The following is a 115,343-nucleotide window of genomic DNA, read 5'->3' on the forward strand; positions in this document are numbered from 1 at the left end:
TAGGGCGTTTCCTGTTCAAAATTGAACAAGAAGCGCCCTATCTTTCTCGAAAATGAATTTATTTATAAAAAACGCAAGTTTTTCAGTGCCCTCGTATTGAACCGGAATCATGCCTTTTAATTTTGTCTTAATCCTTTTGTAGTAGTAGTGAATATAGATCCTCAATTTTTTCTTAATCTGTAATGCGTAGAAAGTATGAAATAATGTTAATGAGAGGAACTTGGATTGTGCTTAAAAAGGATTTTACATTTAATGATGAAAAAAATTTTCTTTTTAAAACTTGATTTAAGAAAAAATATTTTATATACTAATTCATGTAAACGGTTTACTAGAAAGTATTTTGCTAGAAACGAAGGGAAGATTCGTATGGAAACAAGGGGGAGAGTAATCGGGATTGACATCGGTACCACAAGTACGAAGACGGTTGTATTTACTGAAAAAGGAAAAGTCGTTGCATCACATGCAATTGATTATCCAATCATTCAACCGAACGTCGGATGGGCGGAGCAAGATCCTGATGTAATATGTGCTGCTGTATATAAAACTGTAAGCGTTGCCATTGAAAAGGGTAATGTGTTACCAGAGGATATTTCTTCAATCGGTATTAGTACAGCAATGCATGCATTAATTGCTGTAGATGAAAACGGTGCGCCGTTAACGCGCTCTATCATTTGGGCAGATAATCGAAGCACAAAGCAATCAGAAAAACTATTACAACAAATGAATGGTCATAACATTTATAGAAGAACTGGTACACCTATTCATCCTATGTCACCACTTTCTAAATTACTGTGGATGAAGGAAGAAGAAACGGAGTTATTCAGAACTACTCATAAATTTATTTCCATTAAAGAGTATGTCATTTATCAATTATTCTCACGCTATGTAGTTGATTATTCAATCGCATCAGCAACTGGGTTATTTAATTTAGAAACATTAAACTGGGATGAAGATGTTTTAACTATGTTAAATATGTCACCAGAACAATTATCAACACCTGTACCAACTACATATATTTTATCGGGAATGAAACCGGAATTAGCACAAAAGATGGGCATTCATGAAGATACTCCAGTTGTGATTGGTGCGAGTGATGGTGTTCTTGCAAATGTAGGCGTTGGTGCAATATCACCTGGCTCAGCTGCAATTACGATTGGAACAAGTGGTGCAGTTCGAACAATTTCATCAAGTGTAAATACAGATGAAAAAGGAAGAACGTTTTGTTATGCATTAACAGACGAGCATTGGGTGATCGGCGGACCAACGAATAACGGTGGAATATTACTGAGATGGTTACGTGATGAATTTGGTAGTCCGGAGCAAGAAGTAGCAAGAAAGCTTGGAATTGATCCATATGATTTATTAATTAAGTATGCAGAAAGTGTACCGGCTGGAGCAGATGGATTACTATTTTTACCGTTTCTATCTGGAGAACGTGCACCACACTGGAATGCAAATGCTCGTGGTACATTCTTCGGGATAAATCTTCAACATAAACGAGAACATTTTATACGAGCTGTCATGGAAGGTGTCTGTATGAGTGTATATTCAGTTGCACTTGCCATTCGTGATTGTACAGGTCCACTTACTGAAATACGTGTTTCAGGAGGATTTGCGAAGTCTGCATTTTGGAGACAAATGCTCTCCGATATGATGGGGAAAGAATTGCTTGTTCCTGAAAGTCATGAAGCATCTGCGCTTGGGGCAGCAGCACTTGCTTTATATGCGGTAGGGAAAATTGATTCTCTTGAAGAGGTGAAGGATTGGATTGATATTGTTCATCATCATGTACCTAATAAAGAGAATACAGCTTTATATTTAGAAATGTTTTATATGTATGAACGACTTTACAATCGTCTGAAAGAAGAATTTGATTGTATAGCTGCTTTCCAACGTAAACAATAGGGGGATTGGGAGAAATGGTAGTTGGGATCGTACTAGCGGCAGTTGTCATACTACTTCTACTTATTACGGTAGTGAAATGGCATCCATTTGTCGCATTAATTTTAACAGCAATTGGAGTTGGACTAGCAATGGGGATGCCCTTGGTTGCAACTTCACCACAACATCCAGGGATTATTGATTCTATTAAATCGGGTCTTGGAAGTACGTTAGGATTTTTAGCAATCGTTTTAGCATTAGGAACGATGCTTGGAAAAATGATGGCTGAATCTGGAGGCGCTGAACGAATTGCTAACACATTAATTGATCGTTTTGGGAAGAAGCGTGTTCACTGGGCGATGATGTTCGTTGCATTTTTAGTAGGAATTCCTGTGTTTTTCCAAGTGGGATTTGTACTGTTAATACCACTAGTATTCACAATTGCATTAGAAACAGGGGTATCACTTATTACAATCGGTATTCCGCTTGTAGCAGGTCTATCGGTGGTGCACGGACTTGTTCCACCGCATCCAGCGGCGATGGCGGCAGTTGGTATTTTTAAAGCAGATGTAGGGAAGACAATTTTATATGCATTAATTGTCGGACTTCCAACTGCAATCATTTCAGGTCCACTTTACGGGAAATGGATCGGTGCTCGTATACATAAAGAAGTACCGTTAGATATAGCGGAGCAATTTATTGAAAGAGATAAGAAGAAGGAACTTCCTAGCTTTGGAAATACATTGTTTACTATTTTACTTCCAGTATTTCTTATGCTTGGTGCATCTATTGCGGAAGTAGTGTTAAATAAAACGAGTCAACTTGCACAAGTGTTACACTTTATTGGAGATCCAATTGTCGCTTTATTAATTGCAACGATTTATTCTTTCTTTAGCCTAGGTTATGCAAAAGGATTTTCTAAAGATAAAGTATTACAGTTTACAAATGATTGCTTAGGACCGATTGCGAACATCCTGTTAGTAATTGGTGCTGGTGGTGCATTTAATAAGGTTTTATTAGATTCTGGAATTGGTACTACAATTGCTGAAATGGCGAAAGAATCACATATTTCACCAATATTACTTGGATGGGGAATTGCTGCGCTTATCCGAATCGCAACTGGATCAGCTACTGTTTCTATGATGACAGCAGCTGGAATTGTTGCACCGATTGCAGCAAGTACACCAGGTGTAAATGTTGAACTATTGGCACTTGCAACAGGCACCGGGTCATTAATTTTATCACACGTGAATGATTCTGGATTTTGGATGATTAAAGAGTATTTCGGAATGACTGTGAAAGAAACATTATTAACATGGACTGCAATGGAGACTATACTATCGGTTGTAGCACTTGGACTAATTTCGCTATTAAATATATTTGTATAGAATGGGAGATTGATTAATATGAAACTAGGTTTAATTGGATTAGGAAAAATGGGATTCCCATTAGCGGAACACTTATATGAAGATAAGCATGAAGTTGTTGTATATGATGTAAATAAAGAACTTGTTGAAAAAGCGGATAAATCAGGAATTACTGCTCGGCATACATTAAAAGAAATGATTGCTGAATTAGAAGCCCCTCGTACAATTTGGGTAATGGTACCTGCAGGAGAAGTTGTTGAGTCAGTACTAAAAGATGTATATCCGTTATTAGAGGAAGGCGATATCGTTATTGAAGGTGGAAATTCATTCTATAAGGATACGTTACGTCGTGCTGAAGAAGCGAAAAGCTTTGGGTTACATTATGTAGATATCGGTACATCAGGCGGTGTAGAAGGAGCTAGATACGGCGCTTGCTTAATGGTTGGTGGAGAAAAAGAAATTTATGATCAATTAGAACCTTTATTTAAAGATTTAGCAGTAGAGGATGGGTATTCTTATGCAGGCCGAGTTGGTAGTGGGCATTTCTTGAAAATGGTTCATAACGGTATTGAATACGGAATGATGCAAGCAATCGCTGAAGGGTTCGAAGTACTAGATAAAAGCGATTTTGATTTCAATTATGAAGATGTTGCAAAAGTTTGGGCGAACGGATCCGTGATCCGTGGCTGGCTAATGGACTTAACTGAAAAAGCATTTGCAGAAGATCCAAAACTGGATGGCATTAAAGGTGTCATGAACTCTTCAGGAGAAGGGAAATGGACTGTTGAAACTGCACTTGAACTACAAGCAGCGGCACCAGTAATCGCAATGTCATTATTTATGCGCTACCGTTCTCAAGAAGATGATACATTCCATGGAAAAGTAGTTTCAGCACTTCGTAATCAATTCGGTGGACATGAGGTTGTAAAAAAATAAAAGGTGTTTTGAAAAGAGGCTCGTGCTTATGTACAAGCTTCTTTTTTGTTATTCATTTCTTATACTAAATTTCAAATTAATTACCATGGGTTCATTTGTCATAAAGTAAACCAGTAAATAGTGTCCCATTATAAAAATAAGAATAAATAAAATGATGTTTTCATAAATAGTAAAAGGGTGATTATGTCATCAGTGTAGCTATGAAATGGTGTTACATATGAGAAGAGCGTGTTAATAAAATATGAGGTGGTTAAATGGGAAATGAGCAGGTGAAGAATGTAAAGGAAGAAAAAAAGTTATGTCTTTGTATGATTGTAAAAAACGAGTCTAGAATTATGGAAAGGTGTTTAAATGCAACAAAATCAATTGTAGATTTTGTTTCTATTTGTGATACCGGATCGACAGATAATACACCAGAAATTATTGGAAAATGGTGTGAAGAAAATAATATACAAGGAACGGTTCATCATGAGCCATTTAAAAACTTTGGTTATAACAGAAGTTTAGCTGTGTCATTAGCCCAAAAAACATATCCAGAAGCAGATTATTTATTAATACTTGATGCGGACATGATTTTAGAAGTTGAGCCGGATTTTGATAAAAGCAGCTTAACTGAAGATCATTACCTTACATTGCAATATGATATTCATATTAAATATTGGCTTACACGTCTTTTGAAAGCCTCTTTACCATGGAAATCAGTCGGTGTTACTCATGAGTATTGGGATATTGATCGTTCCAAAGTTGGAGCGAATTACAATACGAGAGTTGCTAGGTTAGATACTCTTGTCGTTAATGATCCTGGGGATGGTGGAAGTAAGGGCGATAAATTTGAAAGAGATGAGAGGTTGTTGTTACAAGGGATAAATGATCCGGAAACTACGCCAGATTTGTATATAAGGTATTTATTTTATTTAGCTCAAACTTATTATCATCTAAATCAATTTGAAGATTCGATTAAATGGTACAAAAAAAGAGTGGAAGCTGGAGGATGGGTTGAAGAGGTATTCTATTCGTTATTACGAATAGGATTTTGTTATGAACAGTTAGCAAATCGTTCAGCAAATAAACAACATGAAGTAATAGATGTGGATGACAAAGAAAATGTTAAGAAGCAAGAAGAGCAATATTTATCATTAGCTGTTTTTTATTTTCAAAAAGCATGGGAATATAGACCAACTCGAGCTGAACCATTATACCAACTTGCAAGATTGTATCGACTACGATCTCAAAATAATATTGCTTTGATGTATGCCCTGCAAGGGAAGGAAGTTCCTTTTCCAAAAGATGATCTTCTATTTGTAGATTATCATGTGTATGATTACTTATTTGATTATGAAATTTCTATAAGTGCTTACTATATACCTCACAAAAAACATTTAGGGGAAAGGTCACAAAAATATTTGGAATCGAAGAAAGAAGAGATACCGTTGCATATAGCAAACATAGTAGAGAATAATGCAAAATTTTATTAAATACATTTTCTTAAAGGAGTAGTGGGATAATCATGGAATTAATACGATGGGCGATTGAACTAGGGGAATCGGTGCATGGAAATACGTATGAAGAATTGATGCCACTACTAGATTATTATTATGATCGTGATCATTTAAAAGCGTATTGTATCGCAAATCTTCTTTTAGATATGGATGTGTCAGATGAGCATCGACAAAGAATCGAATTAAGAAGGTGCATTGCTGCCTATTATGCTGGATTATATAAAGTAGCAAAAAAACATGCAAATGAGTTGTTAGTTCAACATCCTGATGTGGATTTATATAAAAATAATTTAAGGTTAATGGAAGTTTTTTTGAATAAAGAATATGATTATTGTCTTTTTATATGCCCGAAGACGTATGGTAGTTTCATAGATGTTGCGCGAGCTTTAAAATGGCGATTGGAGCAGGAGGGAAATACAGCAATTATATCAGAAACAATACTAGAAAATGTGAAAAATACAATAGTTTTTGGAGCACATACATATGCATATAACCCGAATCTCCTTCCGAAAAATGCAATTATTTATAATTTAGAACAGCTATACGAAGGAAGTCCATACGCACACCCGCTTTATTTAATATTATTAAAAGATAGGGTGATTTGGGATTATAGTAAACAAAATATAGAATGGTTAAAACAAAAGGGAATAGGAAAAGAAATAAAACATGTAGGAATGAACTATGCTCCAACTTTAGAAATAAAACAAGATGCATTTGAAGGTGAAATCTCTGAAGATATTGATATCTTGTTTATAGGTGCTCTTAATCCGAGAAGGCAAGCTATTTTCGATCAATTAAAAGCAGTTGCACCGAATTTACATATAGTTTTTAAAAATAATGCGTGGGGAATTGTTAGAAATGAGTTGATTGCTAGGTCTAAAATTATATTAAATATTCACTTTTACTTATCAGGAATTCTTGAAACACCTCGCGTTTCTTATGCAGTCGCAAATAAGAAATTTATTATTTCGGAAAATAGTAATCCAGAAGACGAGATAGAGTGGCCAGGAATTGTATTTACTCCGTATGAAAAAATAATAGAAAACGTAATGAAATATATAGAATTACCAGAAGAACGAAAAGAATTAGCAGAAAAAGCGTATTACCATTTTGAAGCAAATGAAAGCATAGGTACACTGAGTCAGAAAGGTAAAACAAAGTAATTGCGCGAAACTCATACGAAAGTATGAGTTCTTTTTTTCGTGTATCATACTATTTTATCAAGGAAGTTCCCTCTTTGTATTGTATTTTGTAAAGAAATTTCTGATAATATATAAGTAGAACTTGAAAACAAAGGGGAGAATTGATTATGAAACTAGTCGTTATAAACGGTACACCAAGAAAATTCGGTAGAACTCGCGTTGTGGCAAAATATATTGTTGATCAATTTGAAGGGGAGTTATACGATTTAGCAGTAGAGGAATTGCCTTTATATAACGGTGAAGAATCGCAACGTGATTTAGAGGCAGTAAAAAAATTAAAAGCGTTAGTGAAAGCTGCGGATGGAGTTGTACTATGTACACCAGAATATCATAATGCGATGAGCGGGGCACTGAAAAATTCGTTGGATTACTTAAGTAGCAGTGAGTTCATCCATAAACCTGTCGCATTACTAGCGGTTGCAGGAGGCGGCAAAGGAGGAATTAACGCATTAAATAGTATGCGCACTGTTGCTAGAGGTGTTTACGCAAATGCAATCCCAAAACAAGTTGTGCTTGATGGACTTCATGTACAAGATGGTGAACTTGGAGAAGATGCAAAACCATTAATTCATGATTTAGTTAAAGAATTAAAAGCATATATGAGTGTATATAAAGAGGTGAAAAAACAACTGGGAGTTGAGTGATATGTCCTCACTTTATCATGATTCTCGCTTGTATTACATTCTGGGGGCCAATAGTCTATCAGCTATTGGTTCCGGGATTGTTATGATAACGATTCCGTGGTTGTTAATTAAAGAGAGTGGGGGAGAGGAAACATTTGGTTATGTTTCTATCATTTCAACTCTTATTATGTTTTTATTAACACCATTTATTGGGCAAAGTATTGATCGTTTTTCAAGAAAATCTTTATTGCTATGCAACGAAGGTATCGGGATAGCCGTTATAGGAATGATGGCTATATGGGGATTTGCTGGGCAATCTTATCATTCTATTCATTACATTATTATTTATATAGCAGGTTCTTTCTATTATCTATTATTCTATCCTACAATTTTTGCATTTAACCAAGAGATCTTTCGAGAAGACCATTATAAAAGTTTAAGTGGCACGATGGAAATACAAGGACAGTTAACACAAGTTATTTCAGGAGCGGCAGCAAGTTTCTTAATTGAGATCATTTCTTTGAAATGGATCTTGCTAGTAGATATGTTAACTTTTACAGGAGCATTTTTTCTTTTCTTATGTATACCGTATGTAAAGAAAAAAGAAGTAAAACGGAAAGTAACATTTAAGAAGCAATTGTTCGAAGGAATTCACTTTATGAAAAAGCGTCCTAAGTTCTTTTGGTTTTTACTTGCCACTTATATGCCGTTTATCGGTGTTATGATGGCAAATTATTTAATACCAGTTTATATTTCAGATATACTCAAAGCTAGTGCCTCTGTATACGCGATAGAAGGTATGATGTATGGTGTTGGGGCTGTTATTGCGGGAATAAGTATTCCAATTTTGATGAAATATGTCAAAACAGAAGTTTCAATCGTTATGACGATGTTCATTTATGTAATTTCAATTACCGCAATGATTATTGAACCTTCCATTATGTTATTATATGGACTAGCGATTTTTCATGCGATTGGAAATGCTGGAACAAGAGTGGCGAGAAATGTATTGATGATGAAGGAAATCCAAAACGAAGTAATGGGACGTGTAGACAGCTTATTTCGATTAATTGGTACAGGGATTCGGATTATATTGTTAATGTTATTTACGGCGGGTGTGTCTAAAGTAGGGGTAATGATACCGTTTTATTTGCTAAGTTTCATATTGATCCTTTCATTAGGAATTGCTGTTTACTTTGTAATCTCAAAACGTAAAGTGGAAGCGGATGTTCCGAATAAATCACTCGTTTAAAAAATACTTCTGCCTCCCTTTCTTTTTCTATATAATAAAAAGAAAGGGAGTGTTAACTTATTTATGAACAAATGGATATTACTTATAATCTTATTACTACCTCCACTATACATTATTTATATGACGTTTCGAATGAATAAAGTTGCTCGTGAAAAATTGAGTAATCACTCTCCATACGTTCTTATATTAGGTGCAAAGTTATTTGGAGATAGACCGTCTTTATCACTTCAAAACCGTTTGGATGTAGCGTTGGAATATTTATATTCTCATCCTGAGGTAAAAGTAATTGTTTCAGGTGGTCAAGGGGAAGATGAAGATATACCGGAAGCTCACAGTATGAGAAACTATTTAATGGTACATGGTATAGATGAGAGTCGTATTTTAATGGAAGACCGTTCTACAAATACATATGAAAATTTAAAGTTTAGTATGGATTTATATGATGTAACACATGCAGTAGTTGTAAGTAATACGTATCATTTATATCGAACGAAAATAATTGCAAAGCGTTTAGGAATGAAGATGGAGGCATTAGCTGCTGAAACACCGATTCGTTCTAAGAAAAAAATGTATGTGCGTGAATACGCTGCAATAATGAAAACAATATTGTTCGACCGTTAGAGCTCAAATGCGAGCTCTTTTTTTATAGAATAATGCGTATCATTTGTAATGAAGTCCATATTCCATCAAAATATAGGAAACAACAATAAAGGAGTTGTGTTTGTGATTCAGTTTAATCATGTGTCAAAATCGTATGAAGATGGCACAAAAGCAGTGGATTCATTGCATTTAGAAATTAAAAAAGGAGAATTTTTTGTTCTCATTGGCCCGAGTGGTTGCGGGAAAACAACGACAATGAAGATGATTAATCGTTTAATTGAAACGACAGAAGGTTCAATTTTAATCGATGGAAAAGATATCCAACAATATAATATAAATGAATTGCGTTGGAATATAGGGTACGTGTTGCAGCAAATCGCTTTATTTCCACATATGACAATCGCTGAAAATATTGCAGTTGTTCCTGAAATGAGAAAATGGAGCAAAGAAGAAATAAAAGCACGTATCGATGAATTGCTACAGATGGTTGGGCTAGATCCAGACGTATATCGTAATCGTATGCCGGATGAACTGTCAGGAGGGCAAAAACAACGTGTCGGTGTCGTACGGGCATTAGCCGCAAACCCGAAAATCGTTCTTATGGATGAACCATTTAGTGCATTAGATCCGTTAAGTAGGGAGCAGCTTCAGAAGGATATCGTACAACTGCAAAAAAAGATTCAAAAAACAATCGTGTTCGTAACGCATGATATGCAAGAAGCGTTATCACTTGGAGATCGTATTTGTATTATGAAAGAAGGAAAAGTTGTTCAATTAGATACACCAGAAGGAATTATACATAATCCGAAAAATGAATTTGTAGAGGAGTTCATTGGAAATCGTGGACGAACTTGGTATGAGGGGAAAAGTGTAGAAGATGTATTGCCACTTGACGAAAGTGTGCGAGTAGAAGGGGATGCACTATCATTACAATCTTCTTTACAAGAAGCGCTAGTTCGCCTACAAGCTGAGGATGTCGTTCCGGTTGAAGAAAATGGTCAATATGTTGGAGCGTTAACAAGTCGTCATATTGTCAATTATATTGTTGAACAAATGAAGGAGAGAGGCTAAACAGTGACTAATTTTATTCAAACGTTCCAAGAACGAAAAATAGAATTGCTAAGTGCATTAAGTGAGCATTTACAAATATCGCTTATTTCACTATTTTTTGCAGTAATTATTGCGGTGCCGCTTGGTATTTTATTAACGAGAAAAGAACGAATGGCTGAATTTATAATAGGAACTTCTGCAGTTATGCAGACAGTGCCATCACTTGCATTACTCGGACTATTAATTCCGTTAGTAGGGATCGGAAAACTTCCAGCCATTATCGCATTAGTTGTGTATGCACTATTACCTATTTTACGAAATACATATACAGGAATACGGGAATTAGATGATTCTCTAATAGAAGCAGCTAGAGCTATGGGGATGAATAGCTGGAGAAGGTTGTGGAAGGTAGAACTTCCTCTTGCATTGCCAATTATTATGGCTGGTATTCGTACGGCGATGGTATTAATTGTTGGAACGGCCACATTAGCAGCTCTCATAGGTGCCGGTGGTCTAGGTAAACTCATATTATTAGGTATAGATCGAAATGATCATGCGCTTATCATTTTAGGGGCCGTACCAGCCGCGTTACTCGCTTTATTCTTTGATATAGTACTTCGCATACTTGAACGACCAAAACGCTCTTCTAAGCGCGTTATATTGACGATATGTATTGCTTTCGTAATGGTCGCTTCTCCATTTCTTTGGAATACACAGAAAAAAGATATTGTTATTGCTGGCAAACTTGGATCTGAGCCAGAAATTTTAATTCAAATGTATAAGCAATTAATTGAACAGGATACAGATTTACACGTAGAATTAAAACCAGGTCTTGGAAAAACAGCATTTGTATTTGAGGCATTGAAATCAGGGGAGATTGATATATATCCTGAGTTTTCAGGAACAGCTTTATCTACTTTTGTGAAAGAAGAACCGAAGAGTACAAATCGTGATGAAGTATATGAGCAGGCTCGCATTGGAATGGAAAAGAAATATAATATGAAAATGTTGAAGCCAATGGAGTATAACAATACATACGCATTAGCCATGCCGAAAAAAATAGCAGATCAAAATAACATAAATACAATTTCTGATTTAGGAAATATTGCACAAAATGCAAAAGTAGGATTTACATTAGAATTTGCTGATCGTGAAGATGGTTATAAAGGAATGCAAAAATTATATAACTATAAGTTTTCAAATGTTAAAACGATGGAACCGAAACTGCGCTATAGCGCAATTCAATCTGGGGATGTTAACGTAATCGATGCATATTCAACAGATAGTGAATTGGAGCAATACGGACTTAAAGTGCTAAAAGATGATAAAGGACTATTCCCACCATATCAAGGTGCACCATTACTAAGAAAAGAGACGTTACAGAAATATCCGGAACTTGAAAAAGTATTAAATAAATTATCTGGAAAGATTACAGATGAAGAAATGCGAAAAATGAATTATGAAGTAAATGTAAATGGTAAAAGTAGCGAAGAAGTCGCAAAACAATTTTTACAAAAAGAGAAGTTACTTCGTTAATTTTACAATAAATATACAATTTTATATGTATGGAATGACCGTTCATTACAAAATGAACGGTTTTTTCGTGCATACTTATACATTTTTTCAAAAAAGTATTCCATTTTTCTTCATTTTCTTTTAGAATAAGTAATGTTTTCCTGAAAAAATATAAGAGAAACGTCTATTAGAGAAAAAGGTGACTTTAATAGTCGAACGAACATAACACCTAGAATGACAGATGGGGTGGTACAAATAGAAAAGAAGTTAGGATTCTTTCCGTTAATCGCATTAGTAGTTGGAACAATGGTTGGTGGCGGTGTTTTTAGTTTACCGCATGATTTAGCAGTAGGAGCAAACAGTGGCGCAATAATAATTGGATGGTGTATTACAGCGATGGGAATGATTCCACTCGCGCTCGTATATCAAACGTTAGCAAAACAGAAGCCGGAGCTTGAGGGCGGAATTTATAGTTATGCACGAGCTGGTTTCGGTGAATATATTGGGTTTAATAGTGCTTGGGGATATTGGCTAGCAGGAATTTTAGGGAATGTCGCAACAATTATGTTACTGTTTAATACATTAGGTTATTTCTTCCCAATTTTTAAAGGTGGAAATAATGTTGCGTCAATCGTTGGTGCATCACTTTTATTATGGACACTGCATTTTCTAATTTTATTTGGAATTCGTGAAGCTTCTATTATGAATGTTATTGCAACAATAGGGAAATTAGTTCCGATCGTATTATTTATTGTTGTAATGGTAACAGCTTTTCGTTGGGATACATTTACACATGATTTTTGGGGAGAAGGAACCATCTCAGTTTCCGCTATACTTGGTCAAGTGAAAAATACAATGCTTGTAACGCTTTGGGTTTTCATTGGAGTTGAAGGAGCGGTTGTATTATCTGGAAGAGCGAAAAATAGCCGAGACGTCGGTAAAGCGACAGTATTTGGACTTATTTTAGTAATGTCTATTTATATTTTAATTTCTGTCCTGTCAATGGGAGCGATGACAAGAGGAGAGCTTTCCGTTTTAGAAACTCCGTCAATGGGACATGTATTAGAACATGTTGTTGGGACATGGGGGGCAGTTGCGATTAACATCGGGTTAGTTGCCTCGCTTATAGGTACATTAATAGGCTGGTTTTTACTTGTTTCTGAAATTTCTCACGTAGCAGGAAAAGATGGAGTGTTTCCGAAAGTATTTACGAAAACAAATAAGAAGCAAACGCCGCATATGGCATTATGGATCTCAAATGGCGTTGCCCAAATTATATTTATAATCGTTCTGTTTTCAGAATCAACATATCAAATTATGTATTTTATTGCATCAACATCAATTTTATTACCATATTTATTATCAGCGTTATTCCAATTCAAATTAGTCATTACAAATGAACTAAAAGATGCAAAAGTAAAAAACGGCTTGTTAGCTTTAATAGCCTCTATTTACTCTGTATGGCTTATTTATGCAGCTGGTTTAAAGAATTTACTACTTGTTTCAATCGTATATGGAATTGGGATTATTGTTTACATGTTTGCACGAAAAGAAAAAGGGAATCGTTGTTTTGCGGGTATAGAGAGATATGTAATGTGGGCAATTGTTATTGCAGCTATCACATCCATTTATATGTTATTGACTGGAAATATAAAAATGTAAAAAGTCCTTTTTATTTAAAGGGCTTTTTTCTTTGTTTAGAGAATATTTAATACATAAGATATTCAGGAGGGATGAAAATGGAAGAAAAAGAACAGTTGTCTAGAATAATTGATTTAGCTAGTGAGTTAAGGAAAGTATTAGTACAAGAATCTTTTTTTAATCATCATCCTGAACTTCGAGGAGTGATTGAAAATTTAGCTAGTTCTGTTGAGAACTTGGCGGGATTACAGAAAAATAAAGATGAAAACGCTGAAGATCGATTACGGTATGTACTTGCTAAAATGAAAATTGCTCATAATGCTATTTTACAAGAGAAAAAAGCATTTCCTTCTCATTAATATACGTATTATTTTTAACCTGGCGGATAACGTCAGGTTTTTTATTTCTAGTTTTTCTTTTTTTTCATACACTAAGAATAGTATGAAAAAAGAAGGTGACTAAGGTGAAATTACATAAAGCTCTTCAGCCAAGTTTTATAAAACGAATGTACTATATGAGGTTTATAGGAAAATTTACAAAAGCGGAGAGAGAAAAGAATGGAGAGAACTTCTTTGTACAATGTCTATCACCAATACCGTTCACTTTACAAGAGCAATTTACAAATGAACATTATATATTTGAAGGATTATGTAGCAATAAAAAGAATGAAAAAATCTTTTCGGAATTAAAGAATAAAAAATTAGAAAAACAACTGGTCATGTTTCGTCTCTATTATGAAAGAGGAAATATATACGTGGAGTTAATATGTACAGAAGAACCGCGAGAAATAGCAACTAGCTATAAAATGATTCCAGCACCTAAAGTCCCAGATAATAATAAAAGAGAATCTTTAGAACGGAAACTTAGTAATGGCTATTTATCATTTCTTATACCAAAGTTTCCGAAAGACTTTGAGCCTCCTGAATTTTTGTGGCATGCTGGAAGGTTATATGGAAATATATCATTAAAATCATCAATTAGTTCAATTGCATACTTTGAACAGAATCGAGAATGTAAATATATAGACTTCAATGACTGGATAAAACATGTAGAAATAGCGGTGGAAGATCAAGTTTATTTTGTAAGTGATTATGTGTATGAGCAATTAAAAAAAAGGATGAATGAAGAAGGTAAGTTAGTTGAAATAGAGGATATAAAAGTACAAAAGGATGAATGGGAATGGGATGAGCGTGAATCCTCTTTTTTACAGTATGTACGAAGTGTAGTACGTAGTAAAGGGTTATATTTGGATGAAACGGATATTTATAATTTCCATATAAGTGTAAAAACAAATATGTTAACGATTCTTGCTGGAATACCGGGTGTTGGGAAATCACGTTTTGTGCAAGCGTACGCGGAAGCACTAGGATTACAGTATGGAGAAGAGTTGGTTTGGATTCCAATTTCTCCATCGTATCAAGAACCACATGATCTACTTGGTTATCTTCATCCAAATGGTACTTTTATTGAAAGTGAAACAAAGTTAGTTAGAACATTAATGAAGGCAAAAGAAAATCAAAATCAATTGTATATAATAGTTTTTGATGAAATGAACATGTCACATATTGAGCATTGGTTTACTCCATTTCTATCTGTACTTCAACTTGAAAAGAAAAATCGTATTTTGAATTTATATGAAGGTGTACATGAAGCAGAAAATCCAATTCCATCGAAAATTGAAATTGGAGAAAATATTATTTTTGTAGGTACTGTGAATTTTGATGAAACAACGAAAGAACTCTCCGATCGAATATTAGATCGGACAAATTTAATAGCATTACAAAAGATTCCATTTTGTGAGATGTGTATGGAACCAGAGAAAGTTGTATTACAACCACCTTTGAAAGTAACAGCGGGAGAATTTCGGATAAATTGGGTCAGAAATAAAACGATGATTGAGGTGTTTTCTGAAGAAGAGTTAGAGTTATTAGATAAGTTGCATGTTGTATTGTCATCACATGATGCTTCAAAGGGAATTTCTTTTCGTTGTGCAAAAGCAATTGCTACTTACTTGCAAAATATACCGTTCCAAAATAATCATTCTTATATGATCAGCAGAGAAGAGGGCTTTGATTTACAAATAAAACAGCGTGTACTGACGAAATTAAGGGGAACTGAAATGATGGTTGGTTCTTTACTTTCTGAAGAAGTAAAACGGGGAGCAACTTTAATACCTCTTTTGCAATCTCCGCTTGCAAATAGGGTATCTACATTTGAACACTCTTTAGCATATTTAAGAGAAAAGCGTAGAGAACTGGAGTTGTATGGATATGCAAAATGAAGAGCGTTACGAAACGGAAATTGTTGATACGAAAGAAACGCTCCCTTTTGTTTTAAAGGTAATCATTGGTACAGAGGGAAAAGGGGATTATATTTTTTTAAATCGTCTTTGCACATCTACTACAGCATTAGTTCAATGTATTTATAAAGTACAAGAATTAAAACCGATAAGATTGCATTACTACTATGAAAGTCCAATGAATATTACTTTTATATGGAATAAAGTGTATGAGGGGCAGAAAAATATAAAAGAGTCACAATATGAAATTAATGAAAAAAAACAAAAGGTATTAATATATGAACATGGAAAAACGGAATTCTTTTATCCATGGCGCTGTGGTTTATATCATTTTGAAGTACGTATAGAAGAGAAAACGTATTATGGTGCATTTCAAATTGTTCCAAAAAATTTTTTTGATGACCAATTTGAAATGATTCAAAACCATGTAAAGTCAATTTTAAATGAGTTGATTTTAGATAGAGGGTATTATAAAAAGACTTTCTCTGCACTTAGTGATATTGAGGATTCTTCTTATCTAGTGTTACTTAGAAAGTTGCCGCAAAAAATGAAAAATATAAAGCGAATTTTTGAAAAAATAGAATCAAGTTCAAAATTTATACATGAATATAAATGGGAAGCGAAGGAGCGGAAGGCAACGAGAAAAGGAACCATAATGGCAGAAAGAAAACCTTATGCAAAATATTATAATCGTAAGGGTATAGAACAAAAAAATAGTAAGGAAAATGCATTTCTTAAATTTAAAGCGATGCAATTTTATCATTATTTACTTGAAGCCAAAAGTTTTTTACGTCAAACAATTGAAATATTAGAAAGAGAAAAAAAGAAAAAATCGGAAGAGTTTCAAGCTGTAAAAACAATTATGCAAACAATTGAACGAAACGGATCAGTGACCGATAGAGAGAAGCAAAAATATAAAAATCTACATTTACTAAAAGAAGCAGATTTACGGAAAAGTTCTGTGAAAATACAAGAATATAAAATATTAGCGCATATTGTACAAGAAAGTGTACAATACTTTCAAACTTTAATGTATTCTTCATTTTGGAGTGAAGTTTCTGAAACGGGTAACATGAACTCATACGATTTACCGATACCACATCAACAATTACTACATCATTTAGAATTACTTCCACAATATACGGATCAATCTCCATCTTTGTTATTTGTTTATAAACCAACGTTTTTAGTGTATGAATATTACGCTTTTTTTATTGTTATTTCAATTTTAGAGCAAATTGGTTTTGAAGTTAGAAATTCCATTCGTGAACAAATACAAGAACATTTTTATGTAGATGGGTTACAAGACGGGACGACAGTAGTTTTACATCGAGATGATATAAAGGTACATGTCGCGTTTAACGACTTAATTGAAACACATCCTCTTATTGCATTAAGTAAAGGGAGTAACTTTTATAATGGAGAGGATACGAAGAAGCCAGATATTCGTTTAGACTGTTTTGTAAAGGAAGATGGGATATTCAATTATAAATCTTCTATTATTATTGAAGTGAAGTATAGTCCAATGTACAATATTTTTCAGCATGTAGGTAATACGAAAGCAACTGAACAAATGTATAAGTACTGGTCTATAAAGTATGTAGAAGAACAGAATGGAAAGAGAGTTTTTCATCGAAGGGCAATTTATGAAGTTATTTGTGTATATCCAGGAAGCCATATGCATAGTAAAAAAATTGAGTCTGGATGCGGTGTTTTTCTACAATTATACCCATATAAAACGAAACAAGGGGAAGAGAAATTAGCTGGAAAACATGGGATGGTACAAATTTTTGAGAAGTGGTTAAAAAGCATTAAGAGGTAAAAGAAATCCTTTTTCATAAAGGATTTTTTTAGGTTAAGAAGAATTATATGCTGTATGGAAGGAAGCGTGAAGTGATTTACACATATGTTGTTAGAAGAACTGAACATGTGAGATATAAGACAATTAAGTAGGAATTTAATTCGTTTTGCAGAATATAATAAGTCATAAATATTTTTAGTTGCATACGAAGATTTGTTCTTATATGATAGATAGTGAAAGCGTTATCAAAAACAGAGCGGCGATGGGAAAGGCGGTTAAATATGTTCCAGCGTGTTCAAACAAAGGAAGAACATTTTTGGTTCGAGCAACTATGGGGAGATTTTTGTGAAGAAAGAAACTTAATGTTTGTAGAACGTAATTTAAATCCATCACGATTTTTATTAATAGAAGATGAGCATCATATAGGTACAGTAGAGTGTATTAAGTATACGGTACCCGAACAATCAAATTCTGAGTTTTTCTATCCGTTTTCTAAAAATGATTTAGTGAAAGATTTGAAAAATGTGTATGAAATAGGCAAGTTAAGTATTGCGAAAACGTCTCGTGGGAGAGGACATTTCAAAAGGCTAACAGCTATTTTATTTATGCATGCTTTAGAAACGAAAGCTGAATGGTATATTGCAGCAGTTACAAAAAGAATGTATATGTATTTACTTACACTCGGTTTTCCAATTGAACCGATAGATAATCCATTTCATTTTCATGATACTTTACAAGGTGTACCAGTGCGAATTCATGCTCGAAAAGGAGTTACGCATTTGTATTCTTTGAAAGAATTTCGCGATGTGATTCAAGGGAATGCTCATGCACAGGCATTAATTGCTGAATACAGTAAAAATATTATGTTAACAAAATGAAGTGAAATGAATATGTACAGTATAAATAATGATATTTTCATAACGTCATACTTAATGAAAAAGACCCTTATTATTTTAATAAGGGTCTAAAATTCATAATCCAAATATACTAAAAATCATTTTACGTCGCTTCGGTTTCTTTTCTCTTTCATATGTTGGTTTTGAATCAGGAGTAATATATATTGGTTCTTCTTTCTTGAGGGCAGCTTCTAGCGTTTGAATTCGGTCTAACATTTCCTCCATTTCGCGGCGGTGTTGTAAAAGTTGGTACGTAACGACATCGTTTGCCTTATCTTGCATTTGCTCTTCTATTCGATCGAGTCTTCTCGTAATTGTGTTTAATTGATCAGCTAATTGCTCAAAATCATTCGATGATATGTTTTGAACAATTGTATTTACTTGAGTTTTTAATTCTTCAACATCATTTGATGATGTTTTTTGCGTAGCTTGAGAGTTTTGAGACTGCTTCATTTGAGAACGATGGTATTCTAACATTTGTTCTACATCATCTTGTGTGAAAATAAAGTGACCATATTTATTTTTTTCTATCGTAAGATTTAATTGTTGTGCAATCCGGACAACAGCCTTTGGACTAACACCTAATTTTTTTGCGATAAATGGTGTTTTATATTCCAAAATAATCCCTCCTATATATATCCTGTTGAATGATTTCGATCTATGAAGTAAGTTCCCTTCAGGTATGACAAAAGAAGTGTGGAATCGGCAAAGAAAGTGTTTTTTCACGAAATTTAGTTTTGAAGAATATATCGTTTATATAAAAAAACATCTTAATATTTAGAATAATTTAATTTGACTAGGGTAAATGAATTAGATTATCATAATGATAATTATCTTTTTTATGTATGCATATAATATATATAAAGGTGGTTGCTAATGTAGAGTATTAGAATGCTTACTTCACTTGAATAAAATTAAGTAGGAGGTGGCTTCCTTGCTTACACTGTAAGTAAGGAAAAGTATTTGGACATATATAGTATAAGTATAGTGATTGTTTTAATTGCCTTGACGGCGTTTTTCGTTGCAGCAGAATTTGCAATTGTTAAAGTGAGAAGTTCACGAATTGACTATTTAATTGCAGAGGGAAATAATCGCGCAACATCTGTCAAAACAGTCATTACAAACTTAGACGAATATTTATCTGCTTGTCAGCTAGGAATAACAGTTACAGCTCTTGGAATTGGGTGGTTTGGTAAACCGGCGCTTAAGCATATGTTTGACATGCTTTTTGCAAAATTGAACATTGCTACTCAACTAGCAGACATTTTTGCTGTAATTTTAGTATTTTTGTTTATTACTTTTTTACATGTTGTAGTAGGGGAATTGGCCCCAAAAACATTTGCAATTCAAAAAGCTGAACAGGTGAGTTTGTTTGCTGCTAAGCCGTTAATTTTCTTTTATCGTTTTGCATTCCCATTTATTTGGATCCTGAATGGATCAGCTCGAATTATTACGAAATTGCTAGGGCTGAAACCGCCGAAAGGGCATGATGGGGTTCATTCAGAAGAAGAATTACGGTTGTTAGTTTCAGAAAGTTATAAAAATGGTGAGATTAATCAGTCTGAATATAAATATGTAAATAAAATTTTTGAATTTGACGATCGGATTGCAAAAGAAATAATGGTACCTCGAACGGAAATGCAGATTATAAGTAAAGAAATGCCTGCTGAAGAAGCTTTGCAAAAAATGTCTCGAGAAAAATATACGAGATATCCGGTTGTCGATGGTGATAAAGACCACGTGATAGGTTTTGTGAATTTTAAAGATATTTTTACAGATTTTGTGCAACATAAAGCTGTAAGTAAAAATACGGTGCAGCAATTTATAAGACCAATTATTTTGGTTATCGATTCTATCCCAATTCATGATTTGTTTGTAAAAATGCAAAAAGAAAGAACACATATTGCCATATTGATAGATGAATATGGTGGTACATCTGGACTTGTTACTGTTGAAGATATTTTAGAAGAAATTGTTGGGGATATTCAAGATGAGTTTGATACGGATGAACAGCCAGAAATTCAACAAGTTAGTGAAACGAAAATGATACTAGAGGGAAAAGTACTTGTTAGTGAAGTTAATACATTATTAGGCTTAATGATTAATGATAATGGCGTTGATACAATCGGTGGCTGGATTTTAACGAAAAATATAGAGATTGCTGAAGAGGATTCCATTGAAATCGAAAATTATAAGTTTTGTGTGAAAGAATTAGATGGACGCTATATTAAGAGGTTAGAAGTCACAAAAACAGCAGAAACAATTGTTATTTTAGAAGATGAAAAACAAATTTCGTTACAAGAGCAAATTAGTTCGTAAACTCTGCTATATGGCAGAGTTTTTTTGAGCATAATGTTTTTGGAGAAATAAGGGCTATGATACAATTACATAAGTCAGACCTTTCACTAGGTGAAGTATTATTGTATACATATATTTGGAAGGGGAGGAAATATGAAAAAGCATTTATATATAAATGGAGATTGGAAATCAGTGAACACATATAAGCCATTATATGCACCATATTCTGAAGAAACGTTAGCAGAGATTGCACAAGGAACGGAAGAAGATGTTCAAGAGGCTGTTACTTCTGCAAAAAATGCAATGAAAAAAATGAATAAATTATCTGCATACGACCGTGCGACTATTTTAGAGAAGGTTGCACAAAAAATGGATGAAAGAAGAGAGGAATTTGCAGAGATTATTGCAAAAGAGGCTGCAAAACCAATACGTGCTGCAAGGGGGGAAGTAGATCGTACCGTTCAAACATACAAATTTGCAGCTGAAGAAGCGAAACGTATATATGGTGAGACGTTACCACTCGACGCAGCACCTGGTGCAGATGGGCGTATTGCATATACAATCCGAAAACCAATAGGGGTTATAGGAGCTATTACGCCATTTAACTTTCCATTAAATCTAGTAGCGCATAAAGTCGGCCCTGCAATTGCTGCCGGAAATACAGTTGTGTTAAAACCAGCTGACCAAACGCCATTATCGTCTTATGCATTAGTTGAGTTATTTGAAGAGGCAGGATTGCCAAAAGGAGCTTTGAATATTATTTCTGGTCCCGGTTCAACTGTTGGTGAAGCAATCGTTAAAAATAATGATGTTGCTTCCATTACTTTTACCGGAAGTCCGAACGTTGGAATCGGGATTAAAGAAAAGGCAGGATTAAAACGGGTTACGTTAGAATTAGGATCAAATGCTGCCGTTATTATTGATGAAGATGTAGAGTTAACTGATGAGATAATGGAACGCGTAAAATGGGGCGCATTTGTTAATAATGGACAAGTTTGTATTTCGGTACAACGTGTTTTTGTACACGAAAAGAGAGTGGATGAATTTCTTTCGAAGTTAAATAAAGCGATGGAAACAGTTGTTGTTGGTGATCCAATGAATGAGGAAACGGATGTATCAGCTTTAATTTCGAAAAAAGATGTAGAGCGAATTGAAATGTGGGTGCAAGAAGCGATTAAGGAAGGAGCAACTGCTTTATACGGTGGTAAGAAGCGTGATGAAAGGATTTTCGAACCAACTGTATTAACAAATGTTCCAGAGCATGTATCTGTACAGTGTCAAGAAGTATTCGGTCCAGTTATGACAGTAAATACATTTAAAGAATTTGATGAGGCTATAGAGCGAGTAAATCATTCACGTTACGGTTTACAAGCAGGAGTATTTACAAATAACTTATTTAAAGCGATGCGTGCAATTGATGAGTTAGAGGTTGGTGGTGTTATGATTAATGATATTCCAACGTTTAGAGTAGATCATATGCCTTACGGTGGTGTGAAAGAAAGTGGCACGGGTCGTGAAGGAATTAAATATGCAATTGAAGAAATGACAGAAATGAAATTAGTGTGTATTAAAAAATAAAGCAAAAGGTACACTTGTTTAATTAAGTGTACCTTTTATTTTACTTCATTTCTTGTTTGAAAATAGCATCTTCTACATAAATTTGTTCTTTATCTACAGCTGCGCTATGAGATAATACTAAACCGATAGGTGTTTCTGTATCTTTATTTTGAACAATTGTAAAAGGAATATTTTTTTCGTTTGCTAATTTAATGTATTTTGATAAATGTGGGTAAGCAATGCTACCGTTTAGGAGGATTTGTAATGATTGAGAAGAGCGTATGCTACTTGCTACTTCAGAATATACATTACTTTGCATTACTTGACCGATAGTTAAAGCGATTTCTACGCGCTCACGTAATGTAGTTAAATACATATTACGTTCTTCTGGTTTGTTTTGCTTTTGGCCATAAATGCCTTCTTGGAGATAGTCTTCCACATTTTTATTTACCATATTTTTCACACCTTTCACTTCCTATTGTACGCAAGAATTAAAAATGATGCAAAAAAAGTCGTTTTGAATACGGAAATAATTAAAAAAGTGAGAAGGAAAAAGAGAGATTTGAATATAAATAATTAAATAAGAAAGAAAAAAATAATTTTATCAACAGAAATTAACAAAATGTGACAATAATCTATTAACGAAACATATTTTTTGTGTTAATATTCAAAATATAAAGGGTATTCGTCGTATGGAAATGGAGTGAATGGAGGTTTTTCCAATCGATAAGGATATTAAAGAAGTATTTTGTTCACACTTGAAAAACAACAGGCACCAATTCGTAGAGAACTGGAAAAACAAAATGATAATTTCCGAAAAAGATCCATTTAAACTAGAAGTAGTTCAAAATGGAGAGGATTTATTAGAGTTAATTATCGAACTTACTATGGAAGATAAAGATATAAATTATCTTCAACCATTATGCGAGAAAATTGCTATTGAACGAGCAGGAGCAGATGCGAATATTGGAGACTTTGTTTATAATGCAAATGTGGGAAGAAATGAACTTTTTGAAGCGATGTGTGAATTAGATGTTAGCGCTCGTGAATTGAAACCAATTATGGCCAAAATACATACTTGTTTTGACAAATTAATTTATTATACCGTTTTAAAATACTCGGAAATTATATCGAGGAATTTAGAGGAAAAACAGCAATATATTAATGAAACACATAAAGAAAGGCTGACGATTTTAGGCCAAATGTCAGCTAGTTTTGTACATGAATTTCGTAATCCGCTTACTTCAATTATGGGATTTGTCAAATTATTAAAGGCAGACCATCCGAGTTTATCATATTTAGATATCATTTCGCATGAATTAGATCAATTAAATTTTCGAATCTCGCAATTTTTACTCGTTTCGAAAAAAGAAATGTGGAATGAATCGGAACGTTTTTGGCTTAATGACTTGTTCCAAGATATTATACAGTTCTTATATCCGAGTTTGGTTAATGCAAATGTTTCGATTGAAAAGAATTTGCCGTACCCAATACCGCTGGTTGGTTATCGGAGTGAAGTGAGGCAAGTATTTTTAAATATTTTAATGAACTCAATTGACGCTATGGAGTCAATGAAAGAAGAGCGGAAAATTATTATTGATGTTTTTGAAGAAGAGCAAGCTATTCGAATTGTGATAAAAAATAATGGACCGATGATTCCAGCTGAAAATGTAGAAACGATTTTTGAACCATTTGTAACTACTAAAAAATTAGGAACTGGTATTGGGTTATTTGTATGTAAACAAATTGTAGAAAAGCATAATGGGTCTATTATGTGTTGTTCAGATAGTGATTGGACAGAATTTCAAATTGCATTTCAAAAATAAACAGTCTACACCAAATGAATGGTGTAGGCTATTTTAATTTGTAAGTATAACAAATTCTAATTGTGGATCCGTAGTTGAATAACCTACGATTGAAATCGTGTAAATTACATTCGGTTCAACATTGAACTTTGGTATAGTTAACACCACTTTTTTATTATCTGCAAGTGAAACTTCAATATCTGCTGTACCAGGGCTGACTTGTATGAAATCTGTTATTTGTTTAAATAGTACATTCTCAAATAAATGATCGCCACCTTTTAAATCTACATTTACAACAGGAGTATCTGGAGAAAAATGTGCAAATCGGATTTTGGCTTGGCCAGATGGTAAATGTGTATTATCAAGTATAGGTTGTAATTGTAGATGATTATCGCTATTAATTGCGGCAAGAGTATACGTGTGATTTCCCATTATTGGTACTAAAGCTGAAAAGATTGGCGTTTCATTCCCGACAGGGACAATATCTATACGATATTTACCTTGCACTAATGATAAATAGGGGCTAAATTGCTTAAAAGAAATATTTTTAATTACTTTTTGTCCGTTTACTAAAATATCAACCGGCGGTGTGTTTGGAGAAGAATGAAAAATCCTTATATGTGACGGTAGAGCAGCTTCTTGTGAATCTCTTTTTTCATATGTCTGTACAAGTTTTGTAAGTGCATCGTAATACTTCATATATAGTTCTACATATTTTTTTGGATTGCTGAATTGATAGTAACGGGCGAGCTGTTCGTAACGTACAGCTTCTTGTCCATATTTTTCGATTTCAGATTGAGACATGCACATTCCTCCTTTGTCATCATTAAAACTATATGCAAAGCGAGAAAGAGGTTATGCGAAAAACTTGTTTTACGAGAGGAGAAAAGTTGAAAATTTTTAAAAATGTAATAGGGAGGTATTTTGCTGAGTAAAGCGTTGCTTATGGATGTGTACGCAAACTTAGCTAAGGTGAACAAGATTTTGCGATTACAGGAGGGGGTGACGATTTATTACAACAAGTAATTCGAAATGTAAAATACTAACAAAGTGTAAATTTGTATCAATTGACATATCGAAAACATGTCCAAAATCCTTAGCAAATTAGGGTTTTTTTAAAATATAGGCAAATACACATACAAAGTGATAATTGTCTTACATAATTTATAAAGGAAAGGTAGTTTTACTTTGAGGGAAGGAGTGCACCTTGGGATGGGGATATCCCGGCAATGATCGAATGAAGTTATGAAGGTTGATGTGCTAAAGGTTGTAGTATACATTATGAATCTGCACTATGTTTTTCATAATGGTAATAACCGATAAAAGAGCGTCGTGCTGAACTGATTAATGTGGGTTAATCGGTTCTTTTTTTACGTTTAAAATTGAAGATACTATATGTTAAATATCAGTTATTTTAAGAGTGATTGTTATCCGTTTAGTATGATGGATTGTCGAAATTTGTTTGAAAATATGCAATATAAAGTAGGACAATAGGAAGGAGTTTAACGGGAGTTCCGTCGAAGTTTACACAATGTCGGCATTCGAGGGGAGCTGGCATTATGTTAGGAAAACATTTAGTAGTATATTTATTTTATATAAGGGAGGGTTATTTGAGCGTATAGGTAAGGATTGGTCTTCGTTTTGAGTTCTGAATTTTCTGTTTTAAAACATTTATTAGCACTCATTTGTATATTTTATAATAGTTTTTTGATAAATTCACTGCTTATGCAGAGGATTCTTTTTTATGAAAGAAACGTCAATTTTCTTCATATATATATACAAATTGGAGAAATGGGGGAGCGCTATGCGCGATTACTTAATTAAACCACTTGTTGGTCAGCCGTATCCAATGATTTCACATGGAAAAGGTGTGTATTTGTATGATCAAAACGGTAATAAATATTTTGATGGCTCGTCAGGAGCAATTACGGCAGGTATTGGGCATGGCGTAAAGGAGATTGCGGAAGTTATTAAAAAGCAGGCAGAGGAGATTGCCTTCGTATATAGATCACAGTTTACAAGTGAACCAGCTGAAAAATTAGCAAAGAAGTTAAGTGATTTAAGTGTTGGAGATTTGAACTGGAGCTTTTTTGTAAATAGTGGTACAGAAGCAAATGAAACAGCTATGAAAATTGCCATTCAGCATTTTCAGGAGCGCGGTATTCAAGGGAAACATAAAATTTTATCGCGATGGATGAGCTATCACGGTATTACGATGGGTGCTTTATCAATGTCTGGGCATCCGCTGCGCAGACAACGTTTCGTATCTATTTTGGAAGATTATCCAACTATTCCAGCTCCATACTGTTTCAGATGTCCTGTACAAAAGGTATATCCAACTTGTCAGCTTGCTTGTGCGACTGAATTAGAAAGATCAATTGATCGAATTGGTGCAGAGCATATTGCAGCTTTTATTGCTGAACCTATTATTGGAGCAGCTGGCGGCGCGGTTGTTCCGCCGAAAGAATATTATAAAGTCATTAAAGATATTTGTAGTCATTACGATATTTTATTTATTGCAGATGAAGTAATGACTGGGCTTGGCCGTACTGGTGCATGGTTTGCAATGGAGCATTGGGGTGTAGAACCGGATATTATGACGCTTGGTAAGGGATTAGGAGCGGGGTATACACCGATGGCAGCGACGATTGTAAGTGACCGTGTTATGGAGCCAATTTTACGCGGATCACGTTCTGTTATGAGTGGGCATACATTAAGTGCAAATCCATTGTCCGCAGCAACTGCTCTAGCTGTTATTGAATATATGGAGAAACATAATCTACCTGAAAAAACAGCAGAAAAGGGAGAGTATTTAATTAAGGGTCTACAGAAAGTTCAGCAACAATCGACAATCATTGCAGATGTGCGAGGAAAAGGATTGCTGATCGGAGTAGAATTGCAACCGTTTACAAAGGCTTCAGAGCTTATTTCGGTTGCAGCTAAAAATGGTCTTCTTTTATATCAAGCTGTGTCAGGGCAAGCAGGAAAAGAAGATAGTGCACTGCTTGTGGCACCGCCAATGACAACTACATATTCCGAGTTAGATGAATTACTTTCAATTTTTGCAAAAAGTGTGGAAGAAATGATGCAAAAAGGAGGGCACAGTATCGCATGACAACTATTACAAATACATTCGGTAAATTAAAAGAAATAGAGGAATTAATTTCTTTGTTCCATGATGATATGACATTAATGTTTGGAGGATTTGGGGGGATTGGATCCCCTCCGTCTTTAATACAGGCTATTTTAGATAAAGGAGTTACAAATTTAAATTTAATAGGAAATGATACTGGATTTCCTGATGTAGGTATCGGTCGTCTTGTTACGAATGAAAGAGTTAAATCATTAATTACCTCTCATATTGGTTCAAATCCAAATGCAGGAAGACAGCTAAACGAAGGAAGATTACAAATTGAGTTTTCTCCGCAAGGAACATTAGCAGAGCGTATTCGTGCTGGTGGCGTCGGACTTGGCGGTATTTTAGTTGACGTTGGTGTTGATACGATTGTAGAAGAGGGAAAACGAACAGTTGAAATGAACGGTAAGACATATTTAGTTGAAGCGGCATTAACTGCTGAAGTTGCGATTGTATATGCGAAAAAGGCAGATCCGTTTGGTAATCTTGTTTTCGATAAAAGTGCGCGGAATATGAATCCTCACGTAGCTATGGCTGGTGATATAACAATTGTAGAAGCAGAAGAAATTGTTCCACTTGGAAGTTTAGATCCAGAGGAAATCGTCGTTCCAGGTGTTTTCGTAAATTATATCGTACCGTCGGAAGGAGTGAACTGGAAATGGGTATGGGCGTAGAAGTGAGAGATAAGATTGCACGACGTGCGGCGAAAGAAATTCAAAATGGAATGATTGTAAATTTAGGTATTGGTATACCATCGCTTGTACCGAATCATTTGCCTGATGATATGAATGTTATGTTTCATGCGGAAAATGGAATTGTCGGTATGGGACCAACGCCAAGTAAAGGGAAAGAAGATGAAAATTTATGTAACGCAGCAGGTTTACCAACTTCTCTTATTACAGGAGCGAGTTATTTCGATAGCTGTACAGCGTTTGGGATGATTCGGAAAGGGTTACTAGATATAACGATTCTTGGTTCATTACAAGTGAGTGAAAATGGTGATTTAGCAAACTGGATTGTACCAGGGAAACGCGTTCCAGGTATTGGGGGAGCGATGGATTTAGCACAAAAAGCGAAGCGGGTCGTTGTTGTGATGAATCATGTTGATAAATATGGAAATGCAAAAATTGTTTCGGAGTGTACATTACCACTAACTTCAAAAAGATGTGTAGATTTAATTGTTACAGAAATGGCTGTAATGGAGATAACTCCTAATGGTCTAATTTTGCAAGAATTAATGAGCCCATACACAGTGGAAGATGTAAAAAGACATACAGAAGCTAAATTTCATATAAGCCCTAGTCTACTAGTAATTGATTGAGAGGAGTCGTCATATATGGAGAAATTAAAAAAGAAAATTTGTGACTATATTGAGAGTCATGAAGAGGAAAGTGTAAAATTTTTAAAACGATTAATTCAAGAAAAGAGCGTATCTGGTGATGAAAGTGGTGCGCAGGCAATTGTAATTGAAAAGTTACGTGAGCTAGGTTTAGAGCTTGATATTTGGGAACCTTCTTTTTCTAAAATGAAAGATCATCCTTATTTTGTATCACCGCGTACAAGTTTTTCAGATAGCCCGAACATTGTGGCAACTCTTAAAGGGAGTGGCGATGGAAAATCTATGATATTAAATGGGCATATTGATGTAGTACCAGAAGGAGATGTGAATCAGTGGGACCATCACCCTTATAGTGGTGAGAAAATAGGGAATCGTATATATGGCCGTGGAACGACAGATATGAAAGGCGGCAATGTCGCACTTATGCTTGCGATGGAAGCGATTATTGAATCTGGTATTGAATTAAAAGGAGATATTTATTTTCAAAGTGTAATTGAAGAAGAAAGTGGCGGGGCAGGAACATTAGCGACTATATTACGAGGATATAAGGCAGATGGTGTAATTATTCCAGAGCCGACTAATATGAAGTTTTTCCCGAAACAACAAGGGTCTATGTGGTTTCGCCTACATGTGAAAGGGAAAGCAGCACACGGTGGTACACGCTATGAAGGAGTAAGTGCAATTGAAAAAAGTATGTTTGTTGTAGATCATTTGAGAAAATTAGAAGAGAAGAGAAATGGTCGAATTACAGATCCGTTATTTAAAGGAATTCCGATTCCAATTCCAATTAATATTGGGAAAATTGAAGGTGGTAGCTGGCCAAGTTCTGTTCCTGATTCGTTAATTTTAGAAGGAAGATGTGGTATTGCGCCGAATGAGACTATAGAGGCAGCAAAAGAAGAGTTTGAGAGTTGGATCGCTGCATTAAATGATGTGGACAATTGGTTTGTTGAACATCCAGTAGAAGTAGAATGGTTTGGGGCGAGATGGGTTCCTGGTGAACTAGAAGAAAATCATGAGCTAATTACAACACTTCAGCATAACTTTGTTGAAATCGAGGGGAACGAGCCAATTATTGAAGCATCTCCGTGGGGGACTGATGGAGGTTTATTTACACAAATCGCCAACGTACCAACGATAGTATTTGGCCCAGGAGAGACGAAAGTAGCACACTATCCAAACGAATATATAGAAATTGATAAAATGATAGCTGCTGCAAAAATTATTGCATGTACATTACTAGATTGGTGTGAGGTGAAAAAATGAAATACTATGAATCTTTTAAAGAAGAGACAAATTGCCATACAGTAGAAGGAGTTTTAGATTATTTTAATAAACGTATTCGAGTAGATCACTATACAGGAAATGTCGAAAGTATAATACGGACAATTGACGGACTAGCAGAGAAACATTCTTTCACTAAATGTATTATTAAAGGAAAGGGAGAGCATGTTTCAACATGGCTCTCTTTCGGTTTCTTATTGGAAGCAACGATCCCACATTATTTTCAAGGACACGATGCATACTTCTTTGTGAAGTATAATAATGATGAAAGACGAAATAGTATTCATTGGTCTGAGGAAGATACTATTTTAAGTGGTGTAAAAGCAAAAGAAGTAAAGGAAAAAGTAGTCCCGGAGAAATTTCTGTTAAGAAAAGCGACTGAAGAAGATGCAGAAGAATTAGCAACTGTCTTTGGAAAAGTATTTGAAGTTTATCCGACACCTTTAAATGAAGCAAGTTATGTATTACAGACGATGAAAGAAGACGATACAATTTACTATGTGTATGAATTTGAGGGGAAAATCATTAGTACAGCGTCTGCAGAAATGAACGTAAAGGAAGGAAATGCAGAATTAACGAATTGTGCGACTTTACCTGAATATCGTAAACACGGGTTTATGAAAAGCTTACTAATAAAGTTAGAAGAAGAGCTTCAAGAAAAATCTATTTTCTGTTCCTATACAATTGCTCGATCGCTATCTTTCGGTATGAATGCGGCCTTTCATCAGTTAGGCTATACATATACAGGAAGACTGGCGAACAATTGCTACATTTTTGATAAGTTGGAAGATATGAATATATGGGTAAAAGATTTATCCCGCTATTCGCGAGCATTAAGACTCCCACCTCAAAATTCGGCTGTAAAATAAAGAAGTTAGGTGGGAGTCTGGCTACTCGTAACAGCCAGACTGATTAAAGTTTTACTTTAACTAATCAAAAATAAATTTCATCAAAATAATAGAACGGAATCGTCATGCTTATAATCGCACATAGGTATGCCGAAAATCCAGCATAGTATTTGCTGAATTTTCGGCAAGAGGGGGGATGACATTGCTAGCAGTTTCGACACAAGAAGTCATTGAAGCGATTTTGGGCAGTATTGATGAGGCTATACACGCAGTAGATGAAAATGGTATTACAATTTTTTATAATACAGTGGCTGCAAAACACGATGGATCCAAAATTGAAAAAGTGTTAGGAAAGCATTTGTTAGAGGTGTTCCCATCTTTAACTAGGGAAACGAGTACATTGATGAAAGTATTAGATACAAAAAAACCAATTGTACATCAAGTGCAGCACTATCAAAATTTAAATGGAGAAGATGTTTGTACAGTAAATACGACGTTACCTATTTTTATAGAGGGGAATATTGCTGGTGCTGTTGAAATTGCAAAGGACTATTCTACAATTCAAAAACTTACTGATACAATTGTCGATTTACAGTCGAAAATAAAGCGAACATCTAGTAAAAAAACGGTAAAAAAGCATGTTGCATTTGAGACAATAGTGACAAATGATACAAGGTTTAAACAAACGAAAGAGTTAGCACAAAAAGTAGCACCAACTGATGCGAATGTTTTAATATATGGTGAAACAGGAACAGGAAAAGAGCTATTTGTACAAGCGATTCATGAAGCCTCTAAACGAAAAAATAAGCCATTTATTGCTCAAAATTGCGCAGCGTTGCCAGAATCATTATTAGAAAGCTTATTATTTGGAACGACAAAAGGTAGCTATACAGGGGCAATTGAAAGAGCGGGGCTATTTGAACTTGTAGATGGCGGAACATTATTTTTAGACGAACTGAATTCAATGCCACTTGATTTACAAGCGAAAATGTTACGAGTATTAGAAGATGGAGTCATTAGAAGAATTGGTGATAATAAGACGAGGAAAGTAGATGTTCGCGTTATTACCGCAATGAATCAGCCGCCAGAAGTATGTTTAAGAGAGAATAAAATTCGTACTGATTTATATTATAGATTAAATGTGTTTTCACTATATATCCCGCCACTACGCGAAAGAACCGAGGATGTATTATTGTTAGCGTCATATTTCTTGAAAGAATATAATAAAAGTTATAAAAAAGGTGTACTTCAAATTGATAAGATAGCGAAAGAAAGACTACAAGCCTATCAGTGGCCTGGAAATGTTCGTGAGTTAAAACATACAATTGAACATGCTGTTATTATTACAGAAGGTAATACATTAACTGCAAATTGTTTACCACGAACATTTCGGAAAGAGAAGCTCTCGAAGAAGAAAAGTATACTACCACTTAGAGAAGCACTTCATCAAACAGAAAAGGAATTAATAGATCAAGCGTTGATTGAAACGGAAGGGAATATATTACAAGCTGCAAAAATGTTAGGTATTCCTCGCCAAACGCTTCAATATAAATTGAGCAAGTACGACAAAACTGCCGAATAATCGGCGGTTTTTGTGTGTTTGCACCAATAAAAGAGCGTTTACATATATAAAAAGTAATGAATATGATAATATGTATTGATTTAATACTGCGCTTAAAAATATTTTTTCGCTTATGTAATAGGATTCTCCGCACATTTACTTATCAACAATATAAAGTTGGCATAACTATTGCTTATATAAAGGATGAGCGTATAAAAAGGGGGAATAGCAATGTTACATGATGTATACAAACCAAATCGTCACTGGAAGGATATCGAATTATGGAAAGATGTCACAGAAGAACAATGGAATGATTGGGTTTGGCAATTAACGAATACGATCAAAACTTTAGATGATTTAAAGAAAGTGATTAACTTAACACCTGAAGAAGAAGAGGGCGTTAAAATTTCAACGAAAACGATCCCGTTAAATATTACACCGTACTATGCTTGGCTAATGAATCCTGATGACCCACGCTGTCCGATTCGGATGCAATCAGTACCGATCTCGGAAGAATTATATAAAACAAAATATGATTTAGAAGATCCGCTTCATGAAGATGAAGATTCACCGGTTCCAGGGCTAACACATCGTTATCCTGACCGCGTATTATTCTTAGTAACAAATCAATGTTCTATGTATTGTCGTTACTGTACACGCCGTCGTTTTAGTGGACAAATTGGAATGGGTGTACCGAAGAAACAATTAGACGATGCAATTGCTTACATTCGTGAAACACCACAAGTACGAGATGTATTAATCTCCGGTGGTGACGGTCTTCTAATTAACGATAAAATTTTAGAATATGTATTAAAAAATTTACGCGAAATTCCACATGTTGAGATTATTCGTATCGGAACGAGAGCGCCAGTAGTATTCCCGCAGCGTATTACAGAAAACTTATGTAATATTATTAAAAAATACCATCCAGTATGGTTAAATACACATTTCAACACTTCTATTGAAATTACAGAGGAATCGAAAAAAGCATGTGAAATGCTAGCGAACGCTGGTGTTCCAATTGGAAACCAAGCAGTAATTTTAGCAGGTATTAACGACAGCGTTCCAATTATGAAAAAGCTTATGCATGACTTAGTAAAAATCCGTGTACGTCCATACTACATTTATCAATGTGACTTATCTGAAGGTATCGGCCATTTCCGTGCACCTGTTTCTAAAGGTCTTGAAATTATTGAAGGCTTACGCGGGCATACATCTGGTTATGCAGTACCAACATTCGTTGTTGATGCACCGGGCGGAGGCGGAAAAATTGCGCTACAGCCGAACTATTTAATTTCACAAAGTGCGGATAAAGTTGTTCTTCGTAACTTTGAAGGTGTTATTACGACGTATCCAGAACCAGAAAATTATATCCCAGGAAGAGCAGAAGGATACTTTAAAGAGATTTATCCGACTTATGAAGAGAAACGTTCTGACGTTGGTATCGCAGGTCTTATGAGCGATAAGAAATTTAACCTTGTTCCAGACGACTTACAGCGTATGAACCGTCGTAAAGACTATGAAGATAATGAAACTCATGCCTCTTTAAAAGATAAACGTGATAAGCGTGACCAACTTAAAGATAAAAAGTATCAAGCGCAAATGGCTAAATTAGAAGAAAATGACAAAAAAACTGAGGGTGATGCAGTATGAATTGTATGTGGTGTGACAGTACAGAAGCGAAAGAAAGCTTGAATACTGTATATTGGGAATTACCAGATGGTACGAAAGCCATTGAAATCCAAGAGACACCATGTATTTCTTGTTCCTCATGTGGAATGGACTATCAATCAGATCAAACTGTAAAAGAAATTGAAGATCAATTGTTTTTAATTTATACGAAAGATTTGCCAAAGCAATTAACGTATGAAGAGTTGATGGGAAGACCACGACTATTAAAAAGGAATTATTTTGACTTTTAACCAGCTTTTATGCTGGTTTTTTTCTTTTTTGCCTTGTATAATGTATCCAAGTTAGAAAGGTAGGGAATATTTTTGAAAAAGACATTTTACCACTATATGATGAAGCATCGTGCAGCTTTATTAAAAAATGAAATATCAGATTTAGCAGAGGCAATGTATGATGATTTAAGTTTTCCGAAGCAATCTGAAGACTATGATGAAATTAGTTCATACTTAGAGTTAAGTGGAATGCTAGAAAGTATGTCTATATTTGATGAAGCATGGGATTTATACATACAAGAGAGATGAAAATGATATGAAGCAGTAAATGTATACGCTAAGAAGTGAAGTATTCCGTATGTTTTTTATTGAAATTTTCTTGACGTAAAGCTAGTTTACATACACTAGCTTTTTTTGTGTTTTACATAAATTCTATGTGGTTATATTTTTTATTGAAAAAATTTATGAATATAAGCTTCTGTGATAAGCGTTTTTATGTAGGTTGCATATACTGTTATCAAAATCACGACGTCAAAAAAAGGAGAGATAGAGATGGCAAGAAAAAAACAACCTAAATATAACGTAGGGGACATAGTCGTGATTACGCTATATGGAACCGTTGGGAAAATTACAAATATGAAGTTATTAGATGGAGTTTACGTATACGAAGTAAATAATCACGATGGATTTTACGTAGAACAAACACTGCAGCACGTTACTGAGCAAGATATGAAAAAAGGTGAAACTGAGTGGATTGAATTAAATTATAATTTCACATTTGGTGATCTCGTGCAAGTAACTGGATATGATAAAGATGTTTTCCGTATTGTTGGTTTTCGTACAGAGGTATGGAGATATAAAAATGACGCATGGGAAGATACAATATATGAGTTATCACGAATTACGGATGGTGAATGGTTAGAAGCGGATGAATCAGATTTAACTTTACTTGCCAATGCTCAAACGGCAAATGCAATTTTGAAGAAAATGAAGCAAGATAAAGCTGGCATGAATAAATTGGATTTAGGAAAATTAAAGTCAATTAACAACTCGAAAAAAGTGAGTGTTAAGACAAATCGTCAAGAAATCATTGATGGGTTACTTGATATTTATAACGATTATCAATTGTTATTCGATACATTTAAAGATGAAGAATATAAAATTGTTATGGATGTTGTTCATAATTATTTAGTTAAATTGACAGAGAAAAAATAGTTAACTAGAAAGAGAGAATAAATTGAACAACAACATATGCAGTATAAGGTATGCCTACAATTATTAAAAAAATAAAAAGCCATTTAATAAGAGAGTCTGCCCATTGATCTTCATGCATGAACTCTTCTTTTGTTTGTTCTACTTCATATTGATATTCCATTATTATTTCCCCCTTTGAATAGCTTGTACTACAATCGTATGCATCTCGTCCAAATGATATAACCTATAAAAAAAGAAAAATAATTTTTCTAATCTCATATACATAATTTTGAGATTTTTTCATAAAACAGAAATAAAGGAGTGATGCTCATGAAGGAAATTGAAGTCGTAATTGATACGGAAGAGATTGCGGAGTTTTTTTATGAGCAACTAATTGAAAGAGGATACGTCCCAAAACGAGAAGAAATTGAAGATCTAGCAGATATTACATTCGAGTACTTATTAGAGAAATGTATGATTGATGAAGTTTTTGATGAAGAAGATTGAAAGTAACGACGGGCTTAACTCGTCGTTTTTTACTCTTTACAAACTTGTCACAAACAAAGTCGAATATTATTGGTATAATTAAAAAAATTTTACTCAAGAGGTGAAGGGATGTTCAAAAAAATTATTGATTCTTTATTAGGAAAGAAAAAATATCGTTCGTATTCAAGTAGTGATTATCGCCATAGAGGACGTTCTTATTCAAGTAGTGATTATAAACGACGTTCATCTGGTTATGGACACCAGCATTATAAAAGAAAACGTAAAAGCCGTAGCTTCTTTTCAAGTAGCTGATGAAATGGCGTCGTGTACTAGCTTTATTTGATAGACCACTGCGAAAAAACACAATAGTTGCAGAACGTTATAAAATTGAATCTGTAATTGGAATGGGCAGTTATGGGGTTACATATGTCGTTAATGATTTACAAATAAATAGAAATAAAGTCTTAAAACAATTAAGACGAAGTAAACAAAGATATGAGTCTGGTAGAAAATCATTTGAGCAAGAGAAACTGATTTTACAAGCATTAAATCATCACGCAATTCCTAGTCTATATGATCATTTTGTATGGGAGAAAAAGAGCTTTTTTGTGATGGAGTATATGCCTGGTAAAAATTTCGAAGATTATATTTTCTTAGATGGGCATGTATATAAAGAGCGGGAAGTTTTTGAAATTTTATATGAATTGTTAGGAATTATTTCATATTTTCATAGTAAGGGTATTATTCACCGAGATTTACGTATTCCGAATATATTAATGAAAGAAAATCAAATTAGTATTATTGATTTTGGATTAGCGAAATTTAATGATGAAGTAGATGAGCGGGCGACTATTTATGAAGGTGAACAAGCTTTGATGCGAGAAGTTCACTTTCGTAGTGATTTTTATGCGCTTGGTCATTTTGCTTTATTTTTGTTGTATGCTGGCTATGAATCTTCTGAAAAAAAAGAGAGACCATGGTATGAAGAGCTAGTGCTAGAAGAATATAATCGCGAAACGCTGATGAAAATGTTACAAATGAAAACGCCGTACTATGAGAATGTAGAAGATTTAAAAAAAGATGTAGCTTTTGCTTTAGAAAGGATGGAGATCCCTTGTTTCAAAAGTTTTTAGCAAGCGTTGGTATTGGAAGTGCAAAAGTAGATACTGTTCTTGAAAAAGATGAGTATGTAGTTGGAGAAGAGATAGTAGGGAAGGTTCATATAACTGGAGGATCAGTTAGCCAACAAATTGAAAGCATTTACTTAACGTTATCGACATCGTATGTACGAGAAGTGGATGATAAAAAAGTAACGGCAACGTATGATTTAGAGCGAGTTCGCTTAACAGACCCATTTTCTATAGGGTCAAATGAAAAAGTTGAAATTCCATTTTCGTTTCCAATGCCAATTGAAGCACCCTTAACACTTGGAATGAAAACGGTTTGGGTTCATACAGGCCTTGATATTAAACGCAGTATAGACCCAAGTGACCGTGATTATATTCAAGTGTTGCCGAACGCACTATTAAAAAGTGTATTAGAAAGTGTAAATCAATTAGGTTTTAAAGCGCGTCATATAGAATGCGAAGAATTACCGTATCGATTACGTAAGCAAGTACCATTCGCGCAAGAATTTGAGTTTATTCCTGTTTCAGGACAGTATCATGGGAAATTAGATGAATTAGAATTATTAATCTTGCCAAGCTCTCACGACCGATTAGAAATCATTATGGAAGTAGATAGAAAATCACGTGGATTAGCTGGTTTATTCGCAGAAGCGCTTGATCTTGATGAGAAGGTTATTCGCTTTACAGTAACGAGTGAAGATATCCCAGTGATGCAACAAAAAATTAACAATTATATTTTTTAAAAATCTATGCATAAAAAAGAAATGGAGAGGGAAACTAAAACAACCGCTCCATTTTTTTGCATAGTGAGGTTATGTATGTGAAACGATATCGACATTTATACTTGTTAAGCTTTACTCTACTTATTTGTTTTGTCGTACTATCACTTTCGTATCATACCGCTTGTATTGAAAAATTTGATAATGTAGTTGCACACTTTATTCAAAGTTTCCGAAACGAATATTTGACTGTATATTTTACTTGGGTGTCTTTTATCGGTTCCAAAAGAATATATTTTCCGTTACTCATTATCCTTGTAATGTATTTTCTCGTTAGAAAAAAGTTGCTTAGTGCATTACTTCTAACCATTAATTACTACGGATCTCGTTATTTGAACAGTATGCTTAAACTATGGTACGAACGAGCAAGACCTGATGTGTCACAGCTTGTTACGGCAACTGGATATAGTTTTCCGAGCGGTCATACGATGAATGCTACTGCTTTTTTAGGATTTATTGCATACGTCACAATTACTGAAGAGCGTATTTCATTGCATAAAAAATTGTTGATTATTCTTATAGCAAGCTTTGTTGTATTATCTATTTCAGTTAGCCGAATATATCTTGGCGTGCACTATCCATCTGACATATTAGCAGGATGGGCAGCTGGCGGTAGCTGGCTCGTTTTATGTGTTATATTTCATAAAGCGTTCATTAAAAAAGAACCTATATCATAATAGGTTCTTTTTCCATTGGTTCAACATGAATGTGTGCATGGTAAATTCCAAACTTTTTTCGAAGCATGGCTTCGATGTTGTCAGTAATACAGTGACTTTCTCCAACATCCATACGAGCATCTACCTCGATTGTAATATCAACGTACGTTTGATTCCCATACATACGGGCCCGAATATCTACAATATTTTCTACACCTAAAATATGTTCAATCGCATCAGCATATTCTTCCATTTTATCAGGATCAATTCCATCTGTTAGCATATGAGAAGCTTCCACGAAAATATCCCATGCAGTTTTACAAATTATAAAGCCGACAATTAAAGCGGCAATAGGATCTAAAATAGGCATTTGAAACTGTGAACCGACAATACCTACTACTGTTCCGATACTTACGAGTGCATCTGATAAATTATCCTTTGCAGCAGCTTCTAATGATTTACTATTTGTTCGCGCTGCAATTTTTTTCGTATACAAGTATACACAGTACATAACGACAGCAGAAAATAAAGCTACCCACGCAGCAAGTACATTAGGCGCTGCTTGTTTCGGATTTAAAAAAGATTGAACGGCACTAATAACAACTTCTAATCCGACCGTTGCCATAATGAAAGAAGCAACTAGCGATGCGATTTGTTCTGCACGCGAATGTCCATATGGATGATCTGGATCTCGAGGTTTACGAGAAATTTTTAGGCCAATTAATATAGCTAAAGAAGCACCTATATCCGTTAAATTATTTAAACCGTCAGCACGTAATGCGCTAGAGAGGGTAATATAACTGATGATGATTTTCATAGAGGATAAAAATATGTAGGCCATAATGCTGACAATAGCACCTTTATCAGTTTCTTTATGAGAAAGAGTATCCATTTTAATCACTCACCTTTCTTTAAAGGAATTTCTTTCTATAAATAGAATATCAAACGAAACTCGTGTGGGTCTATACAAACATTGTTGATGTTTTATAGCTTTTTAAGTAGAGGATAACAAAGTTTCGTTAAGGAAAAATATGTTGTAAAGTGCAAAGTAATAATTGGCATAATACGCATCATTATTTTACAAGAAGGGTTGGGTTGGGTTGGGATTAAGATGAAGTACCGAATCATATCTTTACTATGTATTTTTTTCATAACAACTGGATGTAATACCATAAATGAAGAATGGATGGCAAATAAAGAATATTTCTAAGTTATCCATATCCACATTTTAAGGATACGGTGGTTTGAATGAAGATTATTTCATTACAATAGAAGAACTGAACATAAAAATAAAAAAAGCCAATACATTATTTAAGACAATAATAAGAAACCACAATTTAATTTACTCATTACATATAAAGTGAAACTTTAATGAGTAGTGGGCAGTTGATCTCCCTCCAAACTTTTTTGATTTACAGTCGAATTTTGAGGTGGGAGTCTTACTGCTCGTTAATGCGGGATAAAAATAGAGATACGAATGGTGTGCATTTATACCTTGGAGAAGAGGGGGGAAAGCATCATTATGTTTATTGGCCATGAAGAAGCCACATACTATACGAACGAAGAATTGACAAAACTATTACGAAAAATCATTTTGTAAATAAATAAAAAACCTCTGAAGCTTCTTTCAGAGGTTTTTTTCGTTTCTTAGTATGCTTCTAAAAACTCAGTAACTTGCTCTTCAGTTTTTGCGTTAGCGCTATGTAAGTGACCTAGCTTTTCGCCATTTTGATATACAAGTAAGCTTGGAATACCCATAACTTGATACTCTTCAGCAATACTTGGGAACTCATCTTTATTAATAGAATACCATTCAAACTTATTGAACTCTTCCATTACATCTCCGATGAAGTTGTCCATACGCACACAATCTGGGCACCATGTAGTAAAGAATTTAACAACTACTGGCTCCTCACTTGCGATGATGTCTTTGAATTCTTGTTCAGATTTGATTTCTTTCATGTTTTGTTTCTCCTTTTTCACTTTTAAGATTTAGAATAATTTAGGTGGTATTATTGCATGGAAATGAAAACTTCTAACAAGAGTTTTTCTTTCTAAATAATTCGTTTGTAAATTAATCCACCACAGTCTCTTGAGGTCACTGGAAAACATGTGCGTAGGTGTCCAGTGTGATACCTACTCTTCTATGTCCTAATCGTTAACTTACAATCTTCGGATACATACCCTGCTTTAACATGATTATTGCATAGGTATATTTTAGATCATGGAACCGAATAACAGGAACCTCACTTTTCTTTATAAGCTTTTTCTAGGGATGTGTCAAACTTCTGAATTGTAAGGGTTACCCTATCAAAAGTAAATATAATTAGCGTAACTGGGACCACGTAAGTGGATTTAGCCAATAGAAATCCTTGTAGGCGCTGCCGTTATCGGTTTAGCGTCTTACTTGTTGTTTTGGAAAAAAAGATAATAAGTTTTGGAATTTTCCGAAAAAAAGATTATTAATTTTTATATGGTATTATTTTCTTGTTATTGGTATTAAAAAGAAAATATATACAAATAAAGGGTTGGTTTGGATGAGGGATTCTGGTCGTAGAGAAACAAAGGCAATATTAAAGATATGGTTCATATATATACCACGTGCATTTGGAGAACTCATTTTTTCAAATATTAAAGCTTACTTTAAAAAATAAAAATTAAAATTTTGCATTAGAAAAACAATAAATCAATTAAAGAACACAAAAAAAATTTTAAAGTTCTTCGTAATCAAATGGTTAAAACCAAGGAAATAAAGTACTCTTTAATTGGCAAAAAAATATAGGGGATTCAAGTTTAAATCATTTAAAGTAGCGAATACGCTGCTTTTTTATTTTATCCCGCATTAACGGGCAGTAAGACTCCCACCTCAAAATCTGGCGAATGCGAGGGAGTTAGGTGGGAGATTAACTGTCCGTAAACGCCCGATTGGTTCAACTAATAATCAGTGGGGGATGAACAAAACCCCCACTGATTAAAGTTTCACTTTATAAAATAAATTAATTTGAATAGATGTTTTCCTCAAACATTTATTATAGTTAAGAATATGTATAAGGATATGAGTATGGAAACAGGTCTGATTTTTAAAATAGCGGAGGGAATTGATATGGACATAACTCAAAGTATGGCAAGAATAGTTGTTAATGGGAAAGACCTTCCGTTTATTTCAGTTAGAACTTCTGTATGGAATCATGGACCTGTAAATGATTTAATTGTTGTGGCAAAGCAGAGAGTGGAGCAGTTTTATCAATTTATGTGGTCGCAAGTGCCAGTTACGCTTGCAATGTATTTTCTTCAGGGAGCGGACTTGATGAGATTTGCTAGGATTACTGGAATAAATGAAAGTGTAACGGGAGAAGATATATATCATTTTTATTGGGGATAAAATGAATTTAAAGTAACCTAACAATTGCATTTTTATTTTGTAAAGGAATTACCGGGAGCTGGTGAATATGGATGACTAGGAGAATAATCTCAGATTGTGATATAGATGGTTTGTGACCGTTTTTGGAATTTTAAGAAATGTACGGGATTATAAAGGTGTGATCATGAAATGAGACGCATTTTTATCATGAATGATATCCGTAATATGTATATTTTAATTTACATTTACATGAAATACATAGAGGGGAGAGATTATGAAAAGGAAAATCGGTACAGCAGTCGTAGGTTTATCTGTTTTAGGGTTTGGAATTTTTGGTGTTACTGATGGAAATGACGGAGGGGTTGTTCAAATGTAGTTAAAAAAGAATACAGTATATTATTTCGATATTCATAAAAAATGTCTTATATTTAAAAATTGTTTTATTACTCATTTCGAATATAAATTACTCTTTTTATTTGGATTATATAAATTCTAATAAATCTGTTACTTGTGTTCAGCTATGTGTTTAAAGAGCTCAATAAAGAAAGAACAGAGAGACATGTTTAATGCCTCTCTGTTCTTTATATTATTCACAAATAGTTCCGGTTGCTATACCAGTTGGAGCAACACCTACTGGGACAGTAGCAATAACTGTATTGGTAGCAATATCAATAACGGAAACAGTATTGCTAGCTTGATTTGTAACATAGGCACGAGTGCCATCTGGTATGATGGTTACTTGATCAGGGGATAAAGAAACAGGAATTGTATCGATTACAGTATTTGTCGCCACGTTTATTACCGATACAGTATCGCTAACTTTATTTACAACATAAATATGGCTGCCATCTGGTGTAATAGCTATACCAACAGGTTCTGCGCCTACATTAATAGTATTAATAACTGTATCAGTACCAGTATCAATAACGGAAACAGTATTACTAGCTTGATTTGTGACGTAAGCACGAGTGCCATCTGGTGTAAAGACAATTATTCTAGGGCGGATGCCGACAGGGATAGTAGCGATAACTGTATTGGTAGCAGTATTAATAACTGAAATCGTATTACCTAATTCATTTGCAACATAAGCAAGAGTACCATTTGGGGTAAATGTGATTCCCTGTGGATTGATTCCAACAGGAATAGTAGCAGTAACTGTATTGGTAGCAGCATTAATGACAGAAACATCATTACTCGCGTGGTTTCCAACATAAACAGTTGTATTATCTGGAGAAACAGCTACACCAATTGGATTGATTCCAACAGGAATGGTAGCAACAACCGTGTTAGTTGCGGTATCAATAACAGAAACCGTATTAGAAAAAATGTTTGAAACATAAGCACGAGTACCGTTAGGCGATACTGCTACTTCAAGTGGAGCATTTCCTACAGTAATTGTAGCAACAACTGTATTTGTGCCAGAATTAATAACAGAAACTGTATCATTTGTTGGATCATCAATCGCTCCCGCATTTGTAGCATAAACAAGGAAATTACATGAAGGGATGACGGTAGGTCCGGTAGGTCCAGTTGGCCCAGTAGGTCCGGTAGGTCCAGTTGGGCACTCACATTCTCCAGATGGCCCAGTAGGTCCCGGTGGTCCTGGAATTCCTTGGACACCTTCAGGTCCCTGAATCCCTTGCACACCTTGAGGTCCGATTGGCCCTTCAGGTCCTTCAAGTCCTTGAATCCCTTGCACACCTTGAGGTCCAGTAGGTCCTTCAGGCCCTTCAGGCCCCTGAATCCCTTGCACACCCTGAGGTCCAGTAGGTCCAGGCGGTCCGGGAACTCCCATTCCTGTCCCTGAACCAGTAGGTCCAGGCGGTCCCTGTGGTCCTTGGATCCCTTGCACGCCTTGAGGTCCGGTTGGTCCTTCAGGTCCTTCAGGCCCTTGAATTCCTTGCACACCTTGAGGCCCTTGCGTTCCTTCAGGTCCCTCAGGCCCTTGAATCCCTTGCACACCTTGAGGCCCCTGTGGTCCTTTAGGTCCTTGAATCCCTTGTGGTCCCGTCGGCCCTGGAATTCCGGTTCCCGTTCCAGAAGGTCCAGTAGGTCCAGTAGGTCCTGTCGGTCCAATAGTCTTTAATAGTGAACTATTAAGGACTCCTTGTAAAATTAAATTGAATGTCTGTTGTAACAAAGGATCTGATATATTTGAACAACTAATAAGTGAAGACAAGCTTTGGAATAGAAATTGAAATAGTGCCGAGATCTGAGTAAGAGATGCAGTAGGTAAGGAATTGATTAATTGATTTATAGTTCGTATAACTAAATTTCTATTTGGAGTATTTGGTTGTACTGCTGTTAATAAATCAAGTAACGCCTGTAATGCGGATTGGAGTGATTGTATAGTTGTCGGATTTGGTGTTGTGAAGAAAGAAAGGATAGCTTGGTTTAATTGGTTTATAATTTGCAATAATTCTTGTTGCTGAGAGATTGAGAAAAAAACAGGTGTACAACAATTAGTTTGATTACAAGGGGAAACAGGAATAAAACAAGGAAGTTGGAATTTTTCACACGAATTTGTTGAGTTTGATTTTTGATTATATTTCATAGATACCTCCTTTTAAAAAATTTAATGTTAAGTACGTCTTGATAACTAATATTTGCTTCAAGATTTAAAGTGTTTTTGAGTATAAGTTTAATGTGAACTATTCAAGAATGTTTTTTCTTTTAAGTATATGTCAACAAAATGGAGATGTTCTTTTGGGCCATACAATCAATACTTGGTTATTAATGGGATACCGCAATTATAGGCAGTGGATTAGCTTTCAGCACTCACTGAAATAAAGAATCATAACATACTTTGTAATAACTTATATGGAAGTGAGTTGAAAATAATGTTTTATTCATGTTTTGATTTTCAAGCTGGCATGCGACCAGCGTATGGTACAGCGGCTATCACGTATGGCGGGGCACAAAGTACAGTTCAAGCTGTTCAACAAGCATTACAAATGCAACAACAAATGCAGCAAGGTATGCAACCGTATTATTCATCTATGGAGTATTTTTACCCGATGCATCATATTACACCGTACGGAAGTTCTTATTCAACAATTCCATATGGAACGGTATACAATTTATAAATTTAGAGGAATTAAATTGTATATAAATAAGGGTGCAAGCAAAGAGCGCCCTTATTAAAAATAATAATAAGCTCGTCCAAACTTTTCTAATCTCACTTACATAGCATATGGTAAAGAGGTACAACATAGGGTATGAAAGGTAAGGTTTCAAAGTTATTATCTGCAGTTTTGGGATCATTAGGTGCTATCTTGTTTTTAGTAATATTGCCTGTAATGTATTTGTTAGGGCTGCGACCTTCTACGGATAATAAAAAGAGTAATACAAAATAAATAATATAGTTGTGAAAGCCCTTTGGCAGTAATTTTGCTAGTTGTCTAATGAAATAGGAAAGACGTTTAAATTCATGAATACATAAAGGTCCGTATTATTACGGGCTTTTTTCTTTACTATATCGAAATTACATATAAAGAATTTTAAAATATGGTTGGTCCATTGGTGGATTTACAGACATAAAACAGTGAAATTGAATAAGTACACAAATCTAACAGAGGTCAGTTTAAACGAAAAAGAGCCTGATATGGATATCAAGCTCTTTTCTCAATGATAAAGAATAAGTCTTTTTATTACTCTTGCTTAACGTGAAAGATTTTAAAATTGCTATTTAATTGGAAGGATCGGAACTAAATGGATTTTATGAAACTATTCAGAAAGATAGGTTTTATGAGTGGATAATCTCCATACGATAATATATGCTCGTTTAATGAAAACGTGTAAAGAATCAATAAATTATCAATGGAATATCATTAAATGAGTAATTTTAGTTTATTAATGTAGTCGTTTCCTTTCTAAATTATCGAGGTTTTTAAGTTGTAAAAAATCGTGAACTACGTGGATTAACAACGGGATAATGACCGCACCTCAGTTTCATATTTCTTATAGTCTGGATATTGAGTGATAGTTTGGCATTTAGGGGTGAGAAGTTGATTAATTATAGAAACATTTGTAATTACTTTATCGCAAGGACCGAAAAATGTAACTTTTAACTTTGAATTTGGTGGAACTTTGAACACGATAGGTCTTTTGTTCATGAAATCAGCTCCTAATATTGAGTATTATATACTTCACTTTTTGATTCGGATGATTATAAAGACGTATAAATATAATATGAAATTTTAGTAAATTTGATTATTATATAGAATTTCATAATGAAAATGAAATTGTAGATCCAATTCCTTGTCCACTAGATGCATTTGAAATTGCACATTTATTTCTAGTAGCACTAGAAAATAATCCTTATTTTGAACAAGTTGTGGTACAGCCTCAGTTCCCTGGTGGAGTAAATATTGTCTTTCCGGTTTTTAAAGCGGAAGTGATTCAATTTTTTAACGACGATATTTCAAATCTATGTCAAACGTTTACAGGTGTTGCTGCAAATGTATTTCATGATGTAATGCAGGATGAGATTTGTGATATCCCAATTGTATTTTCCACAAGTTGCGTTATGAGCAGTGAAAATCCACAATTATAAAATACAGATTTAGCACCAAAGTTGTTTTATTAAACTGTAAAAAGACATTTTCATTAATAGAAAATGTCTTTTTTGTATGCATCAACGTTGTTTTGTCTAGTTAATTGCGGGTTAACAATTAGCAGGAGATGGAAAAAACTTTCCCTGATTCAATTTTTACTGAATCTTAAAAAAGCATGTAAAGGTACTATTTTTGATTTGAAAATATATTAGAAATGAGAGATTAATCATTTTAGTTAATATAGAATAGCCGTAAGAAACTCAGTAAATAAGATTTCGTACATATGTTTTTTAGTCATAAGAGGATTAATACTGAAAATTTAAAGTTAGTAATATAGAGAGCTCTTTTCTAATATCAGTACAAATGACCGATGTATTGACTGATATTATGAGACTACTTACAAATGAATATAAATTCAAATTTCGAATATATCAAGTATATACAATAAATGTAAAAATGATAGAAGGGTATTTAAAAGATTATATATTTTAAAAAGTAATAAAGATTCCCTTTATTTATATTATAGATAGCTAGTATTAGGCATATGAGGCTTACCCTAAAACTAGCTTTGAATATGATAATAAAAAAGGAGTTGAATTGTAATGGGTTATATTGTGGATATTTCAAAATGGAACGGAACTATTAATTGGGATAATGCAGCATCTCAGTTAGATTTAGTTATTGCTAGAGTTCAAGATGGCTCGAATTCGGTGGACTTTATGTATCAAAATTATGTAGATGAAATGAAGAAGCACGGTATTCCATTTGGTAATTATGCGTTTTGCCGTTTTATATCTACTGCTGATGCAAAGAAAGAGGCACAAGATTTTTGGAATCGTGGAGATAAATCTGCTAAGTTTTGGGTGGCGGATGTAGAAGTTCAAACGATGATAGATATGCAAGGCGGGACACAAGCCTTTATTGATGAGTTACGTCGTTTAGGTGCAAAAAAAGTAGGTTTATATGTAGGGCATCACACGTACGTATCATTTGGAGCACGTAATATTGAGGCTGATTTTGTTTGGATTCCTCGTTATGGAGGGAATAAGCCGGCATATCCATGTGATATTTGGCAATATACGGATTCAGGAAATGTTTCTGGTATTGGGAAATGTGATTTAAATCAATTAATAGGAAATAAGTCGCTTTCCTGGTTTATAGGTTCGAATCAAGCAAATCAATCTAACGTAGTGGATACACAACAATCAAGTGGTATTGGTATTGCAGTTTCAAAATATCTAGATGGATACGGCATAAACTTATATGAAAATCCTGCAAATCCTCAGTTTACAGGTAGAATCACTCGAAAAATCCCATATTTAATCTTAAAAGGTTATTGGGGCGGCGACGATAAAGATATGATTTGCTTAGGGAATGATAAACAGTGGGCATATTTAAAACATTTTGATGCGAAATGGTATTTTGCTTCTTCTAAATATCCTGTCGGGTATGGAGTGAATTATTACGGAGAGCCTGAATGTATTCATTATAAAGGAAATATAGATGGATCGAAATCTTTTCGTGTGTGGGGAAGATTAAAAAATGCGGTAGATATCGGACAAAGTAGTTGGATACCGGAAGAACATTTAAACATTAAGTAACTATATAGTTATATGTTTTTGAGGAATTCGTAAAAGTCTTCTCATTAATAAAAAGTGAGAAGACTTTTAATATTTGTAGATGAGAAATATGGTACATACTCGATTCAAATGAAATGAATTACATGTGGAAAACACATTGTTTTCACAATAACAGTGTATAGTTACCTTTACATAATGATAAAAGTGAGGTATATGAATTGAAAAAGAAAAAGCTATTTTTGGGAACAATTATTTCATGCGTAGTACTGGCATTATCGGCATGTGGTTCCTCAGACAACGTAGTAACATCAAAAGTAGGAAACGTTACAGAGAAAGAGTTAAGTAAAGAATTACGACAAAAATATGGAGAAAGCACTTTATATGAAATGGTGTTAAGTAAGGCGTTGCTAGATAAATATAAAGTTTCAGATGAGGAAGTAAAAAAGCAAGTAGAAGAAGCCAAAGATAAAGCGGGTGACGACTTTAAAGCAACTTTAGAACAAATGGGATTGAAAAACGAAGATGAATTAAAAGAAAAAATGAAGCAGAAAATTGCAGTTGAGAAAGCGATAAAAGCGACTGTCACAGAAAAAGATGTAAAAGATAACTATAAACCAGAAATGAAGGTAAGTCACATTTTAGTGAAAGATGAAAAAACCGCTAAAGAAGTAAAAGAGAAAGTAAATAATGGTGAAGATTTTGCGGCTTTAGCGAAGCAATACTCAGAAGATACTGGTTCAAAGGAACAAGGAGGAGAAATAGCCGGTTTTGCTCCTGGACAAACTGTGAAAGAATTTGAGGAAGCTGCGTATAAATTAAATGCGGGACAAGTAAGTGAGCCAGTTAAAACATCTTACGGTTACCATATTATTAAAGTGACCGATAAAAAAGAGTTGAAGCCATTTGACGAAGTGAAGGATAAGATTCGTAAAGATTTAGAACAACAAAGACTTCAAGATACGACAGGTAAATGGGGACAGCAAGTAGTCAATGATTTATTGAAAGATGCTGATATTAAAGTGAATGATAAAGAATTGAAAGAGACATTTAAATTTTTAGAAAAGAAGTAATACGCAAAGAGAAAAGCAGAGATTTAGCATTTTGCTAGATTTCTGTTTTTTGTGTTCATTAGAAAAAAGAGGTGACTTTTTCAGTAAATATAATTAAAACTAGAATGATTCGTATGTATAGAAAACATAGAAATAAATGAACGAATAAATAAAATGAAGTATTTACATCATCATATAAAGCTGCTGTGTTAAAAATTCTGAAGGGCTGATTAAAGTTTCACTATATTCAAGGTAACTGAAACAACATGTAAATAGATTACTTGGAAAAAGTTGTACACACTAATTAGAAAAGGGAACTCATATAGAGTTCCCTTTTCTAATTAGTGTGTGAGTTATAAATAGATAGTAAGACAATATAATATTACATTTTAATATTAAGAATTACAATGGAAAATTATGGTTAAATGAAATAGGAAATAATATTCGTTTTAAAAAATGTTGATATAATAATGTTTTTGTTATTTTATTTTGTTAAATATAAATTAAGTATATTTATTTTTTATAGTGGATAAACATAATTTGAAGAATAATACATATAATATTTTTGAATAAATAGTAGCGTTATAGGAAGTGAAAAGTTGAGCATTCTATTAAAAAGGATGTTCTTTTTGTTGTGAATATTTTTAAATGTATTTACTAGATAAATAAATGAAATTGGGGGAGAATATATGAAAGTGATCTTTCAAAGAGAAGGCGGAGGGAAAATTTTTGAATCGTATGATGAAAATGTAAGTGATTTATTAGCTATATTAAAAGAAACGAACGGGATTAAAATTGGGATGGTTGAGTATGAAGTGTTAAAATACGAAATAGAGTATTTTCGTCATCCAAAAAAAGGAGAAACAGAGAGGGAGCTACATATAATAATACATCCTAAATATATTTAATGAATAGTAGTAGTATAAATCTATTATGATAACAAATGATTATTTGGTATTGTTCATTGTAATACAATATGTACGAAAAGAGAGTGTTAAAATCGCTCTCTTTTCATAGAAAATTTATAAGGAATAAATTGAGTTACATTATGAATTTCTTAAGTTTTGTGAGTTCATTCATTATAATGAATGATTTCGTTTAAGAATGGTTAATGCAAAAAAATGAAAACTTTGTAATTTAGGCAGGGATTTTATATTTAACTAAACATATATATTACATTGTAGTTTGTTGACGAATAATAAATGAAATTTTCATTCCAGAAAGAACGATAATCAGGACAGAAAACTAAACTTGAAAATATAAATCATTAGAAAAAAACGATTTCGCTTTATGTGAAGTCGTTTTTTAGTTGTTTTATGTATTTTTTATGTGTATGGGGTTAAAAGTTTGTTTAAAGAGGAAGCAATGTCTATAAATAAAATTCAATGAGTAAAATTACATTTTGTTAAAAAAATAAGTATGCCCCTTCTCAAAAGAACATAAGTTCTTGTATAATTAGAACGAGTGTTCTTGCAAGTGTGCTCGTTCTAATTTAAAAATAAATAAGAGCGTAGAAATTATTAATAAATAACTTTGGAACAGTTTATAGCATAAAGAATGGATAAATGATCAAGGAGATAAAGAAATGAATCATGTAAAGAGGCAGAAAGAAGAAAGAGAGTGGGTTCCATTTACAGTAATGTCGGAACAATTGTTAAGCATGAGAAAGGTTATTGGTGAGAAATTAAAAGTGCAAAGGCCGATAGTAACAAATGAAGCAAAAGGAAGAATTTCTGATAAATTGCTAACGGCATTATTGTCTGAGCAAGAAGTATTGGTGACATATTTTGAAGATGGCTACTTACTTACAAGTTATATGACAGTCGTTCATATAAACCCGGTAAGCCAGAATATAATGTTTACAGACGCATTTTATAAAACTCATGTATTGAATTTTATAGATATAATTGAAATAACGTAATAGAAGCTGAACTTTAATATTCAGCTTCTATTATTTATGATGGACGGAAGAAAAAATGCGAAATAGCAGCTAGCTTCATGCTAACTGCTAAGCCCCAGGGAAAGGGAGAAAAAGATAGGGTACTCCAATATTCAATAATAGCTGTGAAACAGCCTGATTATAGTATAGACAAATTTAAAATTCCTATACAGAAAGATGAAAAAATAGGACTAGGCTGTACCCACTTGATTTTGATCTGCAAGGTCCGAATCAAACGTATTAGTCGCACTAACACCGTTAAAAGTATTAACAACAAAACCAACGTTTGATGCGCCAGATCCATTGTAAGCTTTCGTATTTTCTTTCGGAGAAACGTTGTAGAAATCACCTAAATTAAATGAACCATTACTATTTTGTACAACTAAATTTCCTACAACTGAAGGCATGATTTTCACCTGCTTTATAATTGTTAACATTACTATATGGGGTTAAAGTCCAAAGGGTTCATGTAACAAAAATTGTGGAATAGTAAAACGTTTGAAGCATAGCTATCGATAAAAGTGTGTTAAAATTAATGTGAAGTTGAGTAATTAAAAAGAAATGATTTGTATAATTAATATATACGAAAATAAAGGAGGCAAAATGTTATGAATAATGTTATAAAAAAAGTAGATTTAACAGATGCAAAATCAAGTAATCTTGTTGCGCTTATTTATAGCAATGAAGTTATATTGGTTGAAGACGCATTTTGTCCAAATGAAATCAAATTAAAGTTTAATGAAATTGCAATTTTATCGGCAATTAAAACAGCCCATATTGCGAAAGTGCACATCAGGAAAGAACTTGAAGCGCTTTTTCATGATACTGGTGTTTTACTGGTGAAACAAAATGTTGATTATGGAAGTAGTCAATCTATCACCATGCATTTTGAGCAATTCAAAAAATTACAATATGAGATTGAGTATTTAAATAAAAGTATGTAATAAGGCTAGATGAAGATTCTTTCATAAAGGTGGACTGTGTTATGTTGAAAAAGTGGCTTGAAAATTATTTAGATGAATCGCACTGTAAACATAAATATAGTTTTATTAAGATGCAGGATAATGAGGATTTTAAAACAGGTAAATTAGGTGTAGCTTATATTTATCGGTGTGAGAAATGCGGAAAAGAGAAGCTGAAATTTAAAAGTAATAATGAAATAAACAATGAATTTTTAGATATATAAACAGGAGTAACCATTATGGTTACTCTTTTTGTTTATGTATGCAATATCAAAAATACTTCTGAAGTATGAAGTGAGTTGATACTTTAGTAAATAGCTGAATGAAAGTGAAGAGAGTAAAATATAGAAAAGGGGGATAAGAGAAATGAAGCGAAACGACATTGGAAAACTTGTAATTATTACAGGAGTGACGCAAGGATTAGGACGTGCAATGGTTGATCGGTTTCATGAATTGGGATGGAACATATGTGGCTGTGGACGCTCAAAAGATAAAATTGAAGAACTAAAAGAACATTATGGTAATACACATGATTTTCAAATAATTGATGTTTCAGATTCGCAGCAAGTTAGTAGTTGGGCAACGTATATACTTAATAGATATAGAGCTCCCGACTTGTTAATAAATAATGCATCAATTGTGAATCAAAATGCACCAATTTGGAAAGTTACCGCTAGGGAATTTGAAAATGTAATGAATGTAAACGTGAATGGTGTAGTAAATGTAATAAGAGCATTTGTCCCAGCAATGGTAGTTAAGAAAGAAGGAATTATTATTAATATGAGTTCTAGTTGGGGGCGAGAAGGTGAAGCTGAGCTTGCACCATACTGCGCCTCGAAATTTGCAATTGAAGGTATTACGAAATCTATGGCATTGGAATTGCCCCATGGCATGGCCGTTGTTGCTTTAGATCCGGGCGGAAGTATTAGCACCCCAATGCTTAATTCATGTGCACCACAGTATGTAAATGAATCACCTACACCTGAAATATGGTCACATAAAGCAATTCAATATATATTGAATATAACAATAGATAAAAATGGAGATTCATTGACATGCCCTGCAAGTATTTAAAAATAAGTATATATTGAATGATATAAATGGTTTTTACTGATTATATTTTCATTGAGAAAAGTGTTGTTAAAAAAGAGTACCGTAAAGGTGCTTTTTTGTATTATTAGCACATTATATAATGCACAAAAATACATATGGAAAATAAAATAGGAGATTAAGGATGACATTTGTTTGAGAATCATTAGAAAATATTTAAATAGGTGATAAAAATGAATCCAAGCGGTTTAAAAGTGACAGGAGCATGGTTTCAAGTAGGAGGAAATCTTACAGCTGCTATTGGAACGACAAGAGGATTTATTGGGGAAGAGAAAATTGAATCGGACCTTGTTATTGTAGGAAGTTCATTACAAGCCCTCGGGTATATTTTACAAATTATAGCGAGTAATTATACCGAAGATGAAGACGAAAGAGGAAATCAAAATATATGTTTGGAGAATGAAAGTAAAACACTTGATAAAATAGGGATTGAATTATTAGCATTAGGGAATATATCAAATGTAATAGGAACGTATTTTAATAAAAAGGAACAATTAAAAGAGAATGATTATCTTATAATTGTCGGGAACAGTTTACAATCAATTGGTGCTTTTTTAGGAGTAGAAGCAGCTTTGATCGAGATAAATGCATTACAGAGAATCATTATACTAGGCAATTCTATGCAAAGTTTAGGAGCCGGACTACAAGCGTATCAAGGTGTTTCAAATTTATTAAAGGATGAAATAGAAAATGAAGATAGTATTCCTGATAAGAAGAATGAGAGGATAATTGCACTCATTGGTATTTGGATACAAGCAATAGGAACGGGAATTTCTGCAATTGGATTAACTGCAATAGAGAAAGAAAAGAGTTTAGAAAACAATAAAAATGTTGAAATGCTCATTTAAAGAGAGGATATAAAATTTAATAGGAAGGGCGAGATTGACGTAGTAGGTTTTTTTGCATTTGGATGGAATATATAATATAGAAGAAATGTTATAATTGCTTAATTGAAATTTGTGTAACTCCAAAATCATAGGGTTTGCTTGCATATGAAAAGAAGTGATATACAAAATAAAAAACAAGGAGTTTTCAAGAGATGATGTACTTATTAGCAATTCTTCTTCCACCTGTAGCTGTATTATTTTGCGGAAAGCCATTTCAAGCAATAATTAATTTCATACTAACTTTAATATTTTGGATTCCAGGCGCCATACACGCGATTTTAGTCGTACATGATAAAAAGGCTGATCGGCGATTGAAAAAACAAATTCAAGCATATGATGAAATTAATAAGAGGAATAGAAGATAATTCGTTTGAGAAATATTTTTAAAAGAAAGGGGGATTAACCTCCTTTCTTTTCATTTGGTGCTTAAGATTAAATTTTAGTGTAGCGGAAAGAATTTTTAATGTAAGTTTTATGGTAGTAGCTTTTAGATTGTGCACTTAATAAGCCAGTGTAAATACTTTCAGGTACATTAAAGAAATCATACATACCATTCTTTAATTGGATTCGTAATATCATAGAAAAGGGATTATAACCAACAGCAATTAAATTTTTGGATATAACAGGAGATAATTTCATTAGCATACAACTCCTTAATTTTATGAATAAATTCCTGTGGAAATGATGATTAGGTTGTTGAGATATTAATATGTAAAGCAGCAGTTATACGGATAGCCAATATATTAAATCTTTGTTATACCTATTTATAAAGAAGTTCACACGAAGTTCATATCGATATGCTATTTTTATCTCACCTTTGATTTAATTAATAAGAAAATATTGACCATTTGAAAAAAAGGTATATTATTTATACGAGGTATTAAAATTTTATCTCTTCTATTCTATGCGTAGTGGGGCAGCTTTATTAGAAGGAATAGAGATAAAAAATAATTTGTTCAAGAGTTATTCTAAAATGTATAATCTGTGAATTAGGAAAATATTGAATGCTTCCGATGAACACTCTTTCTAAATATAAAGATATTTGGGAAGGGGCCTCAATATTTTTAGTAAATCAACGGGAGAATTGAAAGGCAGGAGAAAGTAACATGTCAGAAAATTATCGTTCTCGAGAGGAGCGACGACAAGTTAAAAAGAAAAATCAGCCAGCTTCTAAAAAACAAAAACCAAAAGGTAAAACATCATTTTTTCGTAAGTTTTTAATTAGTTGTTTATTACTTGGTATTGTAGGTTTAGTGGCGGGGGTTGCTACCTTTTTCGTAATGATTAAGGACGCACCGAAACTTGAAAAAGCAAAACTTGTTAATCCGTTATCCTCAAAAATTTATGATATAAAAGGGAATTTGATATATGAATACGGAAAAGAAAAGCGAACAAATGTTACGTATGATCAAATTCCAAAATTAGTAGAAAATGCCTTTTTAGCTACGGAAGATGCACGTTTTTATGAGCATAGTGGTGTGGATTTTAAAGGTACTGCTCGTGCAGTTTTAGTTAGTCTTAAAGGAGATTACGGTTCGCAAGGTGGAAGTACAATAACGCAGCAAGTTATTAAAAACTACTTCTTATCAATGGATAAAACACCAAAGCGTAAGGCGCAAGAAGTGTATTTAGCTTATAAGCTAGAACAGCAGTATTCAAAACATGAAATATTAGAGATGTACTTAAACAAAATTAATTTAGGAAACCGTTCATACGGAATCGCAACAGCAGCAAAAAACTACTATAATAAAGAATTAAAAGATTTAACATTACCAGAGGTTGCGATGCTTGCAGGTTTACCGAAAGCACCAAATAATTACGATCCAACGAAACCGCAAAATGTTCAAAAGGCGACAGAAAGAAGAAATGTTGTACTAGGGTTAATGAATCGACATGGTTATATTACAAAAAAAGAGATGGAAGAAGCATCAAAAGTTCCAGTAACAGAGGGGCTTCAGGAAGCAACTGAACAACAAACAATGCCACATCCTGCATTTATGGATGCGGTTGTGAAGGAAGTAGAAAAAGAAATACCAGATGTTAATATTGGTTCCGACGGTTTAGAAATTTATACAACAATGGATAAAAAAGCACAAGAATTAGCCGATAATATTTTAAGTACAAATATTATTGATTATCCAAATGATAAATTCCAAGGGGCTTTCACATTTATGGATACGAAAACAGGTGAAGTACGTGCTATAGGTAGTGGGCGTGGTGAAAATAAGGCTGTATTTAAAGGTCATAATATGGCAACTGAATTAGATCGCTCAGCGGGTTCAACAATGAAACCAATCTTTGATTACGCTCCTGCAATCGAATATTTAAAATGGTCTACTTATCATCAAGTCGATGACTCGCCATTTAAGTATTCTGGTGGTCAAGAAGTTAGAAACTCAGATAGAAATTATTTAGGGCAAATTACAATGCGTGACGCATTAAAATTATCACGTAATGTTCCAGCAATCAAAACTGCAAAAGAAGTAGGAATTAATAAATCAAAAGCTTTCTCTGAAAAGTTAGGTATTACATTTAATGTAGCACCAACAGAATCAACAGCGATTGGTACAAATGAAGTATCGCCAACTGAAATGGCAGGTGCGTATGCTGCATTTGGTAATGACGGTAAATATACGAAGCCGCATTTTGTTAAAAAAGTAGTTTATCCAGATGGTAAATCAAAAAGTTTTGAGCAAAAGTCAAAACGAGTGATGGAAGATTATACAGCTTATATGATTACAGATATGCTTCGTTCCGTCGTAACATCTGGTACTGGTACAGCTGCTAATATAAGTTCTTTAGATGTAGCTGGTAAAACAGGAACAACGAACTATTCTTCGGAAAAAGCAGCGCAGTATAAATTACCAGACAGTGCGACTCGTGATAGCTGGTTTGCAGGATATACACCGCAGTATACGATGGCAGTATGGACTGGTTATATGAAAGATAGTAAAGACGATTATATTAGTAGTAAAAATACGAAAATTGCACAGTTGATCTTTAAAGAAATGATGAGCGAGATGGCTACTGATAAATCACAATTTAAGATGCCAAGTAGTGTTATTAAAGAAGGTAATGAGTTACGTATAAAAGGTGAAAAACGTGATTCTTCACCAAATACGAGCGTACCGGATACAACGGAACAACCAAAACAAGATCAGCAGCAAAAAACTGAAGAAGAGAAAAAGCAAGAAGAACTTAAGAAACTAGAAGATCAAAAGAAACTAGAAGACCAGAAGAAACTAGAAGATCAAAAGAAATTAGAAGATCAGAAGAAATTAGAAGATCAGAAGAAACTAGAAGATCAAAAGAAAATAGAAGATCAAAAGAAACAGAATGAACAAAACAACGGAAATGGTCAAGGAAACACAACTCCGCCGAATAACGGAGGAGGCCAAGGAAATACCACTCCGCCGAATAACGGGGGAGGTCAAGGGAATACCACTCCGCCGAATAATGGAGGAGGTCAAGGAAACACAACTCCGCCGAATAACGGGGGAGGTCAAGGGAATACCACTCCGCCGAATAATGGGGGAGGTCAAGGAAATACCACTCCACCAGCGACTACACCACCAAATAATGGCGGGAATGCAGGAGAGGCTCCTGCTAATAATGGATAATAATAAAAGGTAATTAAAAAAGCACTTAAGATTTGTAAAAAATTACGATCTTAAGTGCTTTTTATTATTTAAGTTAGGAAGTTAAGCTAATAATTATTTATCACTTTCCTACAGAAAACTTTATATTAAGGAGTGTATGGAACAAAAGGAATGGATGGAGGTTAGTTGGAAATGTTAAATATTCTTCTATGGGAAAGTTTCTAAATTGTTGTTGTTCTATTAGTTGACGAGTTGTATATGTTATTTTACACTTGGATATGTGAATTTCAGCGGGAAGAATAGTCTACTTACATAAATATTGAGTAAGAAAGAATGTGAAATATTGAATGATTTGCAAAATGTAGGGGGGGGTTTCATGGTGACAATTAACCAAATGAATCCTAAAGTTGATGAATTTTTACATAACGCCAAAAAATGGAGGGAAGAATATGAGAAGTTGAGAAGTTTCGTTCTTGACTGTGAACTAGTGGAAGATTTTAAATGGATGCATCCTTGTTATACGTTTGAGAAAAAAAACATAGTTTTAATTCATGGATTTAAAGAATATTGTGCGCTTCAGTTTCACAAAGGTGCATTGTTACAGGATACTCACGGAATTTTAGTTCAACAAACGGAAAATACACAGTCGGCACGTCAGATTCGATTCACTAATATTCAAGAGATAATTGAAATGGAAACCATTTTAAAGAAATATATAAATGAAGCTATTGAAGTTGAAAAGAATGGTTTGAAATTGGAAGTGAAAGAGCGTAAAGAAATTGCCATTCCTGAAGAACTTCAAACTAAATTTGATGAAATGCCTACTTTTAAAAACGCTTTTGAGTCACTCACACCGGGACGACAAAGAGCATACATTCTTTATTTTTCTCAAGCTAAACAATCTAAAACGCGAGCATCAAGAATAGAAAAATATATTGAAAAGATTCTTGATGGAAAAGGATTAAATGATTGTACGTGTGGGTTGTCTCAAAAAGGGACTAACTGTGATGGATCACATAAAGCATTGAATAAGTAAAAATTGTAGTCAAACCTTTCGTTAAAGTCTTTCTGTAACGGTTACTTTAGTTGAAAAAGTAATTAAAAAAGTCGAATTTCTTAATATAAGGAATTCGACTTTTTTATGTTGAAAATTGTTTGAAGTTAGATGTAGGAGCTATGCAGTGATGCTTTTTAAATATTAAAAGTACCATAGAAATTTTGAAAATAAATTGATGGAAAGTGATAAAAGACTTGAGTGGGAGGTAATGGGGCATAACTGGGATTATAAAAGGTAGTACTACTTGGATGCGTGCCATGATGCCAAAATGAAGGGGTGGATTGCCCAGGAATTTGATATTCTTGCCAAGTTGCGGGAAGTTCAATACCAACATCGGAACTTGCTGTATGGACGGCGGGAACGTGTATTCCGGGAGTCGAAGGAACCGCGACAGTTACTCTTGATGATACCCACATAAAAATAATCACTCCTAAGTTGTGATAATAAATTAGTATATTCTTTTAACACGTATAAAGGTACAGATAAATAGGACTTTCGGTTAAAACATACGTACAAAGTCGTAAGACCGATTAAAGCTGATGGTGGACTATTTCATATGAAAAGATACGTCTTATTGCTGAGGGAAAAGAGATAGAGAAAATGTGAAATGGAGGTGTTAATCGTAATATTTTATATATTTATGGAGGTTTTTTATGGAACGATTGTGGACGAAATCATTTATTCAATGGAAGAAATTTAATTTAATTATGTAAAATAATAATTTTATTAAAAATAAATAAGTTTTATATAAGAATTATATTTAGAGGATAGTGAAATAAATATCATATAGAAACGAGTTGTACATGTGTACAGCTCGTTTTTTCTATTTCGTAATGAAAATGGGAGAAAATGATATATTCGGAGGGACTATATGTAATATCTTTATATTATGTTTTAAAAAGGTGTGTAAAGAAGTCTTTCCTTTCTTTGTAAAATATGAAAATTATTTTTAAAAAATTGTATTGTTACATCGGTAAAAGTATAGGAAACTTATCATTATAAAATAAATTGAAATCTTCTAAAAACTCTGATACATTGAAATAGAAATGTAGTTTCACAGTATTGTAAAGGCTTACAGTTGTGTGCACGAAGATCTATTAGGATTGGAGGAAATAATGATGAAAGCTGAAGAGAAATTTTCCCCGGGATTAGATGGTGTAGTAGCAGCGGAGACGAAGATTTCGTTTCTTGACACAGTAAAAGGTGAAATTGTAATTCAAGGGTATGATTTAATCGAACTCTCAAAAACAAAAGGGTATTTAGACATTGTGCACCTTTTATTGGAAGAACATCTACCAAATGAGGATGAAAAGGAAACACTTGAAAAGAAATTAAAAGAAGAATATGAAGTACCAGAAGGCGTATTCAACGTACTAAAGGCATTGCCTAAAGAAACGCACCCTATGGATGGGTTACGTACAGGTGTGTCTGCATTAGCTGGTTACGATAATGATATCGAAAACCGTTCGTTAGAAGTGAATAAAAGCCGAGGGTATAAGCTGTTAAGTAAAGTACCAAACATTGTGGCGAATAGCTACCATATTTTAAATAATGAAGAGCCGATTGAGCCACTTAAGGAATTGTCTTATAGTGCGAATTTCTTCTATATGTTAACTGGTAAAAAACCGACTGAATTAGAAGAGAAAATCTTTGATCGCTCTTTAGTTTTATATAGCGAACATGAAATGCCAAACTCTACATTTACAGCTCGCGTAATTGCATCAACACAATCAGATTTATACGGTGCATTAACAGGGGCAGTTGCATCGCTTAAAGGAAGCTTACATGGCGGTGCGAATGAAGCGGTTATGTACATGCTATTAGAGGCTGGTAATGTTGAGAAATTTGAAGAGTTATTACAGAAGAAACTATATAACAAAGAAAAAATTATGGGCTTTGGACACCGTGTTTATATGAAGAAGATGGATCCAAGAGCACTGATGATGAAGGAAGCTTTAAAACAGCTATGTGATGTAAAAGGTGATTATACACTATATGAAATGTGTGAAGCTGGAGAAAAAATTATGGAGAAGGAAAAAGGAATATATCCGAACCTTGATTATTATGCTGCTCCAGTATATTGGATGCTTGGTATTCCAATTCAACTATACACACCAATCTTCTTTAGTTCTAGAACTGTAGGACTATGTGCACACGTTATTGAGCAACATGCAAATAATCGTTTATTCCGTCCGCGTGTAAATTATATTGGCGAGCGACATGTACTTAGTAAATAAGAACAACTGGGGAGTTGTTAGCGCCGCCCGCCAGATGGGTGTTTGACCGACACCCATCATTAATAATAACGAATTTTCGACAGAAAGGGAAGAATAGCATGATTAAAACAAATGAAATTAAGCAAAAAGATGCACTATTAGAAGAAATTACCGATTATGTATTAAATAAAGAGGTTACTAGTGCAGAAGCATTTAGTACTGCTCGCTACGTATTACTTGATACACTTGGATGCGGAATATTAGCACTGCAATATCCAGAGTGTACAAAATTACTAGGACCAGTTGTACCAGGAACGATCGTGCCAAACGGTACACGTGTACCAGGTACGTCTTATGTACTAGATCCAGTAAAAGGTGCGTTTAATATCGGATGTATGATCCGTTGGTTAGACTATAACGATACATGGCTTGCAGCTGAATGGGGACATCCATCTGATAACCTAGGCGGGATTTTAGCTGTTGCAGATTATATTAGCCGAGTTCGTATTTCAGAAGGAAAAGAACCGTTAAAAGTACGTGATGTGCTTGAAATGATGATTAAAGCACATGAAATTCAAGGTGTATTAGCACTAGAAAATAGCTTAAACCGTGTTGGTCTTGACCACGTATTATACGTAAAAGTAGCAACAACTGCTGTAGTTGCGAAAATGCTTGGCGGAACACGTGAAGAAATCTTTAATGCATTATCACATGCGTGGATTGATAATTCTAGTCTTCGTACATATCGTCATGCTCCAAATACTGGATCACGTAAATCATGGGCAGCAGGGGATGCGACGAGCCGCGGTGTTCATCTTGCAATGACTGCTTTAAAAGGTGAAATGGGTTATCCAACAGCATTATCTGCACCAGGATGGGGATTCCAAGATGTATTATTCAATAAACAAGAATTAAAATTAGCAAGACCACTAGAGTCGTATGTAATGGAAAATGTATTATTTAAAGTTTCATATCCAGCAGAATTCCATGCACAAACAGCTGCAGAATGTGCTGTGAAATTGCATCCGGAAATTATAGAAAGATTAGATGAAATTGATCGTATTACAATTACAACTCATGAGTCAGCAATTCGAATTATCGATAAAGAGGGGCCATTAAATAACCCAGCTGATCGTGATCATTGTTTACAATACATTACTGCAATCGGTTTATTAAAAGGGGATATCGTTGCGGATGATTATGAAGATGAAGCAGCAAATGATCCACGTGTAGATGAATTACGTAATAAGATGGTTGTTGTTGAAAACAAACAGTACAGTTTAGATTACCTTGACCCGAACAAGCGCTCAATCGCCAACGCTGTTCAAGTTCATTTTAAAGATGGTACTGTAACAGAAAATGTAGAATGTGAATATCCACTTGGACACCGTTTCCGTAGAGACGAAGCGATTCCAAAAGTTGTTCAAAAATTCACTGCAAATATGGCAGGTCATTATTCTAGTAAGCAACAAGAAAAAATTCATGAAACTTGTCTAAATGAAGAAAAACTAGAAAATATGAACGTAAACGAATTTGTAGATCTATTCTTAATTTAATAATAGGGGGAATTTAGAATGGCTTGGGTTGTGAATAAACAGTCAACACAGGAGAAACTTGCGAATCGCTTCCGAGCTTTAGTAGAAGCACCTGAAATTTTACAAATTCCAGGTGCTCATGATGCAATGGCAGCCTTAGTTGCAAAAAATACAGGTTTTTCAGCTCTTTATTTATCGGGAGCTGCTTATACTGCAAGTAAAGGTCTACCTGATTTAGGTATCGTGACGTCTACTGAAGTGGCTGAGAGAGCAAGAGATTTAGTAAGAGCTACAGATTTACCGGTTCTTGTTGATATTGATACAGGATTTGGTGGTGTACTAAACGTAGCGAGAACCGCTGTAGAAATGTTGGAAGCGAAAGTAGCAGCTGTTCAAATTGAAGATCAACAATTACCAAAGAAATGTGGACATTTAAATGGTAAGAAACTTGTTACTACTGAGGAATTAGTTCAAAAAATTAAAGCGATTAAAGAAGTTGCACCAAGCTTATACATTGTAGCACGTACAGATGCTCGCGGTGTAGAAGGCTTAGATGAAGCGATTGAAAGAGCGAACGCATACGTAAAAGCAGGTGCAGATGCTATATTCCCTGAAGCGCTTCAATCAGAAGAGGAGTTCCGTCTATTTAATAGTAAGGTAAATGCACCTTTACTAGCAAATATGACAGAATTCGGAAAAACTCCATATTATAGTGCAGAGGAATTCGCGAATATGGGCTTCCAGATGGTTATTTACCCTGTAACATCACTTCGCGTTGCAGCGAAAGCGTATGAGAATGTGTTTACTTTAATTAAGGAAACGGGTTCTCAAAAAGATGCACTTTCTAATATGCAAACGAGAAGTGAGTTATATGAAACTATTTCATACCATGATTTTGAAGAATTAGATACTGGAATTGCAAAAACTGTGTTATCAGAGGATCAATAGATCAAACAACTAAGGCGATGAGAATACATCTTTGGCAAAAAGAACTGCTTGATGTGGAAATTCATCGCCTTCTGTTTTCAATAATAAGATATTCCACTCATCGTAGACGAGCATATGCAAAAAGCAATGAAGGCCGAAATGATAGGGGGATTCAGATGGAGAAAACGAAGTTACCATGGGATGAATTTTTTTCACTTAATAAAGATGTAAATCATACTTTCTTTACGCCAGAAGATTTTTCAGGGGATGAAGATTTAATCGCAAAAACAACGGAACAATTCGTTAAACAAGAAATTGTTCCACAATTGGAGAATATTGAACAACATAACTATAATGTTTCTCGTCAATTATTTGAGAAAGCTGGTGAACTTGGATTATTAAGTATTGAGGTACCAGAAGAATATGGCGGGTTTGAATTAGGAAAGGCAGTCTCAGGACTTGTAGCAGAGAAAATGGGATATGCTGGTGCATTTAGCGTTTCTTTTAATATACACGCTGGTGTAGGTACACTGCCTTACATATATTATGGAACGAAAGAACAAAAAGAAAAATATTTGCCGAAAATTGCGTCAGGAGAATGGGTTGGCGCTTATGCGTTAACTGAGCCAAATGCTGGTTCTGATGCATTAAGTGCAAAAACGAGTGCGGTATTAAATGAAGATGGAACAGCTTGGAAGTTAAACGGTGAGAAGCAATGGATTACAAATGCTCATATGGCAGATGTATACGTTGTTTTTGCGAAAACAAATAAAGGAATGACAGCATTTATTGTCGAAAGAACATGTGAAGGTGTATCCATTGGATTAGAAGAAAAGAAAATGGGTATTAAAGGTTCTTCAACGGCGACACTTATTTTAGAAGATGTAGTAATTCCAGCTGAAAATATTTTGGGGGAAGTTGGAAAAGGACACCACGTAGCTCTTAATATTCTTAACTTCGCTAGATTGAAACTTGCTTTTGGAAATATTGGAACAGCAAAGCAAGCAATCGGTTTGTCCGTTCAATATGGAAAAGAGCGAAAACAGTTCCAAACGGAATTAGTAGACTTTACGATGATTCAAGAGAAAATTGCAAATATGATCATTGCTACATATGGAGCCGAGAGTGCAGCCTATCGTACAGCAGGTGTAATTGATGAAGCAATTCATGAGAGTGATGAAGATCTTATGAAAAAAATGTCCCAATTTGCAATTGAATGTGCACTTAATAAAGTAAACGCTTCTGAAACACTTGGTCATATTGTAGATGAGGCTGTACAAATTCATGGTGGTTACGGTTATATGCAAGAATACGAAGTAGAACGATTATATCGTGATGCTAGAATCAGTCGTATATTTGAAGGAACGAATGAAATTAATAGATTAACAGTTGCTAAAATGTTAATGAAACAAATCGAACAAATAGAAGATGCTGAAGCCGAAATTGATGTAGCAAATATAGAAAGAAACCATCGTTACATATTATTAGCGAAAAAATTGTTGAAACAATCTTTGAAAACGCTCTCTAAAACTCCAGGATTAAAAATTGATCAAGAGCAAGAATATTCACGTGTATTATCAAATATGTTGACGGACGTGTACGTCATGGAATCAGCATTTTTACGTACGAGTAAAGCAATTAGTAAAAATGGTGAAGAAAAAGAGCGTACGAAACAAATGATAACGGATGTTATTTGTGAAGAAGGCTATCGTAAAGTAGAAGAAGCGGCGATTTCTATACTTTCAGCGGCTGTCACAGAAGAACAAGATAGACACACTATTTTAGCTGAAATCCGTCAATTATTAGTGCCTTTATACACGAACGTATTTACGAAAAAGAGAGAAATTGCGAAAGTTATTATAAATCGCGGGAAATATATTGTGTAATTAGGAGGAAAGCGCTATGAAAAAGATTGGTTTTATCGGTTTAGGTAACATGGGACTTCCAATGTCTAAAAATTTAGTTAAATCAGGTTACACAGTATACGGAGTGGACTTAAATAAAGAGGCTGAAGCTTCCTTTGAAAAAGAAGGAGGAATTATCGGCTTATCAATCTCAAAACTAGCAGAGACATGCGATGTAATTTTTACAAGTTTACCTTCACCTCGTGCTGTTGAAGCGGTATATTTTGGGGAAGAAGGATTATTTGAAAATAGCCACTTGAATGTCGTATTAATTGATACAAGTACTGTATCTCCGCAGTTAAACAAACAGTTAGAGGAGTCGGCGAAGGAAAAGAAAGTAGACTTTTTAGCAGCACCTGTTAGCGGTGGGGTAATTGGAGCAGAAAATCGTACATTAACGTTTATGGTAGGTGGATCAAAAGACGTATATGATAAAACTGAATCTATCATGGAAGTGTTAGGAGCGAATATTTTCCACGTTAGTGAACAAATTGATAGCGGCACGACTGTTAAATTAATTAACAATCTATTAATTGGTTTTTATACTGCTGGTGTGAGTGAAGCTCTAACATTAGCGAAAAAGAACAATATGGATTTAGATAAAATGTTTGATATTTTAAATGTAAGTTACGGTCAAAGTAGAATTTATGAGCGTAATTATAAAAGTTTCATTGCAACTGAAAATTACGAGCCAGGCTTTACTGTAAATTTATTAAAGAAAGATTTAGGCTTTGCGGTAGATTTAGCGAAAGAAAGTGAACTTCACTTACCAGTAAGTGAAATGTTATTAAATATATACGATGAAGCGAGTCAAGCTGGATATGGTGAAAATGATATGGCAGCTCTATATAAGAAAGTGAGCGAGCAATTAATTTCTAATCAAAAATAAATCATAAAAAGGAGAGAATATAATGATTACAACTGAAATTAAACGAGTAAAAAATCATATTAATGGCGAGTGGGTTGAATCAACGGGAACAGAAGTAGAAGCAGTTCCGAATCCAGCTACTGGAAAAATTATTGCTTACGTTCCGCTATCTCCAAAAGAAGACGTTGAAAAGGCTGTTGAAGCGGCAAAAGCGGCATTCGAAACATGGTCTAAAGTACCAGTTCCGAATCGTTCAAGAAATTTATACAAATATTTACAGTTATTACAAGAAAACAAAGATGAGCTTGCAAAAATCATTACGCTAGAAAACGGTAAAACGCTAACGGACGCAACTGGTGAAGTACAGCGTGGTATTGAAGCAGTAGAACTTGCAACATCGGCACCAAATTTAATGATGGGACAAGCTCTTCCTAATATTGCTAGTGGAATTGATGGATCGATTTGGCGCTATCCAATTGGAGTTGTTGCTGGTATTACACCGTTCAACTTCCCAATGATGATTCCATTATGGATGTTCCCACTTGCAATTGCTTGCGGCAATACGTTCGTATTAAAAACATCTGAAAGAACGCCACTTTTAGCAGAGCGACTTGTAGAGTTATTCTATGAAGCTGGTTTTCCAAAAGGGGTATTAAATTTAGTACAAGGCGGAAAAGATGTTGTAAATAGTATTTTAGAAAATAAAGATATTCAAGCTGTTTCGTTCGTTGGATCTGAGCCGGTAGCTCGTTACGTATATGAAACAGGTACGAAACACGGAAAACGTGTACAAGCGTTAGCAGGTGCGAAAAACCATGCGATTGTAATGTCAGATTGTAATCTTGAAAAAACAGTACAAGGTGTAATTGGATCTGCATTCGCAAGTAGTGGAGAGCGCTGCATGGCATGTTCAGTAGTAGCAGTAGTAGATGAAATTGCTGATGAGTTCATTGATGTATTAGTAGCAGAAACGAAGAAGTTAAAAGTAGGTGATGGTTTCAACGAAGAAAATTATGTTGGACCATTAATCCGTGAATCTCATAAAGAGCGCGTGTTAGGTTATATTAATAGCGGCGTAGCAGACGGGGCAACTTTATTAGTAGATGGTCGTAAAATCAATGAAGAAGTTGGAGAAGGGTACTTTGTTGGAGCAACAATCTTTGATGGCGTAAACAAAGAAATGAAAATTTGGCAAGATGAAATTTTCGCTCCAGTATTAAGTATTGTTAGAGTGAAAGATTTAGAAGAAGGTATTAAACTGACGAATCAATCTAAATTTGCGAACGGTGCTGTTATTTATACCTCAAATGGAAAGCATGCACAAACATTCCGTGATAACATTGATGCCGGTATGATTGGTGTAAACGTAAATGTTCCTGCACCAATGGCATTCTTCGCATTTGCAGGAAACAAAGCTTCCTTCTTTGGTGATTTAGGTACAAATGGTACGGATGGCGTTCAATTCTATACACGCAAAAAGGTTGTAACTGAGCGCTGGTTTTAATAAAGTGAAACTTTAACCAGTGGGGGGTGTCCATCCCCCACTGGTTATTAGCTCAAATCAACCAGATAAATTGTTAAATGAAAAACACCACTCTTAAGATGTGGTGTTTTTCGCTTTTATTAATTATTTTTTTCAAAAGCTAGTTTAATACCGAATCCAATTAAGACGATTCCTGTTAGCCCTTGAATATAACTTTGCGTCTTTGGTTTTTTCATAAAAGCACTAATTTTATCAATTAAAAATATATAAAAAGCGAACCAAATGACTGTTAAAACGAGATAAGTTAGGCCCATTACAAGAAGCTGAATAAATGTATTATGACTTGGATTTAAAAATTGCGGTAAAAAAGTTAAAAAGAAGACTGCAACCTTAGGGTTTAATAAATTCGTAAGAAACCCTTGGCGAAAACAAGAAGTATGTTCGTTATCATTATTCATAGATACTTCATTTGTATTTACACCTTCTTTGTTTTTTACTGCTAAAAGGGCTTTAATACCAATATAGATTAAATAAAGAGCCCCAACATACTTAAAAATAGAAAATAAAAGAGCTGACTTTACAATAAGTGCGGAAAGACCAATTACAGCAGCTAAAGTATGAATCAAAAGTGCAACACATGTACCGAACACTGTTTTAACACCGCCCATTTTACCAGCAACCAAAGTGTTTTTCGTAGCCATGGCTGTATCAGGGCCAGGTAAAATGATTAGACAAATAGACATAATGATGAAAAGTAGATAATTTTCTATCATAGTCGCCTCTCCTTTTTATTTTTAGAATATTCGATTAAAAATAGTGTAGCACAAAATTTAATTTAATAAAATTAAATTTTGTTAAAAATTATTAAATAAGAAGAGGCTATATTCGTAGAGGTGAATACACTACGAATATAGCCTCACTGTTATGCATTAAGTAAGTTAAAGAAACGATTTACATCTTCTTCTGAAACATCGCTTAACTGTTTATATTTATAATTCGGATTTTGATCTTTATCGACGACAACAGAGCGTACTCCTTCGAAGAAATCTTCATGTCTCATGAAATTTTTAGCAAGTATAAGGTCTGTAGCGAAACAGTCTTCAACAGATTTTCCTTCGCCATCTATAAGTTGTTTTAATGTTACTTTTAGCGAAATAGGTGATTTTGATAATAATATCTGTTTCGTTTGTAAGGCGAATTCGCTATCTTCTTTTTCTAATGATTGGATAATTTCTTCAATTGTTTGCAAGGCAAAGTGTGAATTAATTTCTTCTAATGAAGTAGCAAGTTTGCTTTCTAAGTTAGGAGTGGATGTAAATGTTTGAATAATCGCTTTTAAGCGAGTATGAACATCTTCAGCGTGCCAATTTACGTTGTCAAGTTCGGCTAGAAAAGTTGGTAATGAATCAGATGTCATAAAGTAATCAGCAGCATGAATAAATAATACGTCAGAAGCTTTTAAAATAGATGCTGTTAAAGCAACGTAATGGCCTGTATATCCAGGTGCTTTATTTAAGAAATATGCGGCGCCGACGTCTGGGAAGAAGCCGATGTTCATCTCAGGCATTGCCCATTTTGTGCGCTCTGTTACAATACGATATTTCGCACCATTTGTAAGTCCGACACCACCACCCATTACAATTCCATCTAAACAAGCGATAATCGGTTTTTTATATTGATAAATATATGTATCAATTTCATACTCTTCTTCAAAAAAACGTTCTGCATGTTGTAAGGCAACTTCGTTTGAACGTGCTTCGTAAAGAGTTTTAATGTCGCCGCCTGCGCAAAATCCTTTTGTGCCGGCTCCCTTTAATACGATAACCGCAATACGCTCATCGTTCTCCCACTCTTTAAGTTTTTGTCCAATGGGTTGTAACATATCATAAGATAAAGAATTAAGTGCTTTTGGGCGGTTTAAAGTAATTGATGCAACGCCGTTTTCACTAACAGAAAATAAAACGTGTTCAGTCATGATTCATCCTCCTTTACATATCTTCTTATTCTTAATTCTTGATATGTACTGAAATGTCCTTTATAAATTTTGTCTAAAGTTGACGGTAAGTGCTAATTTATCCCGCTATTTGTGGGAGTCATACTGCCCCTAAAAGCCCGATTAGTGTGGGCTAATAATCAGTGGGGGATGTCCATCCGCCACTGATTAAAGTTTCACTTTATCAACCGCATATTTTGACGAGTTATATTTGCAGGATTTCAGAGACTGAAGATGAATAATACAATATTACTGTAAGTTTAAATATTTGAAGTCATGGTGATAAAAGCGCTATTATATATTTGTATTATGTGCATTTAATCAGAAATAGAGAAAGGAGAAATCGGAATGCCAGGACCTTTATTATTGTCGGTTATTATTTTGTCATCATTAATGATAGGGATTACTCAGTTTTTTCATCATACAGATACGACAGAAGAAGTGAAGGATAAAGTACGTCTCGTATTTCCGATTTTTATAATATCTATTTCTTTTTGCATTTTATTAAATAAGGATGGATACATTGTAGCTGTATTTTCATTTTTTGTAGCTATTGTTTTAATTACAGTTTTATATTATGTAATGAAAGATTTTATACAAAAATAAAGATGTCACAATAGGCATTTTTATTTTGGACACATATAAAATTTCACATACCGTATTGCATATAAAAAAACATAAAACATAATACAATAGAAAAGTGTGCACTTTGCCGTGTATGTACTTGTCAATCTTGCATAGCCACTATACTATTAAAATGTAGAGATTATAAAAAGGGGTTGTATCTATTATGAAATTTGAGATGCACACAAAAATTATTTCAAATGAAAAAGAAGTAAGGTTACATATAGAAGAAAACATATTTCAATTAAACTTGGATGGCTATCACTTATTTACAGTTCAAGAAATATTGCCTTTATATAAATCAAATGAAGAGAGAATTGGTAGTGCAATTATACGAAAGTTAGAGTGGGAGAACGGAAAAACTACAATAAACTATCAACTCGTATCACTAAACTCAGTAAATTAAAAGGAGAAGGAAAATATGAAGTTATTTCATACAGCGGATTGGCATTTAGGCAAGCTTGTTCATGGCGTGTATATGACTGAAGATCAAAAGATTGTATTAGATCAGTTTGTACAAGCTGTTGAAGAAGAAAAACCAGATGCCGTAATTATTGCAGGGGATTTATATGACCGAGCAATTCCACCAACAGAAGCAGTAGACTTATTAAATGATGTATTACAAAAAATAGTTATTGATTTACAAACACCAGTTATCGCAGTTGCAGGAAACCATGATAGTCCAGATCGAATACATTTTGGTAGTAGTTTAATGAAAAAGCAGGGATTACATATTGCAGGACAATTTCAATTCCCATATGAACCTGTTGTATTACATGATGAATATGGTGAGGTTCACTTCCATCTCGTTCCATATGCGGATCCAAGTATAGTAAGACATGTATTGAAAAACGAAGATGTCCGTTCTCATGATGATGCAATGCGTATTTTTATGAATGAACTTTCTGAAACGATGGATAAAGAAGCTAGACGTGTATTTGTTGGACATGCATTTGTAACTTCGGCAGGTGAAGCGGAGGAGAATACAAGTGATGCAGAACGACCACTTTCAATTGGTGGTGCTGAATATGTAAATAGTCATTATTTTGATAAGTTTCATTACACAGCGCTTGGACATTTACATCAAGCGCATTTCGTACGTAATGAGACCATTCGATATTCAGGTTCGCCACTTGCCTATTCAATTTCTGAAGAAAAACATAAAAAAGGATATTATATTGTGGAACTGGACGAAAAGGGTGAAGTAACAATTGAAAAAAGGTTACTTTCACCACGTCGTAAAATGCGAACAGTTGAAGCAGAAATAGATGAATTATTACAGCATCCAGTAAGTGAAGATTACGTATTTGTAAAATTATTAGATGAAAATCCTGTCTTGCAGCCAATGGAGAAAATACGCTCTGTATATCCAAATGCAATGCATGTTGAAAGATCGATTCAAAGGCGAGAGTTCACAGATGAAAACGAAGTAACCGTTTCAAGACATAAAACAGATGATCTATCTCTTTTAAAAGCTTTTTATAAAGAAATGAAAGGCTTAGATTTATCAGAAGAGAAAGAACGTCTATTTATAGAGGTATTACAGACAGTGCAAGAACGGGAAGGTGAACGAGGATGAGACCGATTCAGCTTATTATGACAGCATTTGGACCATATAAACAGAAAGAGGTAATCGATTTTAATGATCTTGGAGAGCATCGTATTTTCGCCATTTCTGGAAATACGGGAGCTGGAAAGACAACGATTTTTGATGCGATTTGTTACGTATTATATGGTGAAGCTAGTGGAGAAGAACGTAGTGATACGAGCATGCTTCGAAGTCAGTTTGCTGACGATGATGTTTATACAAGTGTAGAACTAACTTTTCAGTTAAAAGGGAAACGCTATGAAATAAAACGACAACTTGGCCATAAAAAACAAGGGAATAAGACGATTACAGGACATGCAGTAGAATTATACGAAGTTATTGATGGAGAAAAGGTCCCATCTGTTGATCGTTTTCATGTAACAGATGTAAATAAAAAAGTGGAAGATTTAATTGGATTAAGTAAACATCAATTTAGCCAAATTGTTATGTTACCACAAGGAGAATTTCGAAAACTATTAACATCTGAAACAGAAAATAAAGAAGAGATTTTACGTCGTATTTTTAAAACAGATCGCTATAAACTAATGCGTGAGTTACTTGATCAAAAACGTAAACAATGGAAAGATGTTTTACAAGAAAAACAAAAAGAACGTGAGCTATATTTCCGCAATGTTTTTAAATTACCGGTTCGTGATGGTGCTTTGTTAGAAGTTTTAATAGAGCAGGAGCATGTAAATACACACCAAGTAGTAGAGGCACTAGAACAAGAGACAATTTGGTACACAGCGGAAGTTGAGCAATTACAAATAGAACAAGATGTTCAAACGAAGCAATTGAAAGATGCAGAAACGCGTTTTCATGCAGCAAAATCTATAAATGAGAAATTTAAGGATTTAGAACAAAAGAACGAGAAATACAACACTTTACAAGAAAACCGTGCAGTCATTGAAATGAAGGAAAAATCTTTTAAACGTGCGGAACAAGCAAAGCGTTTATTACCATTTGAGCAATGGTATGAGGAAGCGATGCTAAATGTGCAGAAGGCTGAAAGTTTATTAAAACAAATAATTTCCAAAAAAGAACAAATAATGAACAGTTTTGAGCTTGCTCAGGAGAAGTATGAAGCAGTAAAAAATAAAGAATCAGAACGAGAAGATGCAAAAAAACTTGTTCAAAGATTAGAAGAGCTACAACCAATTATTTCATCATTAGCTGAGAAAAAGTTAAATTTACAAAATACTGAAATTCAAATAGGGAAATTGAAAGAAAGTATGCAGAAGATTGATCAACAACTAGAAGAGCATACAAATCAAAAACAGAGAATGTCTGGTGAATTACAACAATTAGAACAAGCGCTTGAGCAATATGTAGCGAAAGTAGAAGAACTAACGAATATGCGAGAAGATGCAAAAGTTTTAAAGCAAGCATATGATGTTTGGCAAGAGAAACAAAAATTCGAGCAAGAAAAAGAAGCTGCATTTCATAACATGCAAATGGCAGTTCGTGCATATGAAAGTATGGAACGCCGCTGGTTAAATGAACAAGCAGGTATATTAGCTCTTCATTTACATGATGGTGAATCTTGCCCAGTATGTGGTAGTACGAACCATCCGAAAAAAGCTACGGAACAAAGTGATGCAATTGATGAAAAAGAGTTAAACGATTTAAGAGACAAAAAGAACGTTGCTGAAAAATTACATGTTCAAATAGAGGAGAAATGGAATTTCTATCGATTACAATATGAACAGGTGATAGAAGAAGTCATGAAGCGAGGGTACCATTCAGTACAATTAGTTGAAACATACAGTGCGCTCGTTCAAAAAGGAAAACAATTAGCAGCAGAAGTTAATGCGTTAAAAGAAAGTGAAGAAACGCGTAAGCAGATTGCCGTGAATATAAAAAGCGTAGAAGAAAAAGTAGAAGAACTTCAGAAACAAAAGCGTGAAGTAGAAACAGTGCAGCACCGTACAGAGATGGAGTGTATGCAGCTTCGTACGTCATATGAGTATGACAAGCAAAATATTCCAGACAATTTACAAACTGTACAAGCTTGGAAAGTACAGTTTGACCAAGCTCTGCAACAACTCAAGTTACTGGAAGATGAATGGAATAAGGTGCAAGAAGCGTATCAACATTGGCAAAATGAAAATATACGTATTCAAGCAGAACATGAGGGTGCTTCTAATCAATTTGTAAGTGCAAAAGAGAAGAAAAAAGAGACTTTCACTCGCTTTATGAAAGAGTTAGAACAGAGCGGATTTACAGATCAATTAACGTATAAAGAAGCTAAATTAAATGATGCCGAGATGGAGATGTTACAAAAAGAAATTCAAAGTTATTATTCATCTCTTGAAGTGCTTGCAAAACAAATTGAAGAGCTAAACTCAGAATTAAAAGATAAAGAGTTTATGGATATTACATCGTTAGGTGAACACATAAAAGAATTAGAAATCAATCTCGACATAATTAAAGAAAAACGTCAACGTGCTCAAAACGCTGTAACATATATTTCTGATTTACATGAAAATATTAGACGTATTGATGAACAAATTCATGAGGAAGAAAAAGCTTTCCAAGAACTTGTTGATTTATATGAAGTAATGAAAGGTGATAACGAAAGCCGCATATCATTCGAGCGTTACATCTTAATTGAGTATTTAGAACAAATTGTTCAAATTGCAAACGAACGACTACGTAAATTATCAAATGGACAATTTTATTTAAAACGAAGTGAACGAATTGAAAAGAGAAACCGTCAAAGTGGATTAGGTTTAGATGTATATGATGCATACACCGGCCAAACACGTGATGTGAAAACATTATCTGGTGGTGAGAAATTTAACGCATCACTTTGCTTAGCGCTCGGAATGGCAGACGTAATTCAAGCGTATGAAGGCGGTATTTCCATCGAAACGATGTTTATCGATGAAGGTTTCGGTTCATTAGATGAGGAGTCATTAACAAAAGCAGTTGATGCCTTAATTGACTTACAAAAATCAGGCCGATTTATCGGTGTCATTTCACACGTTCAAGAGCTGAAAAACGCAATGCCAGCTGTATTAGAAGTAACGAAGCAGAAGGATGGATGTAGTCAGACTAGGTTTGTGGTGAAGTAAGTTTGGAAAATGGCGTAGGGAATCTACCGATACCTTTAGTGTCGTATGTATGACTAATAAAACGTCGTCTCTTCAGTGGAGACGACGTTTTATTTTACTAAATATCTATGAATTATCGGAAGAAGGCGGCGTATTTGCCAAACGGTTATAAGCTTTAAAAGCTGCGATTGCCGATATAACACCACCTGCTAAAAATAGAGTTGATCCACCAACTAAAATGATACGACTGACATATGTCTCACGTGCTTCTTCGACTTGTTCTTGTAACGCTGTAGGCATATGAAATCCTCCTTTACCAAATTGTTTTGTAAATAGTATATACAAACGCCTAAAATATGTTAAAATTACTGAATAGTTTTATGCAGAAGGTACTTAGTGTAGAATGAATTATTCAATACGTAGTAGGATGCAAGTTGTTTAATAAATCTTCATCATAAATATATGCTAACTTCACATACAGCACATATTAACATTGTATTATGTATATGTACCAAATAAATAAATGAATAAAGTAAATAATTATAAGTTCTGTTTTTGAAAATTTAAAATCCTATTATTTCTATATAAAGGCCTTGAACGGGAGTATTGAATTTTTGTAGAAATGGATCTTAATAAAAAGGAATTCATATAAAAGGGGAATGTCTTATGACAACATATACGAGTGAGCTGAAAAAAAGTGTAGTTTCAGAAGAAGATGTAGATATTTTAAAAATTATGGCGCATCCAATCCGATTACAAATTGTAAATGAATTAAGTACAAGAAAAACTTGTAATGTAACACAATTAACAGAATTGCTGAATATTCCACAATCGACTGTCTCGCAACATTTATCAAAAATGAAAGGTAAAGTGTTACGAGCTGAGAGAAAGGGTTTAGAAATTTATTATCACATTAATAATTTAAAAGCGAGTAAGATTGTTAATGTTTTAGGATATATAAATTAATGAAGTATTATTATATAAAATAGCCTCTGCTGGTGAGCAGGGGCTATTTTGTGTTGTTTTATGTATTTGTATTTAAAATTTTATAGTTTTTATGATTTACAATTGTTCGATCAAATTCAAAAGTACCACCGCTTACATCTGTAATTTCAACTAAGACCGATTCAGTATATAGTTTTAGTACAGATCCTGTAATCCTTAAATTATTTCGTTGAAAAAGTATAGTATCCCCTACGTTTGCTTTCATAGTACCTCCTTATTTAAGAAAGAAATATTTTATATTATATATATTAAACCACGTATAGATATATTAGTGAATGTTTAGTTTTATTTATAGATAAAATATTTTTTGTTTTATGAAAATTAAAGCGCGATATTATGTGGAAAATTGTATTTTTGCTGTTTTTAAGTAGGAAATTACAAAATATACGAAAATAGAAATGCGGAAAGGGTGGGATTTTGGGATACAAGCATTGCAACAAAAATCCAGATTACAAGACTATTAAATGACTTGTATCAAGAAATGTGGGTGCAACATGTTACAAAATCTGAAGAGTAAAAGAAGAATAGATTTTTTTTTGTTGTATAGGAAAATCAAAATTTTGAAATCCAGCCATGGTATAACTCAACATATAACCTTTTTAAAGAAGATGCGAAAACAGCTGTAAGTCGTATTGATGTATAACATTACAAAAGTACGTATTTAATAAGCAGTTTTTTGTATTTCACCCTTCGTTTTATGTAACTGATTCCATATTTTTGACGCTCTATATTGTAAGTGCTTACATAAACAGAGACATCCTATACAATGAAGGTGTTAAATCAAAAGAGGTGGCCAAAATGAACATAAAAAAAGCAAATTTAGCGAATAGCATTGAAATAGAAAGAGGAGGCGGGATGATATGAAAAAATCAACTGTTAATCCATGGCTTGTTGTCCTTGGTACAGTCATAGTACAAATGGGGCTTGGAACGATATATACATGGAGCTTATTCAATCAGCCTTTAGTTAGTAAGTACGGTTGGAGTCTTAACGCTGTTGCTATAACTTTCTCAATTACAAGCCTTTCTTTAGCGTTTTCAACTTTGTTTGCGAGTAAATTGCAAGAAAAATGGGGACTTCGTAAACTCATTATGATAGCTGGACTAGCATTAGGACTAGGATTAATACTTAGTTCACAAGCTTCCTCATTAATATTGCTTTATGTACTAGCAGGAGTTGTTGTAGGTTATGCAGATGGTACAGCATATATCACTTCACTATCGAATTTAATAAAATGGTTTCCAGAGCGTAAAGGTTTAATCGCTGGTATTTCTGTCTCTGCATATGGTTCAGGTAGCCTAATCTTTAAATACATTAACGCACAGTTGATTGAATCAGTTGGTGTATCACAAGCGTTTATATACTGGGGTTTGATTGTTACAGCTATGATTGTGATTGGGGCTTGTTTGATCCATCAAGCTGCTGATCAAGGGGCGGTTCATGAAACAAAAACGCAGGAATATACAACGAAAGAAATGCTAGGCACAAAAGAAGTATACTTATTATTTATTATGTTATTTACATCATGTATGAGTGGCTTATACTTAATTGGCATGGTAAAAGACATCGGTGTTCAACTTGTAGGGCTAAACGCAGCAACAGCAGCTAATGCGGTGGCTATGGTTGCAATCTTCAATACATTAGGTCGTATTATTCTGGGACCGTTATCAGATAAAATTGGCCGTCTAAAAATCGTTACTGGTACTTTTGTTGCTATGGCGACTTCAGTCTTGGTTCTAAGTTTCGTAGATTTAAATTATGGTATCTACTTCGTCTGTGTAGCAAGTGTAGCGTTTTGCTTTGGTGGAAATATCACTATTTTCCCAGCTATTGTTGGTGATTTCTTCGGCATGAAAAATCATAGTAAAAACTACGGAATTGTGTATCAAGGATTCGGGTTTGGAGCGCTTGCAGGTTCCTTTATCGGTGCAATTCTAGGTGGATTCAAACCAACTTTCATGGTGATCGGCGTATTATGTGTCGTGTCATTTATTATCGCAATTTTAATTCAAGCACCTAATCAGAAAAAAGAAAAAGAAGAAGAGTTTCGTAGCGTAGCGTAAGTATTTCAATCTACTATAACTAAAAAGTGCCCTATTTAATAGGGCACTTATTTACGGTATTTTATAAAATTACGAAAGGGGAGTGGATGTCAAATCACTTTCCTTTTTCTTTATGAACTATTTTTAATTGTTTTTCTCTACCCAGCCTTAATAATTTACGGAATTTTACTAATAAAAGAGCCAGTAAAACAACTATTTGGATTATATTGGAATGTTATTAAACGATACACAATATATAAACTTCTTAATAAATCTTAAATTATAAATAGGACATTCGTTCAGAAATGCAAGATGTTAAATAAGATATTTTCAGAAAAATATTGAGAAAAGAATAATTAATATTTTTGATAAAATATTGTAGGCGAAGAAAACTAGAGGTTCTCTTTTTGAATTTCAAAAAAGATGATAAGGAATTATGGATTAAATCTTTATTTAAAGTACTTTTTAATGCCTATAGATGCAGTCTGGCATAGAAACGTAAAAAACATTTTATCTGAAAAATAAAAAAAGATTGACAAGGTTATTGAGAAATATTATCATTTCGGTGTAAGAATAGTAAATGAAAAACATTATCAATGGATTTGATTTTGATGAAAAGTACACTTGACCAATTAGTTTAGTCAGTGTATTATTTTTTACAACATAAATGATAATGAAAATCGTTATCATTTATGTTGTTTACTAAGATTAATTTTTATATGAAAGGATAGAGGAAATGAACTTAGGGGAATTTGATGGGAAAACCGTTTTAGTAACAGGCGCCGCTCAAGGTATAGGTAGTGTTGTAGCAAAAATGTTTTTAGAAAGAGGAGCAACAGTTATTGCGGTTGATCAAAATGAAGAAGGGCTAAATATGTTATTAAATCATTATGCATCGTATGAAACACGTATTAAGACATTTCATTTAGATGTGAGTGATAGCACTGCTGTTGAAGAGGTAGTAAAACGAATTGAAAATGACGTAGCACCTATAGATATATTAGTAAATGTCGCAGGAGTTTTACGAATGGGAGCGATTCACTCTTTAAGTGATGAAGATTGGCATAAAACATTCTCTGTAAATTCGACAGGAGTTTTCTATATATCCCGAGCAGTAAGTAAACGTATGATGGTGAGAAAGTCAGGGGCAATTGTTACAGTTGGTTCAAATGCGGCAAATACTCCGAGAATGGAAATGGCTGCGTATGCTGCATCAAAAGCTGCAACGACGATGTTTATGAAGTGTTTAGGATTAGAACTCGCAGCGTATAATATTCGCTGCAACTTAGTTTCTCCTGGTTCTACTGAAACTGAAATGCAAAGGTTACTATGGGCTGATGAGAATGGAGCTAAAAATATAATTGCTGGTTCTCAAAATACATATAGACTCGGAATTCCGTTACAAAAAATTGCACAGCCTTCAGAAATTGCTGAAGCAGTATTATTTTTAGCTTCAAATAAAGCAAGTCATATTACAATGCACAATTTATGTGTCGATGGCGGAGCTACATTAGGAGTTTAATAAAAAATTCAGGAGGTTTTATACTATGAATGAACTTACAGCCGTAAAGGGACTGTCAGAAAAACTTTTAGAAGATTATAAGACTGAATCTTCATTCTTTTTTGCTTCACCAAATCGAACGATATTGACAGAAGGAGAGTTTACTACAGTAAAACATAGTGGAATTGAAAGTTTTCCAGAGCTTGTAAATGCGGTATTAAGTAATGCGAAACAAGCTGGAAATCCAAATCCTATCGTTGTTGGTGCTTTGCCATTCGATCGTAGAAAAGAAGTACAACTTATCGTACCAGAACATAGTAGAATTGCTGAGCGCTTACAGTTAGAGGCAACAAACGAGATAAAACGAAATGAGAAACTTACATTTGAAATGACACCAGTTCCAGATCCTGAAGTTTATATGGATGGTGTGAAGCAAGGAATAGCAAAAATTCAGGACGGAGATTTAAAGAAAATCGTTCTATCTAGATCGTTGGATGTTAAGTCCTCTGAGAAGATTGATAAACAAAAACTACTTCGTGAATTAGCAGAGCATAATAAGCACGGTTATACATTTGCAGTTAATTTACCGAAAGATGAAAACGAGAAAAGTAAGACGTTAATTGGAGCGAGCCCTGAATTGCTCGTTTCACGTAATGGTATGCAAGTTATTTCTAATCCGTTAGCTGGCTCAAGACCACGAAGCGAGGATCCAGCTGAAGACAAAAGAAGAGCAGAAGAATTACTTTCTTCTCCAAAAGATTTACATGAACATGCGGTAGTAGTTGAAGCAGTTGCCGCTGCGCTTCGTCCGTACTGTCATACATTACATGTTCCAGAAAAACCATCAGTTATTCATAGTGAAGCAATGTGGCATTTGTCTACAGAAGTGAAAGGTGAACTTGAGGATCCAAATACTTCTTCTTTACAATTAGCAATTGCCCTTCATCCTACGCCAGCAGTTTGCGGAACTCCAATGGAAGAAGCAAGAGATGCTATTCAAAAAATCGAGCCATTTGACCGTGAATTCTTTACAGGAATGTTAGGGTGGAGCGATTTAAATGGAGATGGCGAATGGATTGTTACAATTCGTTGTGCTGAAGTGCAAGAAAATACACTTCGTTTATATGCAGGAGCTGGAGTTGTTGCTGAATCAAAGCCAGAAGATGAGTTAGCAGAAACGTCAGCTAAATTCCAAACGATGCTGAAAGCTTTAGGGTTAAATGATAGTTCATTGAATGAAAAATAGGGGGAAGAAAGAATGTTAGCAGGTTATACGGAATGGCCAAAAGAATTTGCCGATCGCTATCGAGAAGAAGGGTGTTGGCTTGGTGAAACATTTGGCGGAGTGTTAAGAGAGCGTGCTGAGAAATATAGAGATCAAATTGCGGTTGTAAGCGGTAATAAGCATATAACGTATAGTGAACTTGATAAAAAGGTAGATCGCTTAGCTTCAGGTTTACTGAATTTAGGAATAAAGCAAGAGGATCGAGTTGTAATCCAGTTACCTAACATTATAGAGTTTTTCGAAATATGTTTTGCACTATTTCGAATTGGAGCGCTTCCTGTTTTTGCATTACCTTCACATCGAAGCAGTGAAATTAGTTATTTTTGCGAGTTTGGTGAGGCGAGTGCTTACGTTATTTCAGATAAAGCACTTGGATTTGATTACCGAAAATTAGCAAGAGAAGTGAAAGAGAAAGTTTCAACTTTGCAACATGTAATTGTAGTGGGGGAAGAAGAAGAATTTGTGAACATAAGTGATCTTTATATAGATCCGGTTCCATTACCAGAAGTTCATCCAAGTGATTTTGCGTTTCTCCAACTATCAGGAGGGACAACAGGACTTTCTAAATTAATTCCTAGAACACATGATGACTATATTTATAGTTTACGTGTTAGCGCTGAAATTTGTAATTTAAATGCAGAAAGCGTCTATATGGCAGTTCTTCCAGTAGCACACAATTATCCGATGAGTTCTCCAGGAACATTTGGAACTTTCTATGCGGGTGGAAAAGTAGTGTTGGCAACTGGCGGTAGCCCAGATGAGGCGTTTGCTCTTATAGAAAAAGAAAAAGTTACGATTACAGCGCTCGTTCCACCGTTAGCAATGATTTGGCTTGATGCTGCATCTTCCCGTAATAACGATTTATCGAGCCTGCAAGTACTTCAAGTAGGTGGAGCGAAATTTAGCGCTGAAGTTGCAAAGCGTATTCGCCCTACATTTGGATGTACGTTACAGCAAGTGTTCGGTATGGCGGAAGGTTTAGTAAATTACACAAGATTAGATGATCTAGAAGAAATCATTATTCATACACAAGGTAGACCGATGTCTACATTCGATGAAGTCCGAGTTGTTGATGAAAATGATAACGATGTAAAACCTGGGGAAGTAGGTAGTTTATTAACACGAGGGCCATATACAATTCGTGGTTATTATAAAGCGGAAGAGCATAATGCACGATCATTTACAAAGGATGGCTTTTATCGCACAGGTGATCTTGTAAAAGTAAATGAACAAGGTTACATCATTGTAGAAGGAAGAGATAAAGATCAAATTAACCGTGGTGGTGAGAAGGTTGCTGCCGAAGAAGTTGAAAATCATCTATTAGCACATGATGCAGTCCATGATGTAGCAATTGTATCTATGCCTGACGATTATTTAGGAGAACGTACATGTGCCTTTGTTATAGCTCGCGGACAAGCTCCAACTATAAGTGAATTAAAAATGTTTTTAAGAGACCGTGGTATAGCAGCTTATAAGATTCCTGATCGAATTGAATTTATTGAATCATTCCCGCAAACAGGTGTTGGAAAAGTAAGCAAAAAAGAATTACGTAAAGTAATTGCTGAAAAACTTATTACAGTAAAACGATAAAAAACTATTAAAATCGGAAGGAAGTGATTAGATGGCTATCCCATCTATTTCAGTATATAAAATGCCAATTGAATCAGAACTACCAAAAAATAAAGTGAATTGGACACCAAATCCGAAACGTGCGGTTCTTCTAATACATGACATGCAAGAATATTTTCTTGATGCATATAGCGATAAAGAATCACCAAAAGTAGAACTAATTTCAAATATTAAGGTGATAAGAGAAAGATGTAAGGAACTTGGTATACCAGTTGTTTATACAGCACAACCCGGTGGACAAACGCTAGAACAACGAGGGTTATTACAAGACTTCTGGGGGGACGGTATTCCTGCTGGACCTGATAAAAAGAAAATTGTCGATGAACTTACTCCTGATGATGATGATATATTCCTAACAAAATGGAGATATAGTGCATTTAAAAAGACAAATCTATTAGAAATCTTAAATGAACAGGGGAGAGATCAACTTATTATTTGCGGTATTTATGCGCATATTGGCTGCCTTTTAACAGCTTGTGAAGCATTTATGGATGGTATTCAGCCATTCTTTGTAGCAGATGCGGTTGCTGATTTTTCACTAGAGCATCATAAACAAGCATTGCAGTATGCATCTGATAGATGCGGAGTAACGACATCAACAAACTTACTGTTAAAAGATTTACAAAGTGTAAAAGGTGATGAGAGTGAAGAAATCACTTTACAGGAAGTGCATGAACTAGTTGCAAAACTACTCCGTGAACCAGTAGAGAGTATTGAAGTTGATGAAGATTTATTAAATAGAGGACTTGATTCGGTCAGAATGATGAGTTTAGTAGAGAAATGGCGCCGCGAAGGGAAAGAAATTACTTTTGCAGATCTAGCAGAAAGTCCAACTGTTGCTGATTGGTACCGCGTATTATCTTCACAAACAGAACAGGTGCTGTAACAAACAGATTACATAATAAAGGGGTAGTAAAGAATGCCTAATAGTCAAAAGGTTCGTCATTCATTATCATCTGCGCAGACTGGTATGTGGTTTGCGCAGCAATTAGACCCGCTTAATCCGATTTATAATACTGGGGAATATGTAGAAATAAACGGAAATATTAATCAAGAAATTTTCGAATTGGCTGTACGTAAAGTTGTAACAGAAGCAGAAGCACTTCATGTTCGTTTCGAAGAGGATGAAATTGGCCCATGGCAAGTTATTGTGGAATCGTCAAAGTTTCATATGCATTTTATTGACGTCCGTAAAGAAGAAAATCCTGAAGAAGCCGCTAAAGTATGGATGAAAAATGATTTATCTATGCCAGTCGATTTGAAAAAAGACAAATTATTTACTGAAGCACTTATTCAAGTTGAAAATAATCGTTTCTTTTGGTATCAGCGCATCCATCACATTGTGATGGATGGCTATGGATTTTCACTTCTTAGCCAAAAGGTAGCGAATGAGTATACATCACTTATAGAAGAAACAAACAAGAATGAAAAGCCATTTGGTTCTCTTGCAAAAATTGGACAAGAAGATATTGAGTATCGTGAATCTAAACAACTTCAGGAAGATCGTGCTTTTTGGTTAGAGAAGTTTGCAGATGAACCGGATGTCATAAGTTTAGCAGAGCGAGCGCCGAGAACATCAAATGGATTTTTACGAGAAACTGCTTATTTATCTAGTTCTAGTACGAAAACTTTACTAGAAGATATCAATATTTCGTTAACAAGTTGGCCGGAATTCATTGTCGCTGTAACAAGTATTTATATGCATAAATTAACAGGTGAAAATGATATTGTTTTAGGTTTACCGATGATGGGGCGTCTTGGTTCTGTATCTATTCATACACCAAGCATGGTAATGAATTTAGTTCCACTTCGTCTCACTGTAACTCCAAATATAACTCTTGCGGAATTAATACAGCAAGTTTCTAAAGAAATCCGAGACGTACGTCGTCATCATAAATATCGTCATGAGGAATTAAGACGAGACTTGAAGTTACTAGGTGAAAATCAAAGGTTGTTTGGGCCGTTAGTGAATGTTATGCCTTTTGATTACGGACTTAACTTTGCTGGAAATCGTGGTATTACACATAATTTATCAGCAGGACCAGTCGATGATTTATCAATAAATGTATATAAACGTTTCGATGAAAATGAGTTAATGATTCATTTTGATGCAAATCCGGAAGTATATAGTGACACGGAACTAGCATTGCATAAAGAAAGATTTATGAATCTATTAGAATTAGTAGTAAATAATTACGAGAAAAACGAGTCGATTGGAAAAATAAACATTACTCTTCCTGAAGAAAATCATAAAGTTTTATTGGAATGGAATGAAACTAAGGAAGCTGAAGGGCTAATCAATCTACCTTTATTATTTGAAAAACAAGTACAAAAAACTCCAAATAAAATAGCGGTTACTTGTAACGGAATAAAACTTACGTATAAAGAGCTAAATGAAAGAGCGAATGAACTAGCCCACTATTTAACAGAAGAAGGAATACAAGCAAATCAGTTTGTAGCCTTAGTATTTCCAAGGTCAATAGAAATGGTAATTAGTATGCTTGCAGTTCTAAAGGCTGGTGCAGCGTATTTACCGATAGATCCAGAATACCCAGCAGAGCGAATTCATTATATAGTAAATGATGCAAAACCAGTTTGTATCATAACACATTCATCCGTTTCGTCTGCTTTCGTTATAGAAAATGATAGTAAAAAAATCGTATTAGATAGTGAAGAAATGAAAATAGCGTTAAAAACATATTCTCATATGAATATACCATTTAAAAATGATGGATCACTTTTAAACCCAGCTTATACAATTTACACTTCAGGATCAACAGGGAAGCCAAAAGGTGTAATTGTTCCTATGAAAGGTTTAAGTAACTTCTTATTAGCTATGCAAGATATGTTTTCATTAAATGAAAAAGATCATTTATTGGCAGTTACAACGTTTGCGTTTGATATTTCTGCTCTAGAAATTTATCTACCTCTTATTAGTGGTGCAAGTTTAACAATTGCACAAAAAGAGGTAATTCAAGAACCTTCTTGGTTAACAACACTTTTACAAGAAGAAAGAGCAACAATTATGCAAGCTACACCGACGTTATGGCAGGCGTTAGTAACTGAATATCCAGAGAGGCTACAAGGGCTAACTGTGCTCGTTGGTGGCGAAGCTCTTCCAGCACAGTTAGCAAATAAATTAAAAGAATTAGGTTGCTCTATTACAAACTTATATGGACCGACTGAGACGACTATTTGGTCTACTTCCATGAACATTGATGAAAGTGAAAGTGGTATCCCTCCTATTGGAAAGCCAATTCGGAATACAGAAGTGTATGTATTGGATGCAGGGTTACAACCAGTTCCACCTGGAGTTATCGGTGAATTATATATTGCAGGGGAAGGACTTGCGAACGGATATTTAGGAAAACCTGAGTTAACGGTTGAACGATTTGTTGCAAATCCATATGGAAAACCGGGAGCGCGTATGTACCGCACAGGTGATCTTGTGAAATGGCGTAACGATGGTGTGCTAGAGTACATGAGTCGCGCAGATCATCAAATTAAAATTCGTGGTTTCCGAATTGAATTAGCTGAAATTGAAACGGTATTACAACGACATGAAAATGTTCAACAAGCGGTAGTAATGGTACGAGAAGATCATCCAAATGATAAACGAATCATCGCGTATATCGTTGCTGAAGAGACGGAAACGATTCATCTTTCAGAAATTCGCTCTTATGTTTCAGAAAGTTTAGCGAATTATATGGTACCATCGGCATTTGTTGTGCTAGAAGAATTACCATTAACACCAAATGGTAAGGTTGATAGAAAGAAATTACCTGCTCCTGATTTTAATGGAATGAACAATGAGAGAGTTGCTAGAAATCCGAAAGAAGAAATATTATGTGATTTATTTGCAGAAGTACTTGGTGTGTCGCGAATTAGCATTGATGATAATTTCTTTGAAATGGGTGGTCATTCGCTTCTTGCATCCCGTTTAATGGTAAGAATTCGTGAAACGTTAAGTGTGGAATTAGGAATCGGAAAACTATTTGAATCGCCAACTGTTGCTGAACTAGCGAAACAATTGGATCGAGCAAAAAGCGCAAGACCAGCTATTAAGAAAGGAAGTAGACCAAGTGAAGTTCCGCTTTCATTTGCACAGCGCAGGTTATGGTTCTTAAATTGCTTAGAAGGTCCAAGCCCTACTTATAATATTCCGTTAGTCATTCGTATGTCTGGAAAATTGAACGAAGAAGCTTTACAAGGTGCCTTTTATGATGTAGTTGAGAAACATGAAACACTTAGAACGATTTTTCCAAACGTATTAGGTAGTTCCTATCAGAAAATTTTAGATATGGAAAACTTAAATTTAGAAATGATTATAACAAAAACATGTAAAGATCAATTAGAAAGTGTACTTTCAGAGGCGGTAACATATAGCTTTAACCTCGATGTTGAGCCAGCAGTTCGTTTACAACTTTTTAAAGTAAGTGAAAACGAACATGTATTACTAATTCTTTTACATCATATTGTAGGAGATGGATGGTCATTACAACCGTTAACGAGAGACTTCACAGCGGCTTATAAAGCACGATGTCAAGGTGACAAAGTTCAGCTGGAGACACTTCCAGTACAATACGCAGACTATTCACTTTGGCAACAGCAACTACTAGGTGATGAAACGACACCAGAGAGTCTTATTTCAACACAATTAGATTTTTGGAAAGAAGAGCTAAAAGGTTTACCAGATCAAATGGAGTTACCTACAGATTATCAGCGTCCAATTGAAACGAGTTATCGCGGGGAAACAATTCATTTTCATATAGATGAAGGTATGCATAGTAGGTTAGTAGAGCTCGCTCGTAAAAATGGAGTTAGTTTGTTTATGGTATTGCAAGCGGGACTGAGTGCACTATTTACAAGATTAGGTGCTGGTACTGATATACCCATTGGCAGTCCGATTGCTGGAAGAAATGACGATGCGCTATCAAATATAGTTGGTTTATTTGTGAATACATTGGTGTTACGTACAAATACATCAGGAGATCCAAGTTTTAAAGAATTATTAAATAGAGTGAAGCAGGTAAACCTTGCAGCTTATGAAAATCAAGATGTTCCATTTGAACGACTTGTTGAAGTATTAAACCCAGTACGTACTCGAAATAGTCACCCGCTATTTCAAGTTATGTTAGCTTTCCAAAATACGCCAGAAGCAACGTTTGATGCTCCAGGTTTAGAAACAAGCCTTGAAATTCAAAGCGTTGGTTCTGCAAAATTTGATTTAACATTTGAAATTAGTGAGAGTAACGGAATTGATGGTACTCCAAACGGCTTATATGGTTTATTGGAGTTTAGTACTGATTTATATAAACGTGAAACGGTTCAAAAATTAGTAGAACGATTCATTCTGTTATTAGATGATGCAACGAGACATCCGGATCAATCAATTGGTAGATTAGAAATATTAACTTTAGTAGAGAAAAATACAGTGTTAGAAAAGTGGAATGGTGGTTTTCAAATTGTACCTGAAATGACATTGCCACAATTATTTGAAAAGCAGGCTCATGTAAGTCCAAATTCTATTGCTGTCGTCTTTGAAGATGAAAAGTTAACTTATGAAGAATTAAATAGAAAAGCGAATAAAATAGCTCGTTTGCTAATAGCGAAAGGAGTCGGTCCTGATCAACTCGTTGCTTTAGCAATGCCGAGATCTTTAAATATGGTTGTAAGTTTACTTGCGGTTCTTAAAGCAGGAGCAGGTTATCTTCCATTAGATCCGGATTACCCGTCAGATCGTATTTCATTTATGCTCCACGATGCGAAACCATCATGTGTTTTAACAAATTCAGATGTGGAAATTGAATGTGATGAGGAACTGAAAATTTTAGTTGATGATGTGAAAGTAATAAAAGAAATAGAGAAGTATAGTGAAGATAATATTGATGAAATGGAGCGCATGAAGCAGTTATCGCCTTCACACATTGCGTATGTTATTTATACGTCAGGCTCAACTGGTAGACCGAAAGGCGTTATGATACCTCATCAAAATGTAGTAAGACTTTTAGGAGCAACTGATCATTGGTTCCAGTTTGACGCGAACGATGTTTGGACGATGTTCCATTCATATGCTTTTGATTTCTCGGTTTGGGAAATTTGGGGACCTTTATTATATGGAGGGCGTTTAGTCGTAGTACCACATACTGTAAGTCGTTCGCCGAAAGAATTTTTACAACTTCTTGTTAAGGAAAAGGTTACTGTTTTAAATCAAACTCCATCAGCGTTCTATCAATTGATGCAAGCAGATCGTGAAAATGAAGAGATTGGTCAAAAATTATCTTTACGATATGTTGTTTTTGGAGGAGAAGCACTTGAGCTAAGTCGATTAGAAGATTGGTATAGTCGACATTCTCATAACGCACCAAAGCTTATTAATATGTACGGTATTACGGAGACGACAGTACATGTTAGTTATATTGAATTAGATGAAACAATCGTCTCTTTACGAGCAAATAGTTTAATTGGGTGCAGTATACCTGATCTTAAAGTGTATGTGTTAGACAACTATTTACAACCAGTGCCACCTGAAGTAGTTGGAGAAATGTATGTTGCAGGTGCAGGGCTTGCTCGTGGATATTTAGGAAGAGCAGGCTTAACTGCAGAACGGTTTATCGCAGATCCATTTGGTAAGCCAGGTACAAGAATGTATCGTACAGGAGACTTAGCACGCTGGCGTAAAGATGGGACGCTAGATTATATAGGACGTGCAGATCACCAAATAAAAATTCGTGGATTCCGAATTGAATTAGGGGAAATAGAAGCGGTAATAATGAAACACCCTAAAGTTGAACAAGTAGCCGTTATTGTACGAGAAGATCAACCAGGGGATAAACGATTAGTTTCTTATATCGTCGCATCAAATAATGAAATGATTGATACGAATGAAATGCGTCAGTTCGCTGGAGGTAGTTTACCAGATTACATGGTTCCATACGCTTTTGTTGTAGTAAATGAGTTGCCTTTAACTCCAAACGGTAAATTAGATAGAAAGGCATTGCCAGCTCCAGAATTTATAGCATCATCTTCTAGCCGTGGTCCAAGAACACCGCAAGAAGAAATGTTATGTGACTTGTTTACAGAAGTTTTAAGTGTGCCTCAAATTGGAATTGATGACGGATTCTTTGATCTTGGTGGCCATTCACTTCTTGCAGTGCAGCTTATGAGTCGCATTAAAGAAGCGCTTGGAGTGGAACTAAATATTGGGACTTTATTTGCAGCACCTACCGTTGCAGGATTAGCTGAAAGACTTGAAATGGGGAATGGTCAAAGTGCACTTGATGTGTTGCTTCCATTACGAGCAAGTGGAGACCAATTACCACTATTTTGTGTACACCCAGCAGGTGGATTAAGTTGGTGCTATGCAGGACTTATGAAATCTTTAGGAACAGATTATCCAATCTATGGTGTACAAGCACGTGGTATCGCTAAAAATGAAGAACTTCCAAAAAGTTTAGAGGAGATGGCGGCGGATTATTTAAAACACGTTCGTGAAGTACAGCCTCACGGACCATATCGTTTACTCGGTTGGTCGCTTGGAGGAAATGTTGTTCATGCAATGGCGGCACAACTACAAAATGAAGGGGAAGAAGTAGAATTACTCGTTATGCTGGATTCTTATCCTGGTCACTTCTTACCGAATACGGAAGCACCTACTGAAGAAGAAGCGTTAATCGCATTACTTGCTTTAGGTGGGTATGATCCAGATAACATGGATGGAAAACCACTTACTATGGAAAGTGCAGTTGAAATACTTCGTAAAGATGGAAGTGCATTAGCAAGTCTTGAAGAAGAGACGATTTTGAACTTGAAAGAAACATATGTAAATTCAGTAGGGTTGTTAGGGAGGTACGTACCGAAAGTTTATAACGGAGATATCTTATTCTTTAGATCTACTGTTATACCAGACTGGTTTGATCCTATTTCTCCAAATACGTGGCTCAATTATTTAGACGGGCAAATTGTGCAGCACGATATTGATTGTAGACATAAAGATTTATGTCAGCCAGGTCCGCTTACAGAAATTGGACAAGTATTAGCGAAATATTTGCAGAATAAGAAAGGGGTAAGTAGAGTATGACGAATCCATTTGAAAATGATAATTACACATATAAAGTATTAATAAATGAGGAGGGCCAGTATTCTCTCTGGCCTTCCTTTCTCGATGTACCTATTGGATGGAATGTCGTACATGAAGAAGCTAGCAGAGAAGTTTGTTTAGAATATGTTGAAGTTAACTGGAACGATTTAGAGCCGAAAAAAAATGAAATTAGCGAAGAAGTATTAGTAGGAAAACGATAATGAAAGTAAAAATAAATCCAAAAGTAGTTGTGAGCATCGTTTATATAACAGCGATGTTTATGGCTGCGATGGACGCAACGATTGTGAATGTAGCACTGCAAACGATAAGTAAAGAACTACAAGTACCTCCATCTGCAATGGGGACGGTTAATGTTGGGTATTTAGTTAGCTTAGCTGTTTTCCTTCCGATTTCTGGTTGGTTGGGAGATCGCTTTGGTACGAAAAGAGTATTTTTAATTGCTCTTTTCGTATTTACAACTGCATCAGCATTATGTGGAATTGCAAATGATATTACTTCATTGAATATTTTTCGTATCATTCAAGGTGCTGGTGGAGGACTTTTAACACCAGTAGGGATGGCGATGCTATTTCGTACATTTTCACCAGAGGAAAGACCGAAAATTTCTCGATTTATTGTACTTCCAATTGCCGTTGCACCAGCGATTGGACCAATTATTGGCGGTTTCTTTGTAGATCAAATGTCTTGGCGCTGGGCATTTTATATTAATTTACCGTTTGGAATCGTAGCGTTACTATTTGGTCTTCTATTTTTAACAGAGCATATTGAAAAATCGGCTGGTCGATTTGATTCTCTTGGCTTTATTCTTTCAGCACCAGGCTTTGCGATGCTCATCTATGCACTTAGTCAAGGGCCATCAAAAGGTTGGATTTCTCCAGAGATTATAAGTACTGGAATAGCTGGGACTGTATTCATTGCATTGTTTATACTTGTAGAACTTAAAGTAAAGCAACCAATGTTAGATTTACGTTTATTAAAAGAACCGGTCTTTAGAAAAATGAGTCTTATTTCATTATTTTCATCAGCTGGATTACTAGGAATGTTATTTGTTTTTCCACTTATGTATCAAAATGTGATAGGAGTTTCCGCGCTGGAATCGGGTCTTACGACATTCCCAGAGGCGATTGGATTAATGATTTCTTCACAGATTGTGCCATGGTCATATAAGAAATTAGGAGCTCGAAAGGTAATCTCGATTGGATTAATATGTACGGCGATTATCTTTGTTTTATTAAGTTTTGTAAATCACGATACGAATCCGTGGCAAATACGGGCATTATTGTTTGGCATAGGTATTTTTTTAGGTCAGTCTGTTGGAGCAGTTCAATTTTCTGCTTTTAACAATATCGCACCACCTTCTATGGGAAGAGCAACTACTATATTCAATGTGCAAAACCGACTAGGATCTGCAATAGGAGTTGCTGTTTTAGCTAGCATATTATCTGGATTTGGAAGTAATAACATACAGAATAATACACAGTCAGATTTCTTACCATATCAAGCGGCATTAATTGGTTCAGCAATATTTTTACTAGTAGCATTACTATTCTCTTTACGTATTTCTGATAAAGAGGTAATGTCAAAGAAGAAAGAAAAAACATTATCTGTATCAAAAAAAGAGAAAGCACTTGTCAATGAATAACAATATACGTATGCTTTTTTAATGAAAATTGATATTCGTTGAATAAAGGAGAGTTTACATGATAGAAAGTAAAGTTGTAGATTCTATACCAACTTTGAATGAGAATGAATGTCAAATATGGTGGGGAAGAATTTCAGATTTACAATCATGGCATTACAATTTGTTAAATGATGTAGAGAGAGAAAAAGCAAATTCCTATCATCATTCGGCAGATCGTGCCCGTTGTATAATAGGTTGCGTAATTAGTAGATTAGTTCTTGGAAAGATACTTTCTATGTCGCCAGTTCAAGTACCGATTGACCGAATGTGCCCAGTATGCAAGTTACAACACGGTAGACCACAATTACCAGAAGGGATGCCGCAATTATCAGTTTCACATTCAGGTGATTGGGTAGTCGTTGCATTTACAAAATCTGCACCTGTTGGTGTTGATGTTGAACAAATGAATCCAAATGTAGATGTTATGAAAATGGCTGAGGGTGTATTAACAGACATTGAAATAGCAGAAGTTATGAAATTACCAGATAAACAGAAACTAGAAGGGTTTTTAACATATTGGACTCGTAAAGAAGCAGTATTGAAGGCGACAGGCGAAGGACTATTGATTCCACCAGTACATATAACAGTATCAGCTCCGAATGATCCTCCAAAATTGTTAATTTTTAAGGACAGGCAAGAGTTAGCAGAAAATACAATGATGGAAGATGTAAGGCCTAGTTTAGATTATATGGCTTCCATTGCAATATTTAGTAAAGAAGTGACTGAAATTACGCAGTTAGACGCGGTAGCGCTTTTAAATCTTAAATAAAATATTTTATAGAAGAGGTGTTCCTCATGTTAGTAGCGGAAAATAGAAAAAGCGAATTAACTTATAATGTACAAGCAATTAAAAACATTTTATTTTCTGGAGATACATCATCTATTCATGCTTTAGAAAAGCTTTTGAATGATACAGTTCAGTTTGATGTTCTCGAACAAGAGGTACTTGATAGACAGTACATTCCGAAAGAAGCAAAGAATTTCTTTGATAAAAACGGAACATTTCTTTACCGCGTATCAAATGTTAGTTATAAAGGTAAGGTATTATCTGAAAATCTGATTTTTGCAGATACCTCATTTTTACCAGATACTATAAAGCAAGAATTAGAGGATGGAAATATTCCAGTTGAAAAACTTATAGAAAAAATGGAAGTAAGAAGGAACGTATTATACGAAGGATATCAGCCATCTGGAAATATTATCGAATTGTTTGACGGATGTTCAGTAGCAGCGAATGTTTATCCGACTAGAAAATATCAGATTGTAAGTAACTGCAAATGTATATTTTATATTTGTGAAGTATATCATGCTGAGAATATTAAGGAATTGCTTAAATAACATAAGAAACCAGCCTTTTTATAGGCTGGTTTCTTATGTTATTTTACAGCTTCTTTTAACTCTTTACCTGCTTTAAATGCTGGAACTTTACCAGCAGCAATTTGAATTTCTTCTCCAGTTTGTGGATTACGACCTGTACGAGCAGATCTTTCACGCACTTCAAAAGTTCCGAAGCCAATCAATTGAACTTTATCACCAGATTGTAATGCATTAGCAATTGTGTCAAATACGGATTGTACAGCTGCAGAAGCATCCTTTTGTGAAATATCAGCCGATTGTGCCACATTTTTAATTAATTCTGTTTTGTTCATGTTTTCACCTCATAAAAAAATTTTTAGAATGAATGTTTTAGTATAATGGATAGTAAAGATAAAGCTATCTCTATGGTTTGAAAGAATGCTATATAGTTATGTTAATTTCGTTGCAAGAGACTGAATCCCTGCTAATAATTAGGGATTAATTAAGAATTGATGTATATAAAAAGCAATAGTCTGAAGATGAGGGGGAATATACAAATGATTTTTCGTGAAAAAAATGAGAAAGAGAGTATATTAATTCGTCAACATGATCATGGTTTTTTAGCTGGAGAGATTGCAAGGCATATAAAAGAAGATTTTTTTGAAAATAAAACATACTTAAAAGAGACAATTGAAGCAATATATGAGCATGATAGAGGATGGATAGAGCTTGATAAAGTACCAATTTTGAATGATGCTAAAAATATTCCATATACATTTATGGATTGTCCCAGTTCATTACGCTTTGTTTTTTATACGATTGGTTTGAACGAAATTGAAGATTCTAATCCATATGGGGCGTTACTTTGTAGTAAACACTTTTTATCATTTCCACTAAATGAGGAAGATGAAGAAATGATGTCTTTTTATAAACATGAATTGGAGCGACAAAAAAGAATATTGAAAACGTTAACAAAAGAACAATATGCGATGTTCGATAAACATTATAGATTATTAAAGTTTTGTGATGAACTTTCATTATATGTATGTATGAATAAACCTGGTGTTAAGAAAGAAAATGAAATTGATTTATTTAAAAGCGGTTTGGAAGGAACTGAGATTTTTAATGAGAAAGACAATAAACCACTACAAGCTGAATGGGTCGATGAAGAAACGATACGAATTGGACCATGTCCATTTAAAGCGGAATTTGAGACATATGTAGAATATAAAACTATAAATAATTATTCAATTAAAGAAAAAGGAATCGTAAAAGCTGATAAAGATTCAGACGTTAAGAAGCAAAAAATATGTTTCATACAATAAAGAAATGATTAAGACTGAAAGATTACATATTTAAACGAAGTGGTGTATTGTGAGTAACATAGTTTGGTAGAAGCCGAGACTTTGTTATAAAAGTCTCGGCTTCTGTTTTAGTCTTAGTATTTCTTAAGAAGCTTTATTTTCTTGTAATTGCTTAGCGTATTGTACAGCCTTATATGCATTGACTCTACCGTTCTTCCAGTACGTACCTGTACCACTAATTTTATCAGAAGTTGACTCAATAATTTGGCGGATTTGTGTATTGCTATACCCTTGATTTGCTAAAAGAGCAGCGACTCCTGCAACGTGAGGTGTTGCCATAGATGTCCCACTTAATGATTGATACGTGCTTCCTTTATATGTGGAATATATATTTGAACCTGGAGCTGCAACATCTACCCAGCTACCATAAGTAGAAAATGAAGATTTTTTATCTGATTGATCTGTAGAAGCAACTGCAATCACTTCGCTGTAATAAGCAGGGTAATTAGCTTTTGTATTTCCAGCATTTCCAGCAGCTGCAACAATAACAGAGCCTTTATTCCATGCATATTGAACGGCTTGTTGTAAAGCAGTCCCCCCATTTGGAGCGCCTAAGCTTAAACTAATTACTTTTGCACCTGAATCAGCAGCTTCTCTAATACCTTGCGCTACAGCATCAAGAGTACCACTTCCTTGATTATCTAATACACGGACAGCATAAATTGAAGTCTGCGGGGCAACACCAGCAATTCCGACACTATTATTCGTAAGTGCTCCAGTAATTCCAGCGCAATGTGTACCATGACCATTACCATCATCAGATGTATTGTCGTTATCAACATAATCATGTCCGTAAATCACTTTAGAAGCTAGATCAGGGTGTGAACCTTGAACTCCTGTATCAATAATAGCTACTTTTACACCAGGATCACTTCGTTGACTATCCCAGGCTTGTGGAGCTTGAATCTTTTGTAATCCATATTGACTATTAAAATACGGATCGTTCGGAGTCCAAAAGGCATGAACGTAATAGTTAGGCTCCGCATATTCCACATCTGGATTATTTTTATAACTCTTTATTTTTTCTTTTACAGTACCTTTTGAAAATTGAACGACTTCAAAACCTAATTTATCATCTTTAGATAAAACATTAGCACCGACAGATTTGTGAAAAGATTGCACATTACTTAAAGATGCATTTTGTTTGAACTTAACGATTAATTGGTTAGGGACGTAATCAGTAGATGATGTTTCAGCACTTGAAGTATTTGTGTTAAAGAAGAAACCACCGATAATAAAAGATAAAACAGATAGGAAAACAATGATTTTGTTTTTCAAAAGATTTTTCCTCCCTTTTCTTGGATGAGTTTTTCAGTGACGCTTTAATGTCGCATTCCTTTTCAACTATATAGTTAGACCATACGATTTATGACATTTATGTGAAAAACTTTTAGTGGAATAAAAAGGGGGGAAGATTGATATAAATATATTTTTAATGATATGGATTGAGTAAGAGAACGAAAAAAGAAATGCTCATTATGTATGAGTCATTCCTTTTTTCATAAATTAACTTATCTGTTTGGTATTACTTTCTTTAAATTTCTCTGCCTGTAAAAACCGGTTTGTTTCAGCAACAACAATACCACTTAATCCAATTAGACCAATTAAGTTTGGAATCGCCATAAGTCCATTTGCAATATCAGCAAAAGTCCATACGATGCCTAGCTTTAAATTAGCACCAATCACAATTATCACGATAAAGATTGCTTTATAATATCGAACAGCACCTTCTCCAAATAAATAAGCCACGCATTTCTCTCCATAATACGACCAGCCTAAAATAGTAGAGTAGGCGAATAAAATAATTGCGATACCAAGAATCATACTACCAGCAGTACCGAATACCGATTGGAATGCTAGTGTTGTAGCTTCAACACCTGTCTTTCCTGATTTCCAAGCACCGGTTGTAATTAGTACAAGTCCTGTAATTGTACCTACGATAAATGTATCGAGAAAAGTACCAGTCATAGAAACTAAAGCTTGTTTTGCAGGTGAATCAGTTTTTGCAGCGGCGGCCGCAATTGGTGCGCTTCCTAAACCAGCTTCGTTCGCAAATACGCCACGTGCCATTCCGATTTGAATAGCAGATGCAACTGTTGCACCAATAAAACCACCAGCAGCTGCAGTACCTTGAAATGCACCAGAAAAGATGAGTGAAAATGCCTCAGGGATTTGATCATAATGATAGAAAATAATAATAAGACCAGCAATGATATAAAAGAAAGCTTTAATAGGAACGATATATCCCGTCACTTTCCCTATTTTTTTTACACCGCCTAAAATAACAATTGCGATTAAAAATGACATTAATATACCAGTTAAAGCAGGGGGAAAAGAGAAATTAATTCGCATTGCCTCTGCAACTGAGTTAGATTGCACCATATTTCCGATACCGAAAGAAGCAGTTGTACCGAATATGGCGAATAAAACAGCAAGCCATTTCTTGCCTAAACCACGTTCTAAATAATACATCGGTCCACCTGAGTATTCACCATTTTCGCTAATAACACGGTATTTCACCGCAAGGATTGCTTCAGCATACTTTGTTGCCATTCCGAATAAAGCAGTAATCCACATCCAAAAAATTGCACCAGGACCTCCGATTGTAACAGCGGTTGCGACACCGGCTATATTTCCCATACCAATTGTTGCAGCCATAGCTGTCATGAGTGCTTGGAAGTGACTAATATCTCCAGATGAAGATGTTTCTTCTGATTTTTTAAATGCTAATTTGTGAGCGTATAATAGTTTACTAAACTGTAAACCTTTTAAACGCACTGTGAGAATGATTCCAGTTCCAACGAGTAGCAACAAAGTTGGTAACCCCCACACATAGTGATTCATTTGTTCTAACACTGTACTTACTGTCTCCATCTTTATTCTCCTTTTTTAGAAAAAATAAAAACCACTTCAAGTAAATGAAATGGTCTCTGGAGAAACAAGGGATAGAAAAATAAACCGATACAAATCGGCATTTTCTTTCGCTTGTCTCTGTCCTTTTACCTGAGAGATTATCCGCTAAAGTAGCGGATTTGCTCCTTCGGTGCTCGTTTTCCTCCGCGCTATATAAAGGCGAGAGGGAGTCTCTCCAGAGATTCGTCCCCATGCAGTTCTACTTGTAGCCAAGACCTGAGAGTTTCAAAGTTGGTTTAACAACTTCTTGCCCCGTCGGTAGATCAATAGATCTTCTCCTGAATGGTTCATCCGAATTATAAAATTAATAACTTAAACACATTGATTGTAAATCAATAAAAATATTATAGACAGACAACATGTGAATTGCAAACATTTTTTTGTTTTAAAATAGTAAATAGTTTTATTTTTTAGAAAGTCCTAATTTATCTTCAACTTCATTTAAAGTAGATAAAGCTATGACAATATGTTGATCCGCAAGTCCTAAAGCATGTTTAGTATTTTCAATTATTTCATTGGCTGGAGTAGAGTTATTAGCTCCGTCTATAATCAAATCGGCTGCATTTTTCATGAAGTTTGATGCAGCTTTAAACTCAGTTGTGAAGTAGATTAGTTGTTCTTGTATATGTATATCTGTTATGTTTTCTTCAATTTTCATCGTGTCTATTTCTTTCATAATTGTTTCATATTGCTTGGAAACAGCATTCATTGTAACTAATAGTTTATTTCTCTCTACTGAATCTCCGTAAGTGTTAATCTCTTCCCAGGCAGGCAACCAATCTTTTTCGATGATGTCATTATAATTTGTAGTTAACTCACCAATTTTTGGCCGTAATTTGGTTTTGAAAGTTTTAGTATCAATTGTTTCTACAGTTATTTTTCCGTTGTTACTTTTATCTTTAGTTACGTAGAAAATCGAACCAGAAATGATAAAAACTGAAATAATAACCGTCCATTTAGTAAAAAGTGATTTTTTCAATGTGTGATGCCTCCAAAATTTTAAAAACTTATAATTATAATATATAACAATAATGTTATTATAGGTAGAGAAAATAAACTAGAGTTGATTTGAATTACGATTTTACAATTGAAATAATTAAAATGTAGAAGAGAAAATGCTGGGAAAGAGGAGTTTTAAGTTATGAATTCTAAATTATTCGAATTATAATTATAAAGTGCGAATACAAAAGAATATTTTATGTAGAAATGAGTTGATAATTTGCCAAGTATAAAGAAAATAGGGCGTTTTTGTCCTACAGATGATGAAGGATATATTATAAATGATGCACATCTTGATAAAATTCAACCTATTTTTAAGGAGGTAATACAAGAAATAAAAAATACTTGTCGTGAAATGTTACAGGATGATTTGCACAGTGTTTATATAAGGGGTTCAATTCCAAGAGGGATTGGAATTGAAGGGATTGCAGATATAGATGTGATTATATTAATGCGAAAGGATCCTAAATTAATAGACTTAAGCTGGCGAAAAAAGCTAGAAGTTCAAAGTTTACAGCAGTTTAATTGTATATCAGGAGTGGAGTTAAGTTTTTACAGTGAAAAAGAAGTAATAAATTCCAATAGTTTTTCTTTTATAAGCTTTATGATACAGACACATGGTGTATGCATATTTGGTGAAGACGTAAAATTGTCTTTACCTAAATATAAAGTAAGTCAGGAATTAGCCTATGAACACCTTATTCAATTGCGGAAGCAAATTGGACAAGCGCGCAATGAGTTAATTCATAATAAAGGCGTGGATGATATAGAGGATTGTTGTCGTTGGATTATGAAGATAATACTCAGATCAGGTCTAGCATTAACAATTGATAGAGAAGGGCTTTACTCCAGAGACTTATATCCCGCATATGAGTTATTTAGTAGGCATTTTCCCGAACAAGAAAAAAATATGAGAAAGGCACTACAATATGTAATCGAGCCGATAAATGATATAAATGAAATTTTATTATTTTTAGATACGTTTGGTGAATGGCTGATAGAAAGAGCAGAGGGGGATTCTGGTATTGTATAATATTGTTATGTAAACAGTTATTTTAAAATAAAGTATAAGGGGCGAGGGCTTTGAATTTTTATATTGTAGATGTCTTTTCACAGGGTAAGTATTCAGGTAATCAACTTGCAGTATTTACGGAAGGTCATCAAATTTCGAGTGAGGAAATGTAATCAATAGCAAAAGAAATGAATTTTGCAGAAACAACTTTTATCATATCTGATAAGAAAAGGTGGGTATGATGTGCGTATATTTACACCTAATGAGGAAATTCCCTATGCGGGACATCCAGCTTTAGGAACTGCTTTTGTATTACGAAAGGAAATTTTTCAACATACTACAATGAAAAATGTTAAATTACATTTTCAGGGTGTAACTGCTGAAGTAAAATTTCATGATGGCGATAGTGTGTTATGGATGAATCAAAATAAACCTAATTTTGGAACGGAAATTGATAGGGAAATGATAGCTAACGTACTAAACATTGATGTTTCTAATATAGAGAGTCGATATCCAGTACAAGAGGTATCTACTGGTGTACCAGTAATTATTGTACCGTTAAAAACGTTAGCGGCAGTAAAAGCGGTAAATATAAATAAAGAAAAGTATTATCATTTAATAGAGAACCTATCAGCGAAAGGAGTCATGGTATTTACTTCTGAAACTTATGAAGAAATGAATGATCTTAATGTTCGTGATTTTGCAGGTTACTATGGTATACCAGAAGATGCAGCGACCGGAAGCTCGAATGGTTGTTTGGCAGCGTATCTTCTAAAATATCGTTATTTTGGGACAGACAAAATAAATATGCGTGTTGAACAAGGATATGAGATAAAAAGGTCTTCTTTAATACATATACGAGCTGAAGAAGTAGAGAGTGAAATTAATGTACGTGTAGGTGGAAAAGTAGAAAGTATTGCAAATGGGAAATGGGATGTAAGATAAGGGGGAATTGGAAATGTTACTTAAAACAATATACTGTAAGGTGGAAGAAGAGAAAAAAGAATTGTTTTCAGACGCACAAGAAAAATGGCGTGACTTACAACATGTAGATGGCTTTCATGGGCAATTTGGTGGGTGGAATGAAGATGAGGCGTGTGTATATACTTTATGGAAGGATAGAAGTGCATATCAATCATTTATGAATGGTGCCCACGATACAATTTATTTAAATAGTAATCAAAAAGATACGTTACTTTCATGTGAAATTGAACTATTTCAAACGTTGTATGATATAACTGATACGCCTTTGAAAGATGTTATTATACAAGGATCTTTTGTAAGAGTTGCAATATGTGATGTAAAGGAAGAAAAAGAAAAGCAATTCTTACATAAGCAAGAAATAATTTGGAATAAAGGGATGGAAAAAGCAAAAGGGATGTTAGGTGGAGTAGTTGGGAAGTCTTTAAAAAATGAAAATCGTTACATAGTGTTAACTTATTGGAAAGATGAAATGGGACATCAAAATTATATGGAAGATATTTTTCCCGAGTTATATAAATCAGCTAATATTCATGAAGATATAGAAGAGATAAAAGGAAAACAAGCTGTATGTAAGGAAGAATGGCTTGTATATTAAATGTGCAAAAAGTGCATAAATGAATGTATAATAAAGATATTTTCTTGTGAACAAAAAATTAATAGAAGACGTCATATACCCTTTCATGTTAATATATTTAAGTTAAAATAGGAGGCTTACCCTTTTGTATTGTACGGTAGAAGCAGTGTGAGCTTGAAATTTTTTATGAAAAGGATGTGCCTAACTTGCGTATCAATAAATTTATTAGTGAAGCTGGAAAAGCGTCTCGACGTGGAGCAGATAAGTTAATTAACGAGAGAAGAGTAATTATTAACGGTAAGGTTGCAAAAATTGGTGACCAAGTAAATCCAGGTGATGACGTACGAGTAAATGGAGAGCAACTTCGTATTGCTCGAGACCATGTGTATATCGCTTTAAATAAACCAGTAGGTATTACATGTACAAGTGAAAAAGCAGTTAAAGGTAATATTATCGATTTAGTGAATCATCCATTACGAATTAGTCACATTGGACGTCTCGATAAAGACTCAGATGGTTTAATTTTGTTAACGAATGATGGCGATATCGTTAATGAGATTTTACGTGCTGAAAATAAACATGAGAAAGAATATATCGTTTCAGTAGATAAGCCGATTACACCTGATTTTTTAGAGAAAATGGCAGCGGGAGTTAAAATTTTAGGTACAAAAACGCTTCCTTGTGAGATTACACAGTTATCAAAATATGAGTTCAAAATTATTTTAACACAAGGGTTGAATCGCCAAATTCGCCGTATGTGTGAAGCTTTAGGTTATCAAGTATACACGTTAAAACGTACGAGAATTATGAATATTGAGTTGAATAATTTACCGGTTGGACAGTGGAGAGATTTAACGAAAAAAGAGAAAAAACGCCTATTTTCAGACTTAAATTACGAACCACAAGATTGGTAAAATTGAGAAGTGAAACCAAAAATTTTCTGGTTTCACTTTTTTAAATTAAATAAATAATAATTTTTAACACTTGCAAAAATAAAATGAATAAGATATAGTAAATAACAATTAATGGATGTAATTATAAAAGCAAAGAAAAGGACACGAGTTATTTTAATCGGTTATACAGAGAAGGAAGGAAAGCTGAGAACTTCCTAACGCAGAAAAATAACTTACCACCTTAGAGCTGCACTGGGGAAATTAAGTATCTAGTGCCGTGTAAGCGACGTTATCGCAAAAGAAGCCATCGTCTTTTTCTGATGGGAATCTGGGTGGAACCACGAATATAAGCATATTCGTCCCTAAATTTTAGGGATGAATATGCTTTTTTGCATTCAATTTCATAATAAGCGAAGAAAAGGACACGAGTTATTTTAACCGGTTATACAGAGAAGGAAGGAAAGCTGAGAACTTCCTAACGCAGAAAAATAACTTACCACCTTAGAGCTGCACTGGGGAAATTAAGTATCTAGTGCCGTGTAAACGACGTTACCGTAAAAGAAGCCATTGTATTTTTACGATGGGAATCTGGGTGGAACCACGGGTAAAAGCACGCTCGTCCCTATATTAGGGATGAGTGTGCTTTTTATTATGAAATGGAGAGATGAAAAATGAAAGAACAGATGATTGAAATTAAATTTCTAGATGGTAATGTAAAAGAGTTTTCAAGGGGAATTACTTTAGAAGAAATTGCTGGATCAATTAGCAGTAGCCTAAAAAAGAAAGCAGTTGCAGGAAAAGTAAACAATCAACTTTTTGATTTAAGCCGAAACATTGAAGAGAATGCGGAAGTAGAAATTATTACTATTGATTCAAATGAAGGTGTAGAAATTGCAAGACATTCTGCTGCGCATATTTTAGCGCAAGCTATAAAACGAATGTATGGTGATATAAACCTTGGTGTAGGGCCAGTTATTGAAAATGGTTTTTATTATGATATGGATCTTCCAAGTAGTGTAAACGTAGAAGATTTACCGAAAATCGAAAAAGAAATGAAAAAGATTATAAATGAAAATGTAAAGATAGAACGAGTTGAAGTCCCTCGAGAAGAAGCAGCAAAACTGTTTCAAGAAATGAACGATCACTTGAAATTAGAACTTTTAGAAGCAATTCCTAATGAGGAAAGTGTAACACTATATAAACAAGGTGAATTTGTAGATTTATGTAGAGGACCACATTTACCGTCAACAGGTTATTTGAAAGCCTTCCAATTAACTCACGTTTCAGGTGCATATTGGCGAGGGGATAGTAATAATCAAGTGCTTCAGCGTATATATGGTGTTGCATTCTCTTCTCAAAAAGAATTAGAAGAGTATTTACATTTTGTTGAAGAAGCAGCAAAAAGAAACCACCGTAAGTTAGGTAATGAACTTGAGTTATTTATGTTTTCTGAAGAGGCTCCGGGAATGCCATTTTATTTACCGAAAGGCCAAATTATTCGGAATGAATTAGAAGCATTTTTAAGAGAAATTCAAAAAGAATACAATTATCAAGAAGTACGCACTCCATTCATGATGAATCAAGAAGTGTGGGAGAGATCAGGGCACTGGGGGCATTATAAAGATAATATGTATTTCTCAGAAGTAGATCATAAAAGTTTTGCATTAAAACCGATGAACTGTCCAGGGCATATGCTTATGTTTAAAAATAAATTGCATTCTTATCGTGAATTACCAATTCGCATGTGTGAGTTTGGTCAAGTGCATCGACATGAATTTAGTGGAGCTTTAAACGGGTTATTAAGAGTTCGTACTTTCTGCCAAGATGATGCTCATTTATTTGTAACACCAGAACAAATTGAAGATGAAATTAAATCAGTAATGGCGCAAATTGACTACGTATATAAAACTTTTGGATTCGAATATGAAGTAGAGCTGTCTACTCGTCCAGAAGATTCAATGGGTGATGATAAATTATGGGAGCAAGCAGAAGCGGCATTAGAAAATGTATTACAATCGTTAAACTATAAATATAGACTAAATGAAGGTGACGGTGCATTTTACGGACCGAAAATTGATTTCCATATTAAAGATGCTTTAAATAGAAGTCATCAGTGCGGAACAATCCAGCTCGACTTCCAAATGCCAGAGAAATTTGATTTAAATTATATAGATGAGAATAATGAAAAGAAAAGACCAGTTGTCATTCACCGAGCAGTTTTAGGATCTTTAGATCGCTTCTTAGCAATATTAATTGAGCACTTTGGAGGTGCATTCCCGGCATGGGTTTCACCAGTTCAAGTGAAAATAATTCCAGTTTCAAATGCAGTGCACGTACAATACGCAGATCAGGTTGCAGACAAATTAGCACAAGCTGGAATTCGTGTTGAACGAGATATGCGAGATGAAAAGTTAGGATATAAAATAAGGGAAGCACAAATGCAAAAGGTTCCCTATGTTCTTGTTATTGGGGATAAGGAAATGGAAAACGGTGCTGTAAATGTACGTAAATATGGAGAAGAGAAGTCAGAAGTTGCTAAACTAGATGTATTTGTGGCAAGTATTGAAGAGGAAATAAAGAATAGAAAATATTGATTGTAAAGAAAACACACCATTAAAAATTGGTGTGTTTTCTTTTTTACCTTACAAAAATGTAAGGTAAATGTAAGAGAAATCGAATGAACGAGTTTTAGAAAAGTGAGAATATGAAGTAGGAAAAAGGTTCATGTTACTTGTGAATCTCTTTCCGTTTGAAAAATTAAAAAATTCTTAAGGGTTTACATGAGAAAAAGATAAGAATTATATGAAAAAATAATACTATACAAAAGGGATGGAGTGAAAGCGATGTCAACAAATGTAGTTACTGTAGAGAGTGTAGAAAAAACGTACGGAAAAAGGAATGAGAATCAGTCGAAAGCTTTAAGGGGTGTATCATTAAGTATTAAAGAAGGAGAGTTTGTCGGGATTATGGGTCCTTCTGGATCTGGAAAAACGACATTACTTAATGTGATTAGTACACTTGATCAAGCGACAGGCGGAAGTGTGACAATAGCTGGAACAAATATTACTTCTATGAAGGGGAATGCGTTATCTGATTTTCGTTCTCAAAAATTAGGGTTCATTTTTCAAGATTTTAACTTACTAGAAAACTTATCAATTTATGAAAACATAGCTTTGCCACTTTCTTTGCAAGGCGTACCTTCAAGTGAGATTACTGGAAAGGTAAATGAGGTTGCCAAGAAATTAGGGATTACTGAAATTTTAACAAAATATCCGACTGCTGTTTCTGGTGGACAAAAACAAAGAACAGCGGCGGCACGTGCTTTAGTACATAATCCGGCAATCGTATTAGCAGATGAACCGACAGGGGCACTTGATAGTAAAAACGCAAAGAGCTTATTAGAAGCGATGCAAGATTTACATGAAAATCACAATGTAAGTATTTTGATGGTTACACATGATGCATTTAGTGCGAGTTATTGTGAGCGTATTTTATTTATTCAAGATGGTCTTCTTTATAAAGAATTAAAGCGTCAAGGAACGAGAGAAAATTTCTATCAAGATATTTTAGGTGTGCTTGCTCATATGGGCTCAGCTGCTGAGTCTAAGTAGGGGGAGCGAAACTATGTTATTCAAATTATCACGTCATAGTATGAAAAAAATGTTAAAGGATTATATGGTTTTACTTATTGGTTTAGTTATTAGTATTAGTATTTTCTACATGTTCCAAACGATGGCGATGAATAGCGAATTTACAAAAGATAATAGCCTCATTAGTAGTATTAGACTCGTTTTTTGGGTTGGTGCCATATTACTATCGTTCATTACTGTATTCTATATTATATATGCCAATTCTTTTTTACTTACATTAAGAAGAAAAGAACTTGGTATGTACATGATGCTTGGAGCGAAAAAGAAAAAAGTAGCACAGTTATTATTTATTGAAACATTCGGTATGGGTATTGTCAGTATTATTATCGGGATTTTAGTAGGAATGGTACTAGCTAGTGTAGCAGGTAATTTTTTAATGAATGGCATGGAAATTTCAGCAAAAGGTAATTATGCATCTGTATACACACCAGCTATTTTAGTTACATCTATTTTCTTTTTAATACTATTTTTTATTACTGGTTTAATGAATAGTATTCGATTATTACGTAAAACAGAATTAGAGTTAATTCGTGAAGATGAAACACTAGATGAAGTGAAGAAAAGTAAAACTCGCATTATTATAATGACAGTACTTGGTGTATTGCTAGTAAGTATAGGATACTATTTTATGATAAATGTAAAAATATTTGCTGAAATCGGTTTTATAATAGCGACAATCGTTACAACACTTGGAACATACTTTATTTTTAGTTCATTGCTCCCATTTTTTGTGATGAAAATTAAAGGGAATAAAAAACGAAATGAAACAGGCTTAAATAGTTTTACATATGCACAGCTACGCTTTCGAGTAAATAGTTTATCAAGAGTACTAGGCACGGTAGCGATGTTAATTGCATTAGGTGCAGGTGCAATGACAGCAGGTATGGCGTTTCAAAAAAATGTCGGTATTATGACAGACTTCTCACGTGTATATGATGTCGTAATTCATGATCCAAATGAACAAGATAAAGCGGCATTAAAAGAAATGAATATTGTAGAAGAAGGAAAATATAAGTATAAAGTTGATGGAGAAGCGGTTTATTATTTACGTGACGATTTAACTGCGAAACCGCCACTTGTTTCTGATCATTTTGATACAAAGACTTTAAAAGAGCCTGCTCGTAAACGTGTGGCTGAACCTTTAACTGAACCTGTATATTCTGCTTTGGAGGCTCCCGAAGTGGCGAATAAGTTTCCTCGTATGCCAAAGGATTGGGAAGATGCGGTTGTAAGAGAAATACAAATTACACATAATCAATTTAACGGAAAACCTGTAAGAATTGCTGATGAAGAGCATTATAAAGGAATTCAAGGAACAGAACATACTGTAACATTAGCAAAAGTAGATGATATGAAAAAATATAAACCATTATTGATCGAAATAGATAAGAGACAAAAAGAACTAATTGAAAAAGCAACAGGTGCAAAAGTAGAATTATATACAAAAATGACAATTTATCAGTTTATGAACAGTTTCATGAGCGGGACAATGTTTATGGGATTCTTCCTTGGAATTGCGTTTTTAGCAATGATGGCAAGTTCCCTTATGTTTAAAATATTAACAGGCGCTTCTCGTGATGTACGCCGTTATGAAATGTTACGAAAAATCGGTGTGAGACGCAGTATGTTAACAAAAAGTATATATAAAGAAATTTCATATTTATTTATCTTCCCAGCGATCATTGGAATTTCCCACGTTTTAGTAGGGCTTAACTTATTCAGTTTCATATTAGTTGACCCATTTGTAAAGGTGTGGATGCCAATAGGAATCTTCTTAGTCATTTATTTCATCTATTACTGGATAACTGTTCAATTGTATAAAGGTATGGTAATGCCGAAAGAAGAAGTAGCGAAATAGTTTAAGAACAGAGTCCTTGTTATGAAAACAAGGGCTTTTTCTTAAGCTTGTAATGAATCGAGAAGGAAAATGTTGGATAATGGTCGAAAGATATAATGCAACTTCCGAGAAATGACGGAAATCGATATGTTTTGTCGAGAGAGGAGTTATTTTGTTAAAAGGTATAGGTCCTATACATGAGTTTAATTTCTGAATATTCATTTAAACAAAAGGGGTAATAGTTATGTTCATTCGAATTGGTAAGTGGTGTGGAATTACATGTTTACAATTATTTACGGCACTTATTTGTATCCTTTTTTTAGGTGCACTTCCGCGTTTATTTAAAGGACTGCAATTGGATTTAATCGGTTTTTGGAACACAGTTGTGTTTCTTGGAGAGAAGTTACTACAACCGGGTGAGATTACATATGGATTTCGGGACTCAAGAAAATTATTTCCACAAATATGGATTCATTATGTAGAGACAATGTCTGTATTTATTTCGGCATTTATACTATCTTTACTCATTGCGTATCTTATCGTCGTGTGGGTATTACAGCGCTCTCAATCAAAGCAACGTATGTGGAATGGGATTTTCGTCGCACTTGAAAGTATTCCGGACATTTTATTAATTTTACTATCTCAACTTCTAGTAGTAATTATCTTTCAAAAAACAGGATTTATGCCAGTGAAACATGCGGGATTTGGCGAGGATAGAGCCCGCATGTTACCAATAATATGCCTTGCTATACCTACAACGTTATTATTTATTAAGCTACTATTATTACGTTTCAGAGAAGAATTAGAGAAAGATTATAGCATATTTGCAAAGAGTAAAGGACTAAGTTTAAGACATATTTTGATGCACCATATTTCAAGGAATGTCTTGTTAACAACAGTCTATTATGCAAAAACAAATATTTTATTTATGTTATCAAATTTATATATTATTGAATGGCTATTTAATACGTACGGCATGTTTGTTTTTGTAAAAGAAAATTCCAAATTAGAGATATTTACAGTGAGTTTAGTTATATTATACGTACCGCTTTTTATACTATTTCGTTTATTACATACGCTTTTACAAAATGTTATAAAGGAGCGTGTGTAGTATGTGGAAAGTTGTAAAAAGAGATGTTAGATTTTGGCTAGGTGTTACTTTTTTGAGTGTACTAATGATTGTTAGTATTGGAAATACGGTGTTTTTTGACGGGAATATTCGTGAATTAACGATGATGTATAACGAAAAAGGAGAATTAGAGGCTGCACCGTTTTCACCGTCGAGTAAATTTTGGTTCGGCACTGATGAGAAAGGACGCGATCTTTTCCAGTTAATAATAGAAGGAGCGAAATGGACAGTTGGTGCAAGTATAGTTGTCGCAGTTTTACGTGTAGTAATTGGTGGATCTATCGGTTTATTACTTGGTATGTACAGTAAACGTTCATTTCCAGTTATTTCATCTTTTTTTGATCCGTTTAGTATTGTACCGATGATTATGATTTCTTATTTTATGCTAAATGAAGTTTTAACGTTCCAAAGTGGAGAAGCAGCTGCTCCGTTTCATTTACGGGTTGCGTTTCAGATTGTGGTTCTTGCGTGCCTTGCTGTACCAACTGTTATGTTGTATGTAGCGCAAGAAGTAAAACGTATTAAGAATGAAGAATTTATGTTGGCGGCCACTGTGCTCGGTGGGAGTAAGTGGCAGAGACTGAAGCGCCATGTATGGCCGCATATGTTACCATCATTTCTTTTATTAGTAGCTCAGCAATTTGTAAGCACTTTATTACTTCTCTTGCATCTTGGTTTGTTACAATTGTTTTTCGGCGGAACAATAATCTTTGGTACAGAGACAGATAGTGTAACAAAAGAATGGACTGGCCTAATTGGTCAAAACTTTCGTCACTTAACTACTCATACATGGATTGTACTTATTCCGATTGCTTTTTATAGTATGACAATTCTAGCAGGAAATCTGATTAGTAATAGTATGCAAGATGCGATTAAACTAGGAAATGTGAGAAGGCCGAAGAGGGGAAAGAAAGAAGTGAAAGTAGAGAAGCAAGTACAACCTACTATGAATGATTTTTCTTTCTATAGAGAGGTACAAAAATAAAGAAAGATAGCTGAAGACAAATTGTTTTCAGCTATCCTTTTCATTTAAAGTGGAGGTAAATCAATTTTACCTTCTTCAAATAATTCTTTTATCATATGTTTCGTATAACCAGCTGCTTGACCAAATGTGATTTTTGCAGGCATTGGTGCTTCGTTAGCATCTACAACTACATCAATAATACACGGTCTATTTTGTTTTACTGCACTTTCGAAAGCAGGAAGTAATTCATCTAAATTCTCAACGCGGTAGCCAATACCGCCGCAAGCCTCTGCGTATTTTGCGAAATCAGGATTCGTTAAGTCTGTGCCGAATTCGATATTACCCATAACTTCTTGTTCGAATTTAATCATGGCTATTTTATTATTGTTCAATACTACGACAACGATTGGCAGTTTATATTTAACAGCTGTTACAAAGTCGTTCATTGTCATTCCGAACCCGCCGTCACCGCAAACTGCAAATACTTGTTTATCTGGGAAAGCAATTTTTCCAGCAAGTGCACCAGGTAAACCGCAGCCAAGTGTTGCGAGCCAGCTAGAAATGATAAATTGCTGGTTTGTCATACGGAAGTGTCTTGCTGTCCATACTGTTACATTTCCGACATCAACTGAAAGAATTGCGTCATCTTCTGCTACTTTCTGCAAAGCATGTATAACGCGTTGTGGTTTAATTGGATTGGAAGAATCTTCTTCTTGATCGTGTAATTTTTCTTCCCACTTTTTCATCATTTGTTGATGGTGTTCTAAGAAGGAATGGTCTGTGTGTTTTTCAACATTTTCAATTAACCATCTTAATGTTTTATCAGCATCACCGGCTAAGCCGATATCTGTTGCATAACGCTTCCCGATTTGGGCAGGATCTGTATCGATATGAATTGTTTTTGCTTTTTCAGGTAAGAAACCAGTGAACGGATAAGAAGTACCAACCATAATTAAAGTATCCGCATGTTTCATTGCTTCATAAGAAGGTTTCGTTCCAATTAATCCTAATCCACCGATACAAAACGGATGTTCATCAGGAATAATTCCTTTAGCTGGTAATGTAAGTACGATTGGAGCACCGATATGTTCTGCGAATGCAAGTAAAGATTCTTTTGCATGTTTTGCACCTTTACCAGCTAAAATAACAGGTTTTTTCGCTTCATTTATTGCGAGTTCCGCTGCATCTAAATCTTCTTTTTGCGGAAATAGCTCAGGCAATGTAAAAGAAGTGTTTGTAACACGAGCGCCATTTTTCACTTCGAATTTTGGAACATCATCCGGAATAGTAAGAACGGATACACCTTTTTTCGTATATGCCATTCGAATCGCTTGATTCACTACAGCAGGTAACTGTTCTGCTGACATAATGCGCTGGTTATAAACCGCAACATCATCAAACATTCTTTCTAAGTTTACCTCTTGGAAAAAATCTGTCCCGAGTAAATCGGTTTCTACTTGTCCTGAAATTGCTAGTACAGGGGCCTTATCGAGTTTTGCATCGTATAAACCATTTAATAAATGAATAGCTCCAGGTCCTGCGATTGCCATGCAAACACCAAGTTTTCCTGTTAATTTCGCATAAGCAGCTGCTGCTAATGCGCCAGCTTCTTCGTGGCGAACTTGAATGAATTTAATTTTATCTTGTTTTTTTCTTAAAGCTTCAATTATCGAATTGATGGAATCTCCAGGCATACCGTATATGTGTTCTACTCCCCAGTCAATTAATAGATCAACTAATGCTTCACCTGCTGTTTTCTCAAACATAATTTTTCCTCCTTATAAGTAGGTACATAACTTTATGTTTTGGAGAAAAAGGAAAAATATACAAATGATAAAATTTATTAGCGTTAATGATGACCAGTGAATAATGTAAACACTGTTATTAGTAAAAATCCACTAGTTGCCCATGTTAGAAATGAAGGGAAAGATAGGTGTTTCTTTGCCTTCCAAAGCATTTCATGAATTGTCACATAGCCAAGTGAACCAATAGCACTCCCCATAATAAGTCCTTGTAAATGAAGAGCTTTTCCATCCATTAAAATGCCAAAAACCGTACCGGTACCGAGAATAAGGGAAAGTAATAAAGTTGTTAATAAAAATGAAATATATTTATGCTTTGTAAAGAGAAAGGGGATAATTAAAGCTAATCCTTCTGGAATATGGTGAATGACGATTGCTATTAAAAAGGGAATGGCAGAGTCAGCATGATTAATAAAAGCTGTGCCTAACGCAAAGCCGCTCGGCATATTGTGAATGAATATAGCGAAAGAGAGAAAAAGGAAGGTTTGCCATGCTTGTTGATCCTTTTTATGTATCATTGGATGATGACAATAGTTATCTAATAAACTCATAATTAATATCCCGATAGCTATTCCAAGTATAGGACCTATTATTTCATAGCTTGAAAATGTTTCAGGAATAATTTCAAACGTTAATAAACCAAGTAAAATACCACCACATAATGCGTATAAACGATGCATCTTTTCTTCAATTAGTTGGCGTGTTGCTACTCCAACAGCACCTCCTAATAGTAATCCACCGAAAGAAAAAAATGTTACAATCATTGGAATCCATAATCGTTCCATAGTATCACACTCCGATTCTAGTCCCTTATTTTTAGCTTACGAAAAGGAAAGTTAGATTAGTCCAAGTAATTGTGTTTGATTATAGAGAAAAAACTAGCAATTCGTTATAATTTATATATTAAATTTAGGTGGAAAGATGAAAAGGGGAAATAGTTATGCAGCAAATCAAAAAAATAGGAAACTCATTTTGGTATATGACACCAGTATCAGAGACAGATAGACCAATATTAGGAATGGTCGTTGGAAAAGAAAAAACTTTAATGATTGATGCAGGAAATTCAGAAGCACACGCACAATTATTTTTAGAAATGCTAAAAGAACAGAATGTATCAAATCCTGATTTCGTAGCATTAACGCATTGGCATTGGGATCATATTTTTGGATTGCCTGTATTACAAGATGCAGTAACTATTGCGCATTTTGAAACGAAAAAAGAGATGAATACACTTGTTTCTTATGAATGGACAGATGAGGCATTGGACGCACGTGTAAAAGAAGGAACAGAAATTGAATTTTGTGCAGAGTGTATAAAAAAAGAGTTTAGCGAAAAATCGAGAAATATTCAAATTATTCCTCCGGCCGTAACGTTTCAGAATCAACTTGAATTAGACCTTGGTGAAGTGACATGTGTGTTAAAACATGTGGGCGGAGACCATTCACATGATTCTGTTGTTATGTATATTAAAGAAGAAAAGATTTTGTTTTTAGGAGACTGTATATATGCAGATATTTTTTCTTCGAAGTGGAACTATACGACGAAACGAACGTTTACATTAATAGAAGAATTAGAGAAATTTGATGCTGAAACCTATATTCTTTCTCATGGGAAAGCTATAGATCGAGATGAGTTTTTACAAGAGATTCATTTACTAAAAACAGTAGGAACTTATACAGAAGCTCATAAAGGCGATGAAGAGAAGATAAAGGAAGCGTATAAACGAGACCTAGATAGAGAATTAAATGAAGATGAGTTAGAAACAATAGCGTACTTTGTAAATGGTTATGAAATGGTTAATCTGTAAAACACAACTCTAATCAAATTAACGCTTATTTTGATCAAATATAATGTAACTGCACAAAAAGAGTATTGAAAGTTAATTCAATACTCTTTTTAATAATTAAATATTAAGTCCCAACCAATTTCTAAATTTTTTTGCTGGTCATCATCTGAAGTTATACCATTTTATTTGTTTTTCGTATAGATAGGGTTCAAGTAGAAGCTTTCTTTGCTAATTCAATTATATAGTCGAAAAATACATTGTGGTTTACATCATATACTACATTTACTGGTCGTCCATCAGCAGTTTCCACTGTACGTCCTTGGCTAGGTCCGTATGTATGAACGATACTATTAATCGCTTGAGTTTTTGCAAGATTAGTGTTTCCGACAAACGCAGTAGTTAGTACATCCCATAAATAGTAAGTAGAGTTCGTTGAGAAGTGAACGAGAGGGGGAACCATCGCATAGCATTGACCAAGGAAATCAACACCAATATACTTTCGCTCTTTTGCCCACTGTTCACGTATGTCTATAGTTAACGGAACTTGGTTTGTACTTTCTAGTGTCACTAAGTCGATTTCAATTTTTGCTTCCCATACACGAGCTACTGCTTCGGGATCCCAAAACGAATTCCACTCGGCTGTTCCATCATGCTCAGGTTCATGTACATTGCCTACAGTACGAAATGTACCGCCCATCCAAACGAGACGTTCAATTTTATCTTCGATTATGGGAGCTTCATATAATGCACGGGCAAGGTCAGTTAGGGGCCCTGTAAATAATAAAGTTGTTTTTCCTTCAGTTTGTAGAAGAGTTTCTATTAAATGATGATGCGCAGGTTTGGCTGCTGCAGGTGTTACAACTTTTCCAGACTCATTTAAAATTGGTAAAGCATCTACATACAATGCATGCATCCGCCAGTCTTTTGGAAATGGATTTGTTCCACGAGAGTTTGACGCTGCTACTTCAATATTACCTTTGCCGAAGCGATCGATAATTTTACGACTTGCAGACATTGCAGGTTCTAAATAGCAATCTGCTGGAATAACAGATACACCAGTAAGTTCAACGTTTTCCATTTGAAGTAATAAAAATAATGAAATTAAATCATCTACGCCGCCATCATGATTAAAGTACACTTTTTTCTTCATTATAATCTCCATCCTATATGATTTAGTTAGGAATTAAATATGAATTGAGGAAAAGTCATCAATAATTTCCATCACTTCAATTTTCCCATTAATCAGTAACTCAGGGAGTTCGTTATTTACATTTCCTCTCCAATATTCTCTAGCTTGTTCAATTTTTTGAGAGAAAGGAATACCATCTTCTTTCGGTAAAAGATTTCCGTCACCTTCAAAAGAACTTCCGATCACTCGTAGTTTAACAATCTGCAAAACTTCTCGATTGTAAGAATCAAATAGCGCTTTCCATTTCAAAGCATCCTCATAGCTTTTGGAAGCATATAAGCAAGACAACCTTGAAGGGTATTCAGGATATTCTTGCAGCCTAACCCTTTCTACAATCGTTTCCCTAACTGCTCTAATTGTTTGATCCATATAATTCATAACTACTTGAGCATTTTCACTATTTATATGCAATTCGTCATTTATATAATGATTTTTTAAAATCTCCACGGAATCTTCACCATTAGCATTTAATTGCTCTCTTTCAAAAAAGAAGTGAAATAAAGTGTTAGTTTGATTTTTGTCAAAATAAATGATTTGTCCGATGTTCATTTTTTTCCTTGTAACGATGTGATATACGTAAAATCCTTGTTCATTCATGGTTATCCTCCTAGTAGTAATTATCAAGTATTTTCATGTTAAGTTTAGTAATTCAACATTGAAATATATAAAACCTTTATAAGTACAAAGCTATAAAGTGGGAGGATTTGATTGAAGAGTGAAAGAAATACACGTAAATGTTTTAAAACCGTTCACAAAATGTTCACTTACGAAGGAGTTTTCGATATCGATATAATGACAAAGACTCAAAGAGAAGTGATACAAGAATGCATGGTATTTCAGTTATTAAAAAGATGGTATTCCGGAAAATATCTTATAGGTT

The 115,343-nt window shown here is 34.4% G+C and carries 101 protein-coding genes, 3 pseudogenes, 1 riboswitch and 2 other annotated features; of the genes and pseudogenes, 79 read left to right on the forward strand and 25 right to left on the reverse strand.

Features of this window, described 5'->3' with window-relative positions; translation table 11 throughout:
- Positions 1 to 15 precede the first annotated feature (15 nt).
- A complete protein-coding gene (locus ACQKNR_RS04955; protein ID WP_427316983.1) occupies positions 16 to 177 on the reverse strand; it encodes an IS3 family transposase in 162 nt (53 codons plus the stop codon).
- A gap of 189 nt (positions 178 to 366) precedes the next feature.
- Between ACQKNR_RS04955 and gntK the strand changes: the two genes are divergently transcribed.
- The 15 genes from gntK (at position 367) to ACQKNR_RS05030 (ending at position 18,544) form a co-directional block, all read left to right on the forward strand.
- Positions 367 to 1,905 carry a gluconokinase gene (gntK, locus tag ACQKNR_RS04960; RefSeq protein ID WP_427315823.1) on the forward strand — a complete coding sequence of 513 codons (1,539 nt, stop codon included), beginning with the start codon at positions 367 to 369 and terminating at the stop codon, positions 1,903 to 1,905.
- 14 nt (positions 1,906 to 1,919) lie between these two features.
- On the forward strand, positions 1,920 to 3,269 hold the full coding sequence (locus tag ACQKNR_RS04965; RefSeq protein WP_427315825.1) for a GntP family permease: 1,350 nt from the start codon (positions 1,920 to 1,922) through the stop codon (positions 3,267 to 3,269).
- A gap of 18 nt (positions 3,270 to 3,287) precedes the next feature.
- Complete coding sequence (gene gnd / locus ACQKNR_RS04970; RefSeq protein WP_427315827.1) at positions 3,288 to 4,184, forward strand: phosphogluconate dehydrogenase (NAD(+)-dependent, decarboxylating); 897 nt, start codon at positions 3,288 to 3,290, stop codon at positions 4,182 to 4,184.
- Positions 4,185 to 4,438: 254 nt separating this feature from the next.
- Positions 4,439 to 5,659, forward strand: a complete 1,221-nt coding sequence (locus ACQKNR_RS04975) for a glycosyltransferase (RefSeq protein ID WP_427315829.1) — start codon at positions 4,439 to 4,441, stop codon at positions 5,657 to 5,659.
- A 32-nt stretch (positions 5,660 to 5,691) separates the two neighbouring features.
- The gene (locus ACQKNR_RS04980) at positions 5,692 to 6,846 is read left to right on the forward strand and encodes a glycosyltransferase family 1 protein (protein WP_427315831.1); all 1,155 of its coding nucleotides are present in this window, start codon (positions 5,692 to 5,694) and stop codon (positions 6,844 to 6,846) included.
- Between the two features lie 146 nt (positions 6,847 to 6,992).
- Entirely contained in the window at positions 6,993 to 7,529 is a 537-nt protein-coding gene (locus tag ACQKNR_RS04985; protein ID WP_427315832.1) for an NADPH-dependent FMN reductase, read from the forward strand.
- 1 nt (position 7,530) lies between these two features.
- On the forward strand, positions 7,531 to 8,760 hold the full coding sequence (locus tag ACQKNR_RS04990; RefSeq protein ID WP_427315833.1) for an MFS transporter: 1,230 nt from the start codon (positions 7,531 to 7,533) through the stop codon (positions 8,758 to 8,760).
- A gap of 63 nt (positions 8,761 to 8,823) precedes the next feature.
- A complete protein-coding gene (locus ACQKNR_RS04995; protein WP_427315834.1) occupies positions 8,824 to 9,381 on the forward strand; it encodes a YdcF family protein in 558 nt (185 codons plus the stop codon).
- 102 nt (positions 9,382 to 9,483) lie between these two features.
- Positions 9,484 to 10,431 (forward strand): ABC transporter ATP-binding protein, encoded by a 948-nt coding sequence (locus ACQKNR_RS05000; protein ID WP_427315836.1) that lies wholly within the window; start codon positions 9,484 to 9,486, stop codon positions 10,429 to 10,431.
- 3 nt (positions 10,432 to 10,434) lie between these two features.
- Positions 10,435 to 11,946, forward strand: coding sequence for an ABC transporter permease/substrate-binding protein (locus tag ACQKNR_RS05005; protein WP_427315838.1), 1,512 nt, complete (start codon positions 10,435 to 10,437; stop codon positions 11,944 to 11,946).
- 213 nt (positions 11,947 to 12,159) lie between these two features.
- The gene (locus ACQKNR_RS05010; RefSeq protein WP_427315840.1) at positions 12,160 to 13,587 is read left to right on the forward strand and encodes a basic amino acid/polyamine antiporter; all 1,428 of its coding nucleotides are present in this window, start codon (positions 12,160 to 12,162) and stop codon (positions 13,585 to 13,587) included.
- Between the two features lie 77 nt (positions 13,588 to 13,664).
- On the forward strand, positions 13,665 to 13,925 hold the full coding sequence (locus ACQKNR_RS05015) for a LemA domain protein (protein ID WP_193410820.1): 261 nt from the start codon (positions 13,665 to 13,667) through the stop codon (positions 13,923 to 13,925).
- A gap of 104 nt (positions 13,926 to 14,029) precedes the next feature.
- Complete coding sequence (locus tag ACQKNR_RS05020; protein WP_427315842.1) at positions 14,030 to 15,847, forward strand: AAA family ATPase; 1,818 nt, start codon at positions 14,030 to 14,032, stop codon at positions 15,845 to 15,847.
- Complete coding sequence (locus ACQKNR_RS05025) at positions 15,837 to 17,687, forward strand: hypothetical protein (protein WP_427315844.1); 1,851 nt, start codon at positions 15,837 to 15,839, stop codon at positions 17,685 to 17,687. Before ACQKNR_RS05020 ends, ACQKNR_RS05025 begins: the two co-directional genes overlap by 11 nt.
- A gap of 260 nt (positions 17,688 to 17,947) precedes the next feature.
- Entirely contained in the window at positions 17,948 to 18,544 is a 597-nt protein-coding gene (locus tag ACQKNR_RS05030) for a hypothetical protein (RefSeq protein WP_427315846.1), read from the forward strand.
- A gap of 93 nt (positions 18,545 to 18,637) precedes the next feature.
- Here ACQKNR_RS05030 and racA read toward each other — a convergent pair whose 3' ends face one another.
- The gene (gene racA / locus ACQKNR_RS05035) at positions 18,638 to 19,180 is read right to left on the reverse strand and encodes a chromosome-anchoring protein RacA (protein ID WP_427315847.1); all 543 of its coding nucleotides are present in this window, start codon (positions 19,178 to 19,180) and stop codon (positions 18,638 to 18,640) included.
- 345 nt (positions 19,181 to 19,525) lie between these two features.
- Here racA and ACQKNR_RS05040 point away from each other — a divergent pair, with 345 nt between their 5' ends.
- Both ACQKNR_RS05040 and ACQKNR_RS05045 read left to right on the forward strand, forming a co-directional pair.
- Positions 19,526 to 20,881 carry a hemolysin family protein gene (locus ACQKNR_RS05040; protein WP_427315849.1) on the forward strand — a complete coding sequence of 452 codons (1,356 nt, stop codon included), beginning with the start codon at positions 19,526 to 19,528 and terminating at the stop codon, positions 20,879 to 20,881.
- 132 nt (positions 20,882 to 21,013) lie between these two features.
- Entirely contained in the window at positions 21,014 to 22,438 is a 1,425-nt protein-coding gene (locus tag ACQKNR_RS05045) for an aldehyde dehydrogenase family protein (protein ID WP_427315851.1), read from the forward strand.
- Between the two features lie 40 nt (positions 22,439 to 22,478).
- Here the strand turns inward: ACQKNR_RS05045 and ACQKNR_RS05050 are convergent, their stop codons facing one another.
- Positions 22,479 to 22,871 (reverse strand): YueI family protein, encoded by a 393-nt coding sequence (locus ACQKNR_RS05050; protein WP_427316985.1) that lies wholly within the window; start codon positions 22,869 to 22,871, stop codon positions 22,479 to 22,481.
- A 253-nt stretch (positions 22,872 to 23,124) separates the two neighbouring features.
- Here ACQKNR_RS05050 and ACQKNR_RS05055 point away from each other — a divergent pair, with 253 nt between their 5' ends.
- Positions 23,125 to 24,243, forward strand: a complete 1,119-nt coding sequence (locus tag ACQKNR_RS05055; RefSeq protein ID WP_427315853.1) for a BA2291 family sporulation histidine kinase — start codon at positions 23,125 to 23,127, stop codon at positions 24,241 to 24,243.
- Positions 24,244 to 24,276: 33 nt separating this feature from the next.
- Here ACQKNR_RS05055 and ACQKNR_RS05060 read toward each other — a convergent pair whose 3' ends face one another.
- Positions 24,277 to 25,026 (reverse strand): DUF4397 domain-containing protein, encoded by a 750-nt coding sequence (locus ACQKNR_RS05060; protein WP_427315855.1) that lies wholly within the window; start codon positions 25,024 to 25,026, stop codon positions 24,277 to 24,279.
- Positions 25,027 to 26,026: 1,000 nt separating this feature from the next.
- Here ACQKNR_RS05060 and ACQKNR_RS05065 point away from each other — a divergent pair.
- The 10 genes from ACQKNR_RS05065 (at position 26,027) to ACQKNR_RS05110 (ending at position 35,506) form a co-directional block, all read left to right on the forward strand.
- Positions 26,027 to 27,337 (forward strand): aspartate aminotransferase family protein, encoded by a 1,311-nt coding sequence (locus tag ACQKNR_RS05065; RefSeq protein WP_193414509.1) that lies wholly within the window; start codon positions 26,027 to 26,029, stop codon positions 27,335 to 27,337.
- Positions 27,334 to 28,032: an acetate CoA-transferase subunit alpha gene (gene atoD / locus ACQKNR_RS05070; RefSeq protein ID WP_427315857.1), complete on the forward strand. Its 699-nt coding sequence runs from the start codon at positions 27,334 to 27,336 to the stop codon at positions 28,030 to 28,032. Before ACQKNR_RS05065 ends, atoD begins: the two co-directional genes overlap by 4 nt.
- Positions 28,017 to 28,679, forward strand: coding sequence for a CoA transferase subunit B (locus ACQKNR_RS05075; protein WP_427315859.1), 663 nt, complete (start codon positions 28,017 to 28,019; stop codon positions 28,677 to 28,679). The genes atoD and ACQKNR_RS05075 overlap by 16 nt, the downstream gene beginning before the upstream one ends.
- A gap of 15 nt (positions 28,680 to 28,694) precedes the next feature.
- Positions 28,695 to 29,963, forward strand: coding sequence for a peptidase (locus ACQKNR_RS05080; RefSeq protein WP_427315861.1), 1,269 nt, complete (start codon positions 28,695 to 28,697; stop codon positions 29,961 to 29,963).
- Positions 29,960 to 30,850 (forward strand): putative beta-lysine N-acetyltransferase, encoded by an 891-nt coding sequence (gene ablB / locus ACQKNR_RS05085; protein ID WP_427315863.1) that lies wholly within the window; start codon positions 29,960 to 29,962, stop codon positions 30,848 to 30,850. The genes ACQKNR_RS05080 and ablB overlap by 4 nt, the downstream gene beginning before the upstream one ends.
- A gap of 175 nt (positions 30,851 to 31,025) precedes the next feature.
- A complete protein-coding gene (gene rocR / locus ACQKNR_RS05090) occupies positions 31,026 to 32,411 on the forward strand; it encodes an arginine utilization transcriptional regulator RocR (protein WP_427315864.1) in 1,386 nt (461 codons plus the stop codon).
- A gap of 210 nt (positions 32,412 to 32,621) precedes the next feature.
- Positions 32,622 to 34,043, forward strand: a complete 1,422-nt coding sequence (ablA, locus tag ACQKNR_RS05095; RefSeq protein ID WP_427315865.1) for a lysine 2,3-aminomutase — start codon at positions 32,622 to 32,624, stop codon at positions 34,041 to 34,043.
- A complete protein-coding gene (locus tag ACQKNR_RS05100; RefSeq protein WP_000995764.1) occupies positions 34,040 to 34,312 on the forward strand; it encodes a YokU family protein in 273 nt (90 codons plus the stop codon). The genes ablA and ACQKNR_RS05100 overlap by 4 nt, the downstream gene beginning before the upstream one ends.
- Positions 34,313 to 34,384: 72 nt before the next feature.
- Complete coding sequence (locus tag ACQKNR_RS05105) at positions 34,385 to 34,600, forward strand: YozE family protein (protein WP_193414502.1); 216 nt, start codon at positions 34,385 to 34,387, stop codon at positions 34,598 to 34,600.
- A 243-nt stretch (positions 34,601 to 34,843) separates the two neighbouring features.
- Positions 34,844 to 35,506 (forward strand): hypothetical protein, encoded by a 663-nt coding sequence (locus tag ACQKNR_RS05110; RefSeq protein ID WP_193414501.1) that lies wholly within the window; start codon positions 34,844 to 34,846, stop codon positions 35,504 to 35,506.
- Positions 35,507 to 35,510: 4 nt separating this feature from the next.
- On the opposite strand, the gene ACQKNR_RS05115 is transcribed toward ACQKNR_RS05110, so the two are convergent.
- Complete coding sequence (locus tag ACQKNR_RS05115; protein ID WP_002018281.1) at positions 35,511 to 35,666, reverse strand: DUF3930 family protein; 156 nt, start codon at positions 35,664 to 35,666, stop codon at positions 35,511 to 35,513.
- Positions 35,667 to 35,815: 149 nt separating this feature from the next.
- On the opposite strand from ACQKNR_RS05115, the gene ACQKNR_RS05120 reads away from it, so the two are divergent.
- The 5 genes from ACQKNR_RS05120 (at position 35,816) to ACQKNR_RS05140 (ending at position 38,554) form a co-directional block, all read left to right on the forward strand.
- Positions 35,816 to 35,992: a YozD family protein gene (locus ACQKNR_RS05120; RefSeq protein ID WP_427315868.1), complete on the forward strand. Its 177-nt coding sequence runs from the start codon at positions 35,816 to 35,818 to the stop codon at positions 35,990 to 35,992.
- A gap of 108 nt (positions 35,993 to 36,100) precedes the next feature.
- Entirely contained in the window at positions 36,101 to 36,283 is a 183-nt protein-coding gene (locus tag ACQKNR_RS05125; RefSeq protein ID WP_016088012.1) for a hypothetical protein, read from the forward strand.
- Entirely contained in the window at positions 36,283 to 37,104 is an 822-nt protein-coding gene (locus ACQKNR_RS05130; protein WP_427315870.1) for a serine/threonine protein kinase, read from the forward strand. The genes ACQKNR_RS05125 and ACQKNR_RS05130 overlap by 1 nt, the downstream gene beginning before the upstream one ends.
- Positions 37,086 to 37,841 carry a sporulation protein gene (locus ACQKNR_RS05135; RefSeq protein ID WP_427315872.1) on the forward strand — a complete coding sequence of 252 codons (756 nt, stop codon included), beginning with the start codon at positions 37,086 to 37,088 and terminating at the stop codon, positions 37,839 to 37,841. Before ACQKNR_RS05130 ends, ACQKNR_RS05135 begins: the two co-directional genes overlap by 19 nt.
- Positions 37,842 to 37,918: 77 nt before the next feature.
- Positions 37,919 to 38,554 carry a phosphatase PAP2 family protein gene (locus ACQKNR_RS05140; protein WP_427315874.1) on the forward strand — a complete coding sequence of 212 codons (636 nt, stop codon included), beginning with the start codon at positions 37,919 to 37,921 and terminating at the stop codon, positions 38,552 to 38,554.
- Here ACQKNR_RS05140 and ACQKNR_RS05145 read toward each other — a convergent pair.
- The 3 genes and pseudogenes from ACQKNR_RS05145 to ACQKNR_RS05155 all read right to left on the reverse strand — a co-directional run.
- Entirely contained in the window at positions 38,544 to 39,425 is an 882-nt protein-coding gene (locus ACQKNR_RS05145; RefSeq protein ID WP_427315876.1) for a cation diffusion facilitator family transporter, read from the reverse strand. The two genes, ACQKNR_RS05140 and ACQKNR_RS05145, sit on opposite strands and share 11 nt — an antisense overlap.
- A gap of 755 nt (positions 39,426 to 40,180) precedes the next feature.
- Positions 40,181 to 40,495 carry a thioredoxin family protein gene (locus ACQKNR_RS05150; protein WP_000658777.1) on the reverse strand — a complete coding sequence of 105 codons (315 nt, stop codon included), beginning with the start codon at positions 40,493 to 40,495 and terminating at the stop codon, positions 40,181 to 40,183.
- 112 nt (positions 40,496 to 40,607) lie between these two features.
- A pseudogene (locus ACQKNR_RS05155) lies at positions 40,608 to 40,835 on the reverse strand (tyrosine-type recombinase/integrase); the annotation flags it as partial.
- 753 nt (positions 40,836 to 41,588) lie between these two features.
- Between ACQKNR_RS05155 and ACQKNR_RS05160 the strand changes: the two are divergent.
- Entirely contained in the window at positions 41,589 to 41,915 is a 327-nt protein-coding gene (locus ACQKNR_RS05160; RefSeq protein ID WP_427315878.1) for a hypothetical protein, read from the forward strand.
- Between the two features lie 565 nt (positions 41,916 to 42,480).
- On the opposite strand, the gene ACQKNR_RS05165 is transcribed toward ACQKNR_RS05160, so the two are convergent.
- Positions 42,481 to 44,448 carry a beta-propeller fold lactonase family protein gene (locus ACQKNR_RS05165; protein ID WP_427315880.1) on the reverse strand — a complete coding sequence of 656 codons (1,968 nt, stop codon included), beginning with the start codon at positions 44,446 to 44,448 and terminating at the stop codon, positions 42,481 to 42,483.
- Positions 44,449 to 44,734: 286 nt separating this feature from the next.
- On the opposite strand from ACQKNR_RS05165, the gene ACQKNR_RS05170 reads away from it, so the two are divergent.
- The gene (locus ACQKNR_RS05170) at positions 44,735 to 44,980 is read left to right on the forward strand and encodes a DUF3947 family protein (RefSeq protein ID WP_193414494.1); all 246 of its coding nucleotides are present in this window, start codon (positions 44,735 to 44,737) and stop codon (positions 44,978 to 44,980) included.
- A gap of 834 nt (positions 44,981 to 45,814) precedes the next feature.
- On the opposite strand, the gene ACQKNR_RS05175 is transcribed toward ACQKNR_RS05170, so the two are convergent.
- Positions 45,815 to 46,009 carry a hypothetical protein gene (locus tag ACQKNR_RS05175; protein WP_427315882.1) on the reverse strand — a complete coding sequence of 65 codons (195 nt, stop codon included), beginning with the start codon at positions 46,007 to 46,009 and terminating at the stop codon, positions 45,815 to 45,817.
- Positions 46,010 to 46,122: 113 nt separating this feature from the next.
- Between ACQKNR_RS05175 and ACQKNR_RS05180 the strand changes: the two are divergent.
- The 5 genes and pseudogenes from ACQKNR_RS05180 to ACQKNR_RS05200 all read left to right on the forward strand — a co-directional run.
- A pseudogene (locus ACQKNR_RS05180) lies at positions 46,123 to 46,449 on the forward strand (hypothetical protein); the annotation flags it as partial.
- A gap of 603 nt (positions 46,450 to 47,052) precedes the next feature.
- Entirely contained in the window at positions 47,053 to 48,051 is a 999-nt protein-coding gene (locus tag ACQKNR_RS05185; protein ID WP_427315884.1) for a glycoside hydrolase family 25 protein, read from the forward strand.
- A 197-nt stretch (positions 48,052 to 48,248) separates the two neighbouring features.
- The gene (locus ACQKNR_RS05190; RefSeq protein ID WP_427315886.1) at positions 48,249 to 49,100 is read left to right on the forward strand and encodes a peptidylprolyl isomerase PrsA; all 852 of its coding nucleotides are present in this window, start codon (positions 48,249 to 48,251) and stop codon (positions 49,098 to 49,100) included.
- Between the two features lie 668 nt (positions 49,101 to 49,768).
- A complete protein-coding gene (locus tag ACQKNR_RS05195; RefSeq protein WP_427315888.1) occupies positions 49,769 to 49,987 on the forward strand; it encodes a hypothetical protein in 219 nt (72 codons plus the stop codon).
- A gap of 677 nt (positions 49,988 to 50,664) precedes the next feature.
- Positions 50,665 to 51,000 carry a YolD-like family protein gene (locus tag ACQKNR_RS05200; protein WP_427315890.1) on the forward strand — a complete coding sequence of 112 codons (336 nt, stop codon included), beginning with the start codon at positions 50,665 to 50,667 and terminating at the stop codon, positions 50,998 to 51,000.
- A 209-nt stretch (positions 51,001 to 51,209) separates the two neighbouring features.
- Here the strand turns inward: ACQKNR_RS05200 and gerPF are convergent, their stop codons facing one another.
- Positions 51,210 to 51,425 carry a spore germination protein GerPF gene (gene gerPF / locus ACQKNR_RS05205; protein ID WP_001141565.1) on the reverse strand — a complete coding sequence of 72 codons (216 nt, stop codon included), beginning with the start codon at positions 51,423 to 51,425 and terminating at the stop codon, positions 51,210 to 51,212.
- 201 nt (positions 51,426 to 51,626) lie between these two features.
- Here gerPF and ACQKNR_RS05210 point away from each other — a divergent pair, with 201 nt between their 5' ends.
- The 5 genes from ACQKNR_RS05210 to ACQKNR_RS05230 all read left to right on the forward strand — a co-directional run bounded on the left by ACQKNR_RS05210 (position 51,627) and on the right by ACQKNR_RS05230 (position 54,342).
- On the forward strand, positions 51,627 to 51,962 hold the full coding sequence (locus ACQKNR_RS05210; RefSeq protein WP_427315892.1) for a hypothetical protein: 336 nt from the start codon (positions 51,627 to 51,629) through the stop codon (positions 51,960 to 51,962).
- A 41-nt stretch (positions 51,963 to 52,003) separates the two neighbouring features.
- Entirely contained in the window at positions 52,004 to 52,204 is a 201-nt protein-coding gene (locus ACQKNR_RS05215) for a hypothetical protein (protein ID WP_427315894.1), read from the forward strand.
- 142 nt (positions 52,205 to 52,346) lie between these two features.
- The gene (locus ACQKNR_RS05220; protein ID WP_427315896.1) at positions 52,347 to 53,054 is read left to right on the forward strand and encodes an SDR family oxidoreductase; all 708 of its coding nucleotides are present in this window, start codon (positions 52,347 to 52,349) and stop codon (positions 53,052 to 53,054) included.
- Positions 53,055 to 53,263: 209 nt separating this feature from the next.
- A complete protein-coding gene (locus tag ACQKNR_RS05225) occupies positions 53,264 to 53,938 on the forward strand; it encodes a DUF6944 family repetitive protein (RefSeq protein WP_427315898.1) in 675 nt (224 codons plus the stop codon).
- Between the two features lie 191 nt (positions 53,939 to 54,129).
- Complete coding sequence (locus ACQKNR_RS05230) at positions 54,130 to 54,342, forward strand: YqaE/Pmp3 family membrane protein (protein WP_427315900.1); 213 nt, start codon at positions 54,130 to 54,132, stop codon at positions 54,340 to 54,342.
- Between the two features lie 67 nt (positions 54,343 to 54,409).
- Here the strand turns inward: ACQKNR_RS05230 and ACQKNR_RS05235 are convergent, their stop codons facing one another.
- Positions 54,410 to 54,616 (reverse strand): KTSC domain-containing protein, encoded by a 207-nt coding sequence (locus ACQKNR_RS05235; protein WP_427315902.1) that lies wholly within the window; start codon positions 54,614 to 54,616, stop codon positions 54,410 to 54,412.
- 467 nt (positions 54,617 to 55,083) lie between these two features.
- Here ACQKNR_RS05235 and ACQKNR_RS05240 point away from each other — a divergent pair, with 467 nt between their 5' ends.
- Together ACQKNR_RS05240 and ACQKNR_RS05245 are read left to right on the forward strand one after the other, a co-directional pair.
- A complete protein-coding gene (locus ACQKNR_RS05240; RefSeq protein WP_427315904.1) occupies positions 55,084 to 57,597 on the forward strand; it encodes a PBP1A family penicillin-binding protein in 2,514 nt (837 codons plus the stop codon).
- A 355-nt stretch (positions 57,598 to 57,952) separates the two neighbouring features.
- Positions 57,953 to 58,612 (forward strand): YdeI/OmpD-associated family protein, encoded by a 660-nt coding sequence (locus ACQKNR_RS05245; RefSeq protein WP_427315905.1) that lies wholly within the window; start codon positions 57,953 to 57,955, stop codon positions 58,610 to 58,612.
- A gap of 155 nt (positions 58,613 to 58,767) precedes the next feature.
- Here the strand turns inward: ACQKNR_RS05245 and ACQKNR_RS05250 are convergent, their stop codons facing one another.
- On the reverse strand, positions 58,768 to 59,049 hold the full coding sequence (locus ACQKNR_RS05250) for a hypothetical protein (protein WP_427315907.1): 282 nt from the start codon (positions 59,047 to 59,049) through the stop codon (positions 58,768 to 58,770).
- A gap of 699 nt (positions 59,050 to 59,748) precedes the next feature.
- Between ACQKNR_RS05250 and mmgD the strand changes: the two genes are divergently transcribed.
- The 6 genes from mmgD to ACQKNR_RS05280 all read left to right on the forward strand — a co-directional run bounded on the left by mmgD (position 59,749) and on the right by ACQKNR_RS05280 (position 67,587).
- The gene (mmgD, locus tag ACQKNR_RS05255; protein WP_427315908.1) at positions 59,749 to 60,870 is read left to right on the forward strand and encodes a citrate synthase; all 1,122 of its coding nucleotides are present in this window, start codon (positions 59,749 to 59,751) and stop codon (positions 60,868 to 60,870) included.
- 98 nt (positions 60,871 to 60,968) lie between these two features.
- Positions 60,969 to 62,405 carry a 2-methylcitrate dehydratase gene (gene prpD / locus ACQKNR_RS05260; protein WP_427315910.1) on the forward strand — a complete coding sequence of 479 codons (1,437 nt, stop codon included), beginning with the start codon at positions 60,969 to 60,971 and terminating at the stop codon, positions 62,403 to 62,405.
- Between the two features lie 18 nt (positions 62,406 to 62,423).
- Entirely contained in the window at positions 62,424 to 63,332 is a 909-nt protein-coding gene (gene prpB / locus ACQKNR_RS05265; protein ID WP_427315912.1) for a methylisocitrate lyase, read from the forward strand.
- Between the two features lie 155 nt (positions 63,333 to 63,487).
- Positions 63,488 to 65,197: an acyl-CoA dehydrogenase family protein gene (locus ACQKNR_RS05270; RefSeq protein ID WP_427315913.1), complete on the forward strand. Its 1,710-nt coding sequence runs from the start codon at positions 63,488 to 63,490 to the stop codon at positions 65,195 to 65,197.
- Positions 65,198 to 65,213: 16 nt separating this feature from the next.
- The gene (locus tag ACQKNR_RS05275) at positions 65,214 to 66,104 is read left to right on the forward strand and encodes an NAD(P)-dependent oxidoreductase (RefSeq protein WP_427315914.1); all 891 of its coding nucleotides are present in this window, start codon (positions 65,214 to 65,216) and stop codon (positions 66,102 to 66,104) included.
- A 22-nt stretch (positions 66,105 to 66,126) separates the two neighbouring features.
- The gene (locus tag ACQKNR_RS05280; RefSeq protein ID WP_427315916.1) at positions 66,127 to 67,587 is read left to right on the forward strand and encodes a CoA-acylating methylmalonate-semialdehyde dehydrogenase; all 1,461 of its coding nucleotides are present in this window, start codon (positions 66,127 to 66,129) and stop codon (positions 67,585 to 67,587) included.
- Between the two features lie 119 nt (positions 67,588 to 67,706).
- Here ACQKNR_RS05280 and ACQKNR_RS05285 read toward each other — a convergent pair whose 3' ends face one another.
- A complete protein-coding gene (locus tag ACQKNR_RS05285) occupies positions 67,707 to 68,339 on the reverse strand; it encodes a LysE family translocator (protein WP_427315918.1) in 633 nt (210 codons plus the stop codon).
- Between the two features lie 149 nt (positions 68,340 to 68,488).
- On the reverse strand, positions 68,489 to 69,541 hold the full coding sequence (locus ACQKNR_RS05290) for an enoyl-CoA hydratase/isomerase family protein (RefSeq protein ID WP_427315920.1): 1,053 nt from the start codon (positions 69,539 to 69,541) through the stop codon (positions 68,489 to 68,491).
- A 366-nt stretch (positions 69,542 to 69,907) separates the two neighbouring features.
- On the opposite strand from ACQKNR_RS05290, the gene ACQKNR_RS05295 reads away from it, so the two are divergent.
- The 4 genes from ACQKNR_RS05295 to ACQKNR_RS05310 all read left to right on the forward strand — a co-directional run bounded on the left by ACQKNR_RS05295 (position 69,908) and on the right by ACQKNR_RS05310 (position 74,848).
- On the forward strand, positions 69,908 to 70,165 hold the full coding sequence (locus ACQKNR_RS05295) for a hypothetical protein (RefSeq protein WP_001119406.1): 258 nt from the start codon (positions 69,908 to 69,910) through the stop codon (positions 70,163 to 70,165).
- A gap of 184 nt (positions 70,166 to 70,349) precedes the next feature.
- Positions 70,350 to 70,589 (forward strand): DUF2584 domain-containing protein, encoded by a 240-nt coding sequence (locus ACQKNR_RS05300; RefSeq protein ID WP_427315922.1) that lies wholly within the window; start codon positions 70,350 to 70,352, stop codon positions 70,587 to 70,589.
- A 15-nt stretch (positions 70,590 to 70,604) separates the two neighbouring features.
- Positions 70,605 to 71,762: an exonuclease SbcCD subunit D gene (locus ACQKNR_RS05305; protein ID WP_427315924.1), complete on the forward strand. Its 1,158-nt coding sequence runs from the start codon at positions 70,605 to 70,607 to the stop codon at positions 71,760 to 71,762.
- Positions 71,759 to 74,848 (forward strand): AAA family ATPase, encoded by a 3,090-nt coding sequence (locus tag ACQKNR_RS05310; RefSeq protein WP_427315926.1) that lies wholly within the window; start codon positions 71,759 to 71,761, stop codon positions 74,846 to 74,848. Before ACQKNR_RS05305 ends, ACQKNR_RS05310 begins: the two co-directional genes overlap by 4 nt.
- A 105-nt stretch (positions 74,849 to 74,953) precedes the next feature.
- Here the strand turns inward: ACQKNR_RS05310 and ACQKNR_RS05315 are convergent, their stop codons facing one another.
- Positions 74,954 to 75,127 carry a hypothetical protein gene (locus tag ACQKNR_RS05315; protein ID WP_001141670.1) on the reverse strand — a complete coding sequence of 58 codons (174 nt, stop codon included), beginning with the start codon at positions 75,125 to 75,127 and terminating at the stop codon, positions 74,954 to 74,956.
- Positions 75,128 to 75,493: 366 nt separating this feature from the next.
- On the opposite strand from ACQKNR_RS05315, the gene ACQKNR_RS05320 reads away from it, so the two are divergent.
- A complete protein-coding gene (locus tag ACQKNR_RS05320) occupies positions 75,494 to 75,793 on the forward strand; it encodes an ArsR/SmtB family transcription factor (RefSeq protein ID WP_427315928.1) in 300 nt (99 codons plus the stop codon).
- 58 nt (positions 75,794 to 75,851) lie between these two features.
- On the opposite strand, the gene ACQKNR_RS05325 is transcribed toward ACQKNR_RS05320, so the two are convergent.
- Positions 75,852 to 76,037, reverse strand: coding sequence for a YkvS family protein (locus ACQKNR_RS05325; RefSeq protein WP_427315929.1), 186 nt, complete (start codon positions 76,035 to 76,037; stop codon positions 75,852 to 75,854).
- Between the two features lie 655 nt (positions 76,038 to 76,692).
- On the opposite strand from ACQKNR_RS05325, the gene ACQKNR_RS05330 reads away from it, so the two are divergent.
- The 10 genes from ACQKNR_RS05330 to ACQKNR_RS05375 all read left to right on the forward strand — a co-directional run bounded on the left by ACQKNR_RS05330 (position 76,693) and on the right by ACQKNR_RS05375 (position 93,409).
- Positions 76,693 to 77,895 carry an L-lactate MFS transporter gene (locus ACQKNR_RS05330; RefSeq protein ID WP_427315930.1) on the forward strand — a complete coding sequence of 401 codons (1,203 nt, stop codon included), beginning with the start codon at positions 76,693 to 76,695 and terminating at the stop codon, positions 77,893 to 77,895.
- Positions 77,896 to 78,610: 715 nt separating this feature from the next.
- Positions 78,611 to 79,396, forward strand: a complete 786-nt coding sequence (gene dhbA / locus ACQKNR_RS05335; protein WP_427315932.1) for a 2,3-dihydro-2,3-dihydroxybenzoate dehydrogenase — start codon at positions 78,611 to 78,613, stop codon at positions 79,394 to 79,396.
- 25 nt (positions 79,397 to 79,421) lie between these two features.
- Positions 79,422 to 80,621, forward strand: coding sequence for an isochorismate synthase DhbC (dhbC, locus tag ACQKNR_RS05340; RefSeq protein ID WP_427315934.1), 1,200 nt, complete (start codon positions 79,422 to 79,424; stop codon positions 80,619 to 80,621).
- Positions 80,622 to 80,633: 12 nt separating this feature from the next.
- Entirely contained in the window at positions 80,634 to 82,250 is a 1,617-nt protein-coding gene (locus ACQKNR_RS05345) for a (2,3-dihydroxybenzoyl)adenylate synthase (RefSeq protein WP_427315936.1), read from the forward strand.
- Between the two features lie 31 nt (positions 82,251 to 82,281).
- Positions 82,282 to 83,175 carry an isochorismatase family protein gene (locus tag ACQKNR_RS05350; RefSeq protein ID WP_427315938.1) on the forward strand — a complete coding sequence of 298 codons (894 nt, stop codon included), beginning with the start codon at positions 82,282 to 82,284 and terminating at the stop codon, positions 83,173 to 83,175.
- Positions 83,176 to 83,208: 33 nt separating this feature from the next.
- Positions 83,209 to 90,369, forward strand: a complete 7,161-nt coding sequence (locus tag ACQKNR_RS05355) for an amino acid adenylation domain-containing protein (protein ID WP_427315940.1) — start codon at positions 83,209 to 83,211, stop codon at positions 90,367 to 90,369.
- A complete protein-coding gene (locus ACQKNR_RS05360; RefSeq protein WP_427315942.1) occupies positions 90,366 to 90,590 on the forward strand; it encodes an MbtH family protein in 225 nt (74 codons plus the stop codon). The genes ACQKNR_RS05355 and ACQKNR_RS05360 overlap by 4 nt, the downstream gene beginning before the upstream one ends.
- Positions 90,590 to 92,032 (forward strand): MDR family MFS transporter, encoded by a 1,443-nt coding sequence (locus ACQKNR_RS05365; protein WP_427315944.1) that lies wholly within the window; start codon positions 90,590 to 90,592, stop codon positions 92,030 to 92,032. Before ACQKNR_RS05360 ends, ACQKNR_RS05365 begins: the two co-directional genes overlap by 1 nt.
- 58 nt (positions 92,033 to 92,090) lie before the next feature.
- On the forward strand, positions 92,091 to 92,840 hold the full coding sequence (sfp, locus tag ACQKNR_RS05370) for a 4'-phosphopantetheinyl transferase Sfp (RefSeq protein WP_427315946.1): 750 nt from the start codon (positions 92,091 to 92,093) through the stop codon (positions 92,838 to 92,840).
- A 26-nt stretch (positions 92,841 to 92,866) separates the two neighbouring features.
- Positions 92,867 to 93,409 carry a cold-shock protein gene (locus tag ACQKNR_RS05375; RefSeq protein ID WP_427315948.1) on the forward strand — a complete coding sequence of 181 codons (543 nt, stop codon included), beginning with the start codon at positions 92,867 to 92,869 and terminating at the stop codon, positions 93,407 to 93,409.
- A gap of 38 nt (positions 93,410 to 93,447) precedes the next feature.
- On the opposite strand, the gene ACQKNR_RS05380 is transcribed toward ACQKNR_RS05375, so the two are convergent.
- Positions 93,448 to 93,720 (reverse strand): HU family DNA-binding protein, encoded by a 273-nt coding sequence (locus ACQKNR_RS05380; protein ID WP_001043905.1) that lies wholly within the window; start codon positions 93,718 to 93,720, stop codon positions 93,448 to 93,450.
- A 204-nt stretch (positions 93,721 to 93,924) separates the two neighbouring features.
- On the opposite strand from ACQKNR_RS05380, the gene ACQKNR_RS05385 reads away from it, so the two are divergent.
- A complete protein-coding gene (locus ACQKNR_RS05385) occupies positions 93,925 to 94,692 on the forward strand; it encodes a DUF3891 family protein (protein ID WP_427315950.1) in 768 nt (255 codons plus the stop codon).
- A 123-nt stretch (positions 94,693 to 94,815) separates the two neighbouring features.
- Here ACQKNR_RS05385 and ACQKNR_RS05390 read toward each other — a convergent pair whose 3' ends face one another.
- The 3 genes from ACQKNR_RS05390 to ACQKNR_RS05400 all read right to left on the reverse strand — a co-directional run bounded on the left by ACQKNR_RS05390 (position 94,816) and on the right by ACQKNR_RS05400 (position 98,623).
- Complete coding sequence (locus tag ACQKNR_RS05390; protein WP_427315952.1) at positions 94,816 to 96,009, reverse strand: S8 family peptidase; 1,194 nt, start codon at positions 96,007 to 96,009, stop codon at positions 94,816 to 94,818.
- A 228-nt stretch (positions 96,010 to 96,237) separates the two neighbouring features.
- Positions 96,238 to 97,605 carry an alanine/glycine:cation symporter family protein gene (locus ACQKNR_RS05395; protein ID WP_427315954.1) on the reverse strand — a complete coding sequence of 456 codons (1,368 nt, stop codon included), beginning with the start codon at positions 97,603 to 97,605 and terminating at the stop codon, positions 96,238 to 96,240.
- A 107-nt stretch (positions 97,606 to 97,712) separates the two neighbouring features.
- A riboswitch (glycine riboswitch) is annotated at positions 97,713 to 97,833 on the reverse strand.
- 214 nt (positions 97,834 to 98,047) lie between these two features.
- Positions 98,048 to 98,623, reverse strand: coding sequence for a hypothetical protein (locus ACQKNR_RS05400; protein ID WP_427315955.1), 576 nt, complete (start codon positions 98,621 to 98,623; stop codon positions 98,048 to 98,050).
- 240 nt (positions 98,624 to 98,863) lie between these two features.
- On the opposite strand from ACQKNR_RS05400, the gene ACQKNR_RS05405 reads away from it, so the two are divergent.
- The 9 genes and pseudogenes from ACQKNR_RS05405 to ACQKNR_RS05445 all read left to right on the forward strand — a co-directional run bounded on the left by ACQKNR_RS05405 (position 98,864) and on the right by ACQKNR_RS05445 (position 109,707).
- Positions 98,864 to 99,676 carry a nucleotidyltransferase gene (locus ACQKNR_RS05405; RefSeq protein WP_427315957.1) on the forward strand — a complete coding sequence of 271 codons (813 nt, stop codon included), beginning with the start codon at positions 98,864 to 98,866 and terminating at the stop codon, positions 99,674 to 99,676.
- Positions 99,677 to 99,726: 50 nt separating this feature from the next.
- Positions 99,727 to 100,600: pseudogene (locus ACQKNR_RS05410) on the forward strand (PhzF family phenazine biosynthesis protein).
- A 13-nt stretch (positions 100,601 to 100,613) separates the two neighbouring features.
- Positions 100,614 to 101,234, forward strand: coding sequence for a DUF4937 domain-containing protein (locus ACQKNR_RS05415; protein WP_427315959.1), 621 nt, complete (start codon positions 100,614 to 100,616; stop codon positions 101,232 to 101,234).
- Between the two features lie 185 nt (positions 101,235 to 101,419).
- Positions 101,420 to 102,127: a 23S rRNA pseudouridine(2604) synthase RluF gene (gene rluF, locus ACQKNR_RS05420; RefSeq protein ID WP_427315961.1), complete on the forward strand. Its 708-nt coding sequence runs from the start codon at positions 101,420 to 101,422 to the stop codon at positions 102,125 to 102,127.
- A 123-nt stretch (positions 102,128 to 102,250) separates the two neighbouring features.
- Positions 102,251 to 102,473 (forward strand) — a binding site (T-box leader).
- A 37-nt stretch (positions 102,474 to 102,510) separates the two neighbouring features.
- Positions 102,511 to 102,733 (forward strand) — a binding site (T-box leader).
- Positions 102,734 to 102,777: 44 nt separating this feature from the next.
- Positions 102,778 to 104,700: a threonine--tRNA ligase gene (thrS, locus tag ACQKNR_RS05425; RefSeq protein WP_427315963.1), complete on the forward strand. Its 1,923-nt coding sequence runs from the start codon at positions 102,778 to 102,780 to the stop codon at positions 104,698 to 104,700.
- A gap of 249 nt (positions 104,701 to 104,949) precedes the next feature.
- Complete coding sequence (locus ACQKNR_RS05430) at positions 104,950 to 105,717, forward strand: ABC transporter ATP-binding protein (protein ID WP_000106429.1); 768 nt, start codon at positions 104,950 to 104,952, stop codon at positions 105,715 to 105,717.
- A gap of 13 nt (positions 105,718 to 105,730) precedes the next feature.
- Positions 105,731 to 107,614: an FtsX-like permease family protein gene (locus ACQKNR_RS05435; protein ID WP_427315965.1), complete on the forward strand. Its 1,884-nt coding sequence runs from the start codon at positions 105,731 to 105,733 to the stop codon at positions 107,612 to 107,614.
- A 223-nt stretch (positions 107,615 to 107,837) separates the two neighbouring features.
- Positions 107,838 to 108,704, forward strand: coding sequence for an ABC transporter permease subunit (locus ACQKNR_RS05440; RefSeq protein ID WP_427315967.1), 867 nt, complete (start codon positions 107,838 to 107,840; stop codon positions 108,702 to 108,704).
- A 1-nt stretch (position 108,705) separates the two neighbouring features.
- Positions 108,706 to 109,707 (forward strand): ABC transporter permease, encoded by a 1,002-nt coding sequence (locus ACQKNR_RS05445; protein WP_427315969.1) that lies wholly within the window; start codon positions 108,706 to 108,708, stop codon positions 109,705 to 109,707.
- Between the two features lie 44 nt (positions 109,708 to 109,751).
- Here ACQKNR_RS05445 and ACQKNR_RS05450 read toward each other — a convergent pair whose 3' ends face one another.
- Together ACQKNR_RS05450 and ACQKNR_RS05455 are read right to left on the reverse strand one after the other, a co-directional pair.
- Positions 109,752 to 111,452, reverse strand: a complete 1,701-nt coding sequence (locus tag ACQKNR_RS05450) for a pyruvate oxidase (protein ID WP_427315971.1) — start codon at positions 111,450 to 111,452, stop codon at positions 109,752 to 109,754.
- Positions 111,453 to 111,535: 83 nt separating this feature from the next.
- On the reverse strand, positions 111,536 to 112,273 hold the full coding sequence (locus tag ACQKNR_RS05455) for a ZIP family metal transporter (protein ID WP_427315973.1): 738 nt from the start codon (positions 112,271 to 112,273) through the stop codon (positions 111,536 to 111,538).
- 155 nt (positions 112,274 to 112,428) lie between these two features.
- On the opposite strand from ACQKNR_RS05455, the gene ACQKNR_RS05460 reads away from it, so the two are divergent.
- Positions 112,429 to 113,295, forward strand: coding sequence for an MBL fold metallo-hydrolase (locus tag ACQKNR_RS05460; RefSeq protein ID WP_427315975.1), 867 nt, complete (start codon positions 112,429 to 112,431; stop codon positions 113,293 to 113,295).
- A 187-nt stretch (positions 113,296 to 113,482) separates the two neighbouring features.
- On the opposite strand, the gene ACQKNR_RS05465 is transcribed toward ACQKNR_RS05460, so the two are convergent.
- Positions 113,483 to 114,424 (reverse strand): nucleoside hydrolase, encoded by a 942-nt coding sequence (locus ACQKNR_RS05465; protein ID WP_427315977.1) that lies wholly within the window; start codon positions 114,422 to 114,424, stop codon positions 113,483 to 113,485.
- 33 nt (positions 114,425 to 114,457) lie between these two features.
- Positions 114,458 to 115,060, reverse strand: coding sequence for a DUF2441 domain-containing protein (locus ACQKNR_RS05470; protein ID WP_427315979.1), 603 nt, complete (start codon positions 115,058 to 115,060; stop codon positions 114,458 to 114,460).
- Positions 115,061 to 115,343 lie beyond the last annotated feature (283 nt).

It is taken from the genome of Bacillus sp. NPDC094077, assembly GCF_050279465.1.
Taxonomy (GTDB): Bacteria; Bacillota; Bacilli; order Bacillales; family Bacillaceae_G; genus Bacillus_A.

What these genes read in the sequence shown, in the direction of transcription:
- ACQKNR_RS04980 (WP_427315831.1), top strand. Translation starts at nt 5,692, where the DNA reads ATGGAATTAATACGATGGGCGATTGAACTAGGGGAATCGGTGCATGGA.
- ACQKNR_RS05195 (WP_427315888.1), top strand. Translation starts at nt 49,769, where the DNA reads ATGAAAGTGATCTTTCAAAGAGAAGGCGGAGGGAAAATTTTTGAATCG.
- ACQKNR_RS05125 (WP_016088012.1), top strand. Translation starts at nt 36,101, where the DNA reads ATGTTCAAAAAAATTATTGATTCTTTATTAGGAAAGAAAAAATATCGT.
- ACQKNR_RS05360 (WP_427315942.1), top strand. Translation starts at nt 90,366, where the DNA reads ATGACGAATCCATTTGAAAATGATAATTACACATATAAAGTATTAATA.
- ACQKNR_RS05175 (WP_427315882.1), bottom strand. Translation starts at nt 46,009, where the DNA reads ATGAACAAAAGACCTATCGTGTTCAAAGTTCCACCAAATTCAAAGTTA.
- gntK (WP_427315823.1), top strand. Translation starts at nt 367, where the DNA reads ATGGAAACAAGGGGGAGAGTAATCGGGATTGACATCGGTACCACAAGT.
- ACQKNR_RS05345 (WP_427315936.1), top strand. Translation starts at nt 80,634, where the DNA reads ATGTTAGCAGGTTATACGGAATGGCCAAAAGAATTTGCCGATCGCTAT.
- ACQKNR_RS05245 (WP_427315905.1), top strand. Translation starts at nt 57,953, where the DNA reads ATGGTGACAATTAACCAAATGAATCCTAAAGTTGATGAATTTTTACAT.
- ACQKNR_RS05415 (WP_427315959.1), top strand. Translation starts at nt 100,614, where the DNA reads ATGTTACTTAAAACAATATACTGTAAGGTGGAAGAAGAGAAAAAAGAA.
- ACQKNR_RS05150 (WP_000658777.1), bottom strand. Translation starts at nt 40,495, where the DNA reads ATGAAAGAAATCAAATCTGAACAAGAATTCAAAGACATCATCGCAAGT.
- ACQKNR_RS05295 (WP_001119406.1), top strand. Translation starts at nt 69,908, where the DNA reads ATGCCAGGACCTTTATTATTGTCGGTTATTATTTTGTCATCATTAATG.
- ACQKNR_RS05030 (WP_427315846.1), top strand. Translation starts at nt 17,948, where the DNA reads ATGTTCCAGCGTGTTCAAACAAAGGAAGAACATTTTTGGTTCGAGCAA.
- ACQKNR_RS05210 (WP_427315892.1), top strand. Translation starts at nt 51,627, where the DNA reads ATGAATAATGTTATAAAAAAAGTAGATTTAACAGATGCAAAATCAAGT.
- ACQKNR_RS04965 (WP_427315825.1), top strand. Translation starts at nt 1,920, where the DNA reads ATGGTAGTTGGGATCGTACTAGCGGCAGTTGTCATACTACTTCTACTT.
- ACQKNR_RS05185 (WP_427315884.1), top strand. Translation starts at nt 47,053, where the DNA reads ATGGGTTATATTGTGGATATTTCAAAATGGAACGGAACTATTAATTGG.
- ACQKNR_RS04985 (WP_427315832.1), top strand. Translation starts at nt 6,993, where the DNA reads ATGAAACTAGTCGTTATAAACGGTACACCAAGAAAATTCGGTAGAACT.
- ACQKNR_RS05440 (WP_427315967.1), top strand. Translation starts at nt 107,838, where the DNA reads ATGTTCATTCGAATTGGTAAGTGGTGTGGAATTACATGTTTACAATTA.
- rocR (WP_427315864.1), top strand. Translation starts at nt 31,026, where the DNA reads ATGACATTGCTAGCAGTTTCGACACAAGAAGTCATTGAAGCGATTTTG.
- dhbA (WP_427315932.1), top strand. Translation starts at nt 78,611, where the DNA reads ATGAACTTAGGGGAATTTGATGGGAAAACCGTTTTAGTAACAGGCGCC.
- ACQKNR_RS05055 (WP_427315853.1), top strand. Translation starts at nt 23,125, where the DNA reads ATGGAGGTTTTTCCAATCGATAAGGATATTAAAGAAGTATTTTGTTCA.
- ACQKNR_RS05015 (WP_193410820.1), top strand. Translation starts at nt 13,665, where the DNA reads ATGGAAGAAAAAGAACAGTTGTCTAGAATAATTGATTTAGCTAGTGAG.
- mmgD (WP_427315908.1), top strand. Translation starts at nt 59,749, where the DNA reads ATGATGAAAGCTGAAGAGAAATTTTCCCCGGGATTAGATGGTGTAGTA.
- ACQKNR_RS05305 (WP_427315924.1), top strand. Translation starts at nt 70,605, where the DNA reads ATGAAGTTATTTCATACAGCGGATTGGCATTTAGGCAAGCTTGTTCAT.
- ACQKNR_RS05280 (WP_427315916.1), top strand. Translation starts at nt 66,127, where the DNA reads ATGATTACAACTGAAATTAAACGAGTAAAAAATCATATTAATGGCGAG.
- ACQKNR_RS05075 (WP_427315859.1), top strand. Translation starts at nt 28,017, where the DNA reads ATGGGTATGGGCGTAGAAGTGAGAGATAAGATTGCACGACGTGCGGCG.
- ACQKNR_RS05060 (WP_427315855.1), bottom strand. Translation starts at nt 25,026, where the DNA reads ATGTCTCAATCTGAAATCGAAAAATATGGACAAGAAGCTGTACGTTAC.
- ACQKNR_RS05160 (WP_427315878.1), top strand. Translation starts at nt 41,589, where the DNA reads ATGAGTATGGAAACAGGTCTGATTTTTAAAATAGCGGAGGGAATTGAT.
- ACQKNR_RS05455 (WP_427315973.1), bottom strand. Translation starts at nt 112,273, where the DNA reads ATGGAACGATTATGGATTCCAATGATTGTAACATTTTTTTCTTTCGGT.
- ACQKNR_RS05120 (WP_427315868.1), top strand. Translation starts at nt 35,816, where the DNA reads ATGAAGGAAATTGAAGTCGTAATTGATACGGAAGAGATTGCGGAGTTT.
- ACQKNR_RS05355 (WP_427315940.1), top strand. Translation starts at nt 83,209, where the DNA reads ATGCCTAATAGTCAAAAGGTTCGTCATTCATTATCATCTGCGCAGACT.
- ACQKNR_RS05200 (WP_427315890.1), top strand. Translation starts at nt 50,665, where the DNA reads ATGAATCATGTAAAGAGGCAGAAAGAAGAAAGAGAGTGGGTTCCATTT.
- ACQKNR_RS05285 (WP_427315918.1), bottom strand. Translation starts at nt 68,339, where the DNA reads ATGATAGAAAATTATCTACTTTTCATCATTATGTCTATTTGTCTAATC.
- ACQKNR_RS05100 (WP_000995764.1), top strand. Translation starts at nt 34,040, where the DNA reads ATGAATTGTATGTGGTGTGACAGTACAGAAGCGAAAGAAAGCTTGAAT.
- ACQKNR_RS05050 (WP_427316985.1), bottom strand. Translation starts at nt 22,871, where the DNA reads ATGGTAAATAAAAATGTGGAAGACTATCTCCAAGAAGGCATTTATGGC.
- ACQKNR_RS05170 (WP_193414494.1), top strand. Translation starts at nt 44,735, where the DNA reads ATGTTTTATTCATGTTTTGATTTTCAAGCTGGCATGCGACCAGCGTAT.
- ACQKNR_RS04975 (WP_427315829.1), top strand. Translation starts at nt 4,439, where the DNA reads ATGGGAAATGAGCAGGTGAAGAATGTAAAGGAAGAAAAAAAGTTATGT.
- ACQKNR_RS05045 (WP_427315851.1), top strand. Translation starts at nt 21,014, where the DNA reads ATGAAAAAGCATTTATATATAAATGGAGATTGGAAATCAGTGAACACA.
- ACQKNR_RS05275 (WP_427315914.1), top strand. Translation starts at nt 65,214, where the DNA reads ATGAAAAAGATTGGTTTTATCGGTTTAGGTAACATGGGACTTCCAATG.
- ACQKNR_RS05460 (WP_427315975.1), top strand. Translation starts at nt 112,429, where the DNA reads ATGCAGCAAATCAAAAAAATAGGAAACTCATTTTGGTATATGACACCA.
- ACQKNR_RS05450 (WP_427315971.1), bottom strand. Translation starts at nt 111,452, where the DNA reads ATGTTTGAGAAAACAGCAGGTGAAGCATTAGTTGATCTATTAATTGAC.
- prpD (WP_427315910.1), top strand. Translation starts at nt 60,969, where the DNA reads ATGATTAAAACAAATGAAATTAAGCAAAAAGATGCACTATTAGAAGAA.
- ACQKNR_RS05215 (WP_427315894.1), top strand. Translation starts at nt 52,004, where the DNA reads ATGTTGAAAAAGTGGCTTGAAAATTATTTAGATGAATCGCACTGTAAA.
- ACQKNR_RS05465 (WP_427315977.1), bottom strand. Translation starts at nt 114,424, where the DNA reads ATGAAGAAAAAAGTGTACTTTAATCATGATGGCGGCGTAGATGATTTA.
- ACQKNR_RS05385 (WP_427315950.1), top strand. Translation starts at nt 93,925, where the DNA reads ATGATTTTTCGTGAAAAAAATGAGAAAGAGAGTATATTAATTCGTCAA.
- ACQKNR_RS05270 (WP_427315913.1), top strand. Translation starts at nt 63,488, where the DNA reads ATGGAGAAAACGAAGTTACCATGGGATGAATTTTTTTCACTTAATAAA.
- ACQKNR_RS05365 (WP_427315944.1), top strand. Translation starts at nt 90,590, where the DNA reads ATGAAAGTAAAAATAAATCCAAAAGTAGTTGTGAGCATCGTTTATATA.
- ACQKNR_RS05065 (WP_193414509.1), top strand. Translation starts at nt 26,027, where the DNA reads ATGCGCGATTACTTAATTAAACCACTTGTTGGTCAGCCGTATCCAATG.
- ACQKNR_RS05220 (WP_427315896.1), top strand. Translation starts at nt 52,347, where the DNA reads ATGAAGCGAAACGACATTGGAAAACTTGTAATTATTACAGGAGTGACG.
- ACQKNR_RS05325 (WP_427315929.1), bottom strand. Translation starts at nt 76,037, where the DNA reads ATGAAAGCAAACGTAGGGGATACTATACTTTTTCAACGAAATAATTTA.
- ACQKNR_RS05165 (WP_427315880.1), bottom strand. Translation starts at nt 44,448, where the DNA reads ATGAAATATAATCAAAAATCAAACTCAACAAATTCGTGTGAAAAATTC.
- ACQKNR_RS05380 (WP_001043905.1), bottom strand. Translation starts at nt 93,720, where the DNA reads ATGAACAAAACAGAATTAATTAAAAATGTGGCACAATCGGCTGATATT.
- ACQKNR_RS05250 (WP_427315907.1), bottom strand. Translation starts at nt 59,049, where the DNA reads ATGTGGGTATCATCAAGAGTAACTGTCGCGGTTCCTTCGACTCCCGGA.
- ablA (WP_427315865.1), top strand. Translation starts at nt 32,622, where the DNA reads ATGTTACATGATGTATACAAACCAAATCGTCACTGGAAGGATATCGAA.
- ACQKNR_RS05445 (WP_427315969.1), top strand. Translation starts at nt 108,706, where the DNA reads ATGTGGAAAGTTGTAAAAAGAGATGTTAGATTTTGGCTAGGTGTTACT.
- ACQKNR_RS05230 (WP_427315900.1), top strand. Translation starts at nt 54,130, where the DNA reads ATGATGTACTTATTAGCAATTCTTCTTCCACCTGTAGCTGTATTATTT.
- ACQKNR_RS05290 (WP_427315920.1), bottom strand. Translation starts at nt 69,541, where the DNA reads ATGACTGAACACGTTTTATTTTCTGTTAGTGAAAACGGCGTTGCATCA.
- ablB (WP_427315863.1), top strand. Translation starts at nt 29,960, where the DNA reads ATGAAATACTATGAATCTTTTAAAGAAGAGACAAATTGCCATACAGTA.
- ACQKNR_RS05375 (WP_427315948.1), top strand. Translation starts at nt 92,867, where the DNA reads ATGTTAGTAGCGGAAAATAGAAAAAGCGAATTAACTTATAATGTACAA.
- gerPF (WP_001141565.1), bottom strand. Translation starts at nt 51,425, where the DNA reads ATGCCTTCAGTTGTAGGAAATTTAGTTGTACAAAATAGTAATGGTTCA.
- dhbC (WP_427315934.1), top strand. Translation starts at nt 79,422, where the DNA reads ATGAATGAACTTACAGCCGTAAAGGGACTGTCAGAAAAACTTTTAGAA.
- ACQKNR_RS05130 (WP_427315870.1), top strand. Translation starts at nt 36,283, where the DNA reads ATGAAATGGCGTCGTGTACTAGCTTTATTTGATAGACCACTGCGAAAA.
- ACQKNR_RS05470 (WP_427315979.1), bottom strand. Translation starts at nt 115,060, where the DNA reads ATGAATGAACAAGGATTTTACGTATATCACATCGTTACAAGGAAAAAA.
- ACQKNR_RS05430 (WP_000106429.1), top strand. Translation starts at nt 104,950, where the DNA reads ATGTCAACAAATGTAGTTACTGTAGAGAGTGTAGAAAAAACGTACGGA.
- ACQKNR_RS05115 (WP_002018281.1), bottom strand. Translation starts at nt 35,666, where the DNA reads ATGGAATATCAATATGAAGTAGAACAAACAAAAGAAGAGTTCATGCAT.
- ACQKNR_RS05310 (WP_427315926.1), top strand. Translation starts at nt 71,759, where the DNA reads ATGAGACCGATTCAGCTTATTATGACAGCATTTGGACCATATAAACAG.
- ACQKNR_RS05240 (WP_427315904.1), top strand. Translation starts at nt 55,084, where the DNA reads ATGTCAGAAAATTATCGTTCTCGAGAGGAGCGACGACAAGTTAAAAAG.
- ACQKNR_RS05300 (WP_427315922.1), top strand. Translation starts at nt 70,350, where the DNA reads ATGAAATTTGAGATGCACACAAAAATTATTTCAAATGAAAAAGAAGTA.
- ACQKNR_RS05350 (WP_427315938.1), top strand. Translation starts at nt 82,282, where the DNA reads ATGGCTATCCCATCTATTTCAGTATATAAAATGCCAATTGAATCAGAA.
- ACQKNR_RS05110 (WP_193414501.1), top strand. Translation starts at nt 34,844, where the DNA reads ATGGCAAGAAAAAAACAACCTAAATATAACGTAGGGGACATAGTCGTG.
- ACQKNR_RS05080 (WP_427315861.1), top strand. Translation starts at nt 28,695, where the DNA reads ATGGAGAAATTAAAAAAGAAAATTTGTGACTATATTGAGAGTCATGAA.
- gnd (WP_427315827.1), top strand. Translation starts at nt 3,288, where the DNA reads ATGAAACTAGGTTTAATTGGATTAGGAAAAATGGGATTCCCATTAGCG.
- ACQKNR_RS05330 (WP_427315930.1), top strand. Translation starts at nt 76,693, where the DNA reads ATGAAAAAATCAACTGTTAATCCATGGCTTGTTGTCCTTGGTACAGTC.
- prpB (WP_427315912.1), top strand. Translation starts at nt 62,424, where the DNA reads ATGGCTTGGGTTGTGAATAAACAGTCAACACAGGAGAAACTTGCGAAT.
- ACQKNR_RS05315 (WP_001141670.1), bottom strand. Translation starts at nt 75,127, where the DNA reads ATGCCTACAGCGTTACAAGAACAAGTCGAAGAAGCACGTGAGACATAT.
- ACQKNR_RS05395 (WP_427315954.1), bottom strand. Translation starts at nt 97,605, where the DNA reads ATGGAGACAGTAAGTACAGTGTTAGAACAAATGAATCACTATGTGTGG.
- atoD (WP_427315857.1), top strand. Translation starts at nt 27,334, where the DNA reads ATGACAACTATTACAAATACATTCGGTAAATTAAAAGAAATAGAGGAA.
- ACQKNR_RS05235 (WP_427315902.1), bottom strand. Translation starts at nt 54,616, where the DNA reads ATGAAATTATCTCCTGTTATATCCAAAAATTTAATTGCTGTTGGTTAT.
- sfp (WP_427315946.1), top strand. Translation starts at nt 92,091, where the DNA reads ATGATAGAAAGTAAAGTTGTAGATTCTATACCAACTTTGAATGAGAAT.
- ACQKNR_RS05010 (WP_427315840.1), top strand. Translation starts at nt 12,160, where the DNA reads ATGACAGATGGGGTGGTACAAATAGAAAAGAAGTTAGGATTCTTTCCG.
- ACQKNR_RS05025 (WP_427315844.1), top strand. Translation starts at nt 15,837, where the DNA reads ATGCAAAATGAAGAGCGTTACGAAACGGAAATTGTTGATACGAAAGAA.
- ACQKNR_RS05320 (WP_427315928.1), top strand. Translation starts at nt 75,494, where the DNA reads ATGACAACATATACGAGTGAGCTGAAAAAAAGTGTAGTTTCAGAAGAA.
- ACQKNR_RS05145 (WP_427315876.1), bottom strand. Translation starts at nt 39,425, where the DNA reads ATGGATACTCTTTCTCATAAAGAAACTGATAAAGGTGCTATTGTCAGC.
- ACQKNR_RS04995 (WP_427315834.1), top strand. Translation starts at nt 8,824, where the DNA reads ATGAACAAATGGATATTACTTATAATCTTATTACTACCTCCACTATAC.
- ACQKNR_RS05435 (WP_427315965.1), top strand. Translation starts at nt 105,731, where the DNA reads ATGTTATTCAAATTATCACGTCATAGTATGAAAAAAATGTTAAAGGAT.
- ACQKNR_RS05225 (WP_427315898.1), top strand. Translation starts at nt 53,264, where the DNA reads ATGAATCCAAGCGGTTTAAAAGTGACAGGAGCATGGTTTCAAGTAGGA.
- thrS (WP_427315963.1), top strand. Translation starts at nt 102,778, where the DNA reads ATGAAAGAACAGATGATTGAAATTAAATTTCTAGATGGTAATGTAAAA.
- ACQKNR_RS04990 (WP_427315833.1), top strand. Translation starts at nt 7,531, where the DNA reads ATGTCCTCACTTTATCATGATTCTCGCTTGTATTACATTCTGGGGGCC.